The following is a 115,343-nucleotide window of genomic DNA, read 5'->3' as shown; positions in this document are numbered from 1 at the left end:
ACCAATTGTTCGCAGCGGCTTCAACCAGGCCCGCCACATCTCTGCCGGGTTGGAGCTGAATTTCGATATGGGGAATCCGGACGTCCATATAGTCGGTGAAGGTCGGCTCCAGCTCCAATTCGTTATTCAAGGCGTTATCCTTCCATTGGGTCAGCTCGATATCCAGCACGATGCGCGTCTCGTCCTGAAACGCTCTTCTTCCATATAGACGCGATACATTAATCAGACCGATGCTGCGCAGAGCGAGGAACTCCTTGCTTTTTCCGTTGTGAGTACCGATCAGCGTCTCCGGGCTGATTTTTTTGAGCACGACAATATCATCCGCAACTAACCGATGGCCCCGCCGAATGAGCGTGTGGGCCGTTTCGCTTTTTCCGACGCCGGATTTGCCGCGCAGCAGGATGCCGATTCCCGACACGTTGACGATGACGCCATGTATCGTAATTTCCGGTGCCAGCGCTTTGGTCAAATAGCCGTCCATAAGCTCCAGAAATTTCGGAGTCGCCTCATGAGTTCTGAGCAGAGGGATGCCTTCTTCCTCGCAATATTTCATTAAATATTTAAGCCCTTCCTGATTGCGCGTCACTACGAAGCAGGGAGGATGGTATTTGACAATGTTGCCGATGCGTTCGTTTCGCTCTTCCTCGGTCAGCGTATGCAAATAGGTAATTTCTTTCTTCCCCAGTACCTGCACCCTCGCTTGCTGAAAAAAATCAAAATACCCGACAAACTCCAGTCCGGGACGGTGGGTTTTAGGCTTTACGATCGTTCGATGCAGTTCTTTTTGCCCCGCAAGCACTTCCAAGGAGAAGCGCTTTACCAGGTCCTGTACCGTTACCGATTTCGTCATGTTGTTCTCCTCCTGTTTTATTTCTCTTGCTTCTAACCATTCTACACGTACGGCCTGTTTCCCTTTGCCGATTATGCTTTTCTTGCGAATTCGCCGGTTAAGGTTGGGCATACAAGCATGAATCTGGTAATATATCGCTAAGGACCTCTTGTCGGAGAGGTCTTATTTTTTCAAAGGAGGTCATTCCATAAATGAAAGCGTTATACGGCTATTTTACGGAAGGAGAAATTGTTCGCAGCGGAGGTGATCCTTACTATGAGCCATAGTCCGCTCGATTCCGCAAGAATGCAGCTGATTCATCAGCTCGTTTATTTTGACGAAGAACGGTTTCACATTTTGGATAACTATTTTGCCAATGAGCGCATCAAGAAAATTGGAGAGCAGTTCGTCGAGGACTATACCCGGACCTTGGAGAATATTATCGCCAATTTTGAGGAGGAGTCGCTTAATTCCGTTGCGCTTATAGGCAGCCAGGTCCAGACGCTGGACGAAGGCTTCGAGGATTCATACACTATTGTATTCCCGCATCAGGCCGATCCTGACCGCAATCAAATTTCTTTTTTGGCTCCATTCGGATTTCAGCTCCTGCTGGCATCCCAGGATGAGAGCAGAACCATCGAGACCCCGATAGGCTCGTCGAACGTGCAGGTGCGTCAAGTGAAATATGTCAACATGGGAGAGCCCTACGATAAGCCCAGATTATAGACTTATAAAAGCAAGAAAGCCCTCAGCTGAACCATTTTCGGCTGCAAGGGCTTTTTTTAACGTTGAATTATTCATTTCGAGGCAGCCGGCAAATCACCCGAAGCATCTTTTTCCTATCGATATGGGTCGAAATACCTATTTTGTTCAAAAAACAGCAACTTTTTTCGGGAAAATGATAAAAATCGACAAAAGTCTCTAAACTATTCTGCCTAAAGTGTCGAAATATACAAAGGGATGAATTGTAAATGAAAGGAAATAGCGCTTTCAAAAAATAGAAAAACCCAACAAAACAGACAGAATCGGAGGAAAAAGAATGAAAGGGAAAGCGAAAGAATGGATACGGGACGTTATCGGAAAGCTGTCACAGCTGTCGCTCCACAAAAAGCTGCTCGTCAGCTTCTTGGTCGTCCTGCTGCTGTTGTCCGTTCTAAGTGTAACAGCACTGATTCAAATGAATACGATGGGCCAGAAATCAAAGCAAATGACACAAAAAGGCCTACCCAGTGTGGTTATGCTGGGCAACTTGAACCACGACATTAAGGAATTGGATGACTTGATTCTTCGCATTCAGCTGAATATGCCGGAGAAAAGCTCGGGCGACATGTCCAGCATGGACATAACCGATGAAGTGTTGACCCAGCCGGATAAAGCAAAGGCGCTGTTCTCGGAAATCAAGTCCAAGACGAAAACGCTGGAGCAGCTTGCCATTACGGAAAAGGATGTTACGCTGCTGAAGCTGTTCAGCAAGCAATGGGAGTCCTATGAGAATTTGTTCCCGGCAATTTTAAGCGCCGCTCAACAGCACAGTCCTGACGGCATGAGACTGATTCAGCAGGCGGACGAGTTCATAAGCGGATGCAGTATGATAATCGATGTGCTTACCCGCAACATCCAGGCTCATGCCGATGAATGGTCAGGGGAGCTGGAGGACTCTAACCGTACCGGGGTTACCTGGGTTATTGTGCTTAGTGTACTCGCTATTCTTGCCGGACTCGCGATCTCTTTCGTGATGGCCCAGCATGTATCCAAGCCTTTGAAGGAAATGAGCAGAGCAGCCAAGCGGATCTCTGAAGGCGATCTGTCGGAGAAAAGCGTTGCATTGAACCGGAGCGATGAAATCGGAGAGCTCAGCGCCGCTTTCGTACAGATGACGGATAACATGAGAACCATGATTGAAACGATTAATGAGCATGCACAGCTCGTAACCGTGTCTGCAGAGCAGCTGAAATCCAGCTCAGGCGAAATGCAGCACGCATCCGTCGAGATTGCCTCAACCGTCAAGGAAGTGGCAACAGGCGCTGATCAACAGACGCTTACGATGGAAGAAACATCGCGATCCATGGAAGAAGTGGGGCAAGGAATCAGCAGAATGGCCGAAAGCGCGTCCTCGATTGCCGAATCTGTAGAATGGACGAAGCAGCAGGCGGAGAGCGGGGAAGCCTTTGTCCAAAACACCGTAAATCAAATGCAGTCCATCCACTCGTCCGTTCATCATACGGATCAGGTTATTGAAATGCTGGAGGTCAAGTCGCATCAGATCGGCAGCATCTTGCAGGCTATTCAGGAAATTGCCGCTCAAACCAATCTGCTGGCGCTCAATGCCGCAATTGAAGCAGCGCGCGCCGGCGAGCAGGGTCGCGGATTCGCGGTAGTGGCAGCTGAAGTGCGCAAGCTTGCGGAGCAATCCGGAAGCTCTTCTGATGAAATCGCCAAGCTGCTTCATGAAATTCAGTCCAGCATTCAGGAGTCCGGTGAAGCGATGGGGAAAGTGAAGGACGAGGTGCAGATGGGGATTGAGCTCGTTAAGGAAACCGAGCAAAACTTCAATCATATTCTAGTATCGACCTCGCAAATCGCTTCGCAAATTCAGGAAATGGCTGCGACCTCCGAGGAAATATCGGCAGGGGCTCAGCAAATAACGGCTGCCGTTCAGCAAGTGGCTTACATCGCGAAGGAAACAGCTTCCTCAACGCAGAACGTCTCCGCCTCTGCTACAGGCCAGCTTCAGACGACGGAGGAGCTGCAAACCTCGGCTCAATCGTTGTCCAATATGGCCGAAGAGCTTCAGCAGCTTTTATCGCAGTTTAAAACCGCATAAGCACCGCTATAAGAACACAGCTCGGCTTGCTGCAGGAATGCAGCAAGCCGAGCTGTTTTTTTTAGCAACAGGTTCTCGGGGTTCCACTACAGGGTTACCTTGGCCTAATGGCTCGATTTGGATAATCGCAGCTGGATCAGGTAATAGTAATAACTGGTATCGTAAACCTTTAAGGCGGTGTGCAGACATGACGAACCCGGGGAACCTGCTGTCTGTAGATATTCAGGTCAATTTGGATCATATTGGGCATAAGCTGGGTTTTCCGAGCGACCTTGTGGTGAAGGAATTTAAGCTCGGCAGCATCCACTCATGTGCTATCCTGTGCATCGACGGACTCGTCAATAGAGATCTTATCAACGGTCAAATTTTGAAAAGCCTGCTGATCAGCTTGGAGGATTCCAATAGAATTGTTCCGGCCGAAGGGGATGCGTTTATCTCTTTTATGCGTCTGGAGCTGCTTCCCTTACATTCCATTATGGAAGTAAGTGGGATGGGCGACGTTCTAAACGCCATTCTTTCCGGAGATACGGCACTTCTCATCCATGGCAGCAGCAAGGCGCTGGTTATCGGAACGAAGGGCTGGAAAAGCCGGGGAGTGGATGAACCAGAGACGGAAGCACTCATTCGAGGCCCGCGAGAGGGCTTTACGGAGGATATTTGCACGACGACCTCATTGATTCGAAGAAGACTGCCGGATCCCAATCTCCGGTTTGACGCCTATAAAATCGGAAAGCGTATCCCAAAGGAGGTTATCGTTGCTTATATTGAGGATATTGTCAATCCAAAGCTGGTCGATGAGGTTAAACGAAGGCTGGGCACGATCAACCGGGATGATATGGAAGGCTCCGGGTTTATCGAGCAATGGATCATGGATAACGTGATGTCTCCGTTTCCGCAAGTATTAAATACGGAGAGGCCGGACAAAGTAGCTGCAGCATTATTGGAGGGCCGTGTGGCCATCCTGGTGGACGGAACGCCTTTCCAGCTGATTTTGCCGATTACCCTGGTCGCCTCATTTCATTCGCCTGAGGATATGTACCAGAACTGGATGATATCGAGCGTCATCCGGCTGCTTCGATTGACAGCGGCATTTATTGCTACTTTTTTGCCGGGGCTCTATATTGCTTTAACGGAATTCCACCATGGCATGCTGCCATCCAAGCTGGCCTTCTCCATCGCCGGAGCCAGAGAAGGGGTTCCGTTCCCGGCCGTTGTCGAAGCCTTCATGATGGAGGGGACGCTCGAGCTGCTGCGGGAAGCGGGCATACGGCTGCCCAAGCCGATCGGTCAAACGATCGGCATTGTCGGCGGTCTTGTTATAGGGGAGGCGGCAGTAACGGCAGGCATCGTGAGCCCGATTATGGTTATCATTGTAGCTATTACTGCCATTGCCTCCTTTACCCTGCCAGCTTACAGCTTTGCCATCTCGCTAAGAATGCTTAGGTTTGCCATCATGCTTGCGGCCGGGTTATTCGGGATATACGGGATTGTGCTGGCTTATATCATGATTAATATTCATCTAGTTAATTTACAGAGCTTCGGGGTTCCTTACTCGACTCCTATAGCGCCGATGTTCGTGAAGGATTGGAAGGAGCTGCTGATGAGGGCGCCTGTTGAACTGCTGGATAGCCGTCCTGAGATGGTGAAGCCTCAGGATAAGAAGCGTACAAAAACTTAACGGTAAGGAGGGGGCTCATGGGAATTTTCAAATATGCGGATGAGGAAGTCGGGCAAAAGGAAATGATCATGACCGTGTCCTCCATGCTGATAGGGGTCGGAGTCCTCACCTTACCGAGGCTAGTGGCTTCCTCCACGAAGTCGTCGGACGGGTGGATGTCCATTCTTCTGGCAGGTACGATAACCGTAGTGTTCGGCATCGTCGTATCCATGCTGGTGAACCGTTATCACCACAAAACATTTTTCGAATATGCCTGCCTTATTGTAACGAAGCCTATAGCCTGTGTGCTTATATTTCTGCAGGGCATTTACTTCTTTCTGTTCTGTGCCTATGAGATGCGGGCTATTGCAAGTATTTCCAAACAATATTTATTCGTAAGGACACCAATTGAGTTTATCGCTATGACGTTTCTGCTTGTGGTCATTTATGCGGTTTCAGGCTCCAGGGTAGGCTTAATCCGATTAAACGTGCTGTTCCTGCCGATCGTTCTTTCGATAGCTCTACTGATGATGGCACTTAGTATCGGAATTTTTGATTTGAACAACCTAAAGCCCTTTTTTATCTCCAGCCCTAAAGAAATCTTAAATGGATCGCAGCAGGCCATGTATTCGATGCTGGGCTTTGAAATTGTTCTCTTCTATGGAAGCTTGATGAGACGTCCGAAGGAGACGGCCAAAGCGATGGTCTATGGCATAGCCATTCCGGTCATCTTCTACTTAATTATTTTTATTTTTGGAATCGGCATCTTTTCGCATGCAGGAGCCATGAACATTATGTATCCCGCCATTGAGATTGCTAAGGAAGTCAAAATACCGGGTGAGTTTTTTGAAAGGTTCGAATCGTTATTCTTCGTCATCTGGATGATGACGATCTTCAATACAACCAGCATGGCTATGGACGTATCGGTGATTTGCTACACTTCTCTCTTCAAAAAAATGTCCAAGCGCACTTGCATTCTGATCCTAAGTCCCATCGTGTATTTGCTTGGAATGCTGCCGAAGGATCAGGCGGAGTTTACTATGTTGGGCGACCTGATAAGCTATTTGGGAATTTTGTTTGCAGGTGTCCTGCCTCTCATGCTCCTGATCCTGGCCAAGCTTCGAGGGGTGACGGACTGTGGTTGATAAAGTAGCAGGGATGTTAGCCGCTATCCTTATTTTGCTCTTTACCACCGGCTGCTGGGACCGTGTAGAGATTGATGAACGCGGTTTTGTCATTGGCATTGCCATCGATACCATGAAGGATTCAAACGGTAAGGAAGGCAAGGCAGCAAAGGGGCAAAAGGGGGAGTTTATGGTCACCTATCAACTGGTTGTTCCATCAGGTATCAAGCAAAGCGGCAGCACGGATTCGGGGGGCGGAGCAAACCGAGCCTATTTCAACATTACGCTTGATGGCGATACGTTGACCTCGCTTGCGGCCAAGCTGGCCTCCAAAACAAGCCGTGCCCCCTTTTTCGAGCATCTTCAGGTCGTGCTTATTTCGGATGAGGTAGCGAGAAAGGAAGGGGCGTTTGCCGATACGATTGATTATTTTCTAAGGGACAGCGAAATGCGGAGATCGCTTAAGATCATGGTTGTCAAGGGAGAAGCCAAGCAAGTACTGGAGGTAAAGCCTCCCAATGAGAAATTGCCGGCAAGGTTCATTTCCTCGGCGGCAGAGAACACAAGGAAAAGCTCCCGCATGCTGGAAGAATCCAGATTAGGCGAGGTTCACGAAAAATTGCTGAAGCGGGAAAGCTTCTTAATTCAGCTGGTTTCCGTATCGAAGGACCGAGGAGATATTTCCATCATAGGCAGCGCCTTATTCGACGGAAGAACCAATAATTTGATTGATTTTATCGGGGGGAGAGACACGGCGGGCATCAATTTGTTAAGAGGTAGCGTGAGTGGCGGAGTCATTAATGCCGAGATAGAAGGGGGGCTGGTCGGATACGAAATCAATTGGGAGAGACGAAGACTGTGGGTCGAGGTCAGTGACCCGGAGCGCCCGGTTTTCCACATTGATATTCGTACCAAAGGAATTGTCGACCAGAGCTTCAAACAAATGGATATGACAAAGGAAGAAGCGATAATGAAACTGGAGGCCGCCCTATCGCAGAAGATCAAAAGCATTGCAGATAACGCCATGAATAAGCTTCAGAAAAAATATGGCAGAGATGTTGTTGATCTGGAACTCTTTTTGTACAGGGACCACTATGAAATATGGAAGAGCATTCAGAAGGATTGGGAGGAGGGCCGGAAGCTGTTCACTAAAGCTAAAGTGGAAGTGACTGTCGAATCTGAGGTTCAGAGAAGCGGGAGCATTTTGAAATCGGAAAGGAGAGGTCGATCTGTGGGAGATCTTCATTAAGCGGCTGCCGTCGGGGATGGTGATCGGGTGCACGATATTGACCATAGCTATCCCGCTGGTTTTCTATAAGATTTCGGATATCATTCATAAGCACGGAGACCCGCCCTGGAAAAAATCTTGACTGCATATAAAAGACCTTACACCATACGGGAAAAGAGGGAAAACCAATGAGCACGGATCAAGAAATGACTTACGGAACGGATTACAAATACATTCCCATGACCTCGATAGGAAGCGGCTCGGGCGTCGAGGCAGCGCCGGATGTATGGTGTCATACGATCCAGATTGTGAATATCGTTATGATCGGAAGCCCGGAACAGCAGCGCTTCGTGCTGATCGACGCGGGAATGCCCGGCTCGGCCGAGGCCATTATTGCCGCTGTCGAGAATCGCTTCGGTACGAACCATCGTCCCGAAGCCATCGTGCTAACTCATGGGCACTTTGACCATGTGGGCGCTATTATAGAGCTAGCGGAGCATTGGAAAGGAACCCCTATTTACGCGCATGAGCTGGAGCTGCCTTTCTTAACGGGTCAACAGAGCTACCCGGCGCCGGATCCGACGGTGGAGGGCGGGCTTGTGGCGAAGATGTCGTTCCTATTTCCGAATACTCCGATTGACTTAGGGGAGCATGTAAGGCCGCTGCCGGCTAACGGGATGGTTCCTCATCTGCCGGAGTTTCGATGGATTCATACGCCCGGGCATGCGCCGGGACATGTTTCCCTGTTTAGAGATAGTGACCGAACATTAATTGCGGGGGACGCCTTTGTGACCGTCAGGCAGGACTCTTTGTACAAAGTACTTATGCAGGAACCGGAGGTTCATGGCCCTCCAAGGTACCTGACAACGGATTGGAAGGCAGCCAAGGAATCCGTGCTGACCTTACAGCAATTGCAGCCGACTGCCGCCGTGACCGGACATGGGGAACCCATGCGGGGAGAGGCTTTGACGAACGGCTTGAAGGCGTTGGCGGACCATTTCGATCAGTTAGCCGTTCCCGATTACGGCAACTATGTTCAATAAGTGCTCTGATATGATTCAAAAAAGACGACTCGCATTCCGGGATTTACGGAATAGGAGTCGTCTTTTGTTTGATGCTTAAGCTTCCTGATCGGATGGGATTACTTCATCCAGCTCGGTTTCCTGCTGATTCGCTTGCGCCGCTACCGCTTGATCGAGCTCACTTTCGCCTTGAATTCGGGCTGCGGCCTCGGCTTGGGCGTTCAGCTGCTCCTCCGCCTGTCCGATCCCGGTAGCTCCCTGATGTCCTCTGCTGCTAGGCATGCCATTATCCCTCCTGCTCCATAGTCCAATACTTCGTTAGTATGATCGGAGCGTTGGGAAATTATGCATTTTAGCAGCTACTTCACCGTTTTGTTATATGCAGCGAGCTTGCCGGTAATTTCCTTGGCTGCGGCGTCCAAAGCTTCCTTCGGCTGCTTCTTGCCGTTCAATGCTTCCTCAATGGCCGTTTCCGTCAGCTGGCGGGCTTCCGGGAATACGCCCATAACTGCGCCTTGGGTCGCCGTATTTGCTTTGGTCGCGTGAAGCTGGTCCACGGCTGTTTTCAATTGCGGATATTTCGTTAAGTTATCTTTAACCGTTTGCTCATCATAAGCTTTCTTCGTGATTGGAAAGTAACCGGTGTTCACATGCCAGTAAGCTTGCTGCTTCGGCTCGGCCAGGAACTTGATGAACTCCCATGCGCCCTTCTGCTCGGCTTCGCTGCGGTTGTTCAGGATGTACAAGCTTGCTCCTCCAACGATAACTCCTCCGTCCTTGGCATCGGCAGGCTTAGGCAGGAAGGCCGTTCCGACCTCGAATTTGCCTTGGGCTCCGTCTACAATGCCGCGAAGAGAGCCGGTAGAGTCGAGGGTCATGCCGATTTGGCCGGCGAGGAACGCTTTTTTCGTGTCATCGGTTTTGCGTCCGAGATTGAGGGCGACCTTGTCGTCGACCAGCTGCTTCCACCAGCTCAAGGTTTTCACGCCGGCTTCGCCGTTAACCAAAGATTCGGTGGCCACCCCGTTACGGCCGTTGCCGTTGTTCAGCAGATCAGCGCCTTGATTAGCGAAAAATTGCTCCATGAACCAGCCATAAATCGCGAAAGAAGCGCCGGTTTTGCCGTCCCTGGTCAATGCCTTGGCCGCTTTGGCAATGTCATCGTAAGTTACAGGAGGCTTCTCCGGGTCGAGACCTGCAGCTTTAAACATATCCTTATTGTAATAAAGGATCGGATTGGACGTGTTGAACGGCATGGAATTCAGCTTGCCGTCGATTTTATAGTAATTCAGAATGTTCTCTTCGAGCTGCGACAGATCATATTTATCCTGATCAATGAACTTTTGCATAGGAGTGATGGCTTTGGAGTCAATCATGAAGCGGCTGCCTACTTCGTATACCTGGATGAGTGCGGGACCGCTCTTGGAGTCCATGGAAGCCTTCATTTTGTTCAAGCTTTCATCATAAGTGCCTTGGAATACGGCTTCTACCACCACGTTTTTCTGGGATGCGTTGAAGTCGGATACGAGCTTGTCTACTGCTTTGCCAAGCTCACCGCTCATGGAATGCCACCAGACGACCTTGACCGGCTCCTGGCTCTTAACAGGTGCAGTTGTAGGCTGGGAATTACTTCCTCCTTCGGCTACTTGTTGGGTCGCATTGCTGCCGCATGCGGATAAGGCCATAACGGATGCCATGCAAAGCGGGATCAGGCTTTTTTTCATAAACTTCATTACAGTTCTCCCCCTTTTTTTGGATGTATAGATTTCATGCAAAAGCGGAAATACGATCTTTTTCTTTTATGAATGAATAGATGTCCCGAGGATGGATGAGGACAAGCTAGGTTCAAAACAAGGCCGTGTTCTTGCTGCGAGCCGCATGGCGTTATCATTCCCGCAAGTGAGTCCGATGCAAGGGGCTAGCCCTTCAAAGCGCCTGCCGTTAAGCCGCCTACCAGCTGCTTGATGCCCAAGACGAGAAGCAGGAGCGACGGGAGCAGTACGATGGTGACGCCGGCAAGCACGAGATTCCACGAGGTCATCTCTTCAAATTGCAGCATGCTGATTCCGATTTGGACGGTGCGCATCTTTTCCCCGTTCGTAATCAAGAGCGGCCACAGGTACATGTTCCAATGCGTCAGGAACGAGTACACCCCGAGTGTTGCCAGCGCAGGCCGGGATAACGGCAGCACTAGCATGAAGAAGCAGCGGAGATGGCCGCAGCCGTCGATACGGGCGGCTTCGAACAGGCCGGCCGGAAGCTGCAGGAAAAACTGGCGAAGCAGGAACGTACCGAACGCAGTGGCGAGGAATGGCACGATCAAGCCTTCATACGTATCCAGCCAGCCCCAGCTTTTGACGGTCAAATAATTCGGAATCATCGTCACTTCCCACGGAATCATCATCGTCGAGAGGAAGAGAGCGAACAGGACGCTTTTACCGGCGAATCTTAAATAAGCAAAGGCGTAGGCGGCCAGGCTCGCCGTAAGAAGCTGCCCTATCATGATGGCAGTCGACACGAGCAAGCTGTTGGCAATAAAAGTGAAGATAGGCACGGTCTGAATCACTTTAAGGAAATTATCCCAATACAGCCCGCCAGGGATGAACTTGGGCGGATAGGCCGAGGATTCGGCCGGAGTCATGAAGGCTGCGGATAAGGTGAAGAACACAGGATACAGCACCAGTGCCGCAGCAATACACAGCAGAATATAGAGAATCGTTTGCTGCAGGCGGGATCTCATTGGTAATGCACCTTCTTTTCAAAAAATTTGAACTGAATAAGCGTCAAAATGAGAATGAATGCGAACAGCAGGAGCGCCTGCGCGCTGCCGATCCCGAAGCGGAAGTTGACGAACGCATCCTGATAGATGTTGTAGACCACGACGTCCGTCGTATTCATGGGGCCGCCTTTGGTTAGAATGTGCATCTGCCCGAACGATTGGAATGCCCCGATAACGGACACGATGGCCGTGAAAAAGATCGTCGGAGAAATGAGCGGCAGGGTCAGCTGTACGAAGGTTCGGATCGGCCCGGACCCGTCAATCTTGGCGCTGTCGTAAATTTCTTCCGGAACGCCCTGCAGCCCGCTCAACAGAACAATATAATTGAAGCCGAGATTCATCCATACCGTCATGACCGATACGGACAGAAGGGCCACAGCAGGGTCAGTCAGCCAGCCTACCGGCTGGGTACCGAAGAGGCTCAGCACATAATTCAAAATCCCGACGCTCGGATGGTACAGCATCATCCAGATAACCGAGCCGGTTCCGACGGAAATGGCAATCGGCAGCGAGAAGACGAATTGGAACACGCGCATCCCCCTCAGCTTGTTATGAGAGAGGGCGGCGAGAAGAAGTGCGGCGACAAGTCCGGTAGGTACGGTAAGCAAGGTGAAGGAGAAAGTCACCTTCAAGCTTTGATAAAATTTCCCGGAAGTCAGCAGCTCCTGGAAGTTTTCCAATCCGGCGAAAGCCGCAATCCGTCCGCGCGGGTCAGTCAGGTGGAGGCTCAAATAAACCGATTTCAGCAAGGGATAAAAAAGGAAGATGCCGAACAGCAGCAGCGACGGAGTCAGAAACAAGTAAGCAAGCAGATGCTCTCTCCAGCGCAGAGGGCTCAGGCTCCGGATACGCGCTCTGCGGACGGGCTTGGTGGAAGCGGCGGAGGAGGGTATCCTGATATCTTTTGGCACAAGACTCATATCTTTCATTTCACCCCTAACCATTATCACAGTGAGTTCATCGTATTTCTGTAATCTCAACTGCCTTGTTCAGTATAAGTCCCTGTTGTAAAGACAGCGTTAGAGGGATTTAAAGGTTTTATGGAGAGAAGGGCAGCTCTTCATATATCCTTAATATTTGGCAGGAAAAAGAGCCGATCCCCATCGGGAACGTCAAAGGGCGGAAGAAAGCTGTGGGAATAGAGCATATTCCTTGGGTTCACGCGGCAAAGCTACTGTTTTTTACTAGACCGTATGATAGAATAATAGTTAATTACATTAAATTGGAACTTTGAGGTGGATTTCCATGGTATCCAAAAGCTCGGTTACAAAAGCGGCATCCGCAGCGGCTGTGATGTCCGTTATTGCCGTGCCTTCCGCCGTAATGGCTGCTCCGGCTGTTGTGCTGCATCCAATTCAAGATATGACGATTGCACAAGGAACGGAAACAACGATTTATTTGAACGACTATTTAAGCAATCTCAGCTCATACAAGGTCACTTCACAATCCGTCAGCGGCGTTGTCTATGCCACTTATTCCTATTCGGCCCAGAATCCGTTGAGTCTGCGGGGCGACCAGGTAGGCTCCTCTATGGTGACGATATCCGACGACTCCGGCAAGCTGGAGGAATTCAAGGTTCACGTATTGGACGCAGGGGCGGATAAGCGGATCGATATCGGAGATGTCACGAAGTATATTGCGGCGCATACTTCCGAAGTGACGCAGGCTGCCGATGTCAGAACGCTGTTGAACGGGATTGAGCCTCTATATAAAACCGGTTCCGTTGAAACGACGTATACTATCAAGGTTCCCGATAATATCACCATGCCGTTTACCGTTCAGCTGACTCCCATGTTTGCGGACATTGCGGCAAATCATTTTGAGATCACGCAAGCACCCGGCAACGGTCTGATAGCGACGATAGCTGATAATGAAAGCACGAATGCCAGCATTGTATTCAGCGGAACGGCTGCCGATACCGTGCTCAAGCTGAAGGGGACCAACATGGCTACGGGAGCTTCCAGGGAAGTGACCGTTCAAGTTCATGTTCAAGTTAACCATAATCCGGTGCCTGTCATCATCGGTCTGCCGGACCCTATCCAATGGAAGATAGGATGGTCGGAACCCCAATCCGTGTCCATGGCCGCCTACTTCACAACGGAGCCGGGTTCTCCATTAAAATTTTCATTAAAAAAACCGGAATACATAGATGCGGCCATTGATGAAAATGACGGGACATTAATGATTTATAACGTGAATCCGGCATCATTCCTGCCTAACCCGCCAATCCTCCAGATAACGGCGACGAATACATATAACAACAGCGCAACGATTAACCTCCCGGTTGTGATAGAATATCCGGCTCCGAAGGTTATGGGCAGCCCGGACCCTGTACAGTGGTTTATGAGTGTAACTGAATTTAAAACGGTGAATGTATCCGAGTATTTCTGGGATACAACGGGAGAGGTTCCAAGCTTAACCTACAGCATTGAAAGCATGTCGCCCTCTATCACAGCCTCCATCAATAAGGGCTCCGGCAAGCTGGTGATTCAAGGAATGCAGGCAGTGACGGATGGCTCCGAAATGATTCAGGTGAAGGCCACGAACAAATTTGGTAAAAGTGCGTTGTTAAATATCAAGGTGGACGTACTGTCCTCCTATACACTTCATTGGTATAAGGATGACCCGCAAAATTATCCGAATCCTTATGCCGTGCAGCTATCGTCGATCTTTGATGGTACAGGCGCAACGGATTTCGAGTTGGCTTCGCTGCCGGAGGGCAGCCATATGACGGTCGCCATTGAAGGGAACCATACGGATCAAGCGCAGCTCGTCTTTGGCGAGACGATAGGGGATGCGCAGTTTACCGTCACTGGCAGAAACCCTGCCAACGGCACGTCCAAGAAAATTAACATTCGTTTCGTGACGGATTATGCTGCGCCGACGGTCAAGAGCTATGACGGCGACAAAATAAGCGTTACCAACGGCATGATGGAAGGAGAAGGGCAACGGGTTTATTTATATAAGTACTTTAGTGACGACAGCGGTTTGCTAAGCTATACGGTAGAGGAGGACGCCAGTACTGCGGGTGAAGTCTATACATGGATATATGGCGGGGAAGGCCCGTCCATAGAGTTTTATGGAGCGAATTATCCTGAGAATGTGACCACTTCTGCTGTTGTCAAAATAAAAGGAATGAACCGTTACGGGAAAAGCGCCGTTCTTGAAGTGCCTGTGACGATAGAGGCAGCACCGGCACCGGCGGTGACCGAGGTGCCAGGGCCGAACTCCTATACGGATGGGCTTTTGAGTAAGCGGTTTGAGTTCCTGCGCTTGGGTTCCTACTTTAGCGGCAGCAGGTTAGAACTACAGCTTGAGAATAAAGATGAGCTGTATACGAACTATCATGCTTCCGCTTCAATGGACGGACAGGACCTTTTTGTGGACATTTCAGCCCCATTAGGCAACACGGAAACCGTTACCTTCTTCGTAAAGGTAAGAGCTACGGACAGCTTCAACCGGTCGGTGGTTATGGAAATTCCGATCACCGTGCTACCGAATGCGGCTCCGATAGTGGATCCCAATGGAATCGATACGATTTATCTCGATGATCAAGGCGGGCAGACGAGCCTCATCGATTTGGATCTGCTGAGTCTTTTCTATGATGCCGATGTGAAGACGGATTCCACCAAAGGAGACAGTGACAAGTTAAGCTATACCTCCGTAGAAGCGGCGGGATCTCTGAGCGCCAGCATTACATCCGACCATTACTTAGCTCTAAGCGGCTCCAGCATCGATACGGGTTCAAATGTGAAGGTTTCGGCCCAGGACAGGGCAGGGCATGTCATCAGCAAAATGCTATCTGTTAAGCCGTCACCGTTAGGCGACTACAATGTCCATCACGTAAATTATAACCAAGTGATGACAGTATTGTACCCGGATTCGATACTTCCGCCTGTGACAGACGATAAGGCAAAAGCCATTTATTTGGTAGATTTGAACAACCCGAATCCGAATATTATCTATAATGCCTTCTACAATTCTAATTACAATTATGTAAACATCATGAACGGCAGCTCATTAAACTATCCGGCGACTATCAACCTGCATTATGTGAACAAGGTGGATCATACACTCACCTTGGACGTCTTTCCTATCATTCCAACCGTATAGTATAGTCACCGCGGGATAGATGAGGTCAACTTAAGGTTGGCCTTTTTCTATTCAGCTCGTTAAGGAAGCTTTGTGTAAAAGGAGGTCCGAGCCGGCATGGAGGAGAACCGGAATAGCCATCAAGCGATCAAGGAAGCGCTGCAGCAGCAAGATTATCGGCTGGCTGAGCGATTAGCCAAGGCTCAGCTGGAAGAAGACCCGTGGGATGCGCAGGTTTGGGCATCCTTGGGCGAAGCGTTACTGCATCGCGGGTATGGGGAGGCCGCCCGCAAGGTCTTCGACCGCGCATGGCTGCTAGACCCCGAGGCCGGATGGATGCAGAGCGTCCGGTCCGAGCTGAGCAAGCGGGAGGCAGGAGCGGAGCGCTACGACATTGAGCTGCTGCTGCTAACGAAGCCGGTAAGGCTTAGCGCTGCGGTTATTGCTCGCAATGAGCAAGAAACCATAGAGAAATGTATCCGAAGCGTATCGAATGTCGTGGACGAAATCATTGTGATCGATTACGGCTCGACGGACCGGACTGTGGATATCGTAAGGAAGCTTCCTCGGGTGAAGCTCGTGCAGGCGGATTGGCACGGGAGTTATGCGCGGGTTCGCAACGAAGCGCATGCTCATGCAACAGGGGATTGGATAGTGTGGCTGGAAGCGAACGAGATGCTGCATCCGGACGATGCCCGACCTATTCGGGATGCGGCGTGCTTGTTCTCGCGGATCAATATGCCTGTGGCTCTCGATTTGGTTCTGCTTCAGAGAAAAAACGGAGCCTTGCTTCAGACCTTCGCCAGATCGCGGATGTACCCTCTAGGGAGGGGACTTTCCTTCGAAGGCAAGGTCTATGAGGTTTTGAAGCTTGGAGCAACGGATGACACGCAGCTTCCCCTACTTAGACGAAAGATTAGAGTCAGATTACAATCCATATCGAGTCCCGGGCATGAGGGAGAGAAGGCGGGAATCCGCCTGGAGCTTTTGCAGGGGATGCTGCAGGAGCAGCCGGATGATCCTGTGTGGCTATTGCGCTGCGGTCAGGAGCTTGCAGTGCAGAGCCGTTGGGAAGAAGCTCTGTATTATGCAAAGGAAGCAGACAGAATAGGTAAGACCTTGAATGATTTCCCGGAGCGGCTTGAGCTGGCCGCCCTTGAGGTGCGCCTTCTGGTGGAGTTGAAGCGTTGGGAGGAGGCGGAACGGGCCGCTATGATTGCTCTGGTTTCATTTCCAGACTACCCCGACTTCTCCTATTATCTCAGCCAAATTCATATGCGAATGGCGGAAGAACGGTATCGGGAAGCCGAGCGGAGCTTGAATCTTGCGATGCAGGGCTTCGCTACCTATCGGGGGCCGGATCCGGCCGATCACGATATTGCGGACTGGCGGCGGCGTTATATGATGGCCGAGCTCGCACTGGATAGAGGGGAGCTGGCGGTGGCGGATGATGAATACCGGAAGCTGCTGAAGGTATTTCCTGAATGGGAAGAGCTTAAGCGAAGGCGCGAAGCGATACAGCTGGAAAAGGACGCGCTGGAGAACATGGAGCCAAGGGGGACTAGGAATGGATGAAGCTGTTCATTGGGCTGAACAGATCGTACAAAGCATGAACAACCAGGACCTCGATAGGGCTGAACGTCTGTCGGTCCGTTATGTCCAAGCTTGTCCCGAAGTGGCGCAAGGCTGGGTCCTCCTCGGCCAAACCTTGCTGGAGCGGCAGCAGGGGGCTATGGCACAGATGGCTTTTCAGCGAGCGTGGCTTCTCGATCCGGAGGCGAATTGGGTTCAAGCGGCGCATGCCGCTCTAGGGCGGTCCGAACCTGGTCTGGTAAGACAAGATATGCTCGAGCTGTTGAAGGTCAAGCGGGTGACGGTAACGGCGGCCATTATGGTCCGAAATGAAGAACGATGCATAGAAAGATGCCTCCACAGCCTGATTGGAGCCGTTGATGAGATTGTGGTGATGGACACCGGATCAACGGATCGTACCTTAGACATCGTAAGAAAGTTTCCTGAGGTGAAGCTGTATGAGACGGAATGGAGGGACAGCTTCTCGCAGGTGCGCAACGAGATGCTTTCGCTGCTGACCAGCGATTGGGTGCTCTGGGTGGACGCGGATGAAGTCCTGCATCGGGACGATGCGCGGCATGTACGTGAAATCGCCGGCCTATTCGACGACTCCGAGCTCCCGGTCATCCTGCAGGTATGGATGGTGAATCAATATGGGGCCCATTACCAACAGGACTTTTCGCAGTCGCGGATGTTTTCCCTTCGCCACGGCCTTCGGTATTTCGGCCGAATTCATGAGCAGCTTGCGCCGCAGGGCGGGCTGGAGGAGCGGGTGAAGACGATCAGCCGCAAAGCAAGAATCCGCTTGATTCACGACGGCTATGATCCGGTTATTTGGCAAGGCCGGCTCAAAAACGAGCGTTCCATGAAGCTCCTGAAGCTCATGGTAGAGGAGGAGCCCTTGAATCCGTCGGGCTGGTTCTTCTATGGCAGGGAATGCTTCAACAACGGGGATTACGACCGTGCTATGGACTGCCTGCAGGAGGCGGAACGGCTGGCGCCGGCGGCCCCCGGCTTCACTGCCATAGGGATGGTGCAGCTGTATAGAGCCAAAATCCATTTATTGCGTCAGGAATGGGGGGAAGCATCGAGGCTATGCAAAGAGCTATTGCGGCAAGCCCCGGACTATCCCGACGCGCATTATTATTTGGCGCAGGCGCAGGCAGGTCAGGCGAGGGAGCTCGTTCGGCAAGCCCAAAAGGACATGGTGGCTTATCATGAATCGATAGCCGCCTATCATGGAACAGAGCCCCCGGATCCGGAGGTAAAGGCTTGGAGGGCAGGGCTTCTAATGGCCGAGCTGGCCGTGCGCGGCGGCAAATTGGCCGAGGCCAGGAAGCTCCTGGAGCATTATACGCATCGGTATCCTGAAGTCGGTCCCTTACGAATGGCATTGCAGCAGATGGAAGGGAAAATCATCCGCTTGATGGGCGACAATACGGCAATATCGAATAGGAGCGAGTAGAGCCGTTCCATAACAGGAAGCGTTGGATAAAAGGCTTAAATCCTGATTTATGGCTTTTCCGCAGAATCCTGGCAAAGCCAGACAGCATCACGCGGATTTATACTTCCTCATGCTCGTCCGGGAGTAAGGTAAGCCCGCAGGAGGGGCATGATTTCGTGATGGAGGTGACCCGGAAACCGCATGCCGGACAAGCTTCATCCAAGACTTCGGCCGCATGCTGATACTGCAGAGCCGGTTCGTCCGGAAAAAAGCTTTGAACGGGCTGTCCGTCAATTTCTATCACCTGCAGCTCCTCGGTAAGCATCCAGATTATGTTCCCGTAGCGGTCGCTTACGGCGGCCAATGGAATTTCCGCGGACTCTTCATGGGGAAATAAGCTCCCGCCAAGGACGCTTGGCAGCATAGCTTTATAGGCTCCATATCCGGTACCGACCAGAACGTAGGTCTTGCCGCTTTCCTTATGTCTGACAACCGTTGCCAATAGGATCACCTCTTTTACCGTTAGGAATAGATCTCAGTCCAGGCCGAGGCGCACTAACAGCTCCTCAGGCTCCTGAAGCTGCTCGAATTCCTTGAACTTTTCGTTACGGGGTGCGAACCATGCTGCCCGGTAGGGCTTCATACCTGCCTCCGCCGCGCCTTCCAGCTCCTGGGAGCCGCCGTCACCGACGAACACCGATTCCTCGGGCCGCACCTGCAAGCGGGTACAGGCTAATTCATATATCTGGGCATCCGGTTTGGCATATCCCGTCTGATAAGAAAAGATCACTTCATCAAAGTACGAAGCCAGCCCGCTGCTTTCCCATGCGCGAACCTCCTCTTCCGTACAATTGCTGATAAGTCCCAGACGAAGGTCGTTGGCTTTTAATCTTTTTAACATGTAAATAATATGAGGGGAAATATCCTGAAAGGGTATGGATTTGGCATACAGCCTTGAAGAATAGAGCTTTTGGATATGGGCTTCATCCAGGGACTTGCCTTTGCCCTGCCACATATCGCGGAGAACCGAAGGGTAGTCGGGGAAGGTGCCGTTCATTCTCTGTTCCTGACGTACGCGCCATTCCTCATCGTATTCCCGCCTGCTTAAGCCCCACTGCTCATCCAGCTCGTTAATACGCGGCACTTTGCGTGCCCCGTCGGCAAACTCGGTAATCAAGGTTTCGAACAAATCGAACATAACCGCTTTCATGGCTGCAGCTCTCCCTCTTATTGTAAAATGGTGTTGCGGATGGAATCGTTCAGACGCTGGATATGGCCTCGGGGAGCTGCTCCAGAAACTGCCGGACTTCCCGGGGGGTTCGCAGAATATAGATCGTTTTGTGACCGGTTAATGCGCTTAGCTTGTTCAACAGGGCAGGGCGGCTTCTCTGTCTGTAGCTCCATACCCATTTTATGAATTTCAAATCGAGCCGTTCGGGGCAGCCTTCGGCTAAATCGGGCCGCGTTTTGCCGCGATACATCATTCTTCGTTTGATAATCCGATAGACGCAAAGATGCCGCGGCATGTCGAGAAATATAATCGTATCGGCCGCCGCTAAACGTATATCCATCGTCCTGCCGTAGTTGCCGTCAATGATCCACGTGTCCTTACCGACCAGCTGCCTCATAAGCGCGTCCCATTCCTCCTTGGGGGTAGCTACCCAGCCGGGGCGCCAGTTCAGCGCGTCCAGATGATAGACGGGAAGCCCGGTCCGCTCGCTTAATTGTCTCGAAAATGTTGATTTACCCGAACCGCCGGAGCCTATAACAACCACTTTATTCATCGTCAGGGTTCTCCGTTTCTATGGATTTTTCATGCAAATCGGTTCCAAATCCTTATATGCATCGATAAGCCAGGGATGAATGACCTTCAATCGATCCCGTTGATTCCATAAGTGCTCGATATAAACGAAGGCGGCATGTTCCAGGGAGGTATCGAGCGCCGACAGCAGCTTGTCCAAATAGGGAGGCGTTCCCGGCTGATCCCATTCGATTTTGTCCGCTACAAACACAATCAAGTCCATTCGGGTTGGATTCGCTTTCAAAGTTGTATGACATTCTATAGCATCCAATATTGGTACATCGTGAATTTGAAAAAGATCTTGGGCAATGACGCGGGAGATTTTCTGGTGGATGATCATGGGGAAGGCCGCTTCCTCGGGCATAATATCGATTCCGAGCGCTTCGGCTGTACGGATTCTTTCACTGTTAGGAAAGATTGCGCTAATATCGTGCAGTAGTCCCGCCTTCCTGGCTGCTTCGGGAAGGCCGCCGAATGCTACGGCTAGTCGTTCGGCTTCACGGCCCACCCGCACGCTGTGCTCAGCGGTTTTGGGACAGTGGTGCATATGCAGCAGGCGGCTTACGTCGGCTTCGAGGCAGGCCGAGAATGTCATGGATTGTTGAATGGCATCGAGCAGAGGATGAACGGACATGACATTTCCCTCCTTATGGAGAACTATCCCCATCGTACCATATTATGGATGAGATGCCCATATCCGAATAGAAAATAGCGAGGCAGGATGAACGTGAATGAAACCTTTAGCTTTTACCTGATTTGTTCATCAGAGACTTGGGTTGTTTTCGGGGCTTTCAGCTTAAAGGAAGCGAAGATGCAGTAGCGAGCGCTGTCCGCCCGCACCGTGCCTCGGCTGTGTTCTGCAGAGAAGCACGATGCGGGAGGGAGGAGATCAGACGTCCCCTTCCTGGTTTTGGGAAGCTGTGTTTTGTACGATTTGGGCAAGAACCGTGAGCTGCTGCTGCATGAGCTGCGAAATCTGGCCGAAGTGCTGCTCCAACTGCTGTTGATTGACCTGCATCTGCTGCTTGATGGATTCGGCGGCAAGAACCAGAGCTTTCTGCGATTGGTTCAAATCGGTCAGAATTTGCTGCGTTTGCTGCTGATTAGACTCCAACTGAACCTGGATCCGCTCTGCCGTCGTTCCCAAAGCTCCTTGATCTTGGGCCAGCCGCTCGAGCCTTTGTGCCGTTTGGACATGGTTCTCCTGGACGCGAGCGCCGATCCGGGAAGTTTCTTGCACCAGCCCGGATTGCATTTGCTCCAAACGGGATAGGGCGGGAGGAGCTTCCTGCCGGTTCACCTGGATTTGAGCCCGTATCTGCTCGATTCCGTTGGCCAGTATCGACCTCGTTTGAGCGATTTCCTCGAAGGCCTGTGGAAGCTGCTGCTGATTCAGCTGCACTTGCTCTCTGAGCTGAGTGAGTCCGCTGACCAGCTCCGTTCTCGTGCCAGTAATGGCTTTCGTGGTTGCTTCCTGCTGCCTCAGCAGGCGCCGGCCGGTTCGCGTCTGACTTCTTTGCTGCTGCAGCGAATCGCGAAGCAGTCTGCGGGTTGATCTTATTGCCATGAACGACACCTCCTTGTAAATCTGTTTATAGTGTAGTGGCCGTGCCGGGAGATGGTATGGGTAAAATGGAAAACAATTGCGATGCCTCGTCCTCTATACTATAGAAAAAATCCCCCTTGCCGAAGTGGGCGAGGGGGATACTTAAAATTTCGATAGATTATTGACCGCCGGTTGGAGATTTCCGTTCCACAAGCATCGTAAGACTAAGCAGGCTGATAATGATTGTGGCCCCCATATCGGATAAAATGGCGAACCACAGAGTCAGCATCCCGGGAATCGTGAGCAGCAGCGCAGCGAGCTTAAGCCCCATCGCGATCGTAATGTTGATGGCGATGATCCGGTTCGTGCTGCGGGCTATGGCGATGGCATCGGGCAGCTTGCCGAGGTGATCCTGCATCAGCACGATATCCGCCGTCTCAATGGCGCTGTCCGTGCCTTTGCCCATCGCAATTCCCAGCTCGGCGGTGGCGAGAGCCGGGGCGTCGTTGATTCCGTCGCCAACCATAGCGACCCGTCCGCCTCGTCCGAGCTCACGGATTTTCTCAACCTTATCCTCCGGCAGCAGGCCTCCGTAGAAGGAGGTGACACCGACGGCGCGGGCAACCTTCTCCGCCGTTTGCGGATGATCACCCGTCAGCATAACCGTGCGGCGAATGCCGCGGCGATGCAGCGAGGCGACCACGCCTGCGCTTTCCGGACGAACCTCGTCGGCGATGCCGAAGAGCCCGAGAACCGCTTCCTGGTCTGCAACCAGAACCAATGTCAGACCGCTTGCCTTGAAGCGGGCAATATCCTCCTTTACAGCCTCCGGCAGAGCAAGATGGCTGACGCTCGCTTCATTGCCCAAGGAGTAGCGCTTGCCGCCAAGCACCGCGCGAATCCCGACGCCGGAAGCGGCGACAACTTCCTCGGGCTGCTCGGCCTGGATGCCGCGCTTCGCGGTTTCGCGCAAAATCGCTTTGGCCAGCGGATGGGTGGACGACTGCTCGATGCTTGCCGCGACGCGGTAAAAGCGTTGTTCGTCAGCATCGTACACGGCTGTTTGCTCCACATGCGGCTCTCCCAGGGTGAGCGTTCCCGTTTTGTCAAAGGCGATCGTATCGATACGGCCCAGCTCCTCCAGGAACACGCCGCCCTTGACAAGAATGCCGTGCCGCGCGTTGCGTGTAATTCCGGCAACGATGGCAATAGGGGAAGCCAGGATCAAAGCGCAAGGACAGCCGACGATCAGTACGGCAAGCCCTTGGTACAGCCACTCCTTCCAATCGCCTTGGAGGAAGAGGGGAGGGAAGACGGCGACGATCAGAGCAATGATCATGATGGCTGGAGTATAGTATTTGGCAAAACGATTGATAAACAGCTCGGTTGGCGTCTTGGTTTCCTGTGCCTCCTGCACCAAATGAAGAATACGGGCAAGAGACGAATCCTCATAAGCCTTTTCTATAAGAATGTGCAAAACGCCGTCGTGGTTAATGCTGCCGCCAAACACCGGGTCCCCCGGCACCTTCTCCAAGGGAAGCGACTCCCCGGTAATTGCGGCTTCGTTGACGGAGCTCGTGCCTTCAAGCACGCGGCCGTCGGAAGGGATCTTCTCTCCCGCCCGGACCAGCACGATGTCTCCTGCCTCGAGCGACTCGATAGGCACGGAGGCTTCCTTACCGTCCTGTATCCGTACCGCTTGCTTAGGCGCTACCTGCAGCAAGGTTTCCATGGAACGACGCGCTTTCTCCATTCCGATGCCTTCGAGCAGCTCGTTGATCCCGAACAGGATGGCCACCATGGTCGCTTCTTTCCATTCGCCGATACTTACAGCGCCAATCAAGGCTATCGTCATCAAGGTGTCCATATTGAACCGAAGCTTGACCAGACGCTTGAGTCCTTTAATGAAGGTGCTGTAGCCGCTCAGCAGGATGGCGCCAAGATAAAGAAGGATGCTTACGAAGCCCGGAATCCGGTCCTCAAGCAGCAGTGCGGCTCCATATAAAACAGCGGAAACGACCAGCTGCTTGATCATGGAAGATCCGCCATGGGAGTGGGAATGGTCGTGCCCGTGATCATCGTGCTCATGGGCATGATCGTGAGCATGCCGGTGGTCATGTCCATGCTCATGAGAGTGATCATGCGCATGGCTGGAAGCTCCGTCGTTCCCGGAGGAAATGTGCGGAACAGTCCGGGCAGTCGCATCTCCATACTCCACGGCATCGGAATCGGCATGATGGCCGCGGGAGTGATGATGCTCCGTGCCGCAGTCCGTGCATGCGTGTTCTACCGCAGCGCTGACCTGCTCTCGGCTTTCCTCAAGACGCTCGTTATGACTCCGCACCCGCTGAGTCACTTTGCCGGCAGCCGCCGGTTTAACGGAACGCGGGGCCAGCGAATCGATAAATGCGCCGTCGGAGCGCAATATTTTTTGAACTTCGGGTAAGGATACATTAGGATCGATCTTCAGCTTGCCGCTATTATAATTGAGTGTTGCGTTTTGTCCGTGCTCGAGCTGCTGAATCTGCTCCTCCATCTCACGGGCACAGTTCGCGCAGCTTAATCCTTTGACTCTGTATTCCAGCATGGCTATTCCCTCATTTCGCGCTTGTCTCCGGTCTGTCTCCATCCCGGAATTAATCAGCCCAGCTAATCGTGGTTGGCGTGGTGAATCGCTTCACTGAGCAGATCCATCACGTGCTCGTCATCATGTGAATAATATAAAGTGGTACCGGCTCTTCTGAACTTCACCAGACGCAGGTTTTTCAAGAAGCGGAGCTGGTGGGATACGGTCGATTGAAGCAGCGAGAGCTCGTCGGCAATTTCATTGACCGAGCATTCTTTTTGTGACAGCAGGTATAGAATGCGTATCCGTGTTGTATCGGATAAAGCCTTGAACGTTTGAGATACCATAAACAAAGTTTCTTCATCCAAGGAACGGACTGAAACATCCGGCCCTTGAGGGCGGTCCATAGATTCCATAGAATACCTCCATAAAATGAACGTATGAATATATGAGTATATGTTCATATAGTATTCTATAAGGATGTTTTTGTCAACGACAAATGTCCTTATTGTCGAAATAGGGATGTTAACGCAGATAGGAATAGGATGTGCTTTTTGGCGCCGGAACATGAAAAAAACAGGAAACGTCTGAACCATTCATCCTCTGGATGCAGCGGTTCAGACGTTTTTTGGCATTTCAATGGGGTTAATGTCCGGTGCTCCCCGCAAAGTAATGGAATAAGCTTCGAAGCAGGTCTCCGCTTGTCGGGAGCTATACGGTGCCGCGGAACATTTTGGGCGATACGCCGACGATTTTTTTGAATAGGCGGGAGAAATAAAATACGTCCTGATAGCCCAGAGAGGAAGCGATTTCCTTTAACGATTGATCCGTGTTAAGAAGAATATTTTTGGCTTCCGCCATCTTCAGGCGGTGAACATACTCATTCAGCGGATAGCCCGTATATTTGCTGACGATTCGCCGGAGCGTAGGAAACGAGATGTGATGCCGTTCGCATAATTCGGCAGGATCAAAGGGCCGGTAAATATAGTCGGTTACCGCTTCGATCAATTTGAGCGCATTTTCGGCCTTTGTGACTTTGGGGACGGATTCGGAGCTAAGGGCGAACTCCAGCAGCATCGCCTCTACGGCTAATGCGGCCCGGTCGATATTACTCGGAATGCCGCTTTCCATCAGCATAAAAATACGGTTGATTCGCGTCAGCTGCTCTTCCTCCGTCTGCTTGACTTTGCCGGGCTCTATAAGACCGGATTGAAGCCATTCTTGAATCCGCGGTCCTTCGATCGTGAAATAATGCTCATCCCAGTGCTCGTTCTCCCCAGGTCCATAATGAAATACGGCTCCCGGGTACAGCAGGAAGAAGCTGCCCTGCTTGACCTTCTGCTTGTCCCCGTCATTCACCTGATAGGTTCCCGAGCCTCCGGAAATATAGACGATCGCCCAGTAGGTGAACCTGGCCTGGCTCCGATAATGGATCCGCGCCGGGATATGGCCTACGTTGATCACTCGGAGCGCTTGTACCTTCAATATGCTTTTATCCACCGTCAGGTCAACGATCCGAATTGGCTGCCGACTGATCTTATAGTCCATGTAACTGATCATCGCTTACATTCCTTCTTTGCAGGATACGTGATAATTTGAGTATATAGTGCATTCAACATTAGCTCAACGATCAAAACCGACTAAGGGAGGATGGATGGAAATTGAACAAGCTGAACATAGGAATTATCGGGGCTGGCTCCATCTCGGATTTGCATTTTCAGGCTTATCAAAAGCTGGGAGAGGCCGTTCAAATTGCCGCTGTGTGTGATCTTAACCGGGCTAGAGCGCAGGAGAAGGCGGACAAATACGGGGCGGTGCATGTGTATGAGGATTATCATGAATTGCTGGCGAATCCGTCCATCGATGCCGTTAGCATCTGCACCTGGAACAATACTCATGCGGAGATCAGTATTGCCGCGCTGAAGGCAGGCAAGCATGTGCTGGTTGAGAAGCCGCTATGCCGCACAGTGGAGGAAGCGTTGAACGTACAGCAGGCGGTCCGCGAATCCGGCAAGGTGCTTCAGGTCGGCTTTGTCCGCCGATATGACGCCAATGCGCAGCTAATGAAACGGTTTGCAGACAGCGGGGAGTTCGGCGACATTTATTATGCCAAAGCCTCTTGCATACGCCGGTTGGGCAATCCGGGCGGATGGTTCGCTGACAAGGAGCGTTCCGGCGGCGGACCGTTGATTGATATCGGCGTCCATGTTATCGATATTTGCTGGTATTTGATGGGGAGACCCAAAGTCGTTTCCGTCAGCGGGAACACGTATCGCAGACTGGGAAACCGCGGCAATGTGAAGAACCTGTCTTTCTATAAAGCAGCCGATTATGACGCCAGCCAGAACACTGTAGAAGATATGGCTAATGCGATCATCCGTTTTGAGAATGGCGCCTCCCTTATGGTCGATGTCAGCTTCACGCTGCATGCGAAGCAGGATGAAACAGTCGTCAAGCTATTCGGGGAAAAGGGCGGATTCGAGCTGGAGCCTGCATTGGCGCTGGTTTCAGAGAAGCACGATACCATTCTGAACATTACGCCGCAAACGGATCAAAAGGGGCTTAACGTCACTGCGGCCTTCCAAAATGAAATCCGCTGCTTCATCGAGAGCTGCACGACAGGGGCGGAGCCGATCAGTCCTGTAGAGGACGGCGTGGAGCTGATGAAAATATTATGCGGTATTTACGAATCGGCCGAAACGGGCCGCGAGGTCCGCTACGAATAACCTGCCAAGGAGGGTCAAGATCACATGAAGCTAGGATTAAGCTCATATAGTTTGGTACGTGCCATCAAATCTCAACAGTTGGATATTCTCGGGGCGATAGATTGGATCGCTGATAATGGCGGGGAACATGTGGAGATTGTCCCTATCGGGTTCAATCTGACGGAGAATCCGGAGCTGATCGATGCGATTCGTGACAAGGCGGCAGCTGTCGGAATCGATATATCCAATTATGCGATCGGGGCGAATTTCATTACCGACACCCGGGAGCAGTATGAGAACGAGATTGAGCGGGTCAAGCGCGAGGTCGATATAGCGCATCGTCTTGGGGTCAAACGGATGAGGCACGATGTGGCTTCGCGCAAGGACACTTCCATGCTCCGCTTCCAGGAGGACCTGGAGCTTCTCGCATCGGCCTGCCGGCAAATTGCCGATTATGCGGCCCAGTTCGATATTGTAACCAGTGTCGAAAATCATGGCTACTATATTCAAGCAAGCGACAGGGTTCAAGCGTTGATCCATGCGGTGGACCGTCCGAATTTCCGGACGACGCTCGACGTAGGCAATTTTATGTGTGCGGATGAGAACTCCGTTGCAGCCGTGAAAAAGAACATTGCCTATGCTTCTATGGTTCACGTCAAGGATTTCTATCTTCGTCCGGCGGCTTTGAATCCGGGTACGGGATGGTTCCCGACAGCAAGCGGCAATCATCTTCGGGGAGCGATTGTCGGTCATGGCGATATCGATATGCGCCAGGTCATCAGCATTATTAAGCATTCCGGCTACGACGGCTATATTTCCGTAGAATTCGAGGGTATGGAGGATTGCTTTACCGGCTCCAAGCTGGGCTTGGAAACGGTTCGAAGACTATGGGATGAAGTATAACCGTCCCCGTGTCGTCGTCGTGCGATGAATGTTTTTATAAAAAGAGGGCTCAGCCTTGTTCCGGCTTTGGAACAGACTGGACCCTCTTTTTATTCCGTGGCTGGAAACTATAAGCTTAGTGCTATGGCGAATATTTCTTTCGCCACTGCTCCAGCCAGTCCGTATAGCTGAGCCCCGTCAATTCCTCCAGTGTTCTGCCATCCAATGAGTAGACAGCTCCAGCCGCATCCATTTCCGGAAAGGAATACCCGCCGATCACTTTGCCCTCCGACATCATGATGAAGACATTTGTCTTCTTCTTATAAATCCGTTCCAGAGGATGATGCTTGACGGTAAAACGGTAAATCGTGATTTGCTGTCCGAAATACTTATCAGGCTCCTCCTGTTGTACCGCCCACATTTGCCTGAAGGGAGTCGATTCCGGGCTGCCGTACAGCAGGCTTCTGTCCAACTGATAGCTGTAGATGGGACCGCCGCTTGAGGTGATGGTATAGCCCTGCGACTTCACGAATTCCTTGGCTGCAAGCTGATCTCCGCTTGCTTCCGGACCCTCGCCGCAGCCAGCAAGGAGAAGGAGCAGCAATCCGAGGAGCAATCCTATCCAAGCGCGTCTTCCCATAAGCAGGACCCTCCTTGAGTACTCGTTTGGTTCTGCTAGGATTGACGCGCCAGGTGCAGGGAAAGTTGCAAGCAGTCCCCTTATTCCAGCCGAAGCTGCATTCCAGTTTCCGCAAGGGCAACACAGGACGGAAGCCCGTAATCGCGCAGCACATCGACGCCATGGGACATATGCGTGAATAGAGTCCGTACAGGCTGAACCTCTTCAAGCAGCAACAGCGCTTCCTCCATATCATAGACAGAGCGGGTAGGCAGCGCGGCTTCTTCTTTATAGAAGTTGGTTCCCAGCACAAGCAGCTGAAGTCCGTGCAGGGGAGCTTTTTCTTCCTCATTCAAGTTAATCGCATCGGAGCAATACACCCAGCTATAGGGGGCAGAGCCGGTACGGGTGAATTTGTAGGCATAGGAATAGCCGTTCTTGCCGTGGCAAACCTTCCAGGGCACAATGTCCCAGTTCTCCCATGTCAGACCGTTCATGCAATCCTGCATTTCGAGATGGCGTTCGAGCCACGGGAACTGCTGAGCAATGGTCTCAAGGACATCGCCGGGGGCATAGAGATGACCCTTGCGTCCCAGCCAGCGGCAGGCGTCGGCCCATTCAGGAAGACCGGCGATATGGTCAAAGTGAGCATGTGTAATCAGCACATGCTCGATAAATCGTTTGTCGAGACGCTCCATCTGCGTTCTCCAATCCGGTCCGCAGTCGATCAGCAGCTCGTGTCCGCCTGCACTCAGCATTGCCGAAGAACGAAAGCGCCGGTTGCGGCCTATCGTTCTCGCTTCCATGCAGATATCGCAAGAGCAGTAAACTCGGGGAACGCCCATCGAGTCGCCAGTGCCCCAGAATGTCAATATGTCGTTCATGTTCTGCATCTCCCGGTTACGGTATCATTTGCTTTCAAGCATAGCAGGAATTTTTTCGTACAACAAGAAGCCTCTACATACCGTGGTATTCCGCCCTTGCGGATTTACCCCTGGGACTGGCTTTCAATGTGCCTAGAGTGTCAGACCAAAGCGCTTCAGCTCGATAAAGATACTTTCCAGCTGCTTGCCTTTTTCCGTAAGGGTATACTCCACTCTCGGAGGGACCTCGGGATATACCGTACGGGTCAGGATGCCGTACTCCTCCAATTCCTTAAGCCGAAGAGACAGCGTCTTCGGACTGATGCCGTCGAGACATTTTAACAAATCGCTAAACCGCATCGTGCCTTCAATCAGCAGATCCCGAAGGATCAAGAAGGTCCATTTGGTTCCGATCATATCGATGACTTTGGCAATGGGGCATACTTCGTCCGGCGTGCCTTTGGTTAATGTCAGCGGCTCCCGGTTATCCATAACATCACCAGTCCTTTACTTAAGCTTGAATTTTTCCAACCATAGCACAAAACTAACTTTTCGGAAACTATATGACAATAATATCACTACTTCCTTAAATAAATTTGATGCATATATAATTAACTCGGGAAACAATAAGACAAGACAAAGGACTAAAGGAGAGAACAAAATGGCTCATTTATTTTCTGAATTTACTTTCAAAGGCTTGAAGCTGAAAAATCGCATCGTCATGCCTCCCATGTGTCAGTATTCGGTAGAAGCTAAAGATGGAAAGCCTAATGACTGGCACTTTGTACATTATACCTCCAGGGCGGTCGGCGGCGCGGGGCTCATTATTATCGAAATGACGGATGTAGATCCGGACGGCCGTATTACCGATTATGATCTTGGGTTATGGTCGGATGACCAGATTCCCGCCTTCCGGCGAATGATCGAGGAAATCCACAAGTACGACGCCAAAGTCGCAATACAGATTGCCCACGCGGGCCGCAAGGCGGAGGATGCTGCTGTTCCGGTAGGCCCCTCCGAGATTCCGTTCAATTCCCAGTTCAAAAAGCCTCGCGCGCTTACTACAGAGGAAGTCCGGCAGATGGTAGTGAAGTTTAAGGAAGCGGCTGTGAGGGCTATTGAAGCGGGTGTCGACACGATTGAGCTGCACGGGGCACATGGCTATCTGATTCATCAGTTTCATTCTCCAGCCATTAACGACAGGGAGGATGAATACGGCCAGGACCTGGCCCGTTTTGGAGTGGAGGTCATTCAGGCCGTGAAGAGTGTCATGCCTGAGCAGATGCCGCTAATCCTTAGAATTTCCGCTTTGGAATATATGGATGGAGGCTATGATCTGGATCATGGCATCGAAATGTGCAGGCGCTATAAGGAAGCCGGCGTAGATGTGTTCCATGTGAGCAGCGGGGGCGAAGGTCCTGTAGGGGCCGCAAGGAAGCCGGGCAATTATCCGGGGTATCAGGTTCCTTTTGCACGGGCTGTTAAGCAGGCTTTAGATGTACCGGTCATTGCCGTCGGTATGCTGGAAGATGCCAGCTTGGCTGAAGCGACTGTGGCCAATGGTGACGCTGATTTGGTAGCCGTAGCCCGCGGCATGCTGCGCGATCCTTATTGGGCGACCCATGCGATTCAAGAGGTATCCGGGCAGATCCACGCGCCTAAGCAGTATTCAAGAGCTTATTAAAAAAAGGGCCAGGGTAGACCGGTTCTACAGGCCATGTTTACTCCGTCATGAAACTCATTGCAGCCTATTTCTTCGGGGGGCAAGCATCCATTTTTCGTCATCCGACATAGTCTATTGTGAAACTACAAGGAAAAGAGAAGGATGGGATGACATGAGTAAAAATAAACGTTCATATCAATGGCCAAGTCAAGGCGGATGGTCGGGTCAAGGCGGACACTGGGGCGGCGGTCAAGGCGGCTATTGGCCAGGTCAAGGCGGATACTGGGGCGGCGGTCAAGGCGGCTATTGGCCAGGCCAAGGCGGCTATTGGGGCGGCCATGACGGTCATTGGGGAGGCCAAGGCGGTCACTGGGGCGGTCAAGGAGGCCACTGGGGAGGCCAAGGCGGTCATTGGGGCGGTCAAAGCGGTCATTGGGGAGGCCAAGGCGGCTATGGCGGCCACGGAGGACACGGAGGTCAATGGGGAGGACATAGCAGTCAAGGGCACCGTTCTGGTCAGGATCGCAACAACAAAAAGTAAGCTTCCATTAAGCATGGCAGCCTAGACTCTGTGTGAAGGTTTCAGTCATCAGCATCGATAACAACTATTAGGTAACTTCTAGCAAAAAATGTAGACTCTACCGCTTGATTGTGGTAATCTATTAACAATAATCCGGAAGCACCGGTCGAAGAAGCCTGTCAGCGGCATACCGCAGACGGGTTTTTTTGCTGTTCTGCTTCAATGGGGTTCGACCGCGCGTAATCAAATAGAGGGAGCAGCTTATGCGAGCGTGTCGTTTCCAGAGTTAACCCAAAGATTGATGAAAACGATTACACTTTGCTGTCCGGGAAAGTTTGCGAGTTCGCCACTATGCATTTCTGACATTTTGCGTTACATTTGAAAGCAGGGGCAGTGATCAAGAAACGGACGGCCGCCGTGATCCTTTTCTTTTGAAATATGCAAAATTAGGTATACTGAAAACGAGCAGCTCGTATCACTACCCAAGGGAGTGACCGGATGGAGTCAACGAATCGACAGGATGATATTTCACAACTATGTTTGCTGGCCGGCAAAATTATGCTGCAAAGCGGCGGTGAGACCTACCGGGTGGAGGACACGATGATTCGTATCGCGGCGGCGCTCGGAGTGGACAACTCCCACAGCTATGTAACCCCTACCGGCATTTTTTTCTCGATTGACGGAACCGAGCCGATGACCCGGCTGATCCGCATCATGGAACGCTCCACCGACCTGCGCAAGGTGACCTTGGTTAACGATATCTCGCGTAAGATCAGTGCCGGGGAGTTAACCGCCTCGGAGGCGTATGAGAAGCTTCAGGATATTGACGCTGCCAAAATTGCATATCCCGTATGGGTCCAGGTGATCGCAGCGGCTCTGGCCAGCGGCTGCTTCTTGATCATGTTCCAGGGCATATGGCCGGATGTGCTGCCCGCCGTTATTTCGGGAGGCTTCGGATTTGCCTTTCTCGTACAGATTCAGCGGTGGATCGAAATCAAGTTTTTTGCGGAATTTTTATCGTCACTAATGATCGGTGCTCTATCGTCTTACTTTGTTAAGCTGGGGATCGGTCATCAGCTGGATACGATTATTATCGGGTCTGTAATGCCTCTCGTACCCGGGCTGCTCATCACGAATGCCGTCCGCGATCTAATGGCGGGGCATCTCGTCTCAGGCATGTCCAAAGGAGCGGAAGCCTTTTTGACGGCATCGGCTATCGGTGCAGGCATTGCTCTCGTCATTTCCTTTCACTAGCCAAGCCGGTTCAGCGGCGGCCTTTGTAACGGAGCAGGATAACCGTATAACTTCCGCCGGAATCGGCTGCGCATTATCACAGAACGTCGACAGATATTGAATCACAGGAGGCTTCTCAACTTGGTCATCGAGCAGCTGGCAACCAGCTTCATCGCTTCCGCCGCCTTTGGCATTCTATTTAACGTACCGAGACGCAACTTGCTGCAATGCGGCTTTGTAGGCATGATTGGATGGCTGCTGTACATCCTGTCCATGAGATTATCCGCCAATCCGATCGTTTCGAGTCTGGCCGCTGCATTTGTCGTTACGGTGCTCAGCCAATTGCTAGCCAAAATATATAAGACCCCTATTATCATTTTTAGTGTTTCCGGCATTATTCCTTTGGTTCCCGGAGGGCTTGCTTATGATGCGATGCGCAACATTGTCGAGAACCAGTATGATGTCGCGGTTCAGCTTGCCGCCAAGGCGTTTATGATCTCGGGAGCGATAGCGATCGGGCTCATTTTCTCGGAGGTCATTAATCAAGTCATTCGAAAGTCAAGGCTGTGAGCCGAAAGGCCTGATGATTCAGGCTGCGTCATGGGATGGATGATGAGGAGGAATTCGGAGATGAAGATAGACACAATTACCCTTCAAGGAACGGCCGAATGGAATGAGGATGCGCTCGTCCGTCATGAACGGCTGCAAATGTACGGCGTCCTCGACGGAGCTACTTCGCTGCGGCCTTATCGGGGACCCCGGCAAGAGACCGGAGGTTATCTTGCTTCCCGCCTGATCCGGGGCTATCTGGAATCGCTCGAAGAGAAGGAGATGCCGGAGGATAGCCTGAAGCCTTTAGTCTTGCAGGCGAATGCTCTGTTGAGAAGCAGCATGCTGGAGGCAGGCATCGACGTGACAGACAAAACCGCTTTATGGACCAGCGGTCTGGCTCTTATTCGTATTCACGATGCCTACATCGATTATGCACAGGCAGGCGATTGCATGATCGCCGCTGTCTATAAGGACGGGTCGGTGCGGACGCTGTCCCGTGACCAGGTTGCGCATGTCGATCAATTATCCAAACGCAGTCTGGAGGAGGGAATCCGGCAGGGCGTTACGACACGGGAGCAGCTGCTGGAGCTGGTAAGGCCCATTCTGTTGGCCAATAAAGCCCGAATGAACACCCTGCAGGGGTATTCCGTTCTGAGCGGCGAGCCGGAGCTTGCCGATTTCCTGGAGTACGGGCGTATTAACCGCAGTCAGCTTAAGGCGGTGCTGCTTGTGACCGACGGATTGTTCCCTCTTGCAGAGCCCTCAGTGAAGGAGGACACTTCTTATGATGCTGTCAGGGAACTTGTGAAGCGCATTTCCGATGAATCGTTAGCGGGATACGCCGAGAGGCTGATCCGGCAGGAGCAGGAGGACTCGGACTGTTTGAAATACCCGAGGTTTAAGGTATCGGACGACAAGACGGGCATTTGGATTCAATTTGAATGAAAAGTGTAAAATGCTGCCATACTTTTTATTAATCGATGGACACGTTGCATCTTCGAGATATTTGGATTACAATGAAACCGGATTCAATGAACTATATTATTTAACCTTTGGATAATAACTTACTTGGAGTGCACGAAAGGGGAAAGCAAGATGACGGAAACGGTACGAGTGGAAAAAGATTTCTTAGGCTCTAAGGAAGTGCCCATCGATGCGTACTATGGCATCCAAACCCTGAGGGCTGTAGAGAACTTCCCTATTACGGGTTACCGGATTCATGAGGAATTAATTAAGGCTATGGCGATTGTAAAAAAATCAGCGGCTACCGCCAACATGGAAATCGGGCGTCTCCAGCCGGGCTTGGCCGAAGCCATCGTCAAAGCTGCAGATGAGATCATTGAAGGCAAATGGCATGATCAGTTCATCGTCGATCCTATTCAGGGCGGCGCAGGAACATCGATCAACATGAACGCCAACGAAATTATCGCCAACCGGGCGATTGAGCTGATGGGAGGAACCAAAGGCGATTATTTCAAGGTCAGCCCGAACTCCCATGTGAATATGGCGCAATCCACCAATGATGCTTTCCCTACGGCAATTCATATTTCGGTATTGTCGTTAATGGATAAATTGCTGGTAACTGCCAAGGAGCTGCAGGGCGCATTTGCTGCCAAGGCTGCAGAATTCGACAGCGTGATTAAAATGGGGCGTACCCACTTACAGGATGGGGTGCCTATTCGGCTTGGGCAGGAATTCGCCGCTTACGCCAGGGTGCTGGAACGCGATATCAAGCGGATTCAGCAAAGCCGGGCTCATTTGTATGAGGTGAATATGGGAGCGACAGCTGTAGGGACCGGCCTGAACGCAGATCCTCGCTACATCAAACGCGTCGTCGAGCTGCTTGCGCAGTGGAGCGGCTTCCCGCTTAAAAACGCGGAGGATCTTGTCGATGCCACACAAAATACGGATGCTTATACTGAGGTATCGGCTGCGCTAAAAGTGTGCATGATCAATATGTCCAAAGTGGCCAACGACCTTCGTCTGATGGCTTCCGGACCGCGCGCCGGGTTGTACGAAATCAAGCTTCCGGCCCGTCAGCCGGGCTCCTCGATCATGCCGGGTAAAGTCAATCCGGTGATGTGCGAGGTCGTCAACCAGGTGGCATTCCAGGTGATTGGTAACGACCATACGATCTGCCTCGCATCGGAAGCAGGCCAACTGGAGCTGAATGTCATGGAGCCGGTGCTGGTCTTCAACCTGCTGCAATCGATCAGCATTATGAACCAGGCGTTCAAGGTGTTCAAAATTCACTGCGTTGACGGTATCGAAGCCAATGTCGAGCAGTGCAAAGCCTATGTTGATCGCAGCATTGGGATCATTACCGCATTGAACCCTCATCTTGGCTATGAGGTGGCGGCCCGCATCGCCCGTGAAGCGACGTTGACGGGGAAATCGGTTCGCGAGCTGTGTCTGGTGTACAATGTGCTGACAGAAGAGGAGCTTGATCTGATTCTGGATCCTTACGAAATGACGCATCCGGGCATTGCCGGCGCTTCCTTGCTTGATAAATAAGGACAAGCTTATATGGAAAGAAGGCCCCCATCCCGGGGCACGGGCTGTCGAGAAGCCATATCGCACCGAAAAATGTGAATGGTGATAGGTGGGGTATCTCCTGTAGGAGCGATAGCGGTCGCCTTTGTTCTTGGAAAATTACCGCTATATAGCGATTATAATCAACATTTCCCGAGAACAACAGCGGCCGGAAGGGGATACCCCACCGGGGTACCAAGGCAATTTTTCAGATTTTCAGGTTTCTCAACATATTAGCCCCCATCCCGGGGGCTTTTTATATTGCACGATTTGCTTGGCGTCTATAACGCCCCGGAACGCCTCTAAAGCGAATGTATGATTTCTTACGCTTTCCCGCATGCTAAGAAAAACATTGCAAAGGGGCGTTTTTGCCATGATTTTAAGCACGACACCGACCATTCAAGGCAAAGAAATCGTACAATATATCTCCATCGTAACAGGTGAAGCCATTATGGGGGCGAATATCGTTCGAGATATTTTCGCGTCGATTACCGATATTGTAGGCGGCCGGTCGGGAGCTTATGAGAGCAAACTGAAGGACGCCCGCGACATTGCTTTTAACGAGATGGAGTCACAAGCGGCAAGGATGGGAGCTAACGGAATCGTAGGTATCGATATCGATTATGAGGTAATCCGTGAAGGAATGCTGATGGTAGCGGTAAGCGGTACGGCGGTTCGTGTGGAGTAAACAACGGCAAAAAAAACAGGCAGCCTACCTACAATAGCGGTAAGCTGCCTTTACATCGTTATAAGGAACGAAACGGCTAAATAACGGTAACGTCTTGTGCCCATTAAAGATCGATGAGACTTTGCACCAATAAGATAGGCAATGCGGCAATAGCGATAAAGCTGTAAAAGAAGCCTTGCAAGAAAGAAATAAAAAGTTTCATGATGATCCCTCCAATGAAGTAAGTATGTGAACATTATATGCCTGCGCTCTTGGAGAAATCTTAAAGAAACCTTAGAACTACATAAAATTTTCAGAAAATTGTAACAAGTTGTATATTTCTTAAATAAAAAAAGCTGCCCGTTTGACCAGCTTTCCCCTTCAGCAGGAATAAAATCCGGAGTACGGTATCGCAGGAATCGTATATCTTGGCAGCCTCTGGTTGGGGTCCTCCATCTTTGATTCTGCGGGCGATTTGGGAGCTTGCGGGGCAGTGGAGGGAGAGAGTGCAGGCGAAGCTGCGGCTGGGAGGGGACCGGCCTCATGCTCCAGGTACATTTTGTAGCAAAACATGGTATCCATGCGCGGAATATTGACGACGGAGCCGGGAACGATTTCGTTGCTTGCCGGAAGATGGGCGTTCACCGCCTCGAGAATGGGATGCGGTACGTTATAGGCTTTGGCTAATGATGACATGGTGTCTCCGGCTTGGCAGTGATGCTGGGCAAACAGCTTGACGCTGTGCTCTCCTCCTTCCTCGCCTCTGACATACGGAAAGAAGAACGGGGACACGAAGAAGAATGGAAGAAAGCGGCGCCTCGGGAAAAAGAATGGATTGAAAAACGGTGGCTGCTGGAAAAAGCCTCTCTGCGGAAATCCGAAGGCTTGGTGATTCATAGACGGGTACCTCCGTATACTAACAAATGGTCTTCTGCTTGTATTGTATGGAGGCTGGGCGCGCATGGTGACTGCCTCAGCATGCAAACCTGTTAGAAAAAGATAAAGAAAACTAATGATATTCATGCCAATAGCTAAAATTTACTTAATGCCCCTTTGCCATAATACACCTATAGCAGCAGACAAGGGGTAAAGGGGGAACAGGAGTATGGCAAAAATCCTAGTGGTGGATGATGCGGCATTTATGCGGATGGTACTGAAAAACATGCTGACTGAGGAAGGTCATGAGGTGATCGCCGAAGCAGCCAACGGGGTGGAGGCGGTACAGGCTTATACAAGCCTCAGGCCGGATTTGGTTACCATGGATATCACGATGCCGGAGCTGGATGGCGTAGGGGCTCTGAAGGAAATACGGAAGGTCGATTCGGGGGCCAAAATTATTATGTGCTCGGCTATGGGACAGAAGGCCATGGTGGTGGAAGCCATTACAGCGGGCGCCAAAGATTTCATCGTGAAGCCGTTCCAGAAGGAACGGGTAATGGAGTCGGTTCATAAAGTGTTAGGCATCTAATCTATCATAGAGGAAGGGGAACCTCCATGCGGCCAATGAGCCCAGATGGGGGTTTTTCATGATGCAGCAAAAAAGCATCCGCGTACGTTCGACGTGGATGCTTTCGATTTGGAATGGAGCCCGCTACCCGAGCCCCGGGACTGTGGCGCCTTCAGAAGGGCCGTAAGTCTGTCCGGCCGAAACGAGAGGCTCTCCGTTCTTATAATAAAGCATGGGATTCAGAATCACGAAAAAGAGGTGGACCTGCTCATAGCCGAAATCCTTGAGCAGCCGGCTCAGCTTCGCGGCGACGGCATCGTGTACCTCCTGCTTTCGCGGAAACATGAGGATCTCGACGCTAAGCGAAACCTGCGTGATAGCCTCGCTCAGCAGCAATTCGATCTTTACCTTTTCCTTGGCGATGCTGACAATTTGGGCAAAATCCTCAACAACTTGAGGAGCTATCGATCTAAGAAAATCACTGGGAAAACCTTTAAAACGTAAATAAGGCATGGTGTATGTCTCCCTTATATTACAATAGATATGGGGCGCAATGCGGATGCAGGGCCCTATTATTCCACAATGGGCGATAAACAAACCTTGCTTATGCAGCAAGGTTTGCTAAAGCACAACTTTAAGGTCGCTTATCTTCGAAAGACCTCACAAGAGGTGTTCTCCAAATACTAGAATAGATAAATTTGGGGGCTCTCAGCAAAGTACCTGAATCGGTTTCCAAGCCAATGATGCGTTTTACGAGGGTATCCCCTGTTAGCTTGTACATTTTTAGTGCGCAGTAAGACGAGCCGTTCTATTGATTATATGTACATTTTTACATATAATAGGCACGAGAAAATAGTACTACGGTTCCATTCATCTGTCAACCGAGGGACCGATTCACGTGGAGGGGCCATGAATACTCTTTCTTACGGACTGCTTGCCCTGCTTTCGCAAGGGCCATGTACAGGCTATGAGCTTATGCTGCAGATTCAGCCTGTATGGCAAGCCAAGCACAGTCAAATCTACCCGCTGCTGGCCAAAATGGAGCAGAACGGACTGGTTCAATTCGTTGCGGTACCGCAAAAGGAGAAGCCGGATAAAAAGGTGTATTCCATTACGGAAAGTGGGATTGCGGCGCTTCGGCAGTGGATTCCGGAGCCGACCTCGGAGCCGGTGAAACGGGACGAGCTGCTTCTAAAGCTGTATGGAGTATGGCTCGCGGATCCTGAAAAGGCGGAGCAGCTGTTTGAGGAGCGTTTGCAGACGTTCACCAAAAGATCCGTAAAATTAAATGCCTTCCTCGAAACGTTACATAAGCAAATGGAAGAAGAGGGAGGAACCCGATGCCTTATTAGCTCACCTTCCTTTGGGAGATATATTCTGTTGAAGCGCGCCCTGGATAACGCCAGGATGGAGATAGAATGGTGCGAGTGGGCTTTGCAGCTGCTAAGGGAGCAAGGCAGCCTTGATCCGGATTCAGTGCAAGGAAACCTCGGCAAAAGATCATAGACCGGCCCGGCTAAAGATCGACCTTATGCGTCTAACCCGTAAGGTGGATCTTTTTTTACTAATAGGCGCGTCTTAGCCCGAAAGTCACACTTCACATAGAGACCTTGTATTCAAAACAGTGGGAGAAAAATCATAAGGTGTTTCATCCATTATAGTTCTCCGTTCCTACTATACGATGGGGCTAAACGTGCCTTTGTCCGGTTTTTATGCTATGGTTAATATATGAAAAATTGTGTAAGCCAATGGCTAATCTAGTGATTTAAAGTGAGGGTAGAAGGATGAACGATCGTACGATGATTGTCTGTTTGGGCGAGCTTTTGATTGATTTTGTGCCGGAAGAAAACGGCCAGCCTCTGGAGCAGGTACCGGTTTTTCAGAGGGCTGCGGGTGGGGCCCCCGCCAATGTAGCCGCAGCGGTAGCAAAGCTGGGCGGATCTTCCCGTTTTATAGGCAAGGTTGGCAATGATGCATTCGGGCGCTATCTGCGAAACACGCTTGTGGAAGCGGGAGTGGAAACGGCGCTCGTAGAGACGGATGCGGCCAGAACGGGACTCGCATTCGTGTCGCTGCGCAAAGATGGAGAGAGGGACTTTTTGTTCTTCCGCGAACCGGCGGCAGACATGCTTCTGGAGGCTGCAGAGCTGAACGATAGTTGGCTGGAGGACGCGGCCATCTATCATTTTGGCTCGGTATCCTTGATCAGCGAGCCATGCCGTACAGCGACACTGGAGGCGGCCCGCAGGGTCAAAGCGTTCGGCGGGATCATTTCCTACGATCCGAATCTGCGTCCTGCCTTATGGCCTGATGAAGAAACAATGCGGCAAGAGGTGCTTCGCCACATTGCCTTGGCGGATGTTGTTAAGGTCAGTGAGGAAGAGGCCGCCTTTCTGCTCAATACGGAGCCGGCCGAAGCCGTTCAGCAGCTACTGATGATGGGAACGAAAGCGGTCGTCGTAACGCGCGGCGAAGAAGGCTGCTTTGTCGTGACCCGCCATGCGATGACATTGGTTCCAGGGATCCGGGTGAAGGCGGTAGATACGACAGGAGCCGGTGACAGCTTCGTTGGCGCTATGCTCTATAAGCTCGTGGAAGGCGGATACACGGCCGAAGGTCTGGAGAACTTCTTCTCTGATGAAGCCGCTGTATCGGAAATTTTCAAGTTCGCTAACAAAGTAGGGGCGGTAACGACAACCCGTCGGGGAGCGATTCCTGCGCTGCCGACGCTGGCGGAAGTGGAGGCTCTGTAACATAAGAGAGAGGCCGGTCCATAATGGGCAGGCCTCCTTTTCTCATGGATTGGAGAGCTTTTTGCCGACGGCGGCGAAAAGTGAGGGCAGCTGATCGACCGAAGTATCAGGCCTTTCCGGCTCATCTACCCGCAGCAGCGAAAAGCCCGCCGACATGAAATCGTTGATATAGGCTGAAAGCGGCCGGTGATAGGCTCCGAGCGTGGAGCGGATAGTTCCTGTCCCGGCAGACTTCCAAAATTGAGGCGCATACTGCATTACCTTGCGGGAACCGTCACCTAACGGATGGCTGAACGGAGACTGAAAGCATGGATGCATGATGACCCAGATCATGAGGCCCTCCGGCTTCAAAATACGGTGGCAGGCCCGGAACACCTTGCGGTGATCGGGAACATCCATCAGCATGACGCTGGACACGACGTAATCATAAGCAGCATCCGGAAGGCGGCGCAGCTCCATCGCATCGTCTTGTATCCAATTCACCTGATCGTTTTTTTCTTTGGCGTACGTAAGAAGGGCTCCACTCAAATCGACACCGGTTACCAAGGCGCCTAATTGGGCCAGCCTGGAGCTAAGCTCCCCTTGGCCGCATCCGATATCGCACAGACTGCGGCCCTTCAGATCTGTTAGCGCCTCCAATTGGCGGATAATATAGCGGTAGGCGGGTTCGGGTCCGCCGGTTTGAACCATCTGATGATATTGTTCGGCAAAGGAGTCATATTGTGCCATGAGCAGGCTCCCTTCTATACCAGAATAGTTGGACATAATTATATTGTACCATTTTCCTCATTTGCAAATAATATCCAAAATAGCTGGTTTCGTTCTCAGATCCAGATCCATCCATGAACAAAAAGAGCGCTTTAGCTCGATCCCGTACGGGAAGGGGCCAAAGCGCTCTTTGTCTTGTCATGACAAATTATAATGTTTTTTTCATCCGAACATGCGGAATGCCTGCATCAAGGAAGGTTTCCTCCGAAATGGTGACATAACCGAGCTTGGCGTAAAAGGGCTCTGCTTGGCACTGCGCATCTAGAAGGGTATAAGCATAGCCGATCCGCTTGGCCTCTTCCTCCAGACCAAGCACGATAGCTCGGCCTGCACCCGTGCCGCGGGAAGATTGGCGTACGGCGATTCGCTGGAGCTTCATGATATCGTCTGTGTAGGGGCGCATTCTGCCGGTAGCCGTCGGCTTGCCGTCCTCCAGAAGCAGAATATGATAGCAGGCCTGCGGAGATTCATCGAATTCGTCGATCTCCAAGCTTACATCGACCTTCTGCTCGCGGACGAACACTTCTTTTCTTATGTCAAGGCATTGGTTTAGCTGTTCTTGGGTCGTAACATGAATGGTCTGTTTCATTGCAAGGTCTCCTTCTTTAATTAGCTTCTTAACGGGAACACACATCAATCTCATCATGACATGAACGGAAGCGGTACGTCAAATGCAGCCTCAAGCCAGGAGACGAATCGGAGCTGGTATACTCTCTTTGCAACAAACGGTTCGGTTCGATACAATAAATGATAGAGAAATATCATTCCATATTTCCCAATCCATGAAAGAGGAAGGAGCGGATAGGATGGAAATAGGTATTGTAGTTATCGTTGTTCTCATCATTATCGTCTTACTATTATTCAATCGATCCAAAGCATCATCCAATCAACGAAATCGGCACCGGCGCGACGATAATCATTCCAGTATGTCGAGCAGCTTCATCTTTTCAGATAGCTCTGAGGGGGAGCATCGGAATCACCACCACCATCATCATCATGGGCATCATGGGCATCATGGACATCATGGTCACCATAGCCATCATGGGGATAGCCACAGCGGTTCGCATGACGGAGGCGGAGATAGCGGAAGCGGCGGGGATGGTGGAGGAGGCGGCGGAGATTAAAGGAAGCTCGGCCGAATTCGGAATAAGCCAAGATAAAGGAGAGGATACCTATGGAAGCTTTGCGTTTTCCTGTCGGGCGGTTTGAATGGAATGGGGAGATTACCCCGGAGCAGCGTCAATTGTGGATCGAGGAGATCGAGCAGCTGCCTCGGAAGCTGCGGGATGCCGTGGACGGGCTTACGGAAGAGCAGCTGAATGAGCCTTACCGGCCTGGCGGCTGGACGGTTCGCCAGGTGGTGCATCATTTGGCCGACAGTCATATGAACAGCCTTACTCGCTTTAAGCTGGCGCTGACGGAAGAGCAGCCCACCATCAAGCCTTACGACGAGGCGGCCTGGGCAGAGCTTGCGGACAGCCGGGAAGCGCCGCTGGAGCTTTCCCTTGCTCTGCTTGATCAGCTTCATGCACGTTGGGGGCGGCTGCTTCGCTCTCTAAGTTCCGAGCAGTGGGAGAGGACCTTCATCCATCCGGATTCGGGAGTGGTGCGTCTGGATGTGAATCTGGGGACTTATGCCTGGCATGGGCGCCATCATACGGCACATATTACGCAGCTCAGAAAAAGAAAAGAATGGTGAGAACAGCCTCAATTTGAGGAAAAAAGAACCTGACTACAGGGCTGCTCAGCTCTGTTTGTCAGGTTCATTGCTATGAGATCACTTAGAACATACGATGCCCGGTCTGTCTGTTTAAAAAATATCTCCGTCCCAAGGCAGGCCCTTGCGGAATCGCGCCTCATCATGCCAGCGCTGAAGCATCAAAGCGCCGAACTGATACATCTCCCAAACTTCGCACCGGTCTTCCTTGGAGCCGGACGCTTCCAGCAGCGCGTTGACGGCACGCCGTGCCGCTTCGTTGGCACCTTCCATTGTAGCAAGATCCGTATTCGTTTTTACATAGTCCGAAGCGAGAAACAGATTCGGAATGGCCGTATAAGCCTGCGGGCGCATTTCCCATGTATAGACTTTATTGATCAAGAGAGGCTCCAGATTCGCAGCAACTCCGTCAGGGTTCGGCAGCTGGATGTCTTCATCAAGAAACCAGGAATGGATGATACTGTCCTCAAGCACGGCACGCCCGCCCACGTTCAGGCTGGCCTTAAGCTGATGCCATACTTCCTGCATAATTTCATCGCGTGTGCAGTGCCGGGCACTTTTGCCGAAGAGAGCTCCGGGAGCTTCCCAATCGGAAATATCGACCGAGATGATGCCCTGAACCTCTCCGTCACCGTATTGCTCCAAATCGGTATGGGGCCAGAACTGCTTCTGGGAAACGGAGGTCAGTGCCCACTGCGAATCCATATAAATCATATGCCCGTGGAGAATGGGTACGTCTTCTTTCAAGTAAAACTGGATTCCATTCATCCAATCGACATCGTTTGCCAATTCTTTGATTTTCGACAAAGTGGGGTCGGCTCGCAGCATTTCGTCAGTCAGGAACTGGGCCATGACTTCGACAGGAAATGCGGCTATATAGTAGTCGCCCTTAACGTCGTATGTATTCCCGAATTCGGTTATGGTCGCCCCGGTGATGACGCCATCCTTGCAATCGATTCGCTCCACCTTCGCGTTCAAATGGTAGTCGACGCCAGACTGGCGTAAATAATCGAGCCACGGATTGATCCATACCTCGTTCGTCGGTCCGTTCAGCAGACGATCTGCGCTGCCGCCGGGCATGACCATATCCAGCATGATTTGTGCTCCTACCGTACCCACGGTGGCCGTGTTGGCCTCGCGGGCTTTGGCCGCTACCAAAATCCTTGTCATGCCGGTGAACACCCGTTGAAAATTGGCCGATTGCTGGTCCGCCTGGATGAAGGACCACCAAGGAATGTTCTGATACTCCTCGGACCTTCGTTCATTGCAGCTTGTCATAACCTGCCAGATCCGCTTCAGATAATGCTCGACCTCTTGCTCCGTAAGTCCCAGATGATTGTCGAACAATGATTTGAACAATGACTTTATGTCGGACAAGGAGGTTGGAAATTCGGTAACGAATTCGACAGGAACGTCATCTGTTCGCGCTAGACCGAGTCGTGTTCCTTCAACTAAATTATCGGCGACTCCGCGCTTGTTATTGCCATAGGGAATCCGCTCCATCGTGTCGATAATATGCTTGTAGAATCTAGGAAAAAAACGGAAGCCATGCTCGCCCGGCAAGTCCTTACGCCCATTCGTCCCGCTGCCGGGCACCGGCATGGAGCGGGCTTTGCCCCCTGGAATTCCTTTCATTTCATATACAGCGACATCAAAGCCGCGCTCGATCAGCTCGTGGGCGGCGCTCATTCCAGCTACGCCTCCCCCAAGGACGACGACTTTTTTCTTCATTCCTCATTTCCACTCCTGTCATAATTTGCTAAAATGGTCTAATCTATTTATACCATGGCTTTGGCCCTACGAAAACCGTTATTTTTCGACAAATTGATCTTAATGGCCTAGAGGTGTCGAAATGGAAGCTGCGACTCGATTGATGTCGTTTTTTGCACCTCATAGCCCTGGGGGAGGAGGAGGGAAAATAAGCCATAAAGGAGAGGAATTGAGCCAAATCGAATAAAGACAGGGGAGTCAGGTTCGGGTATGATGCAAATAGACGGTTCATGACCATTAAAGGGGGAAGCCAGATGAAACGATTTCGCATTGCCGTTATCGGATGCGGCGGCATGTCCAAGGCCTGGATTGAATATGCGCTGGAGCGGGAGGATTCGCAGATCGTAGCGATGGTCGATATACGCAAGGAAGCGGCGGAAGCTATGGCGGAGCGTTACGGCATAAGCTGCGGCATTTATGATGATGTGAGTCAAGCCATCTCTGAATCCGGAGCGAATCTCGTATTCGATGTCACGATACCGGAGAGCCATGCGGCGGTAACAAGCACCGCCTTAGAGCTCGATTGCGATATCTTCGGAGAGAAGCCGATGACGACCTCCATGCAGGAGGCACGGAGACTGGTTGCCCTAGCCGAGCAGCGGGGGCGTACCTATGCCGTCATGCAGAACCGCCGGTATCTGCCGCAGATCCGGGCGTTTCGCGATCTGATCGATAACGCCGGAATCGGCCGGATAGGCTTCGTCAATGCGGACTTTTTCCTCGGTCCGCATTTCGGAGGCTTCCGCGATGCGATGGATAGCCCGCTCTTGCTCGATATGGCAATCCATACGTTCGATCAGGCCCGTCTGATCACCGGCAAGGACCCGGTATCCGTCTACTGCCATGAATTCAATCCCGCCGGCTCCTGGTATGCAGGCAATGCGGCGGCCGTATGCATCTTCGAGTATTCGGATGGAGGCGTATTCTGTTACCGAGGCTCTTGGTGCGCGGAGGGAAGCCCGACGTCCTGGGAAGCGGAATGGAGGGTAAACGGCAGCAGCGGTACGGCGATTTGGGACGGAGCGACTCCTCCGTTCGCCGAAGTCATCCTTCCGCCGGAGGAGCAGGCGGATAAGCGGCGCTTCCGCCGTGTGGAGGCGAACCTGGACTGGAGCGGGCGCAGCGGTCATAAGGGATGTCTTGACGAAATGTTTGCCGCACTCGTCGAAGGGCGCAAGCCGGAGACGTTCTGCGCGGACAACATCAAGAGCATGGCTATGGTGTACGGTGCTCTGCAGAGCGCAAAGGAAGGACGTAAAATTCATCTGGCTGATATTACCTTGTAAGAAGGGAAAAAGGCTTGGTTCTCATTAATGTGAACCAAGTCTTCCAGTCACCGACGATGTTAGTAGAGGCGATGAGCGAGCCGGGATGAATCAGGTTCGCAATAGTTTGTACGCAAAAGCAGCGAACCATAAACTGGCTCGCTGCTTTAATGTTTCTGATACCATAGTATCCTTCGATACATCGATGAATCTTTCAAGGACCGAAAAGGGAGCAAATCCGGCCAATAATTACCTTCGATGATCCAAATTCGTCGGTTCCTATCGATGCCTATATCGAACCCGACTTGCCTAAGCTTAGGGTAACGTTCCCCAAGCCGTTCGGCAGCCAACAGGGCGATCTGTTTGATTTTGAAGATCAAGCCGCGATCCCCGATGCGGGCCAGTTTCAGCGCCTCAGAAACTGGAATGATGTGACTAGGGACATTCGTGATAAGATATCCCCGTGCCGCTACTTTCGCGTATGAGCCCGTCACTTTCCAAGTGGACGAAGTGCCTTTTCTTCGCTGCACCATGATCCGGATGTCGAACGGCTTGTGTTGAATTTGAGCAAGCTGCAGGCGTCGTTGGACAATATAGCCACGTCGTCTCCTGGTTTTTTTACCGATCCATTTGAGCAGCTGCTCGGTATCTTTCATGGTGACCGTTTTCTTTTCGTTATGAATATGATAGGAGTTCGTTCCGTTACGGGTAATGAACAGGATGTCCCGTCCGAATCTCCCATCACGAGGCTTCAGAACAAGGCTTTGATATTGAAGCAGCAGCTTTGCTAACCCGTTCGGGTTCAGCAGCCGAGTTTCAGGCAAACGAGCGGCGAGCGAGGACGTATCGTTCAAGATACGATATTGCATCCATTTGTCTCGTTTGATCGACATTGGAGTCACATGCCTTCATATCTCATCCAGATACAGCTATCACATCTAACCACCATGCGATAACCTCCTTATAAATGATCCGGCGCTATATCATTACTATATTCCGTGAGTCTCCTTGACGATGGGCCCGATAATTACGATATCCTTACGAAACGCAACAAGTTCGGCGTTCTCTCCTCTATTACAAAGCCATTTCTCAACAGACAAATTCTGGCGTTAGAAACCCTTAATCCTACTTGAATTAACGGCGTGCATGGTTCTGCGCTGCCTATGATTTGGAAATTAGTTATCTCTGCTGCTACATCGTTAAAGAAAAGAATAACAATATCGGTTCTTATTCCCATGGAAATCTCACCTCTCTTTCATTTTTATACCTACATACTATTGCACGACGGAGGGGATTGATAGAGTCAAACCACGGGGGCGACTCATCCATTTTTATGACGGAAGCAAGCAAGGATAAGCCGAATCCATGGGATATAAAACAGTTAGATTGGGATTCCCTGAAAAAGCATCTAAATCCACAGCGAAGTCAGGGCCTCACTTTATGGGAGGAGGGGTTCTTTAAAAATAAAATAAGCCGATCTACCTTAAGGGAATAAGGCAGACGGCAGTCTAGTTCATTTCTAATCCAATTCATGGGTTTCATACGGTTTCCTTGACAAGCAGTCGGATTTCATCGGCCCTCATCGGCATACCGTAATAATAGCCCTGCATGACATGGCAGCCCCGGGATTGAAGAAATTGAATCTGCTCTTCGGTTTCGACGCCTTCGGCAATGACCTCCAAATTCAAATTTTTGGCGATCGCAATAATATTGCTGATGATCGCCTGCTTGGATAGAATTTGGCTTTTACTGACAAAGCTCTGATCGATCTTGAGCGTATCGACCGGCATTTCGTCCAGGCTTCCAAGGGAGGAATACCCCGTTCCGAAATCATCCAGCGAGATGCGGACACCCAGCTGCCGAAGCCGCTGAAGCTGCTCTCTCGTATCCTCTGCGTCATGCATGGCGATCGATTCGGTAATTTCCAGCTCCAAATAAGAGCCTTCCAGTCCGGATTGCCCGAGAGCTTCCTCGACCATATCGTACAGTGCATGACTTTCAAAAATTCGGACGGACATATTGACGGATACGCATACCTGAAGAAGCTGCTGGTCCTGCCAATACCGATTCTGCCTGCACACTTCCTTCAGCAGCCAGTGCGTGATGGGAATGATCAAGCCCGTATCTTCTGCAATGGGGATAAATTCCTTTGGAGATATGATCCCCAAGCGCGGGTGGTTCCATCGCAGCAGCGCCTCCATGCCGACGATCCGGTTGCTGTTCGCGTCGCATTTCGGCTGGTACACGGCAAAGAACTCCTGGTGCGCAAGCGCCTTGCGCAAATCTTTCTCGAGCTCCAGCTTGCGGATCATATGACGATCCATTTCCTCGTCGAAGATCCGGTACCGGTTCTTTCCGGCTGCTTTCGCATTATACATGGCCGTATCTGCCGCCTTCAACAGCGCGGTCCGGTCGGTCCCGTGAATCGGAGAGAGGCTGATGCCGATGCTGGCTGTGACGTACAGCTCGTTTTCCTCCAGGAAGTATGGCTGCTTGATATCGTTCAGCAGTCGCTCCGCCAAAGCTTGCACCGATTCGAGGCTGTTTTCCTTGATGGCAACGAGGAACTCGTCCCCACCCAGCCTGAAGATGCTGCAGTTATCTCCGGCACATTGCTGCAGCCGGCGGGATACTTCTCGAATGAGCAAATCTCCGATATCGTGCCCGAGGGTGTCGTTGATTGTCTTGAAACGGTCCAGATCCAGGAAGAAGACGGCTCCTTCCGTTCCGGGAAGAAACTGCTCCTCGAAAAAACGCGTCAGATCGTGGCGGTTCGCCAGTCCGGTCAGCGGATCGCTGTAAGCCATACGCTCCAAGACGTGGCGGTCAAAGAAGATGGCTCCCCAGGACACGGCCAAAATAAGCAGCATAGCCAATGAAACTCCGATCACCAGAAAAAAGGACGGCTCACTGGCAATGTCCGCCGAAATGGCAGACTCGCCGGGCGCCATGAGTACGGCCGCCATGCCGGTATAGTGCATGCCGCATACCGCAATGGCCATAACCACCGCGGACAGCAGCTTCCAGCGGCTAAAGTCCGGCGAACGGCGAAATTGGCGGAATAAATACAAGGCGGCGAAAGAGGCGGCTAGGGCCACAGCGACGGAGGCGGCAAACAGGTAAGGGTCATATGACATGGTAAAAGAAGCGCGCATGGCGGCCATCCCCGAGTAATGCATGACTACGATGCCACCGCCCATCGCAACGCCGCCGATTCCTAGCCTCCATTTGTTTATCTGCGTATCCATCGTGACCCGAAACGCTATGAAGGAGGACAGGATGCCGGCCAGTGCGGATAATAGGGTAATGGGAATATCGTAGCGGATCTGGAGATCCGTATGAAGGGCGAGCATGCCGACAAAATGCATAGACCAGATTCCGCAGCCCATGACGCAGGAGCCGGTCATCAGCCATACGTACTTGCTTTTACCCCGCGCACGCGAGATTTTGCCTGCCAGATTGAGGGCGGAATAAGAAGCCAGCAAGGCAATGACAAAGGAAAGCAAGACAATCCAACCGTTATAATGAACGTGAAGATGTTCCATGGTTAAGACCTACTTTTTTCTATTATCGTCAAATAATAGATTCAGTATAGTGTATCCTCGGGGCATATTAAAGAGAAAGTTTGCATAACGGCCCGAAGTTTTCTCAAAGCTCTAGCCCCCCGTACCCATTCTGTCGGACTTAGGGCCATAGCCGGGGGAAATGGGTTTGAAACCGGGGAGGGGTATTGTATAGTATATAAAAACGGCGGGAGCGGTGAGCTCGTCCGCTATAGAAAGTGAAGTGACTGATGATGAGCGCCAAAGATATGGAAACTGTAATAAATCACAATGCCTTGAACGAAGAGGATGCCTGCTGCGCCGTGGACGGAACCCGGAAAAGCCATCATTCGGATAAGGTCAAAGATAACTTGATCTCCCGCTTGAACCGGATCGAAGGCCAGATTCGAGGTGTAAAGGGGATGATTGAGAAGGACACCTATTGTGATGATGTTCTCAATCAGATAGCCGCTATCCAATCCGCTCTGAACAGCGTAGGGAAGGTGCTGCTCGAAGGGCATATGAGGTCCTGTGTTGTCGAGCGTCTGGAGCAGGGGGATAAGGAAGTCGTCGACGAGCTGCTCAAAACGATAGGTAAGCTGATGAAATAACGGTCATTCAGTCCATTTGTGTATAACCAACGGGAGAAGCCCGCGCTGTACAGGCAGCTGCGGGCTTTTTTCATATTTATATACCGTCAAAGCCGGTCCCGGCCTGTCATGCAGCGAGGGCTATTCATTTCAGCCGTTTGCCCTCCTCCAGCAGGGCGATGGCTTTTTGTATGCGGCGGGTACGGGTATCGGCCTTTTTGGCGGCTTCGATCCAATCGACGTACACCTTTTGGGCGGAATAAGGGAGCTTTGCGAAAAAGCGTCCGGCCTCCACGTGCTCCTCCAATGCCGTTTGGAGATCATCGGGAATATCGACGGCGCGAGGCTCCATATCCTCCTCCATCGTTACTTCCACGGTATCGCCCGCTTGAACGCCGGCGGCCTCGCGGATGGCTTGATTGACCACCATGTAGTGGGTTCCGCCCCCATGAAGCATCAGCGTACTTCGATACGGAATTCCGTTGACAGTGCCTTTGACTTTGATGTGGGCTTTGGTTCCAAAAAGGCTCTCCGCATCGAAGGGAACGTTCAAATAGGTCCATGTTCCGGTTCCTTCGGGGCGGATCAGCCGGGCCGTAAATGCGGGCATAACCGTCTCGCTCCTTTTTGGTCTTATTATACCACGGGGGAGCGGCGGGAACGCATTCGCGCTTCAATAAGCCAGGCCAAGCTAAGCAGCAGGAGCAGCGCCGCGCACAGGCCGTACACCCCGGCGAGCCCGAGCGAGTCGATCAGTGCGTAGCCGGCCAGCGGGCCCAGCGCGGCCCCGACATCGACGACCGTCGTATAGGTCGTCATATAGGCGACACGCGATTCGCCCGCCGCGCCGTCGGCCGCCAGCGCGTCGTTCAGCGTGACGATGGCGGTATTGGCCAGCTGGGCGGCCAGCAGTACCGCAAGCCATGCTGCGAAGGGCAGCGGGTGCGGCAGTAGTGCAAGCGCCGCAACCGCCAGGACAAGGCTGCCGATAAAGAGAGGCAGCCGGCCGCGGGGGCCGTCGGACCACGCTCCGATCCGCGGCGACAGGAACGGGGACCAGGCCCAGCGGACGGCCTGCGCGACGCCTGCGAGCGAAGCGGCGCCGAACGAAACGCCGAACAGCAGCAGCGTGCCGGAGTCGGGCAGATGAGCCTCGATGACCGGGCTCATCGTGCCGGCATAGACGCCGAAGAAGACGACGGCCGTCACAAGCCCCGTGGCGAGCACGAGCCTGGAGCGGCCGCCTCCCGTCAAGGCGGCGAAGGGCCGGCGAGCCGCAGGCTGTTTCCCGGCGGGGGAGCCACCGGGGCGCTCTTGGGCGGCCGCGCCGGGTACATGCCGCCAAGCCAGCGGGATGCCGGCCAGCATGGCGGCGGCCAGCAGAAGCGACACGATGCGCGCGCCAAGCGCATCGGCCAGAACGCCGCCGGCCAGCATACCGATGAGGCTGCCGACGCCGATGATGCCGTTGTAGCTGCCGAGCAGGCGCCCACGGTTGCTGTCGTCGGCGGCCTCCAGCACCGTAAGGTAGCCGCCGATGCGCAGGAGCGACCAAGCCGCACCCCACAAGGCACGCGCTGCGAGCAAAGCGACGAAGCCGGAAAAGGCTCCGTAAGCGGCGGTTGTCAGGAAAGCCAGTATTACGGCCAGCATGACGCCCATCCGTTTGCTGATTCGGCCGTACAACCAGCCGACCAGCGGATTCAACGGCAGCCGCACGAAACGGTTGACGGAGAGCAGCACTCCGACCTGCCACAGGGCGTCGAGGCCGAACTCCCGCCAATAGACCGGAAGCACGATGTACAGCATAGAGTCGCCCAGCAGACTGATGGCGGTAATCCAGGCGATGACGCGTACCTGAAGACGTCCCTCTGCCGCAGGACCGATGGTACGGCGGACGTCAGACCGGTTGTAGGCCGAAGGCTGGGAGGGATTCATATAAGGACCGGGCCTCCTTCCGAAGGAATCCAAAGATTTGCTTTTATTGTACCTGGATAAAGGGGAATAAAAAGGGTAATCTCTATTTAATAGATTTCCCCCTTTTTGGGGGCTAAGGGAGGAGGAGTGTTATCCCATGCAGCTGATTGAGCATTATGCACAGCTATACCGGGCCTGGAGGCCGGAGCATCCGCAGGAGGAAGCCGCCGTTACGGTTCCCGCTATCGCAGCCTGCCTGCATTGTACGGAACGGAACGCCAAGCTGATTATCAAGGCGTTGCTGGGCCGAGGCTGGATCGGCTGGCGGCCGGGAAACGGCCGAGGTCACAGCTCCCGGGTCCGATTTCTCGCCGATGTAGACCGGTTGCTCCTGGAGCAGGCTGAAGCATGGATAGGCACGGGTCAATTGCAGGAGGCGGTGAAGCTGCTTCAATCGCCGCTGCTCACGGAGCAGGGGCGGGAGCGGCTGCATGACGCCATCGGACGGTCCTTCGGCTTCCATAACCATAAGGGAGGGGAAGAACAGCAGCATTTGCTCCGCTTCCCCTCGTACCGGAAGCCGGGAATGCTCGATCCGATCTATGCGACCCGCCGTACCGAGCTGCACCTGATCCGGCAGCTGTTCGACACCTTGGTCGTTTTCGACCCGGATAGAGATACCTTTGCCCCAGGCCTGGCCCATCATTGGGAAAGGGATGAGGAGGCGCGGTGCTGGAGGTTTTATTTGCAGAAGCAGGTCCGCTTCCATAATGGGGCTGCCTGCAAGGCGGAGGATGTGCAGCGGTCGCTGGAACGGCTTGTGCGGGGAGAGGAACGGTCTTCTCCATACAGCCGTTTGTATGCTCCGATAGAGCGCATAGCTGCGCCGCATGAGTATTTAATAGAAATCCGCTGCCAATCGAGCTGCCATCACCTGTTGTCGCTGCTGGCTTCCCCGGCGTCTTCCATCGTTCAGGGGCCGCTTGGAGCAGAGTGGCCGGTTCAGGTCATCGGGACGGGCCCTTTCAAGCTGACCCGAAGGGATGACAGCGTCCTGGTGCTGGATGCCAATCCGGATTATTTCCTTCGGCCATCCCAGCTCGATCGGGTGGAGATGTGGTTTCTTCCTGACATCTACGAGGCCAGGGAGGGGAAGCAGCTCACAGATCTGCAGGCATCCGGGGACGAGGATTCAACCCAAAGCCGTTTGCTTGATCAGAGAGGGGGCTCCGGACTTCGTCCTTTACGTGAGAATGACCTCGAGTCGGGAGGGATGAACTTTCGGCATTTCGGGGGCGTCGGGCCATCGTCCGCTGAAGGCAGCTGGTCTACCGTAGAACGGCATGATTTTGGTTGCAAGTATATCCTGCTGCACCAGGCCAAGGGAGGCCCGCTGCAGCAGCCGGAGCTGCGAGATGCACTATTCCACGCCATTCGAAATCAGGCGGCTGTCGAAGGCTTAGGGGGGAACCGCGGGGAACTGGCGGATGCATTTGTACGAAAGGTTAGCTGGATGGAGAAGCTCTCCCCATACGGGGTTCTCGACGACAAGGAGAAGGCATTGACGGGTGCCCTCGATTTGCAGGGCCGCAGCCGTAAGGAGGGGCAGGAGGAACAAGATCGTGTCCATTGGTGTGCACTGCTGCTCCTCACCTATGCCGGAGCGGGGAATGAAAGGGATGCGGCGTGGCTGGCGAAGACTTTGGACGGAATAGGCGTTACGTTAAAGGTTCGATTCGTTCCTTATGAAGAGCTGTCCGATCCTTCCGTACGGACCGAAGCCGATCTGCTTCTGCTGGAGCAGCCGGTGGACGCGGATGCAGAGGGAGCCATGTGGTCGATACTCGGCGGCGGCCAGAGCCCGCTGCGCAGCTGCTTGTCCGAAGCCTGCCTGCAAAGGCTGGATAGCGGCTTGTCCGGACTTCCGGCCATGCCGTCCAGGGAAGCAAGGCTTCGGCAGCTGCTCCGGCTTGAGGAGGAGCTCCTTGCCGAGCGGGCGGTCATCTTATGGTACCGTTGGCGTCAGACGGCATCGTTTCCTGTGCAGCTTCAGGGCGTCAAAATAAGCGCTTATGGTTGGGTCGATTATAAGGACCTCTGGTTTCGCGACAGCTGCGGGGAAGGAGAAGCCTCCACCTTGCTGTTTCCGGCACAAGCCGGATGTTAGAGTCTGGTAACGGGCAGCTTGCGCGCAATGGCCCGGCGCATAATCGTCTGGTGAAGCGATTCCGGCGTAATGCTTGGATTGCCTGCGTTGATGCGGGGAATTTGCATCGGGTCGTCCGCCCGGATCGCCATATGGCTCGCCACGGTAAAGGCATACTTAATACCGGCCTGTCGGATAAGATCCGTCGCTTCCTGATGATACATTCCGAACGGATACGCGTAGGAATCTACGGGTTCGGAATGGAGCTCGTACAGATTTCTGATACAAGCATTCGTATCCTTCAGAACCCGCTGCCGGTACTCCTCCGGTGTTTCCGCTGCTCCCTCCCTATGCAGCAGGCTGGTCAGATGCGGTCTTCCGTTCATTTTGGCGTGCATGTCGTGGGAATGGCATTGAAAGTCGATGTCTTTGGTTTCCAGCGCCATAGTTCGAATTTCTTCCTGGGATAAGGAAGGCAGGTGCGGCCTTTTCGGATGATGCAGGTCCTTCGTTACGACGAAGTTGACTGCCGGAATGCCCAGCTCTTTCAAAATGGGATAGCCGTATGTATAGAAGCTCTCATATCCGTCGTCGAAGGTTACAAGAACGGCTTTGTTAGGCACAGACCCTCCTTCGATGAACTGCTTGAATTGGTCCAATGTGATGAAATGATAGCCTTTTTGGCGCAAAAAGGACAGCTGCTCCCGGAACAGCTGCGGAGTGATGGTGACATTGCTTTGTTCGTCATGACTGAGGTGATGGTAAGCGAGAACCGCGACTTGTTGGGTATAGGAATAGGAACCCCATTGGTAGATGCTGAAGAGAAGCAAGAGCGACGCAATCCCGATCGCTAAGCCCGTCTTCCATAGGAATGATAATGAACGCATTACAGCAGTTGAACCTCCATTTATAATTGTACGTTAATGCTTTGGCGCATCGTCCTCATTCCATACGTCGGAAGGGGGATTCTGGTTTCCTTGAGATGAGGAAGGGTTGTTTTTTCCGTTGAATAAGGTTTCGGCCAAAGCCTTCAGCTTCTCCATCACCTTGCCGTACCCGAACCCGACCAGGAATGCGATACCGATCTTGGCCAGCATGGAGTCACCCGTCTGCAGCAGCAGAATGCCGCTTTGAAACAAGATGATGGTCATCACGGCCGCCCCTGCGCACTTGATCGGACGCAGCAAGTACCAGAACAGCCAGCGCTCGGAGATTTGATTGTAAAATTCGTGAAACAGGCGCAAAGCATAGAGACTCCCGCCTATGGCCCCCGCCAAGGCATAATATACATACTCCTCTACAAGCTTCCAATCAATTCCCAGCGAATGGTTTAAAAGACCGCTTTGCAGCGCAGCCATCATCCAGAAGCTGCCTACGAACCACACGGTTAAATAAACCGCTATGGCCAGCTTGTACAACAGTTCCTTGTTCAGCATCCCCCTCACCGCCAATTCCTCGAGTTATTGTATGGTATGAACGAAGGAAGGGGATGGTGCGGGCGAAATTCATGATTTTGGGCGTTAGGGGCAGGCCCGCAGGCTATAAAAAAAGAAGACGGAGCGGATTCGCTCCATCTTGATAAGTTATCCCTGGGCCTTGCGTTTGGCAGAGTAGCATTTGCGGCATACCGGCAAGTAGCTTTCGTTTCCCCCGATTTGAATCTGTTCCCCGGTAAATACAGGGCGTCCGTCCTCACACCGCATGTTCATAATGGCTTTTTTATCACAGAACCAGCAGACGGTTTTGATCTCCTCAATCTTATCCGCCAAAGCAAGCAGCTGATAGCTGCCCTCGAACAATTGGCCCATAAAATCGGCTCTCAGACCGTAGGCGATAACGGGTATGTTCAAATCATCCACGATTTCCGTCAGCTGCATAATCTGATCCTTACGCAAAAATTGCGCTTCATCAATAATGATGCAATTCGGCTTTTCCTTTGCCGCCAGACTTACCATATCCATATGATCATCGATAATGATCGCTTTCTTCTGCATCCCGATCCTTGAAGCTACCGTACCTACACCGTAACGGTTATCAACAGCCGGAGTGAATAATAGAACCTTCTTACCTTGCTCTTCATAGTTATGAGCGGTTCGCAGTACCTCAATCGATTTGCCGCTGTTCATGGTGCCGTACCGAAAATATAATTTGGCCACGTTGGTTAGACAGTCCTCTCGGTGAAATATGTCATTTTATCATAGCATAGGTTGGGAAGGTTGAGTATAGGTCTTAAGCGGAATGGCTTGTTTTCCCATCGTTGTCCATAAAAATATTTACTCATTAACTTTTTTTAGAAAAACTATAAACTTTTGCAGGATTGATGCCGAATATCTAGTGGGGAATTATCCAATGTAAGGAAAAGACGGCTTGGCAAGGCCGGAACCGGTAAGACCAAAAAAGATCATATGGGGGAATAACGTACTGTGAGTTACAGATCAGCCAGACCAGCCAGAACATTAACAGCCTTCCTGCTATCCCTATGCTTGTTCATCTCCTCCTTCGGAGTCGCCTTCGGTGCGGAGAACGCATCCGACGTCAAGGGGCATTGGGCCGAGAAGCAAATCACGCGCTGGGTAGCCCAAAATTGGATTCAAGGGTATGAAGACGGCTCCTTCAAGCCGGATCACTCCATCACTAGAGCCGAGTTCATGGCATTGGTAAACCGATCCTTCGATTTGAAGACAACCGCCAGTGCGAGCTTCAAAGATGTAAAATCGGCAGATTGGAGCTATAACGATGTAATGAAGGCGGTCGGCGCCGGCTACATCGAAGGCTATGAGGATCAAACGATCCGTCCAGAGAACAAAATTAACCGCGAAGAAGCCGTTGTGATGATTTCCCGTCTGCTCAAGCTGGACTCTTCTGCGAATGCATCTGCAGGCTTCAAGGACGACGCCCAAATCTCCTCCTGGAGCCAAGGGGCTGTAAAGGCAGCCGTTGCAAAACATATTGTGGATGGATATGCCGACCATTCGTTCCAGCCTAAAAAAGAAATTACGCGTGCCGAAGCGGTAGTTATGCTGGACCGGGCGCTGCCTGCTGCGAATAGCCAGGTCGTGTACAACCAGGAAGGCACTTACGGTCCCGAGACAGGCTTGGCGACTCAAGCCGGCAATGTCGTGATCGATGCATCGGGAATCAAATTGCAAAATACGGTCATCGAGGGTGATCTCCTGCTGGCAAGCAGCATCAAGGAAGGAGACGCTTATTTATCGAACGTTACCGTAAAAGGTACTACAACGATTAACGGTGGCGGCTCCAACTCGGTTCATATCGCGAATTCCGTGTTGAATAAAGTCATTATTGACAAGAAAAACGGTACTATCCGTGTCGTGCTGGAAGGTACCACCAAGGTACAGGAGGTAACCGTTCAGAGCAAAACCCTACTGGAAACGGCTGCGGGTACCGTGATCAATCACCTGACGGCCAATGATGTTATTGAAGTCAAAGGGCAGGGTACTCTGGATAGCGTAACGCTGAATGATGCGGCTAAAGGGTCGACCTTTGAGAAACAGCCCGGCAAGGTAGACGGCGGGGGAGCTTCCGCTTCGACCGCAGCCGGCGGCGGAGGAGGCTCCTCCCGGGGCAGCGGCTCCTCGTCGTATTCCCAAAGAGGTACCGTAAGCGGTTATGTATATGACTACACATTAAGTCAATCCAATGCAGCCAATAAAGGCATTGCAGGCGTGACCGTATCCGTCTACAGCGGAGCTGCCGTAACAGGTACCGCCGTGACATCCGTGACAACCGATGGGAATGGACAATTTAGCGTAAGCCTTGTGCCAGGGACGTACAGTCTGTCCTATAAGGCAAACGGCTATGTAGCTGCCGGCAGAGTTAACATCACCGTAGCTGCGGGTCAAACGGTTCAGGCTGATACGGTAGAGCTGGCTCATAATACGCTGTTTGTAAGGGCAAGAGACAACACGTCGGGAACCCAGCAGAGAGTATTTGGAGCGATGGTGACCGTTACCGTTAACGGCCAAACGTTTACCGAGGAAAGCAATGTAGACGGAGCCATGCTGTTCGACTTGCCGGAAGGTACGGGAGTAGCACGCGTCACGGCGGAAGGCTATGAGGAGGCCGTATCGGCACCGTTTGAAATCAGATCCGGCGAGAACACAACGGTAACTGTGTTTATGGTTCCTAAAGCGACCACAATCAGCGGCGTAGTCTATGATTATGCAACAGGCGTGAAACAATCGGGAGTGACCGTTGCTGTTTATCAGATGAGCAGTACGAGCGAGAAGCTGGTTACTACGCTGATTACGGATGACAACGGCAGCTACTCGGCAACCCTGAAGCCTTGGATGCATTACAGGCTTCAATTCACCAAGCCGGGATATGCTACGGGAGATACCCCGATCTATGTAAACATTCGTCCGTCCGCTTATACGTACGACAGGGCTATGGCCCATACGGTGATCTACGGTAACGTGACCGGCTCCTCTTCCTCCTCTTTGGCCGGGGTGCGGGTAACGGCCGTAGGACAGGCTACGTATTCGACGGAAACCGATTCGTACGGCAATTACGCATTTTTCAATCTGCCGGCTGACAGCTATGTGTTTACGGCTTCCAAAGACGGCTATCTCAGTATTATGACTTCGGCATATGAGCTGAAGGAGGAAGGGACCGTAAGACCGACGATCCGGTTGACACCGGTTCCTGCCAATTAATCATTATCCACGGCTGCCGTTAGAGGCGGCGTGAAGGAGGGAGTCTGCGACAGCAGGCCCCCTTTTTTTATTAGCCCCGGTCATCAGGAGGAATATCTCAGAGCCGCCTGCCCGCAGATGCGAAGGGATCTGGCGGATGCCGGGAACGGATGCGGGATGAGGTACAAGAGCCGACTGTATTTTTTTTCGGGACATCTGCAGCAGGGAACGGCAATGACAAGCTATTTTATGCATAGCATAGAAGTGGAGGGCGGAGGAGTGGATTCGAGCCGTGCGGACCCTCCGTTCGAACGCTGAGGGGTAAGAGGTAGGGAAAGCCCCCTATGAAGCCGGGGTGGCGATGATGCTGGTTCCGTCTGCCTGGTCGTGAAAATATGAACGCGCCTATGGTAGAGCCTTTCATAGATGAAATATAAGGCATCAAGAGCAGTGGATTGGTGTACCTTTCGATGCCGAGGCAAGCATGATTTCGATTTCAAGTCCATGCGGTAGGGAAACACGAACATTCCATGTTAGATATAGGAGCAAAGATTGGATTTTGCAGAAAAAATGCATAGGTTTAAATTGATTAGTCAGTTCTCAGATGTTAATATAAATCATACCTTTTAAGAGAGGTTCATAGAATTGTCATAGTTTGCAGCGCAAAGAGGCACATCATCTCCATGTTCATCAAGAGAAGCGGGTCCAATAGCAGATCGCAGTTTCCAGAGCAACAGATCGTCGTCGCCTCTTTTTTCCCATTCCTAACTTTATGTATGTAAAGCTTTACTGTACTAAATTATGTTGGTAAGAGCTTGAACAAATAAAGGATAGAAAGGTTGTACAACATGAACAGAAAAGGATTGCCAATGAAGCAAGGCCTGTACGATCCGCAGTTCGAGCATGATGCGTGCGGTATCGGTTTTGTTGCCAACATCAAGGGGAAGCCGAGTCATGAGATTGTCGGTCAAGCGTTGAATGTTCTATGCAATCTGGACCATCGCGGCGGACAGGGCAGTGAGACGAATACGGGAGACGGCGCCGGTATTTTGCTGCAAATTCCGCATCGCTTCTTGAAAGCGGAATGCGGCAAGGAAGGCATAGAGCTGCCGGAGGCCGGACTATACGGCGTCGGTATGCTTTTTTTGCCTCAGGATGCGGCTGAGCGTGCTGCCTGTGAGAAGATTTTGGAGGAGAACGTGGCGGCAGCCGGCCAGCTATTGCTTGGCTGGAGAACAGTTCCTACGGATCATTCCTCCCTGGGCGAGTCCGCCAAATCGGTAGAGCCCTTTATCCGCCAAATTTTTATCGGGGCGAACGGCGTGGAGGAGCTTGCATTCGAACGCAAGCTGTACGTGATCCGCAAAAGGACCGAGAATGCCGTGCGTGCCTTGAACTGTGAACAGCCGCTCTATTTTGCGAGCTTATCAAGCCGAACCATTGTATACAAAGGGATGCTGACGCCCGCTCAGGTTGACCATTTCTATATCGAGCTGAAGGATCCCGCCTTTGAAACTGCGCTGGCGCTCGTTCACTCCCGGTTCAGCACGAATACATTCCCGAGCTGGGAGCGGGCGCATCCCTACCGCTATATCATTCATAACGGAGAAATTAACACCTTGCGCGGCAATGTCAATTGGATGCATGCGCGTCAGGCCATGTGCGAAACGGAGCTGTTCGGGGAGGATTTCAAGAGCATATTGCCGGTCATCGATACCAGCGGCTCCGATTCGCAAATGTTTGACAATACGCTCGAGTTCCTCATGCTGTCCGGCCGTTCCCTGCCTCACGCGGCGATGATGATGATTCCCGAGCCTTGGTCGAAGCATGAGTCGATGAGCGATGAGAAGAAAGCGTTCTACGAATACCACAGCTGCCTGATGGAGCCGTGGGACGGACCGGCCGCCATCTCGTTTACGGACGGGAAGGTGGTCGGCGCGGTGCTCGACCGCAACGGGCTTCGCCCGGGCCGCTACTATATTACGAAGGACGATCTCATCATCCTGGCTTCCGAAGCCGGCGTGCTGAATATCGCTCCGGAGCGCATTATCCGCAAGGAGCGTCTGCGGCCGGGCCGCATGCTGCTCGTAGATACGGCGGAAGGCCGGATCATATCCGATGAGGAGATCAAGCGGAGCATTGTCGCCGAGCATCCGTACCGCGAATGGCTGAATGAGCACCTGGTATCGCTTGAGGAGCTGCCGGAAGCGGCTGAAGTGCCGCAGACCGATCACGATACGGTGCTGCAGCGCCAGCAGGCGTTCGGCTATACCTTCGAGAACCTGCGCAAAATTTTGGAGCCTATGGCTAAAACCGGAGTGGACCCTGTAGGCTCCATGGGCTTCGATGCTCCGCTGGCGGTGCTGTCGGACCGGCCGCAGCTGCTGTACAGCTACTTCAAGCAGCTGTTTGCGCAGGTGACGAACCCGCCGATCGACGCCAACTTCGAGGAGATTATTACGGCGCAGGGCACTACGGTGGGTCCCGAGCGCAGCTTGATCCGGCCGGAGCCGGCAAGCTGCCGTCAAATCCGGCTGGCTACGCCGATCCTGACGAATGCCGAGCTTGCCAAGCTGCGCGGCATTCAGCGTGAAGGCTTCCGCACGGTTATACTGCCGATCCTGTTCAATCCGGCTGAGGGCGCGTCCGCGCTGGAACGCGCGATGGATGAGCTGTACGCGGCTGCGGATGAAGCGATTGCCGGCGGCGCAACGCTGATTCTATTATCCGACCGCGGCGTAGACGCCCGCCATGCAGCCATACCTGCGCTGCTTGCGGTCTCGGGCCTGCACCATCACCTGATCCGCGAAGGCACGCGGACGAAGGTAGGCTTGCTGCTGGAGTCGGGCGAGCCGCGTGAGGTGCATCATTTTGCTCTGCTTCTGGGCTACGGGGTCAGCGCGGTCAATCCTTATCTGGCCTTGGAAACGCTGGAGGATATGGTCCGCCATAGCAGGCTGAAGGACATTACGGCGGAAAAGGCGGTTTATAACTACGTGAAAGCCGCTACCAAGGGCGTCGTGAAGGTGCTGGCCAAGATGGGCATCTCCACGATCCAGAGCTACCGCGGAGCGCAGATTTTTGAAGCAATTGGCTTGGACTCCTCCGTTATCGATAAATATTTTACGTGGACTTATACGCCGGTCGGCGGAATGACGATAGAGGGGATTGCCCAGGAAGCGATTCTCCGTCATCAGCGGGCCTTCTCCGAGCAGGAGGGCCGGGATCGTGTGCTGGATACGGGGGGAGAGCTGCAGTGGCGCAAGAACGGCGAGGATCATTTGTATAACCCGGAAACGATCCACGCCCTGCAGACGGCCGTCCGAACAAACAATTACGGCATGTTCAAAAGCTTCGTCAAGCTGATTCATAAAGAAAATGAAAAGTACGCCACGCTGCGTTCCCTGCTCTCCTTTAAGCCGAACCGCAATCCGGTTCCTATTGAAGAAGTCGAGTCTGTAGAATCGATGTTCAAACGGTTCAAGACAGGTGCCATGTCTTACGGCTCCATCTCGAAGGAAGCTCATGAGAGCCTGGCGATCGCTATGAACCGGATCGGCGGTAAATCGAATACAGGCGAGGGAGGGGAGCATCCGGAGCGCTTCACTCCCGACGCGAACGGAGACCTTCGCCGCAGTGCGATCAAGCAGGTGGCCTCGGGACGCTTCGGCGTAACGAGCCATTATCTCGTTAACGCCGACGAGATACAAATCAAGATGGCGCAGGGCGCCAAACCGGGGGAAGGCGGTCAGCTGCCGGGCACGAAGGTGTACCCCTGGGTCGCCGAGGTCCGCGGCGTAACGCCGGGTGTGGGATTGATCTCGCCTCCGCCGCATCATGATATCTATTCGATCGAGGACTTGGCGGAGCTGATTCACGATCTGAAGAACGCGAACCCGCGGGCTCGAATCAGCGTCAAGCTCGTATCCGAGGTGGGAGTAGGCACAATCGCGGCCGGCGTGGCCAAAGGGAAGGCCGACGTCGTCCTGATCAGCGGCTACGACGGGGGAACCGGAGCCTCGCCGCAAACGAGCATCCGCCATGCCGGCTTGCCGTGGGAGCTGGGGCTTGCCGAAACGCATCAGACGCTGGTGCTGAATAATCTGAGAAGCCGCATTACGGTGGAAACGGACGGCAAGCTGATGACAGGCCGCGATGTCGTTATTGCCGCGCTGCTTGGAGCCGAAGAGTTCGGCTTCGCCACGACACCGCTGATCGCCCTCGGCTGCATTATGATGAGGGTATGTCACTTGGACACCTGTCCGGTTGGCGTGGCTACCCAGAATCCGGATTTGCGCAAAAAATTTTCGGGAGATCCGCAGCACGTGGTCAACTTTATGCATTTCGTCGCGCAGGACGCGCGCGAGCTCATGGCGGAGCTCGGCTTCCGTACGATTGAGGAAATGATCGGACATACCGAGATTCTCGAAACGAAGCAGGCCATCGAGCATTGGAAGGCCAAAGGCCTCGATTTGTCCCCTCTTCTTCACCAGCCGGAGGTTGGAGAAGAGGTAGGACGATTCTGCTCCGAGACCCAGGACCACGGACTGGATCGGTCCCTGGACATGACGGAGCTGCTGGAAGCCTGCAAGCCTGCGCTTGAACGGAAAGAGCACGTGCATGTGATTTTGCCGATTCATAACGTCAACCGCGTCGTCGGGACGATCGTCGGCAGCGAGGTCACCCGCCGTTACGGCAGTGAGGGACTGCCTCACGATACGATCCGCCTGCATTTTAACGGCTCCGCAGGGCAGAGCTTCGGCGCCTTCGTGCCGAAGGGCATCACGCTTTCCCTGGAAGGGGATGCGAACGACTATGTCGGCAAAGGCTTATCCGGCGGCAAAATCGCCATCTTCCCTTCCGAGCAGTCGACGTTTGCCGCCGAGGATAACATCATCATCGGCAACGTGGCCTTCTATGGAGCTACGGACGGCGAGGCCTATATCCGGGGAATAGCAGGTGAGCGGTTCTGCGTACGCAACTCCGGCGTTCGCGCCGTTGTCGAAGGCGTGGGCGACCATGGCTGCGAATACATGACCGGAGGACGCGTAGTCGTCCTTGGCTTAACGGGTCGTAACTTTGCAGCCGGGATGTCAGGCGGCATCGCCTATGTGCTGGATGAAGACGGTACATTCAGCGAACGCTGCAATAAAGAGATGGTGCTGCTCGAGCAGGTGGAGGAAACATATGAAGCCGAGGAGCTGCGCAATATGATCCAGCGCCACGAGACGTTTACGGGCAGCACCGTAGCCGATCGCGTGTTGAAAAACTGGGGAGAGTATCTCTGGAAATTTATTAAGGTCATTCCGAAGGATTACAAGCGGATGTTCGAGGCTATCGAGCGCGTGAAGCGCTCCGGCTTGAGCCAGCAGGAAGCGATGCTGGTCGCTTTCGAAGAGAACATGAAGGACGTCTCCCGCGTAGGCGGCAACTAATATTAATCCCGTGCCGGGCTTGAACGATTCTTTTGGCTGCATCTAAGAGGATCGGCCGATGCCCGGCACGAGCAGGAGGTATACGATGGGGAAACCAACCGGATTTATGGAGTATCAGAGGGAAACTCCCGAAGAGACGGCCCCTCTGCTGCGGATCAGCCATTGGAACGAGTTCAGCGTTCCGATGAGCGAGGAGAAGCTGCAGGTGCAGGGCGCGCGCTGCATGGACTGCGGCATCCCTTTTTGCCATACAGGGAAGCTGATCAGCGGGATGGCGGCAGGCTGTCCGGTCAACAATCTGATCCCGGAATGGAATGACCTTGTCTACCGCGGACTATGGCGCGAGGCGCTGGATCGTCTGCATAAGACGAATAATTTCCCGGAATTTACGGGCCGAGTGTGCCCTGCGCCCTGCGAGGGCTCCTGTACGGTGGGCCTGAAGGACACGCCGGTAACCATCAAAAATATCGAGAAATCGATCATCGATAAAGGCTTCGCCGAAGGCTGGGTTGTTCCCGAGCCACCCCAATCGCGCACCGGCAAGAAGGTGGCGGTCGTCGGATCAGGCCCGTCAGGGCTCGCCTGTGCCGCCCAGCTGAATAAAGCAGGCCATTCGGTGACCGTATACGAACGCGCGGACCGCATCGGGGGGCTGCTCATGTACGGCATTCCGAACATGAAGCTGGATAAAGCCTACGTGCAGCGCCGAATCGATCTGTTGGCGGCCGAGGGCGTCCAGTTCGTTACCGGTACGGAGATCGGCAAAGATATTCCGGCTTCCAGGCTGAAGGAAGAGTTCGATGCTGTCGTCTTGTGCGGTGGCGCGACCAAGGGCCGCGATTTGAATATTGAAGGCCGCGAGCTGAAGGGCATCCACCTGGCGATGGAATTTCTGTCGAAGAATACGAAGAGTCTGCTCGATTCCAAGCATGAAGACGGACAGTTCATTTCCGCTGAAGGCAAGGATGTCATCGTTATCGGCGGCGGCGATACGGGGACGGATTGCGTGGGCACCTCCATCCGCCATCAATGCAAAAGCGTGCTGCAATTCGAGCTGATGCCGAAGGCGCCGGAGACCCGCCAAGCGAACAATCCGTGGCCGGAATGGCCGAAGGTGCTGAAGGTGGATTACGGGCAGCAGGAGGCGGCTGCGCTGCAAGGGGATGACCCCCGGACGTATCAGATCAGCACGAAAAAATTCGTCGGGGACGAACATGGGCATGTGAAGGAGCTCCATACGGTGCTTATCGAGTGGAAGAAGGATGAACAAGGCCGGTTTGTGCCGGTGGAGGTTCCGGGCAGCGAGAAGGTATACCCTGCCCAGCTAGTCTTGCTGGCGATGGGCTTCCTCGGTCCGGAGCATACGGTCCTGGATCAATTGGGTGTAGAGAAGGATGAGCGTTCCAACGCCAAGGCGGATTACGGCAAATTTGCTACGAACGTAGAAGGCGTGTTTGCCGCAGGGGATATGCGCCGCGGGCAAAGCCTCGTCGTGTGGGCGATCAACGAAGGACGGGAGGCCGCCCGTGAATGCGACCTCTATTTGATGGGGTCTACCCAATTACCGTAATGAATAATTAACAGCATAAACCTTCAATAGGGGGCCGGCATCCGGCACCTTATTTTTTTTTGCCGATTTGGTGCGGATAGCGGAATATTTCGATTCGGCTGCAACTTCAACGCGAATGGCGCATACATATTGCTAGTGACAATCTATGTTTGGCAGTACAAAGTCCAGGGACGGAGGTGCAGTATGGTTTCGAGTGAAGAAAGAAACTTGGCGCTGCTTTCTCATGTATTATGCATTATTCTTGGTGTGCTCGCACCGCTGATTATTTGGTTGATTAAGAAGGATGAATCCGCTTATATCGCGGAGCATGCGAAAGAATCGCTGAATTTTCAAATATCGATGATCATCTATTCTTTTGTTGCGGGAATTCTCTGCTTCGCGGTAATCGGGTTTGTCCTGCTTCCGCTGCTGGGCATATTCGCGCTTATTGTGATTATCATAGCCTCGGTTCGGGCCTCCAAAGGGCAAATGTATGAATATCCTTTAACGATTCGTTTGATAAAATAACGAACAGGATGTAAAGCGGGCTGCGGTCTCGGCGCTCTCTCCATCTCACTTCAACAGCCTTTATCATCCCGGAGCGGGATGTTGAAGGCTTGTTTGGGCTAGGGCAGGACAAGCCGTATTTGGCTTTCATTTACCAGCCGATACAGCATAATCCAAGTATGGATGGTCGCTCATTTCATTTTTTTCTTTTTTACACGTTCACATCGGCACTTTTTTTGATAAAATATGAAGGAAGAGAAAAAGAAAGAACAGTAGGGGTGCTACCATGATAGGCAGACGAGTGAAACAATTACGGATGGAAAAGGGGCTCACCCTCACGGAACTCGCCGAAAAGGCCGGGGTAGCGAAATCCTATTTAAGTTCCATCGAGAGGGATATCCAATCCAATCCCTCCATTCAATTTCTGGAGAAAATATGCGCGGTTCTCGACGTACCTATAGAATCGTTCCTGCACAATAAAACGACCGAGCATCAGGATCTGGATGAGGAGTGGGTGGGACTCGTTCGGGAGGCCATGTCTTCGGGAGTCAGTAAGGATCAGTTTATGGAGTTTTTGCAGTTCAACAAGTGGCGCAACAACAACAGTCACAAAGAATAAGCTTTCACTCAAAAGCCCACAGCCGCCGATGCGGTCTATGGGCTTTTTTGACATTGCGCAGCTGTATCCAGAGGGGCCTGCTTCTTGCTTCGCGCGGAGCCTGGACAGTCCCCCGAACGTGAAGTACCCCCACCAGACCTTGGCCGACGCCGGCAACGAAGATAAGCCGCCAAATACGGGCTTGTCTTTCACCGGGAGAGAGGTTGCTCCAACGCATGCTCCTGCGGGCAATCCCCATCCCTCATCCATCTATCTTCCTTAGCTGATAACAACCTTTCAACTATAAGCCTTCCGATAATGTCCCGGAGGGACGCCGACCGCCTTCTTGAACGTCCGGGAGAAGTTCTGCGCATTGCTGTACTGCAAGCGGGAGGCGATTTCCTCGACGCTCATTTCCGTCTCCAGGAGCCATCTTTGCGCCTTTCCAATCCGGCTTTGCAGCAAGTATTCGGAGAAGGTTGTGTCGTGAACCTCCTTTAGCGCCTGCTTGCCGATGGAAGCAGGGAGGTTCAGTGCCTTGCAGCAGCTCTCCAGACGCAGATCCTCTTCATTGTGCTCCTCAATGTAAGCGGCGAGCTGCCGGGCGACGTTCTGCATGTGCTCCATATGCTCATTCGACAACCCGGCAATGAGCCGGTCGATTGCTTGTATTTTCAGCCAGCTGCTCCATTCCTCTAATGTAGCAAGCTCCATAAGCTCGGCCATGACAGGCTCTGCCATAGGCTTGCGGAGGGAGCTGCCGACGGTGCGATGGATAGAGAACACCATTTCGGCCAGCTGGCTTTGAAGCCACTGATAGCTGATGGTGCGAATACCCTGCAGAGAGCCGAGTGAGTCCACATACCGGCTAGCCAGCTCGCGGTCCATGGAACGGATGGCATAGATCAAATCGTTCTCCAGCTCACGGAACGAGATCGGGAGAGGCTGCTGCTGTCCATCGGTTCCATCCGGTTGGAATTCGGCAATAGGAATGACCTCGTTCGTACCTGCCACGAGCTTATGCTTCAATGCCTCCTCGGCTTCCTGTGCGGATACGCTCAGGTAAGCAAACTCTTTGCGGACGCGGCTGACGCCGATCGATATGGTAAACGGAAAGTACTGCTTAATAAAATCGCGAACCGTCGATGCCGATCTCAGGATCATGGAATAGGCTTCCTCCGATACCGGTTCCTCCAGAGTAATCAGGGCGAGAAAGCGCCCGTCGCCATGGGCGGACACGACCCCTTGTCCCTGGGAATCGATTACCTCCTGAATCACCATGGACAGCCCGTAGCGGAAGTAATATAGATCGGCTTCCGAATAAATCTCCGCCATGCTTTTATATTGGTCGATTTCAACGCAATAGCAGCTATAGTTTCCGGTTAACAGCGGAATGTGATACCGCCGGCACTTCTCCAGATCTTCCTCCGACCGGAGTCCTTTTTGCAGCATATCGCGGATATAAGCTTCCCGGATTTCCGGCGTCAGCTCCCTGACCTGCTCTTTGAGCTCATCGCGGGTTTCCTTGATGCGCTGCATTTTATCATAGATTTGGCGAAATTCGTCTAACGGCGCCGAGGCTTCGGCAGAGAAAGCCTGTTTTCCGGGAAGCGTCTTGTCCTTCAGCCCTTTATCCCCTTTTCCCGGAGTGGAATCCTCTAGCAAGGACACGATGTCGCTCCATCCCCGCCACAGCCGGTTCGTAGAGAAAATAATAACGAAGATGGCCAACCCCAGCAGGATACCCGCCAGTATGAAAATGCCGTTTCGAATACCGTTCATTTTCATAAACAGCTCGGATGCAGGAATGGCGAACCCGAATACCCATCCCTTGTAGGAAGGAGGCAGGTAAGAGATAAAGACCTCCTCGGACCCCGGCATGCCTTTCGTAATGATAGGAACGATCTCCCTCTCAAGCCGTTCAGAGCTTAGATCACCACGGTACTGCAATAAGCTCCCATGCTCATCAAGAATGAAGTAAGTGCCCTTGGATTCATTATGAGCTCCAAGGATATGATCGAAAAATTTCTGATTCAAATGAACAATAATGTAAAAAGCTTTGGAGCTTTGAAATATTGGCAGCTTCCGGACATATACGGTTGTCGGTGTCTGTTTGACCGTCATGCTGAAAAAGGCTTGGCTGCTTTCAAGACGCTCGAACCTGTCTATGACCTGAGCATAATCATCCTGAAAGGTGGAAACTTGATGATTGGTGCTGTATAGTCTGTGCGTGCCAAGCCGGTACAGGGCAATATTATCTACATCCTCCAGAGAGGTTTGCATGCGAAGCATCGTTTCAAGCAAGGACAATAGTTCCAGGTTATTTTCTTCCGTCTTGGGGGAAGCGAGTGACTCGAGTGCAGGGAGTTTTTCGAATTGCAGGACGGCTTGGTCAATTTGTTTGAAGTAGCCTTCGACCTGATCCTGCATGCGCAGCAAAGAAACCCGGTAGGCGCTCTGGACCTCCTGAGTCAAAGTATTCGTAGCGATGCGGTATACGGTGAATCCCATGACCGCAATGCTGAGGGAGGTCAACAGCAGCATGAGAATGAGAGTCTGGGCTTTCTTGGAGCGCTGCAGCCGCATGATGTCTCCCCTTTCTATTGCCAGTAAAAGCTGGGCGTCTCAGGATCGTTTCTCATAAAATATACCCGTTTGATTATAGCATGGAAAGTGTCAATTCAGGCAAAAGGCGAATTTGCTCATAATGATAAGTCGCCGCAAAAACCCGCATTCCTGCTGGGTTTTGAAGACGAGACGTTTGGTCAATGTGCGAGAGTAGGGCATTTTGCAGCAAATGATCGTTGCTGTGAATCCGTGAAGAAGGATAAAGTAATGACGAGGCAGGCCGGCCGAAAAATGCAAGGTCAAGCATCAATACCATGGGACATCAACGGGAATTGATAAAGAGGAAAAGGGGTACTTCATACATGACGTTAACCAACAGCATTTGGAAAAAGACGGCAAGCATAGTACTGGTAACCGCACTCGCGGCTGTTACGGCAGCTTGCGGCAATAGCGGTGCGAACGGGACACAAGGCGCTCAGGACGGCTCCAAGGCACCAAACGGATCTGTAAAATTGAAAGTGGCTTACGATTACGGAAACACGATTCCGAGCACGTCGGCGGAAAGCAATGAAGCTTTGAAATATTTGCAGGATAAGCTCGGCGTTCAATTCGAGTTCAATATCAACGCTTATGAGATATATAAAGAGAAAATCCGCGTGCAAATCGCCTCGGGAGACATTCCGGACGCATTCGCCTGGCGGACGATGGATGATTTTATCGTTGGTATGATTAAGGCTGGAGAAATCGTTCCGCTGGACGAATATATCGACAAGTATCCGAACCTGAAGAAGCAGAAGGACCTTTATATTACGAAGTATCAAAATAAAACATGGGCCATCACGAATGTGCGTAACCCTGTTGCGACCGGTGATGCACCGATGATTCGTCAAGACTGGCTGGATCATTTGGGCTTGCAGGCTCCCAAAACGATGGACGAGCTCTATAACGTAGCCAAAGCCTTCACATTCAATGATCCGGACAATAACGGCAAAAAGGATACCTACGGGATCCAGATCGGCTATGCCAACAATGCCTTCGTTGGGGCGAGCGGTCTGCAGGAGCCGTTCGGCATTCAGGATAAATGGGTGAAGCAGGACGGTAAGTACGTGCCGAATTTCGCGACTCCGGCTTTCAAGGAATACCTTGCCTGGATGAGCAAAGCATTCAAAGACGGCTTGATCGATCCGGATTTTGCGGTAACGGACGGCAGAACGGCGGAATCCAAGCTGGTCAGCAAAGGACAGGCCGGGATCTTCTTCCAGTACCTTTCCCGCATCAACGACTTTGAGGACAATTTCAAGAAAACGAATCCGTCCGCCAAGCTCGTTCCTTTCGAGCCGGTCAAAGGTCCGTCAGGCCAGCAAGGCGCTACAGGCCGCGTAAATTACGGCGGTTTGTTCGTATCCAAAAATGCGGCTAAAGATCCTGCCAAAATGCAAAAGCTGATGGAATGGCTGGACTTTGGGGCCAGCCCGGAAGGTCAAAGCTTCAACGTATACGGCGCGGAAGGCATCCACTATACGAAGAAGGACGGCAAGAACGAAGTGAAAAGCGAGCTGATCGCACGCGATATGCCGGGAGCATTCCTGTGGACGCTGCCGCTGCAGCCGACCGAAGAAGTATTTATCAGCAAGAAGAACTCGGAAGAAGCGCAGAAAGCGATCGTCGACGGCAACAAAATGCTGGAGAAATATTTGAACATACCTAAGCCGCTGGATTTCGCGTTTTCTCCAACCGGAGCGAAATACAGAGCGGAAGCCGACGCGTTTATCAATACCAACACGGTAAAAGTCATCATGGGCAATATCGACGTGAAGGATTGGGACAGTATCGTGAAGCAGTGGTATGACCGTTTTGAAGGAAACAAATGGGTTGAGGAAATTTCCGCAAGCGACAAATAGGTTCAAAATAAAGGAAAGCCAAGCGGGTACGTTTCTGCTCATCGGAACGTACCCGAGCTTTTCATAAGGAGCGTGAACTTCCATTATGGCAATGGGAACGGAAGCCGCGGCCATTCGCGGCAGCAAGCCAGCCGCCGCATCAGGCTCAAAGCGCAGCAAGCTGTGGAGAAAGCTGTGGGCGGACCGGTACATGTATTTGCTTGCTCTGCCGGGCATGGCGTTTATTTTGCTTTTCGATTATGTGCCGATGTATGGCATCGTGCTGGCGTTTCAGGACTATAACCCGTTTGCGGGAATTTTTCATAGCGATTGGGTCGGGTTTGCTCATTTTGAGAGATTGTTCAAGCATCCGGATTTCTGGATGGTATTGCGCAACACTCTTGTGATCAGCCTGCTGAACCTGGTTTTATTTTTCCCAACACCTATCGTACTTGCGCTGCTGCTCAATGAAGTGCGCTCCGTCGTATTTCAGAAGGCGGTACAGACGATCATTTATTTGCCCCATTTCGTATCTTGGGTCGTTATTTGTTCATTGACGATTACGTTGATGAATTCTGAGGGGATCGTTACCCAAATTGTTCATGCGCTGGGGTTTCCGAAGGTGCAGCTGCTGCTCGATACCCGCTTGTTCTGGGGCATGATTACCCTGCAGAGCATATGGAAGGAAGCGGGGTGGGGGACGATTATTTTCCTGGCGGCCTTGGCCGGGATTAACCCGGAACTGTATGAAGCTGCACGTGTAGACGGAGCGAACCGGTGGCATCAGATGAAGGCCATTACGATACCGGCTCTTATGAACACCGTTGTTGTGCTGCTGCTGCTGCGGATCGGGCACATTATGAGCCTTTCCTTCGACCAGCTGTTTATTATGGGCAACCCGATGGTGAGCAGCGTATCCGAGGTATTCGATACGTACGTGTTCAAAGCGGGCGTGCTGCAGGGCAATTTCAGCTTTGCGTCGGCGGTAGGGCTGTTTAAATCCGCGGTAGGACTTGTCCTTATTCTCGGTTCCAACTACGTAGCCAAGAAGACGAGCGATAACTATTTATTTTAGCCAAAGCGTTCGGAAAGGAGAAACATTCAGATGAAAATTCAAAAAAGCATCTGGTTCGAGGCGGTCAATTACACGCTGCTCGGCCTGATGGCGCTGTTGATGGTATTTCCGTTCTGGAACGTGTTCGTGCTGTCCTTCTCCACGGCGCATTTGGTATACGAGGGCCAATTGCTGTTCTGGCCAAAGCAGTGGACGAGCATCGCCTATGATACGGTATTTCATAACCGGCAGTTCATCCAGACGTTCTATAATACGGTGTTTGTGACTGTTGCAGGAACCATTCTCAGCATGCTGTTAACCATCTCGCTTGCGTATCCGCTGTCCAAGAAACACGTGAAGGGCACTAGCGTGATGCTGTTCCTCGCTTTTTTTACGATGCTGTTTAACGGAGGCATTATCCCTTCGTACTTGCTGGTGAAAGAGCTGGGGATGCTGAATTCGCTGTGGTCGCTTATTGTTCCAAGTGCCCTTAGCGTATTTAATCTGATGATTATGGTCAGCTTCTTCCGCTCCGTTCCGCAAGAGCTGGAGGAATCGGCCAAAATCGACGGAAGCAATGATATGGGAGTGCTGGCGAGAATCGTCATGCCGATTTCTTTGCCGGTTATCGCTACGCTGACTCTGTTCTATGCGGTATCCAAGTGGAATATCTTCTTCCAGGCGGTCATGTACAACAGTGATGTCAGCAAAATGACGCTGCAGGTGCTGCTGCGCCAAATTCTCGTGCAAATGACAAGCGAAGCGGTCGATGCCGCCATGTCCGGAGATGCACCGAAAATCGGCGTCACCGTCAAGATGGCGATGATTATTATCGCTACGGTGCCGATTCTGCTTATTTATCCGTTCCTGCAAAAGTATTTCGCCAAGGGAGCGATGATCGGCTCGGTGAAGGGCTAGGCGCGTGGGTCTGCAAGATACACATCAAATATCGTCTGTGTAATGCAGCGAGGAGGAATATAGATGAATAGAGAGAAGCTCCTAGGCAAGGCGGAGCAGGTATACGAGTACATGGTGACCGCGCCCGAGAGCGATTGGCAGCGCAGCATGTACAATTGGGATTGGAAGCCGGGCGTAGGCTTGATCGCGGCGGTCAAGTATTACGAGGCAACCGGGCTAGAAACGGTGCGGGAATATTTGTGGCGCTGGATGCGGGATAACCGCCACAAAGCTGCACAGCAGCGCGTGATCAACTCCACCGCGCCGTTCGCGGCGTTGACGGAGCTGCTGCGACAGGAACCGGAAGCGGCGGCGGAGTGGATGCCGCTTGTGCAGGAGCACGGCGACTGGCTGATGCATGAGGCGCCCCGCACGAAGGAGGGCGGCTTCGAGCATACGGTGACCGAGGGCGTCGACTTCCCCGGGCAGCTGTGGGCGGATACGCTTGTCGTCGGCGCATTGTTCCTTGCCCGCCTCGCTTCTTTGACAGGAGACGCTGTCATGGCGAAGGAAGCCGTGAAGCAGGTGCTCGTCCATCTCCAGCTGTTACAGGATGAGACGACGGGCGTGCTGTTCCATGGCTTTGACGGGGTCAACCGCAACCACATGTCGGCAGCCCGGTGGGGCCGTGCCAATGCTTGGGTCGCTTTCGGCGTCCCCGAGATTGTTGCTCATGTCAAGCATTTAGCTAAGATTCCGGCCGAGGTGTACGAGCGTTATACGGCGCTGCTGCGGGGGTTAGTCCGATACCAGACAGCCAACGGCATGTGGCATACCGTCCTTGACCGGCCGGACTTCTATTTGGAGACCTCGGCCGCCGCCGGCATTGCCTATGGCTTCCAGCTGGCACTTCGCACCGGAATGATAGAAGATTCCGTCCTGCAAGCGGAGCTTCGTCAAGCGGTCGAGAAGGCAGCTGAAGCGGTTATGATCCATGTCGACGTATACGGGGCCGTACATGGCGTCTCCGGCGGAACGCCGGTCATGCCGACGGTGGAGGCGTATAACGAAGTGAAAATAACACCGACGCCTTACGGCCAAGCGCTGGCGCTTATGCTGATCTGTGAGCTGCTGGAAGGAAGGGATCGTGGGTTGGGCTTGAAGCACAGCTCTTCCTCTATTAATGGAATCACCGGAAGGAGTCGATAGAATGATCTCAACGGAATTAACCAGGCAGAAGCTGCTGCAGTGGCTGGAGCACAACGAGGCCAATTATAATCCGGAGCTGCAGCTGCTGAGGCAGCCCTTCAGCAGTCCGGGTTATCATACGACCCTTCGGGATGTGCCGTATGTGCACCCTACGCGCGAATCGCTCTCTTATGCGGTGACGCTGCTAGGCAGCGGCATTCCCCGCTATCAGGAGCGGGGATGCGCCATTGTGGAGAAGGTCCTATCGCTGCAGGATACGGATCCCAGCCGCCCGACCCATGGCATTTGGTCGTGGTTTTACGAGGAGCCCTTGGATCAGATGGCGCCCCCCGATTGGAACTGGGCCGATTTCTGCGGGAAGCAGCTCGTTCTTGCCGCCATGCACTACCAAGATATCATGTCGTCCGGCTTAAAGTCCTGTCTGCGTGATGCGATCTTCCGGGCATGCCAGGCGATCATCGCAAGGAATGTAAGGCCGGGCTACACGAACATTTCCATTATGGGGTCGTTCGTAACGCTGCTAGCCGGCGAGGTATACGATTATCCTCCCTACCGCGACTATGGTCTTCAGCGTCTCACGGAGTTTCATGCCCATACTAAGCGTCTCGGCACCTTCGAGGAGTATAACAGTCCCACCTATACAACGGTTGCGATTGCCGAGCTGTCGAGCCTCTACACACGAACTAAGAATGAAGCCGCCCGGCAGTTGACGGAGGAGCTGCTTGAGGTGGGATGGCGCATGGTCGCGGAGCATTTTCACGTGCCCACGAAGCAGTGGGCGGGTCCGCACAGCCGCAGCTACGATAAGCTGCTGGCGCCGAAGTTTCTAACCTTTTTGCAGCTGGGCTTGGAGGGGGAAGTACGCTTTCTTCCCGATGAGGACTTGATCTTCGAGCCGAACTGGTATGACAGCGGATTGTGCTGTCCCGATAAGCTTCGTCGTTACTTTATCGAGCCGCATCATGAGCATTTACGCCAGCGTATTTATGAGAACACGGGTAAGAGAATTCAGAAGCATGCTACGCTGTTCATGAATGAAGCCTATGCATTAGGCACGATAGATAAAGAAATTATGTGGAATCAGCGGCGCAATTTATTAGCTTATATGAAGCATGGCGGGGAAACCGCCTATATGCAGCTGCAATGTCTTCATGATGGCTATGACTATGCGGCGGCAATCATCACCTCCCGGCAAAATGAGGGAGATGTCCTGTATGGAATCGGCTTCAGCACCAATGGAGGGGATACTCACAGCAGCCTGGACCGAATCAAGGGATGGGTCAAAGCGCAGGACCTGCGGATTCGCCTGGAATTCGGGGGATGCCTGGATACGATAGAAGTCAAGGTACAGGAGGAGAGAAGGGTACGGGTTGTGCTTGGGGAGCATACGATTTGCGTGCAGAACCTATTGGCCGAATTTCAGTCAGACTCATCCAAGACGGGCTGGGAATGGCAGATTCAGGACGGACGTCTGCATCTTGATTACATCCTTTACAGCGGACCGGAGCATGTATTCAACTTTACCGACATGGAGCAGGCGGGCCTGCTGTTCGCATTGAGTTTAGGCGACCGTGAGAAATGGCTTCAGGTGGAAGTGACCGAGCAAGAACAGTACTGGACAGCCCGGTGCACCGATGGAAGTCCATCATTGAAACTAGCTATGCGCCGTAAGCCGGCCACCGTCGATGAGCTGCTGTCCCAATAATCGATTGCACAAGCATCCGCCGAAGGGCGGGTGTTTTTTTGCGTCCGAGCCGATCCAGTCTCCTGGGATAAGATCCCTTTTTTTTCGTACTTCATTTTCCGAGATACAATGGAGGGAACCGACATTGAACATCCAAATTATCGGCGGTTCGGGTGGTAAAATGAGGAACAGTAACTTTTAATCACGACCTGCGTTTAAATCAACAGAGAGGAGATGACGTTGTGATGAGGCCAAAATGGGTTAGCTATACGATTATGTTTACATTGTGCATGAGCTTGTTGGCGCCTGCGGGGCATAGTCAAGCGGCTGATGCAAGCGTGAGGGTCACGCTGCCGGATTTTACAGTGAATTTGAACGGTCATACGGTGGAAAATCAGTACCGTGAATACCCGCTGCTGGTTTATCGCGATATCACGTATGTGCCGATGACGTGGTATGATTCAAGATTGCTCGGTTTGGAGGAGACTTGGTCGCCGAACGACGGCTTGAACATTAAGCAGAGCCGTGTGGCCTCTTCGTACGCGCCTTATCAGTCCGATCGCCGCAACGCGGCCGCATACACGGCAGAGGTTCCCGCATCGGCCGTCACGATCAACGGCAAGACGATCGACAATTCCAAAGAGGAATATCCCTTGTTAAGCTTCCGGGATGTGACGTATTTTCCATTGACCTGGCGCTTTGCGCATGACGAATTCGGATGGGATTACCGTTGGGACAACAGAAGCGGCCTTAGCATCTTATCCCATAATCCGCAGCTGCAAACGATCGGCCTTCCTGCCGATGCCGGGGAGAACGATGTTGCCCTTTACAAAGGCTATATTTATTTTGTCGAGACGACGGGTACGACGAATCACATATACCGGGCTCCTGTGCAGCAGCCGTCAGCCAAGGAAGAGCTCTATTCCTATAGCATCCAAACCTCACAAGGGCTGCAAAAGCAAGTATCCTTTCAAATCCGTGACAATGCCCTTTGGTTTACCTACCACCTCGGGGGAGGAATAATGGGTCACGATGAGTTCGTGAAAATCGGTGACGACGGGAAAGCGGAGCTGGTACACCAAGGCTACCTTGATTTCCGCGAGACGCCGTTAGGAACATTAGTCATGAATTTGGGCGCTTCAGCGTTTGAGGGCGGCAATCTCTATTTGTCGCAGCCGGGCGAGGAAAAGACGAGCGGTAAACGTGTAGGTGACGCGGATCTGATGTATGCAGTTATGTCCGACGGTACCTCGTTAGGAGCTCCGCGTGACGCAGCTTCCCTCCTTGCTGTCCATGGAGAGGATGTGTTCGTGCTTGCTTCCCGCAGCAGCTCTGACACCAATAAACTCTATAAAATCAACTTGAAGACGAATAAGACTGAGAAGATCATCGACTTCGGTGTCAGCCGATTCCGGATCATCGATAACAAGCTGTACTATGTAAAAGACGAGGACGGCAGGCTATACTCATCGGCGCTGGATGGTACGGGCGGCGAGAAGAGCCTGTCAGACCATGCGGTGTCATGGTTCGACAGCATTGGCGGCAACGTCTTCTATACAATCAAGAAGGAAGCGAACCGCTTCGAGCTGTACCAGGCTGATCCGAACGGGGAAGACCCGCGCGTATGGACGACGCCAGTTGCTGGTGTTCAAGTGCTGAATGATCGACTCGTTTGCAGGTTTGGCGAACAGGAGGACTACGGCATCGTACTGCTGGACAGCTCAGGCCGTTTGCTGCTGAGCGTGGCAGATCCGATCTCTCGTGTACTCACGTCCGACGAGGGGATTTTGCTCCAGGATTCAAGGGATTCCTCGATAGAACTCATTCGTTGAAAGGGAAACGGATGTCTCAGCAAAAGGGCTGCCGAATGGCAGCCCTAGTTTGCTAGGACTGCCTCTCTAGCGCAAAGGACCAAAGATCGCTATTTAAACGTTCCATATGGGTGATGTAGAGTCCATGAGGACCGTTCTCATATACGATAAAGCGATTATGGGGCAGAAGCTGCGCAGCTATCATCCCGGATATCTCTACGGGAAAAGAGCGGTCGCTATCCCCGTGAATGATGAGGGAGGGCAGCGATATTTCCCGTAACTCAGCGCGAAAATCCGTCTCGATGAGCGCTTGATTGCAATCGAGAATCGCTTTGTGCGACGTTCGGAACATATCCGATTTCGTCCATTCCGTCAATTCGGGAGAAACCGAGCAGCCCGGCAGCCCTCCGCCGAAGTAGGGAGCTGCATTCTCTTGCACCCACCGGGGGAAGTCCCTTCTCCATTCGGATCGAGTCATCTCCACCGTGGTTCTATCGAATCCCATTGGGTTATCCTCTGTCTTCAACGGGTAGGGCAATGCGGTTCCTATAAATACGCAGCGGCTAACACGTTCGCTTCCGTAGCGTGTCAAATACCGAACCAGCTCTCCACCGCCCATAGAGTGGGCAACAAGCATCACATCGTGAAGATCCAAGTGTTCTAGGAGTGAAGATAGATCATCAGCGAGGGTATCGTAGATATAGCCCTGTCCCGGATCGTCCGATCGTCCATGCCCCCGTCTGTCATACGCAATGCATCGAAGGCCCTGAGTGCTTAAATCTATCATCTGATAGTTCCACATTTCGGAGCTGAGCCCCCATCCGCTAATAAACACGACAGGCTTGCCGGAACCCCAATCCTTATAAAAAAGCCGCGTCGAATCTTTAGTTTCCACATATGGCATAACGAAAACCTCCCAAGCATTAATGGCTGAAATGATGGACTTGCAAGCTTCCAACTAACAACGGTTGAAACCATGTAAGCTGGCTCGATGGTGTTGTTTGTTATATCCAAAGTGTACCTTTCCCGCCATGAAGCAACAATCACGAGATTCCGATGCAATCGATCGGTTTGAGTAATGATCTTAATAGGCTGCAATCAAGGTAGAACAAAAGCAGCCGAAAGATCGACTGCTTGTACATGAAAAATGATAAGTTTTGATGTAAGAATGGAGCTGCTAACGGTTTGATGAAGCATCCCTGTTAAAAGCCAAGATAAGCATCATAGCCATGATGCAAAAGGTTCCGATCCATTGAAACCAGCCGAAGGAATCCTTCAACCAAAAGACGGTTGTTGCTACAGCTGCTAGTGGCTCTAAGCTTCCCAAAAGAGCGGATTCATCTGCATTTTGCCGAGAGGATAAGTTTGGAGGAGATAGCGAGGGCCGGACAATTGAGCAGGTCCGAATGCTGCCGGTATTTCAAACGGTTTCTAAAGACGGCGCTTTTGAATTATGTGATGGAATACCGCATTCAAAAAAGCCTGATTTTACTGCAGCAGCCCGAGAACAATATCACGGATGCTGCTTACCAGGTAGGATTCAATAGTACAAGCTACTTCATCCATCAATTCAGAAAATCAATGCACATGACACCGTTAACATATAAAAAGCAGAAAAGTACAAATTGATTTCAGAAATCGATAAGTGGGGGGCGCAGCACGAATCAGCAAAGTGAAACCAGACCGGTTTTTAGGCCGGTTTCACTGTGTGATGTGTGATCTCACCAGATCCTTTAATGCCGTCTCGTCCATTCTATTCACTGACAGCCTCTAGCTCGAGCATACGCAGCAGCTCTCGAATAGCAGGAGCAAGCTGATCATTACTGTTCATTATGGCGATGAAAACGGGGGCTGCATCTTTCAGCAATACATAACTGAAATAATAATAGCTGAAAAAGGGCTTTTTCTCATATCCCGGCGGCTCCTCTTCCTCCCAACTTAATTCGTCTTCTTCATCATTCTCCGGCCATAAGTATGTTTCGTCCAGCAGTTCGTTCATCGTCTCAACCGTATCTTGTGAGCTCATGTGATCCACGGTAATAGCTGAAGCAACAGCCAAGTAGAGCTCTATTTCCTCCGGTGAGACTTTCTCCGGCTCCTGTTTTACCAGCTCCTGTAGAAGCATAAGCAATACCCAGGGCGTCGTCTGCCATAAGGTGCTTTGATGCTCGATCAAATTGGCCAGTTCCTCATATTGCCTGGTTTCCAGGAGCTGTGGTATGTCCGTTCCTCTTCCATAGGCGGTCGTCAGGCGATGCCATGGAATGCTGCTAACCGTTCGAACTAAAGAATTCATCTCCGTTTCCTCCTTCTGCCTAATGTATGTGCGCCTATATCATTCGTGCTCTATGCGGCAGCTTCCTACTTGACAAGGAGAGCATCCAGGCTACTGTGATCTTGTCCTTTGAAGGAAACGGCGGCACACCCCAAAAACGCACTGCTGCTCTTGCTGACAATGCGTTTTGGTGTATCCTCTTGATTGAATCATATCTTCGTTCCGATTCACATTACCCGATCTGCCTCTTGATCCCTCTCGTTCGTCTTGTTCCGTAGAGATGCGCCATGCTCTTGGGTCCACGTCCACATCGCTTCAAAAATCGGCTGCAGCGCCTTACCGCTCTCGGTAAGGTCATATTCGACGTGCAGGGGTACGCCTGGATAAAGGGTGCGCGTGACGATTCCTTTTTCCTCCAACAGCCGCAAGCGATCGGTCAAGGTTTTAGGACTAATCGGCTGCAGTTTACGGCGCAGCTCACCAAAACGCTGATTCCCGTTGAACAGCTCAAATAAGAGAAGAAGCATCCATTTGCTATCCAAGATTTCCAGGATAGGTTCAACCGTACCGGGACAGGATCGATCCATCATTATGATCACTCCGTAGTTTATTTTTTGAAACTATTGCACTTAAATGTAACTACTTTTCAAATGTAGCATAGATCCATTAAGATGTGAAGGAAGGAACAACATGAAGTTCAAGAAGAACGTTCGGAGCGGGTGGCAGCAGCTATCCGAGCACTATCGCAACGAATATGAGGAGGAATAAAAATATGAAAAACATTGTATGGGCAACGTTAACCGCCAACGGCAATTATGCTCAATCCGGTCCCGAAAATCCGCCGAAAAAAGAATCGCTGGACGACTTCTTTGCACATGCCAAAGCTGCAGGGAATTTCATTGTCGGTCGCCGAACCTTCGAAGGAATGCGCGGTAACGGCGGACCGGGGCCCTTTGCCGATATCGATATCGTGGTAGTTTCTAAAAGCGCCGCGGAAATTCCGGGGGTAAAGGTTGTAAGATCGCCGGAGGAAGCCTTGGACTACCTGGGGGAGAGAGGCCATCAGACCGCTCTTATTAGCGGAGGCGCAGATATTCACAATTCATTCCTGGGTCTGGGACTTGTAGACGAAGTGATTTTCAACGTGGCACCTGTATTGGAAGGTAGAGGACTAAATCTCTTGATTGACAAAGATAACTATTGTTTTAAGCCTGTGCAGCTGCTGGACTGCAAGCCCCTAGGCAGCGGCGTCGTTCAACTGCGCTATGCGATCGATAGAACTGTGTCCTAGAAGTTTATGCCGATTCTCTTTCCCTTTCGCCATGACCCCTTTTTGAGGGGTCATTATTTCTCAAAAGAGTGGAATTCCGAAGGAAGTAGATGCTTCTTTCAGCCTTTTTTTCAGTCTTTTCCTCAAATTCATCATCCAGTCAGGCTCATGATCCCACTTCTCTTCAGCAGCTCTTAAAATCCTTGCATAGCCGTATAAATTAGCAAATCGTCTGCATGCTGGTAAAAGCTCATCTAAATGATATGGGATAGCATATTCTGTCAAGTAACCGTCTATAAAGCATTGTTTCTTCTGTTCCATTAGTTCATAGGAGATGTGCTCCTGCAAATGATTGAGCGCCTGTTCAATATCCATCGCATACCAGTGATACATAGCGTCATCAAAATCTATTGCATTACATGATTCGGTTTCTTCATCGTAAAATACATTATCACATTCAAAATCATAATGAATGAGCCCATAATTGCTGCTGGATTTCGGGATCGTATCAAAAAATTCTCGAAGTAACTTCACCTCATGTAAGGCTTCCGTCTCTTCCGGAAATTCCATGAGCACATTCTGAATCCAGCTCAGAACATCCATATAGGACCATCTTTCGTATCGGCCGGGTACATATTGACTTGAAAGCTGGTGGAGCCTGCCTAGAGCTTTTCCATAGCTGAATAGGATCCTGTCACTTATATCGGTATTACTAAGCTGAACACCGGAAACACGCTTAAATACGGAGGAATAGTATTCCCCCCAAGGAGTTAGCACCTCCACAAGCTCTTCGCCATGCTTTGATGCAACCGATTCTAAAACTCCATACTGCTTGCTATGCAAATACGAAATAAAATCAAGTTCCGCCAATATGTTCGATTTTACCTTTTCCGATTTGGGTGCAAAACGTAATAGATGGGTCTTACCCTCCGATTTAAACGGATAAATGGCGTTTGACGATATGCGATAATGCTTAAACATCCCTATCGAATCCTCATCGTAGTGCCAATTTTTTAAAACCATTTCCGCCAAGTCTGCATTATTGAAAAGATACCTCAATTTCATCATTAGCTGCATCGCCCCTTATGAAAAAAGTTTATCCATTTCATTACAGCTTATCATAAGCATGCACAGCCTTTCTGGGAGAAAAAAGCTAAAACCAAACTTCCCTGACCGTTAGCGCATCCATCGATCCTTGGTAATGCTTTTTATCCTAAGTCGCGAAAAATAAAAGGATCTACATATTAGGCGTGCTTAATATGTAAATCCCGTATTTTAAAAGAGTCGACTTGTACTTTCATGTTCTTTATTTACTCCCTGGAATTCGAACCCTGCTTTACCGGCACATACTTCAATGCAATACGATTTTGTACTTGATTAATTGATCATTAATAAAAGCCCCAAATGCGGCTGCCGGGAGAACAATTCCAACCGGACACCAAACCAGCGGATCGGCTGACAAGTAATGCACCTCGAAATAGCAGCTCTTCAAATCAAACAGACTTAAAACTCCACCAACTAGCGGCGAAAAGCCAGACCATTGATAGCCGAAGTTTACTTCCCAACCCGCTGAAGTAACCACAGACTTTGTCCTTTTTGAAACAGACACAGCGGCAGTCTAAGGCTGAAAAATAAAGTCCTAGACTGCCGCTGTTTGATTGAACTAACATACCCGTTTAGCTGAAACGTAATGGTTCAAAGTGATTAAAGTTATTTTTGGTCGATTAACTTTTTTATCGCTTTTCTACTTTAGGGAGACAAGATAATCAGCAAGTTGATCGAAAGTGCCCTCAAGACCTTGTTGAAGCATTGGTGCCATACCGTTGTAGGCTTCTTGTTCCTCAGCGGATGCGTTCACAGGGCCACCTTTCAGTTTTAATACAGTTTTACCTTCGTCATCTTCTAGCGTGATGATATTCATAACTTCAAGAGGCCAGTTCGCACTAAAAGGCGCTCGGATCGTATTGCCTTGCTCATCGGAAAAGGATTGGATAAAAGCCACTTTCTCAGGTTCGACAACCTCTTGGTATGCAAATTTTCCCCACATGACGTGATTTCCGTCGGGAGACGTCTGAAAGCCTAAAAACTCGCCACCTGATCGAGCGTCCATTTTAACGACTTCGAGGGCGAAACCCTTTGGTCCCCACCATTTCGCGAAATGCCCGATCTCTGTCCATGCTTTAAATACAAGTTCGCGAGGGGTATCGAATACACGCGTAATAACAATTTCAAACGATTGTTTCAGACCGTTATCCATGACAATCCTCCTTTAATTTTGAAGGGAAACTATGCCCAATGATAAATGTGAAAGCTTGCTACAGAGTGCTTGAAGCCTGAACCAGCAGATTGGCCAGGAGACCGTACTCGGGTGTATCTTCTTTACGGATTTTTAGCCATTTCCTCTCGTCGGGCCCTTCAAATCCTTTCGGAAACGTAAGGCCGGAAGCATTCATGATCATAAATGCAATGGCATCTTTCGATGGTGATATAACCGCTGCATAATGTCCGTGTTTCAGGAAATGGGGCTTTTTGTATTGAATGCGTTCTTCGGCTTCCGGTATAACCTGGTGTACCATCTGGCGTAGTTGGTTGCTGACCTCGATTTTCCATGGTTGATCAAGGTTCTCGATAAATGCGGAAACTTCCTGATTCATCATTTCTTTTACAGCTCCTTTTCACAGTTTGTTTTGGAAAGAGTTAGAGAACTGACGAAGATTTTCACGTTCTCTTGTATGAACTGATCGAGACTGATACCAGGATAATTGTTACCAGCTTCCAAATCGTTAATGAACGCGCCATATTGAGCCATCATGAATGTAAACGCCTGCATAGTGGGGTTCGAACAAGTTATTTTTCCTTTCTCGCTCATCGTAATGAAGTAATCTGTTAGAAACGTCAACAGTTGGCGGGGATGCTGCAGTCGGCGTTCTTTAAAGCCGGGGATATGGACCTCATCTTTTAAGGCGATCAGAATCAGCTTTCGGTCTCGGTTCATGATGTCATGATATTTTTTGCTGATGCTTAGAAGGTCGGCTTCTAACTCCCATACAATCTGCTCATTGAAGAGTGCTCGCATCTCTTCGGCATAATGAAATCTTTCAAGGGCGGCTTCCAGCAAATTTTGCTTGCTACCGAAATGTCGAAAAAGCGTCTTTTCGCTTAAATCGGCAGATGAGGCGATTTCCTCTGTCGTGACGCTGTGGTAGCCTTTCTCTGAAATTAGGTCGATCGCAGCCCGTAACAATTTCTCCGCGCTCTCTTGCTTAGTTTGACGCATGATCATCTCCCTTTCTGCAGATTGCAAAATGTCTGTCAGTGGTGACTGACATTATTTTATTCCAAATTTAACCTATCGTCAAGAGGCCTGCACCTCGTTTGTAATGAAAAAACCTCCCGTAAGTCGTAAAACTGTATAGTAATGGCCCATGTATGCAAGATTTATCGAAGCACTTGCTGAGCAGGCTTCCTGTTGATGTGTAGCTATCCTGCCCGTTGTTTTGAGAAAAGTAAAGTATTAGACTGTGCCCGAAAATAGAAACAGCGACAGCCACCGTATTTCCATCCTCTGTTCGGATGTTGATCTTATATTACACTAGTGATATATTACATATGTGGAATAAAATGATCTGAGGAGTCCCGCATGCATTTATCGAACGTAGAATTTATACTGCTGCAATTGGTCGCTGAGTGCCGTCATGTTTCGGGGTACGATATTATGAAGATGGTCAATCATCGAGGTTATCGGGAATGGGCAAATATCGGCACGACATCAATTTATACAGGACTGAAGAAATTGAGCACCAAAGGATGGATCGTTTCCGATGGACCCGACAGTAAGTTCGGCAAAGGACCCGTTCCGACCCAGTTTGCTCTAACCGAAAGCGGTATGAACAGATTAAAAAATGAAATTGTTGACAGTCTGTCGTCATCACGGGAGCGCGACATCCGCTTCGATCTCGGACTGGCTGCTTTGCCTCTAATCGGAAAAGACGAGGCCATCGCCGCTCTTCGGGCTAGGCTGGATTTTCTCAGAGCTGCTGAAACAAAAATACGGCAGAAGTACGAAGCACAAGGCTGCGACCATTTGCCGCTGAACGTAAGAGCGCTGTTCCTGCATCCGATCATCTTGATCGACAGTGAACGCAAATTCGTTTCCAATCTAATCAACGAATTAATGGGGGAGTCAGGGGAATATGGGAAGCATTGTTGAAGGATTCGTCCCTTACCAAGGAGATCATTGTGAGACAACTGCCTTAGGCAATTTACTGCAATTTGCGGAAGTCCGGCTATCGGAACCGATGCTTTTTGGACTAGGGCAAGGGCTAGGATTCATTTATTGGGATTCGAAAGGAATGGATGTTCCTTTCATCGGAGGAAGGGTAAAACCAGATATACTGACGGCCAACCTTGCTATTAGGCTGGGTTTGACCGTCAACAATCAAGAAACGTCATCCGTCGACAAAGCCTGGAATAACGTACGGCATTGCATCGATCGCGGAATACCAGTCGGGCTGAAGTTGGATTCCTATTACTTGGATTATTTCACGAACAAGGTTCACTTTGCCGGTCACTATGCGGTCCTATACGGCTACAATGATGAATATGCCTACATGGCCGACACCAGACAGCAAGGCGGTCTGGTAGAGACGCGTTTGACAAGCCTGGGTTTGGCCAGAAATGCTAAGGGGCCCATGAGTTCGCGGAATCGTTCTTTTACGCTCGAGCCCATCGGCGCCTTGCCCCCGCTTATTCCAGCTATACGTGCTGCCTTAGCCAACAATGCGTCTGACTACTTAAATCCGCCTATTCGCAATATCGGAAATAAAGGCATCGTCAGGATGAGCAGCGAAATTCTGAAATGGCCTTCTCGTGTCAAAAATCCCGAACAGGATCTATCCCTGATCGCGATGCTGATGGAACGAGCGGGAACAGGTGGAGCTTTGTTTCGGAATTTGTACCGGGATTTCTTGAAAGAATGCGTCGATCAGCTGGAGGACCCGAAGATTGAACAAGCCTGCCGTTTGTTTACGGAAATCGCCCCATTATGGGTCGATGTCTCTGCTTCGATCGACCATGCGGGAAGAAAAGGGAGCCTTCAGGAGCTGCAGCATGCATCAAAGCTGTTGCTCGAGATAGCGGAAAAAGAACGCACAGCCATGGAGTTATTGTTATAACCGATTGGAATTACCGTCAAAATTCATATATTAAGCTTTAGACTGACTATAGAAATTGAAACAACGACAGACAAGGACAAGAAAATATAGTCCTTGACTGCCGTTGCTACATTGAACTAACCTTCACCGTTAGTTCTACGATTTGAGTTTAAATCACTGATCGTGAGTTCCCGGTTACTGCAGATAGTACTGAACAGCGCCTAAAAATTGCATATGCGACAGCGCCGACGGCAAATAACACCGCCGCCGTTCATCATCATTCTTCCGTTCAGCAAAAAACAATCGAATCCCCCGCATGCTTTAGTTCATTTGTTTGCCGCTCGTATATTCCATATATTCACCGCCCCATTCGAAAAGCGAGTTCAAGCTAGGCTGCAGCTTTCGGCCGAGTTCGCTTAGTGAGTATTCCACCTTGGGCGGGATTTGAGCATATTCCTTACGAATGATTAAGCCCGACTGCTCTAATGACTTTAACTGCTTCGCAAGCGTTGCATGTGTCAAGTTGTCCAGTTTGCGCTGAAGCTCATTAAACCTCAGCGTCTCCTCGCTCAAAAAATACAAGATAACCAAGGCCCATTTTCCCGCCAGCAGCTTCTGAACCGTAAAAAACGGACAGCCTTGAATGCCTATGTTCTTCCCCATAATATCAGCCATAAAGCACCTCTCTATAGTATCTTCTTGGATACCTACGATACTAAAATATCGTACTTGTTATAAATTACGTATGATATTTATAATACCATAGAACCCTATAAAATACGTAATGAGTTATTGCTCAAGGCAAATTATCTTTGACTCGAACACAAGATGGAGGGAACAATGATGAAAATATTGGTCACCGGAGCAACAGGTAATCTTGGAGGATTAGTCGTAGAAGAATTACTGAAGCTCGTACCTATGAAGCAGGTCGCCGTTAGCGTACGCGATCCGAAGAAGGCCGAGCATCTTAGCGCACGCGGTATCGATGTCCGTACAGCAGACTTCAATGACTACGACTCTTTAGTAACGGCTTTCGCCGGTATTGATCGCCTGCTTATGATCTCGACGGAAGACATTGTCAACCGGGTCAGTCAGCAGACGGCAGTCATCAAAGCGGCAAAAGAAGCGAATGTCGGCTTTATTGCGTACACAAGCGCTTCAAATGCGACCAACAGCAAATTGACGCTTGCCGAAAGCCACAAGAAGACGGAGGAAGCGATCCTGCAATCGGGTATTCCGTATGTCATACTGCGCAATAACTGGTATTTGGAAAATGAAATGGCCACATTCCAGACGGTTCTGAACGGCGGACCATGGGTCATCGCTTCGGGAGAAGGCAAGACGGGTTGGGCTACTCGCCGCGATTATGCCGAAGCGGCGGCTAAAGTGCTTGCCGGACACGGACGCGAGAACGCCGTTTACGAATTGACGGGCAAGCCTTTAACGCAAGAGGAATTGTCGGCGATATTCGCGTCCGCTATGGGTCGGACTGTGCAGGTGCAATATGTCGATCCAGAGGCATACGGCAACATACTGAGTCAAGCAGGACTGCCGCAACCGGTTGCCGATATGTTGGCTGATATGCAGAACCAGATCGGCGCAGGAGAGCTGGAAGTGGTAAGCAACGATCTGGAGCAACTGCTAGGCCATCCGCCTACTCCGCTAGAAGAAGCGATCCGTTCCTTGCTTGGGTAAATGATTAACTTGCCGTTACTAACGGTTCACCATAATGGGTCTAACGGCGAAACTACGACAGATTCTTAGCGAAGCTGGTTTTGAACATCCGATTCACATTCAAAAACGGCACAGAGATTCAAGCATGAATCATATAAACAACAGGCACCGCGCCACTGATCAACTCAGTGGCTCGGTGCCTTGCTGCTACAAATTAATTATGAAAGAACTGCGTTGTAATCCCAACAACCTTCTTCATATTTTCAATCCTTCATTTCGCAACATTAAACAACTTTATTCACAGTCAACATCATCACCGGGACTGCTCTTTAAATCTATTCAACCGTCACGCTTTTAGCCAAATTTCTCGGCTTGTCTACATCATTGCCCCGTGTTAAGGCAGCGTAATACGCAAGCAGCTGCAGCGGGATGACCGACAATGCCGGTGTCAGCAGGGCATGGGTACGCGGAATATAGAGGACCTCATCGGCAGCCTTGACGATCTCCGTGTTTCCTTCCATCGCGACAGCGATGACATAGGCTCCGCGGGCTTTGACTTCCTTCATGTTGCTGATCGTTTTTTCCAGCAGCGCTTCCTGGGTAGCGATCGCAATCACCGGCGTGCCTTCTTCGATTAAGGCAAGCGATCCGTGCTTGAGCTCGCCGGCGGGATAAGCCTCCGAATGGATGTAGGAAATCTCCTTCAGCTTAAGCGACGCTTCCTGTGCCACCATGGCATCGAGGCCGCGTCCGATAAAATAAAGGTCGTCATAGGCCGCGATTTGCTTGGCCGTTTGAACGATAGGCTCGATTTGCTTCAGCATGGCCTCGACCTGTCCGGGCAGCTGCTTCAGCCCTTCCAGAAGCTCAATGAGCTCATGAGCGTTAGAAGTATCCAGGCTCTGCGAAATATAGAGCGTCAGCAGATAGAAGGCAATGAGCTGCGAAGTATAGGCTTTCGTCGAAGCTACGGCGATTTCCGGGCCTGCCCAGGTGAAGATCACATGATCGGCTTCCCTTGCGACGGAGCTGCCGACGACGTTGGTTATCGCCACTACCTGGGCTCCGCACTGCTTCGCTTCGCGCATGGCCGCCAGGGTATCCGCGGTTTCACCCGATTGGCTGACGACGATAACCAGCGTATTATCGCGAATGACCGGCTGACGGTAACGATATTCGGATGCGACATCGACCTCCACAGGAATGCGGGTTAGCCGTTCGATGACGGCCTTGCCGACAAGGCCTGCATGGTAGGCGGTTCCGCAAGCTACGATGTGAATGTGACCGACCTCCCGCAGCGACTCCGGGGAGATCTTCACTTCAGGAAGAACGACTTGTTGGCTGTCTTCCTCGATCCGGCTTCTCATCGTATCCAGATATGCGCGAGGCTGCTCGTAAATTTCCTTGAGCATGAAATGATCGTAGCCGCCTTTTTCCGCCATCATAATATCCCAGTCGATACGGAACAACTGCTTGGCGATAAAATTCCCTTCAAGCGTCATCAGCTCCACCGTATCCCGGGAGATGACCGCCATCTCTCCATCGCCCAGAATGTAGACGTCCCGCGTATATTCGAGAATGGCGGGAATATCCGACCCGATGAAATTCTCGCCGTTGCCGACGCCGATAATTAACGGGCTTGCCCAGCGAACCGCGATCAGCTTATCCGGCTCGTGCTCGGACAGAACGACGATGGCATAGGCTCCGCGAATGCGGCTGACCGCCTGTTGAACGGCTTGAACCAGGCTGCCGTTATAATAATGGGCGATGAGATGGCTGATCACCTCGGTGTCCGTTTCCGACAAGAACTGATGCCCTAGCTGCTCCAGCTCTTCTTTCAACTGCTGATGATTTTCAATGATTCCGTTATGTACAACCGATATTTTCATGCTGTTATCGGCATGGGGGTGCGAATTCTCATCCGACGGCTTGCCGTGCGTAGCCCAACGGGTATGCCCGATGCCTGCAAAGCCGACGAGCGGCTGGTGCTCGAGTCTCGATTCCAGCTCCTGAATTCTTCCTTTCGACTTGGCGATATGAAGCCCCTCGGACGTGTGCACCGCTAATCCGGCGGAATCATACCCCCGGTACTCCAATTTTTTTAACCCCTCCAGCAAAATGGGCTGCGAATCTCGGCTTCCGATATACCCGACAATACCACACATGGTTTGGCTTCCTCCCTGTTCTTATTTAGGCTGTGCCTGTGAAATTGCACATTCGTTCTCTATAACGAATATTTATCTCAAGTATACCTGATTATTCTGCAAAATCAACTACTGACTTAGGACAAACTTCGTTTTAAAGAACAAATGTAACAAAAATTCAACATATTCCTCTGCGTCAGCTCTGTTTCATCGTTCTTTGTAGAGGAATTCCGGCCGGACTCTGTGCGGAAGCGGAGGGAGGAGCCGCGTTCAGCCGAGGCGGACTTGGCTACGGCTTATACCATATATTTTTGAACTGCACCCAGTCCAGAGAGTCGAGAGATATTCCTTTGACAGAGGAATGATAGATCGTCTTGAGCCGTTTGAAATACAGCCATTGCAGCACATGGTCGTCACGAAGCCGTCTTTCGATGCTTTGCAGCAGTCCGGCCCGTCCTTCCCGATGAGACTCGCGCAGCGCTGCTGCGATGAATTGCTCGACGGCGGCCTTGCATGCCGGCTCCAGGTGGTGCTGCATGCTTTTGTACAGATCGATGAGTCTCAGCTCCGTATCGTTATCGAGCATGATCGAGAAGAGCAGCATGTCCGCCTGCAGCCTGCGTTCGCCCTTGAATTCCTCCACGGGCAGCAGAGACAGCTCCACGGCCAGCCCCGCCTCCCGCAGGAGGGTTTGGACCAGCTGCGCATCCCGTTCATAATGCGTTATCGTGCATAAAGTGATGCGTTCGCCTGCATAGCCCGACTGCTTGATAAGACTGCGCACCTGAGCAAGATCGGATTCGGGCGGGTTGATCGCAGTGTGCCGAATAAAGCTGTCGGCAGCGTAGAGAGCATCGCCGTCCAGCAGCTCCAGCAGCTTGCGCTGGTCTAGGGCGGCGTACACCGCCTCGCGAATCGCCGGGTCCTTGAGCGGCCCCTGCTTGAGCAGGTTGAACGTGACGAACTTGCAGGTCGTACCCTGCTGCTGAACTTGATGCCAGGGGCTTTCCGCTTCATCCGGCAGCCGGTAGTTATGAATGATCTGAAAGCTTTCCAGCGTCCGGTAGCGGTCCTGCTGCTGCATATCCGGAACATGCCACAGCTCGACGCGGTCCAGATGGGCCCGTCCTTGAAAATAAGTCGGGAACGCATCCAGCACGCACATCGAATCGTCCAGATAGGTGAGCTTGAAGGGGCCGGTGCCGATGGGAGCGCGCGCGAACGCTTCTTTCCCTTCCTTTTCGGTGCTAAACCCGGCATAGGCGTCCTTTGGAATGATGGAAGCGCGGTTCGTGCTCATAAATTGCAGGAACAGCTCATTGGGCTCCGTCAAATAGACGGTCAACGTCAACGGATCGATGATATCGACACGCTCGATTTGCCTATACACCCACCGGTATAAGGACCGGGCCTCTGACTGCTTGAGGCGCTCCAGCGTAAAGCGGATGTCCTCAGCCGCCAGCTCCTTTCCGTGATGGAACATCACGCCCTTGCGCAGATAGAAGGTCCATGCCGAGCGATCGGCGCTGGATTCCCAGGCATGGGCCAAGTGAGGCTCAATCGTTTGGGTCAGCCGGTTGTAACGGACCAGGCTGTCGAACAGTTGATTGACCAGATGCCCCTCCGTGGAGAAATTCGTAAATGCGGGGTCCAGCGATTGGATAGGCTGGGTCAACGGAAAGCGGAGCGTATCGAACCGCTTGCTGTCGCGAACCTCGCTGCTGTACCCGAAGTGCCCGTTCAGCCAGCTGTGAAAATGGTCCTTCAGCGAGTCGGGAATCGAAGACACGTTCATCTGCTCCAGCGCCCCGTGAAGATCCTTCCGTTCCACAAGCTCCTTGGCAAGCAGCAAAATAATATCTTCCGTCGGCGTCAGGAACAAGAGAGAGGAGCGATTGCCCCTTCCTCGCTTGGGGAGCCACTGGAGCCAGCCCTCGCCGTTCATTTTTTTCAGAATCATAGCCGCATTGCGATGGGTGCAGTCCAGAATAGCCGCAATATCGTCTAATAGAATGTCCTGCTCCTGATGCTCGCCGACATGCGGCAGCTTTTCGCGCAATCTTATATAATGGCTGGCTAGTTTCATCGTTTCACCTCAATGATTTCATATATAAAAAGAATAACCGTTTATTGGAATCAAAAATAGGAAATTTCCATTTGCAAACTTGCGCTTTTTATTCCTATTTTACAGCCTACAATAAAAAAAGAAAGCCGTAGTCACACCAAACCGCTTTCTTAAGGAGGTTACCAAGTGAATACGTGGAGTGTTTTGGCGGATAGCCGCCTGCTGCAAATGCATTGGACCGAACAGTTTATTAAGGAATCCCAACTGGCTATAGGGCGGGAGACGATAGCGGAGACGGCGCAGACCGTCCTGTTTTATGCAAGCTTATATCTGGAGTTAGAGGAGCAAAAGGACACTGACTTGCGAGCGAGGGGCCAGTCGTCATGGCTTTCCTCCGAGCAGGAGATTGTGGCCAAAGCGCTGGAGCTCGTACCCGCATCGTACCACGGGCTGCTGCAAATGTGTTCCCTGATCTCTTCCTTAACCGTAGATCTGGAGCTGCAGGATAATGAATTGAAGGCTCTTCGGCTAAAGGCTTCTTCCTTTATCGAGTATGTCGGGGAGAGAGCGCAGCTGGAGCATTGGTTTCATTAAAATACGAAATCGAATGTTAGGGAGGTTAACCGGAACATGATGACGGAGAACCAATCGGTGCATAAACAGGAAATGATAGTTTTGGCGGGAGCGCTGGTTTGCGCCTGGATTCATTACCTGCTTTTTTCCAACAAGGAGTGGGGACTTTCGTATCCGTTGTTTACGCTGTGCTTTTACCTATATTTTTATTGGTCTATCAAGGCTGTACCGGAGAGGGGAGTCCGCAGCTGGCTGCTTCTGCTGCCAATCGGCCTGCTTTCGTTCACGTATGCGGCATTTACCAATGCTTTGTTCACCGTGCTTAATGCGTTGCTGATCCCTTGTCTTATTGTCTTACATACTACATGGCTAGTGCGCAGAAAGGATTCGCGCCGATTGGACATAAGCCTTATAGTGGCTGCGCTTGATCAGATTTTCTTTCAAAGTATGCGGTATGTTCCAATGCCTGTACGATCGGTCGCCCGTATCCTGTCAGGGACTATGAAATGGAGGGGGTCTCAGCAGCTGTGGAAGGTGATGGCCGGCATAGTCGTATCGCTTCCTATTCTGCTGCTGGTCGGGTCCTTGCTGGCGTCCGCCGATACGATGTTCGACCGCTCGCTGTCCAGGCTGCCTGCGCTGTTAGCCGAGATCCGCATCGGTTATTTACTGCGGAATGCCGGCTGGGTTGTCTTTATGACCGTTGCGTTGTTCGCATATGTATGGGGATTGATGCATCCGAGGCCTAAGCTTACAGACATCCAGCGCATGCCTCCGTTAGCGCAGGAAGGGAGTGGGGAAGGCTGGGATCCGGGCCTTCCGGTACCGTATTCCAGACCTATACGAATCGACGGCACTATTATGGCGACCGTCCTGATCATGCTGAATGCGGTGTACATCCTGTTTGCCGTTGTCCAGTTCTCCTATTTCTTTGCCGGGGGCTCGGCCGTGCTTCCGGATGGGGTCACCTATGCGGAATATGCGCGGCGGGGCTTTGCGGAGCTGGTCATTGTAACCGTGATGAATTTGACGCTGCTGATGATAACCCTTCATGCCGTCGATCGAACCATCCGTGCGCTGGACCGGCTGCTCCGCACGCTTCTGGCCATGCTGGTAGGCTGTACGGCCGTAATGCTGTGCTCCGCCTTCTTCCGGCTGTCGATGTACGAGATGGCTTACGGCTATACGGTCACCAGAGTGCTTGTTCATGCCTTTATGCTCTTCCTTGCTGTATTATTCGCTATTGCTCTATACAAGCTGTGGAACGACAGCTTTCGGCTGCTGCAGCCGTATGCCATTGCTGCCATTACAGCTTATACGGTGTTGAATTACATCCAGGTCGATGCGGTTGTAGCTTCGAGCAATCTGCAGCGATTTGAAGCCACGGGCAAAATTGATGTCTCTTATTTGGGCTCGCTAAGCTATGAGGCGGTTCCTTATTTGCTGGAGCTGCAGCGCAGCTATCCGGATATGGAGCAGACGGCCGATGCGTTGGAGGCCATGAAGGAACGATTGCGAAGAGGGGAGCGGAGCTCCTGGGTGGAATTCAACTTCTCCCAACAAAGGGCTGCCGAAGCACTGGCAAGCTGGGAGAAGTCATCGAAGAGGTGATGTCTAACGATCCCGCACGAAACCGGACGAAGCGGAAGCTGACGTCCGGTTCCAAGGCGAATCAGCCGGTCGCTGCGTTTTCCGTATAGCGGCGGATCGCATCCGGGATTTCCGCGAGGGACGACAAGGTCAGGAACGCTCCCTGCGGTTCTGTATCGACCTGCACGTTATTGTAGGCCCATTCTTGAAGTGCAGGCATAAAGATCGCATGAATGCCGTTTTTGAGCGCAGGGGTAATGTCCGTGCGAAGCGAATTGCCGATCATCCAGGTGGCTTTGCGGTCAAGCCGGTTGTTGCGGATAATCGAATCCAGGTACTCGGTCGTTTTATGCCTGGTGATGTGAATGCGGTCGCCAAAAAAACGCTCCAGTCCGGCTTCCGTCACCTTGCGCATCTGTACCTGCGGCACCCCGCCGGTGTACAAGTGAAGCTCGTGCCCTTCTTCGGTTAACTGCGTTAATGTTTCATACATGAAAGGATAGGGCTCAATGTCATGCCCATATACGGACCGTCCGAGCTCCAGCAGCTGCCGCTGCTCCTGCTCGCTCTTGAGTCTTCCTGTCATATCGGAGAAAAACTCGTATGCATCCATAAATGATTGGGGGAAATGATCGGGTGCGAAGCCGGATTGCTCTACGCGCTGCAGATCGATTTCCGCCTGCTTTTGTTTAATTTCCGCGATTGGAATTTGGTAGGTGTGGAACCACATCTCCATCAAGTCGGCAAATTGGTCGACCACCATATCGAAAAATTTGTTGCAGTACAGCAGTGTATCGTCCATATCGAAAAGGATCGTTTGTTTGTTCATAGAAGGGTCTCCGTTTTCCGTGTCAGTAAGTAGGTCGATTCAGGCTCAAGCAATGGGGCATTGAGCCGTACAGCGTTTCGGCCGAAAGATGCCTAAGCTGTCAGTTTGCCCCATTATACCACGGCACAAGGGAAAATCCTATCTTCCGATCCGTCGCTCATTTGGCTTGTGCCCTGGAAGACAGCCCCTTTTTCAATGATCAGCGAGCCGGCCTGGACCGTGCCGATCAGCTTACCCGTCGAGGTAATTCGGACGACCCCCTCTGCCTTTACCGTCCCTTCGAGTCTGCCAGCTATCGTGACGTCCTTCGCGGTAATGTCCGAGCGGACGACGCCTTTTTCCCCGATAACGACTTCACCGGAAATGCGCAGATCGCCTATGACTTCGCCTTCAATGCGAATATCGGCTTCCGACGTGCAGCTTCCTTCCCATAACGTTCCTTCCCCGATTAACGTATCGGTTCCCGCAGCACGGCGCTGCGGCTTTGCTTTGTTTAACATGGCCATCAGTAAGACTCCTCCTTAGGATTCATCCTGGATTATAGTCCAGGCAAGTATGGCTTGGGATCGGTGCTTTTCCCGTTATGAAGTATTTCGTAATGCAGATGGGGGCCGGTACTTCGGCCGGTAGAGCCGAGCTTGCCGATCTGCTGCCCGCGCTCTACGGCATCTCCCTGACGCACCAGCGCTTCGTTCAAATGCATGTACCAGGTGCGCAGTCCGCCGCCATGCTCCAGCACGACATGGTGTCCGTGGAACTTGTCATATCCGACGGTTATGGCAGTTCCCTTCGCGGCAGCGAGGACAGGATCGTTCATTTTACCGGCGATATCGATACCGCGATGAAAGCTCAGCTTGCTTGTAATCGGATCTTTGCGATAGCCGAAAGGAGAGGTGACGGTGCGCGAGACCGTCGGCCATAATCCGGGCGTTCGCAGGGCAAGCTCCCTTTTTTCCAGCAGCGTCTCCTTCGATTGCTTCCAATGCTGCTCCAGCTCGGTCATATCCTGCTGCAGCACGGCGTAGCTCTCGCGGGTTTGCTTTGCGAGTGCCTTCATCTGCTGCGCCGTTACAGGATGGGCCGGCCCGCCCATACCGCCTTGGGCAGCCAAAGCTGCGGCCGCCTTAACAGGGCCTGTGGATACGGGAGCGCCGGAGGGAGCCAGCTTCCTGAGCTCGGTCTCGAGCTGTTTCATTTCCTCCACTTTGGTGCGTACTTCCGATGCCTGTCTGGAAAGCTGAAAAATTTCATTCTGCAGCTGCTCGATCGTTTTGTTCTTATTCGTTAAATCCTGCTCCAACCGGCTGTTATGCGCCTGCTGCCTGGATTCCGTCACTTGGGTTACAGCCATGGAATGGAAATGAATCACATACACATACGATGCGGTACCCACAAACAGCATGACGGCAAGCAAGACGGAGCATAGGACCGCTCGGGATAGTTTGATTCGCTTGACGCTTTCATTCGCCTCCGGAATGATGACGAAGGTCAGCTTGTTTTGAAACCACTTGAACCTCATGATAACTCCTTTCGGTATGTTGCGAATCCCTATGGCATATATTGGTAGAAACTATGCATCCATGGAGGAGGAATTCGCTTGTCCTGGTTGAAAACGAGCCGCATGAATCTCATGGACCGTCTTACCATGCATCTGAAAGCCGAGGTAGCCCTTCAAGCGGAGGGGTTCTCCGGAGAACCGGGCGTGCTGCAAAAGGTAGGCAAACGGTTTATCCGGGTTAACGGACAATACTATGTACCGTCTACGCTGCAAGAGATTGTTCTGCTTCACCCTAACGACAAAGCTCCTGTAAAGGTGGAGGGAGAACCGGCACTTATTCGCACAACCTATGCAGGAAGCTTTCAGGCAAGGCTGGTCCGTAACGGAACGGACTTTATCGAGATTATCGTCTTCAGGGATGGGGAAGAGGAGGACCTTACTCTGCTCATTCCCTTGAACAAAATCATTAGCATCGAAGCGACATAATCACTCACTTCCCCCTCAAATTCTTTGCTGTCTCGCCTGCGTAAGCTCCATATAGGAGCTAATGGCGGCCAGAGTCATGGTGAGCCCATAGATGATGCCGCAAACAACCCCGATCGCTGCGAAATATTCGCTTCCCCAAAGCCCGGTGACAACAGAAACAATACTGGTCGTTAGCAGGATGTTGCTCAAGCGGGACCAAAGATGATAGGAAGGGCCATGCGCGCTCAAAGGAGATGAACCCGGCCGCCTGTTCTGATTCGTCCCCTTCTGGTTGTCGTCCGCACCGGTATGGTTTGCAGAATCCGAATCTCCATTGTCCTGTCTGGCAGGAGAGGGCTGATTCGAGCCGCTGTTTTGGCTGGTCTTGGGGACCGGGAACCTGCGGGACAATAGCAGCAGGAGAAGCAGAGCCAACGGCTGATAGCTTAGAACGATCACGGTGGAGCTGTAGTTCCCGAAGCTGAACACCTCGGTCGTATTCTTAAAGGCAAGCAGCGACGTTAACAAGATAAAATAACCGATCGGTGTATTGATGGTGCTGTAGTCCCTTTGTTTGACGAGACTGGCTAACCCTGTGAGCAAGGCGAGATAAATCAAAATATCCTTGGAGAATAAGATGGGTGCCCAGATGCTCAAAATCAATAGATCCATCCGGTCCAAAAAGTCGGTAATATGAATTTGCTGCACCAGATTATAATTAGGGTAAATCAGATTTCCGCTAATGATTGGACCGAACACCAGCACCTCCATCAGCAGGAAAATGCCGAGAAACAGAGAGGACAAGATGGCGCCGTGCCGAATGGCGGAACGTACCTGCTTGATTTGGCTGATCGCATGAAGGAATGCACCCGCAATGAAAATGTCTCCATACCAGCCAAGAGAGAGCATATTGCCGTAAAAGACATTAAAGAAATCTCCCGCAAGGATCGGCTCGATCAAGGATTTGTCCAATTCATTGGTCAGCATGAGCGGCATCAATAAAATCGTTAAAGCAAATAAAGGGAAGAAAATATCATTGACCCGGCCAATGACTTCAATGCTCGTCCTGCCGAAATACATAATGAGAAGGATCATAATGAACAAGACGACTTCTTCAGGTGTAGTGGGCAGCAGAATCGTGCCCATAAATTTGCTGAACGAACGTACGTCCCGAATCAGCATCAGCCAGAAGTGGACAATGAGAATCAGATTAAAGATTAACCCGACGGCTTTTCCCATCACGATTTTATTGATCTCAAACAGATTTCTGCCCGGAAATCGCTGCGCCAGCTTGCAAAAGGCATAGGCTACCAGCACGATGTAGAGGGTTGGCAGGATATAAGTGAACCAGGCATCCATTCGCGCTACCCTTACGAGATCATGCTGTATGCTGACAAGCCCCCCTCCTGTCAGGAGGGAAGCGATAAGCCAGGACATCTGCCTATAATTGATGATTTGCTTGGAATCCATACCTTCACCTGCTTTGTTATCATAGGTTGCTTCATCGCGGTATTATCGAATATACCCATGGCGATACTTTGTGAATAAAAAAACTGGTCGGCATGGGCAGCGCCACTCCCAGCAGGGTGCATAGGTAGACGGCGGCGGTTACGGCAAAGCTGCAGTGGTAAAACCAGCGAATGGATTTTTTTTGCTTTTTCAACTTGCGAAGATCAAATAAAAAGGTAATCACCATGATCAAGAGAAGGGAACACATAAAAATGTTATTCATTTTGAACGGCTCTCCTTCGTGACGTTTTGGTAGATCAAGCCGGTTTCGATCAGCTTGCTGTTGATGGTAATGTCGAACTCGGCGTCCTTCATAGGCTTTGGCCAGTCCTTTGCATAATGGTTTTTCCATTCGTCAGGGAAGCTCCTCCATACGTAAGTGCCGAATTGAACGGAATCCACACCGTTCTTTATGCATTTCTGAATGACTTTCTCCATCGCCTTTTTCATATAGTCATTCAGCATTCTTTCCACCTTCTCGGCATTGCGCGTCTGACTGAGGTCCATCTGCAATTCGTCCTCCAGCAGAACCGCCTTGGCCTGCGTTTGAATACTGAACCGAAGCCGCTGACCCTGGGTGGAAGGCCGGATTTTTGTTTTGATTTCATACATACGTAAACCGATCCCCCCTTTTTGTTGGGGCGTCGGCGTTAACGTTACCGTAGTCTTGATGGATTCATTCCTCAGCCACGAGAAGCCCTGCGATTCTTCGCCCTCGATCGTATCGATCATCTTGTCGTCCTTGAATTGGGCATATCCCTTCACTTCGATCTCTTTGGATTTTTTGTCGCTCTTCTCGGATTCCTTCGTCACCATATAGACCATGACCGGATCGCTTCCAGGGGCATTCAGGGCTACGCCGACATCCTTCATGTTCATATTGATGACATTGCCGGCCTTCGCAAGCTCCCGGATGACTTCGGAAGGAAACCGCTCGAATTTGGGATTGGCCCGCAGCAGATCATAAGCCTTGCCTTTGGTAGCTATAAGGTAGGACGACATCCGGTTCTCCGAATTGCGCGGGGAAGAATCGAACAGGTCGCGGATGCCTCTCCTGGCGACTTCCTCGCCTATGACCAGCGTTCGGCGGTGGCCGAAGAACATGCGGCGGGACATCCGCTCCTGCAGTCTTGCTTGGGCTTCCCGGAACGTATTGCCGGACTCGGAGTCCAGGTAATAGCTCTTTTCTCCGCCTGTTCCGCCGCCTCCCCCTGTAGCTCCGCCCATTTGGCCCGGAAGCGGGACCATAACGGTAATTCGAATTTTGCCGTCCGGCTCCAGGTCCACAGCGGAGGATAAGACAAAGGCAACGTCATTGATCTCCGTTCGGTCCCAGCAGCCGGGCAGGAGGAGAAGGGAGAGAGCTAGCAGAAAGCAGCGGGCATAGCGCCGTCTCATTATTGAACGTCTCCTTTGTTTTTGTCTTTGTGCTCAATGCTCATCCCCCGTTGTCCGCCTTGCTCTTTAATCTCATTGGCAGCATCGTCTCCCTGCCGGATGGAATCCTTCACGGATAAAAAGGCCGGCCTGTTTTTCATAGCCCACCAAGGGGCGCGGATCATATTATCCTTCAGGTCGTTAGACGAGAGCGGACCATAGGGGGAAAGGTATGGAATCCCGAAAGTCCGCAAATTGGCCATATGACCCAGAATGAGCATGACGCAAACCAGAATGCCGAACAGACCGAAGGTGGCTGCCGCGAACATGATGGGAAAGCGCAGAATCCGAATCGCTATCGCTGCGTTGAAGCGGGGAATGGTAAAGGACGCAATCCCTGTCAGGGATACGACGATAACCATCGGAGCGGATACGATACCCGCCTGAACCGCAGCTTGCCCGATGACCAGAGCTCCCAGGATACTGACGGCGGAGCCGATCGTTTTGGGCAGGCGAATACCGGCTTCCCTGAGCGCCTCGAACACGGCCTCCATAATGAACGCTTCAACCACGGCCGGAAATGGAATAGCTTCCCTTGAGGCAGCGACAGACATAAGAAGCGACGTCGGCAGCAGATCCTGATGGAAGGTGGTGAAGGCCACATATAAGCCTGGGGTCAGCAGCGACAGAATAAGCAGGGAATACCGCAGCCAGCGGATCAAGGTCATGATCTGGAACCGCTCGTAATAATCCTCCGTCGCATGCAGCGCCTCCGAAAATACGAAAGGGACAAGCAGCACGAAGGGAGTTCCGTCGACGATAATGCCTATCCGTCCTTGAAGCAGAGCCGAGGCGACCATATCCGGACGTTCCGTGTACTGCACTTGGGGAAAAGGGGAATAGGCGGAATCCTGAATGAATTCCTCCAGATATCCCGTTTCCAGCACCGCATCGATATCGATCTTCTCCAGCCGGGCTAAGACCTCATCAACCAAACTCGGATCGGCCAGATCCTCCATGTACGTAATAACAATGCTCGTATTGCTCTCGCGACCCAGCGTCATCGGCTTCATTTTTAGTCTTGGCGTTTTGAGCTTCCTGCGGACCATGGAAGTATTCGTGCGCAAATTTTCAACGAAGCCCTCGCGGGGCCCGCGAATGACGGATTCCGTCTCCGGCTCCTGGATAGAGCGCTTTTCCATTCCGCGAATCCCCATCATCAGCGCTTCCTTGTTCCCGTCGACGATGAGACCCGCATCCCCGCCCAATACGGATGTCAGGAGGGTTTTGTATTCGCAGGATTTCTGTACTTGTGTCACCGGCAGAGTCGTTTCAATAATTCGGTCGATTTGCCGTTCCTCGCCCTCCAATATCATGAGAGCTTTCATGGCGTCGTTCGCAAATTCCGTATTGACCATGCCATCTATAAAAAACAAGAGTGCTTTCGCGCTATGCTCAATGTCGAATTCCCTGATAACGAAATCCGAGCAGTCATCAAATAGATGGTTCAAAAAGGCTTTGTTTTCTTCTAATGAAAGAAATACCGGTACCGATTTAAGCTCGTCGATAAACTGATAATCGAAATTTTGCTGCTTTTGACCTTCGGTCTTATCGGCTTTTTTAGTTTTGCTTCTCGATCCCAGCATGACGGCCTCCTTCTTAGTCTTACAGGCATCTTTCGTTTATTTTTCTCAAAAAAGGAATTTTTATTTATGGATTAGGAAAGTTTGCCTTCATTTCTGAATAGCCCCAAAAGGAACGGATTACAATAGTATCGTATTGGATCGTTATGGCTGGCTAACCTAGAGGAGGGAGGGACGGTAACCGTGATATGGTTAGTTGCCGCGCTGCTGCTGTTTATTTTTCAGATCATTACGATTTTGTTCCATGAGTTCCGATATCCGTCCAAGACCGTAGCGTGGCTCGTCATTTTATTTATATTTCCAATTATTGGATTTGTTATGTACTACTTTTTGGCCAAGGAGTATACTCACCGCAAAAAAGCCCGCCGCCGAGGGCTGCGATACATGATGGAACCCCGTCATGAAGGGAGAAGGTATGCATCCGTACAATCCTCAGAGGAAGTGCCTCAGCCGGAAGGGCTATGCAGAGAGCCAAGGCTTCATGCTTTGTTGAATAATATTCCGAGCTCTTCGGTGACCCGTCAAAACGAGGTTAGGGTGCTGACCAACGCGGATATGGCCTATGAAGCGATCCTGCATGCGATCGAGCAAGCGCGTTTGTATGTTCATTTCGAATTTTATACGATTCGTCACGATGAAACCGGGAGAACATTTCAGCAGCTTCTCATTCGCAAAGCGCAGGAGGGCGTAAAGGTCCGGTGCATCTTTGACGGAATCGGCAGCTATCAGCTTGAGAACCGTTTTTTGAACGAGCTGCGCAGCGCGGGGGTGGAGGCCTACATTTTTTTGCCGCCGCTCATCGCGTTCTTCGATAAAAGAATGAATTATCGCAATCATCGCAAAATTGTCGTCGTTGACGGGATTAAAGGGTATCTTGGAGGCATTAACATAGGGAATGAATATTTGGGAGGAAATCCGGATCTCGGGTTTTGGAGAGATACTCACCTGGAGCTGATAGGGGATGCGGTGTATTCGCTGCAGTATACCTTTTTGAACGATTGGCAGTTTGTCAGCGGCAAGCAGCTGACGGATTCGATCCTGTTTCCTGAGCACGATAACACCGGCACGAAGCAGGTACAAATTATCAGCAGCGGTCCGGATGCGCATTGGGATGCCATCTTGGAGATGTACTTTGGAGCCATCACAACGGCCAAGAAACGCATCTTCATTACAACCCCTTATTTTGTTCCCGACCCGAGTATCAGCATGGGACTGAAAACCGCGGCTATCAGCGGCGTGGATGTCAAGATCATTTATCCGTCGCGTCCGGACTCCAAGGTCGTCAACTATGCTTCGCTCTCGTACTTTGAAGAGCTGATGCAGGCCGGGGTCCGCTTCTATTCCTATGAGAAGGGCTTCATGCATGCCAAAGTTATCATCATCGATGATATTTTGGCTTCCGTAGGGACCGCGAATATGGATATGCGCAGCTTCTTCAGCAATTTTGAAATGAACGCGGTGCTGTTCGATAAGGAATCGATTCAGCGTCTCGAGTCGGATTTTCTCCAGGATTTGAAGGACAGCAAGGAGCTGAAGCTCGAGGTGTTCGAGAAGCGGCCGCGGATGCAAAAGGGAAAGGAATTGATCGCGAGACTGCTGTCTCCGCTGTTCTGACGGCTACTTGGATTGGATAAAGGACAGCACTTGATCCAAATTTTGCGGCGGTACCCGCTGGATAAGGTCGCCTTGCTCCTGAAGGCGCTGCTCGATCGTAAGCAAGGTGAACTCGCGGGGATCGCAGCGCCGGGCAACCTCTTCCCAATGAAGCGGAGTAGAGACAGTAGCGTCTCTTCTTGCCCGAGGGGTGTAGGGAGCGGAGAGCGTCTTGCCATACCAATGCTGCAAATAATCAAAGTAGATCAGAGTGCCGCGATCCTTCTTCAATCGTTCGATCGTAAATAAACGGGGATGCTTTTGGACGGCAAACGAAGCGACAAAGAGGCCGATTTTGCGCAGCTGCTCGAAGGTGTATTTGCGTTCAATAGGCACATAGATCTGGACTCCGGTTGCGCCGGAGGTTTTCGGAATGGAACGAATATTCATCTTGTCCAGCGTCTCGCCAACCACTTCCGCCGCCTCCATAATGCGAGGCTCAGGGTCCAAGGTAGGATCGATATCGATCAGCCATTCCTCAGGCATCTGCTCGCCGATTCGATGAAACGATGGATGAAATTCCAGACAGGCCAGGTTGCCAAGCCACATCAGGGTTGGAATGGAGTCGAGATGCACGTAGTTAATGCCGTCGAGCTCCGCTGTTTTGACAAAATGGGGGATGGGCTCGGGGGCGTTTTTTTGATAAAACGATTTATCGGCATAGCCGTTCGGATAACGAATCGTCGTCAAATACCGGTTGCGCGTATACTCCAGCAAATAGGGAGCAAGCTTCAGCAGCTTCTCCAGGTACATGATTTTGGTAATACCCATCTCCGGCCACAGCAGCTTGTTCGGATTCGTAATCGTGATTTCTTCTCCTTCAATGATAACGGTCCCTTTATTCTTGGATGCGGTTGCCATTGGATTTCCCCCTCATAAAGGTATATATAGAGTCTTTAGCTTCGTCAGGAATCAAGGTTTAACCCTATTATGGTCGTCGGGAGGCGAATCCAAACATAAGGGAGGAGGAGGCCCGGCCATGACGAAAAGACCGGGGATCGCTGCGCGGCAATCCATCCGGTCTACGGGTTTACCATCCAATGCTGAGCCCGTCGCTGCGGGGATCGGCGCCTCCATGGAGGAAGCCGTGCTCGTCGATACGTATAGCATGGGCATGTCCCATGGCGGGATCATAATCACGCACTCTGCGGACCTCATGCCCGGCCTTCCCCAGACGCATAGCGACCCCGGAATCGATCCGGCTTTCGAGCTTCAGCTCCTGCGTCGCATGGCCCCAGGTGCGCCCCCATACGAAGCGCGGTGCGCTGACGGCTTCCTGCGGGCTCATTCCGTAGTCGATCATCCGGGTTATGATGGCCGTCTGGGTCTGCGGCTGGCCTTCCCCGCCTTGGGTTCCGTATAGAATGGCCGGCTTTCCGTTCCTGCAGGCCATTGCGGGCATGAGAGTATGGAAGGAGCGCTTGTTGGGCTGCAGGGAGTTGATATGTCCCGGGTCCAGCGAGAAGAACGAGCCGCGGTTTTGCAGTAATATGCCTGTGTCCCCGGCGACGACTCCCGACCCGAATTCAAAGTACAGGCTTTGGATAAAGGAGACGGCATTTCCTTCCTCGTCCACGACGGCGGCATAGGCCGTATCGCTCCCCATAGGCCGGGCTTCTTCGGGAATCATTGCCTGATCCATTGAAATGGCGTCGTATAATCTCTTGGCATAGGCCGGGTCCAGCAGCTCATCAAGCGGGATGCGGCTGAAATCGGGATCGGTCAAGACGGCGTTTCGGTCTACGAAGCTTCTTTTCAAGGCTTCAACCAGCAGGTGGTAATATTCGTAGGAGCCGTGCTCAATCGTTTGCAAATCGCAATGCTCCAGAATGTTCAAGGCCATCAGGCCGACGAAGCCCTGAGAATTCGGCGGAACCTGGTACATGGTGTACCCTCTGTACGTACTTGAGATCGGGGTCACCCAGTTGCCGCGGTGAGCCGCCAAATCCTCCAGAGTCAGCATCCCGCCTTCCTTGGCAAGGAAATCCGCGATAGCATGAGCCAGCTTTCCCGTGTAAAATGCATCCCTTCCGCGGTCCGCAATTTCACGCAGACTGTCGGCCAGACGGCTTTGAACAAAGCGTTCTCCCGGCAAAGGGACTCGCTGGTTAGGAGTATAAATATCGGACGTATAAGGCATTCCTGCGAGCAGCTCAAAATTGTTCAGAGTATGCTCGTACTGGTCCTTCGTCATCGGAAAGCCTTCGGCGGCATAGGCGATAGCAGGCTCAAGCACCTCCGATAGGGATAGCCTTCCGTGTTCGCGGAGGATTGCATCCCAGCTGTCCACCATGCCGGGGACCGTGATAGCGCTGCGGATGCCCCGATAAGGAATGCTCGTCTCGCCCGCATACGACGACAGGCTGACGTTAAAGCCCGAGCGGCCGCTGCCATTATAGGCTTTTACCATTTGCTCCCGGCTGTTGTAGCATAACCAGAAGGAATCGCCGCCGATTCCTGTCATATGAGGGTAGACTACAGCCAGGCAAGCGCTAATGGCGACCGCGGCGTCATAGGCGTTACCTCCCTGCTGAAGCATACGGCTGCCCGCCATAGATGCTAAATAATGGGGGCTTACCACCATGGTTTTGGTTCCAACGACAGTTGGGTTCATAAGGATCAATCTCCTTTACAGTAGAATGAGTGCTGTTTGATGCAAGGGGAAGGATTATGTATTCAATCGGTTTTGCAACCCGTAATAAGTTATGTTAAACATTAACATAATTCATATTTAACGGACAACAATATTTTTCGTTTTGAAGGTTATTTTGTTTACAGTACATCGTATGATAGATATAATTGGATTTATTCTTGCGTTTCGTTATTGAATTTGTTCATTAATATTTCGAAATGAAAGTGGTGAATTTAATGGATCAGCAGCACGCTCCTACCGTCGTTGAACTGGACGAATATGACCGCAAAATATTAGAAGCGCTTCACGATAACGGAAGAATATCTTATACCGATTTGGGTCGGGACATCGGTCTTTCCCGGGTTGCCGTGCAAGCGAGGATCAGCTCGCTAATGGAGCAGGGAGTGATTGAGAAGTTTACGGCTGTGATCAACCCGGGAAGAATCGGCATGAGTGTATCCGCCTTTTTCAATGTGGATATTGAGCCTCAGCATTTACAGGAGGTCGCCGAAAAGCTGTCCCAGGAAACGGAGGTCACGAGCTTGTACCATATGACCGGACCGAGCAAGCTGCATATGCACGGGCTATTTAAGGATTTTCAGCAGATGGAGTCTTTCCTTGTGGAGAAGCTGTATACGATGCCGGGGATCATGAGCGTAGACTGCCAAATGCTGATCAAACGGTATAAAAGCCGGATGGGAATGAAGCTTTAAGCTATTGGGGAAAGAGGAGAAACAAAGCTATGTGGACAACATTATGGAACCTGTTTATCGCCTTCGGGAGAGCAACGATGCTTGGGTACGGCGGAGGACCGTCGATTATTCCTTTGTATCAGAATGAAGTAGTACGAATGGGGTGGATGAGTCCGGAGGAATTCGGGAATGCCTTGGCCTTCGGCAACGCCTTGCCCGGACCGATCGCTACGAAGCTCGCAGCCTATATCGGATATAAAATAGCAGGCTGGCTGGGCGCATTCGTGGCGCTCTCCGCTGTTGTCATGCCGACGGCACTGCTGATGGTGGCGTTAGTAGGCGTGATGATGAAGCTGCAAAACAACCCCATCATACGGGGCATGATCAAGGGAGTGCAGCCGGTCATTTTCGTCATGATGGCGATGCTTGCCTTCGATTTTGCCAAATATGTATTCAAGCCTAGTGAGGATGTCATCAGCTTCCTGCCTTTCCTGCTGGGTGCAGGCTACTTCATCATGGTTCAATATTTGAACATCAATGCGGCTTGGGGAATCGTGGCCTCCCTGGTTATAGGGGCGATCTTTTTCAGGGGCTAGGCCGCAGGAGCAAGGATCGAGCCGATAACGGAATGATCCGGACAAGGTTTGCCCATACTTGGAATAACCAGTTTATCCGGAGGTAGCTATGCGACTAGAACCGATTATTCCTTTCGAGCCGATCACAACCGATAAGCTCCCAACGGGAGATGAATGGATCGCCCAGGTCAAATGGGACGGTGTCCGCATGCTCGCTTATTATGACGGAGCCGAGACGAAATTGGTCAATCGCAGGCTTCATGAAAGGACCATGCAGTACCCCGAGCTGCTTGATATTAAGGCATACTGCTCGGCGGAATCGGTCATACTGGACGGGGAGATCGTAGCTCTGGAAGGAATGAAGCCGTCGTTTCACCAGGTCATGAAGCGCGACGGCCTGCGCAGCCAGCAGAAGGTCCGCATGGTGCAGCCCCATATTCCGATTGTGTATATGATATTTGATATTTTGTTCGTGAACGGGGAATGGGTGACCGGGCAAAGCCTGCACCAGCGCCAGCGGCTGCTGGAGCAGTACGTACATCCTGTACCTCAAGTACAACTAGTGCCGAGCTATAAGGAAATCAGCGGACTGTATGAGGTCGTCAAACAGCATCAGCTTGAGGGCATTGTATGTAAGGATTTGAACAGCAATTATGCCATCCGCGGGAAAGACAAGCGCTGGGTGAAGAAGAAGCTGTTCCAGGATACGATTGCCGTTGTTGGCGGAGTCACTTATAGAGCCGGCACGGTGAATGCACTTCTGCTCGGGCTATACGATAAGGAAGGAAGGCTCTGGTACATCGGCCATGCAGGCGCGGGCAAAATGACGGTGCAGGATTGGAGAGATGTAACGGAGAAAGCGGAGAAGCTCCGTGTTCCAAGCAAGACGTTCGTGAATAATCCGGAACGAAGCAAGGATGCCGTCTGGATGGAACCGGTGCTTACCGTGAAGGTGCATTTTATGGAATGGACCCATAACGGGACGCTGCGGCAGCCAAGCATACAATCGTTTGTCGATGTGTCCCCTAAGGATTGCAAGCTGGAGGAATAGAACAAAGCCGACATTCGGTGCAGCTGCGGAGTGTCGGCTTTTTGCTGCTCAGTGAGCCAAAATATTCACGCTATAGAATCAGGAGATAGCACATCTTAATCGATTGATTAAGAAACTGTCTCTTCCTTGACCTTCTTCTTTGCTTTCGGCTTTTTTTCCTTTGCCGCAGGGGGAGCGTCCGTCTCAGGCACCGGCTTCATAGCATCCAGGCTGGCCTGCAGCGCCGACATCAGATCAATAACATTTGTTTTATGAGGCTCTGGAGCCACGCTGACCTGCTGGCCGTTGACTTTTTGCTCGATAGCGCGAAGAACGGCTTCACGGTAATCGTCTTTGTACTTCTCCGGTTCAAAAGGAGTCGACAACTGTTCGATCAGCATTTTGGCCATTTGCAGCTCTTTGTCGTTCACATTGATTTGTTCGGGCAGGTTCGGAACCTGATCGATCGACCGGATTTCATCAGGGAAAAAGATCGTCTCCATAGCAATACAGTTATCGATCACACGTATAGCGGCCAGGCTGCTTTTCGAACGGATGGACACTTTGGCGATGCCGATTTTGCCGCTCTGTCTCATCGCTTCCAGCAGAAGGTTATAAGCGTTGCCGCCGGTTTCGTTCGGGGCCAGGTAGTACGTTTTTTGAAAATAAATCGGATCGATATCGGTCAGCTGAACAAAATCAAGAATCTTGATTTCCTTGGTCACCTCGCCGTTCAGCTTCTCCAGCTCGTCCTTCTCGAATAAGACGAAGGCTCCCGGCTCGTACTCGTAGCCTCTCGCGATTTCCTCCCATTGCACCTCGCGCTCGCAGGTCATGCATTTCCTTACAAAGTTGAGCGGCGTCGTACACTCCTTATGAATGTAGCGCATGGAGATATCCTTGTCCTCCGTTGCAGAAAACATTTTGACCGGGACGTGCACCAGGCCGAAGCTGATGGCTCCTTTCCATACCGTATGCATCTTTTTCCCTCCTTAAAATGATAGGCTATACCAAATAAACTGGTTGCAAATTCCAATCCGTGTCCTCTAATTGACAGTATCCCCAAATTGGCAATTTTATATGAATGAACGGGGCAATTGTAGGGACATGCTACAAATAAGCCGAAATGGCAAACATCACTGCCGACAAAGGAGGAGCCCATTTATGGAGAATAACAAGAGCCCGTTAGCGGGAGATGCCGCTCAGGAGCAAGGTGCGACCGCGTCCAACGAACCGGAAAGTTCGAGCACAACCGATGCGCTTCACCAAGGCCGGGATGATTATTTTATGGATATTGACCGTATGGTCAATGAAGGCTTGGGCGGCGGCTACGTCAGCTTAAAAAACGGCTTGATCGAAGAATCCACTACCGATACGATGGATCACCCGGAGTCGGTGCTGCACGAGGAATAATTAGAGCCGTTGCGGAAGGAAGATCCGCTTTAAGCTCCATCTCTGCCGACAAATGATTATAGACCCGAGGGGGTGTAATTCTGGATGAAACTGTATCGTGCTCAAGAAATATTAAAGTCCGAAGAAAAAATCGATGTCGAGCTGAACGGAATCTCCGTCTGGATTGACAGTGTAGACCCTGAAAAGGAAACGGCCAAGGTTCATGTAGAGCTCCAACCTGCGGATTCCCGTGTTGTTCCGGTTGATCAGCTTCAAGAAGTTCAATAAAGCTAGTCCCTGCCTCCAAGTGCTCTTGTGCTTGGGGGCTGTTTTTTTGATAGGGTACATGCAAAGATATATTCGTCAAAAATGGATTCCCTTCATTCGATCAACCAGCCAAGAAGAGGCGATACGTTGAATTCCTATGTTCGGGGTATGCATAGAGGCCTATATTGCTACGTATAGGGGAGAGGGCTATAATAGGGAGAATACGGTACGGAGGCGGTCTTGGATTGAGTTCTTTGGACGAATTTGCACTAATTCACAGATTGACGCAGGGCAAGCAGTCACCTGCCTTTCAACAGGCCGGCGGCGTAGAGATCGGGATTGGGGACGACGCGGCGGTAGCCCATCTAACTCCCGGATGCCAGCTTGTTATGACCTGCGATACGATGACGGAGGAAATCCACTTTAAGCAGATTACCATGCGCAACCAGGATATCGGTTACAAGGCGATGGCGGCGGCCGTAAGCGATATTGCCGCGATGGGCGCGATGCCCCGGTATGCTTTGGTCGCGGTAAGCTTTCCTAAGGAGACGTCGCAAGCTCGCATAGAGGAGATCTATGAAGGATTGTACGAATGTGCGAATCGTTGGAATGTCGTCATCGTGGGAGGAGATACTACGTCCTCTATTGGAGGGATTACCGTGTCGGTAACCGTCCTGGGCGAGGTAGAGACCGGCAAAGCCTTGCTGCGATCCTCCGCGAAGCCCGGGGATGTGCTCTTCATTACAGGAGAGCTGGGGCGGTCAGCGGCGGGTCTGGATTTTCTGCTCACGCAGAGCATTCCTGCGAAGCAGTGGGAGGAAAGACTGGATTGGAGGAACCGGCAATCGCTTATCCAGGCTCATTGCAGACCGGATCCCCAGATAGAAGCGGGACGGCTGCTGCAGCAATCCGGCGTGTGCCATGCGTTGAATGATGTCAGCGACGGCTTGGCCAGCGAAGCGTGGGAAATTGCCGAAGCTTCCAATGCAGGGATCGATCTTATCGAAGATCGGATTCCAATAAACGGCGAGCTTATGGACTATGCTCTTCAGGCGGGCAAGGATCCTCTAGACTTCATCTTGTTCGGAGGCGAGGATTACCAGCTTGTAGGTACCATGCCGGCGGAACATGCCGCGGCGATGCAGATGAAATTTAAAGAGGCGGGTCTCGAGCTTTTTATTATCGGATATGTGAACGGCGAAACGAAGGGAGTCCGTCTTGTGCAAAGCAGCGGGTCCGTTCTGCCTATTGAGAAAAAAGGGTATAATCATTTTTGAAGGGGTGGAATCCAGTGACCGAATCGGCCTCCTACATATTTCATTCGGATAATTTGGACCGGACCGCGCACCTTGCGGCGAGCCTTGCCCGCTATTTTGAGCCGGGCACCGTCATTACGCTGGACGGAGACCTCGGTGCGGGGAAAACGGCGTTTTCCCAGGCGGTGGCCAGAGCAATAGGGGTTCAGCATATAGTGAATAGTCCTACATTTACTATTATTAAAGAATATGAAGGGAATCATCTCCCTTTTTATCATATGGATGTGTACCGCTTATCTCAGGAGGAGGCGGATGAACTCGGCTTGGACGAGTACTTTTACGGGGAGGGCGTCACTTTAGTGGAGTGGTCTTCGCTTATTATTGATTTGTTGCCCCCGGATAGACTCTCCATATCGATTGAGCATGCCGGAGAGACGGAACGGGTGTTCCGGTTAATCCCCCATGGGCAGCCTTATGTACGGTGGTGCACAGAATTAAAGGAGAACGGAACGTTGCTATGACGAATACAATGAATGCTTTACAAGGCACCTTGCTTGCCGTTGATACGTCAACCAGCTCGATGTCGCTTGCTCTTGTACGCGGGAATGAGCTGCTGGGCGAAATCAATTCCAAGGCGGAGCGGAATCACTCCATACATTTGCTCCCGCAAATTCAGCAGCTCTTGACCTCAGCAGGCTTGTCGGCCAAAGAGCTGGATGCATTCGGAGTCGGCGTTGGTCCCGGTTCTTATACCGGCGTGAGGATCGGCGTGACAGCGGCCAAAACCTTTGCCTGGACGCACGGCATGGCGCTGCTGGCGGTTTCCAGCCTGGAGACCATGGCGCTGGGCGCGGCAGAAGCTTATTTAACTGGCGGGATCGCCGGTGCGGATGGTAATGAGCCTATTCTCAGCGCTCTGGAAACAGTCAGGAATCAGGGGAAAACGGTATGGGTTGTTCCTATGATTGAGGCGCGGCGCGGACAAGCTTTTACAGGCTTGTACCAGGCATCGGGACAAGGATGGAGCTGCCTCGAATCCGACAGCATCCGTTTAATGTCCGCATGGACGGAACAGCTGCTTGAGAGGGCGCTATCCAGTCAGGAAACCAAACCGGATTGTATTGTTTTTGCCGGGGAGACGAAGCTGCACGAGGAAACGCTGCAGCGTTTTTTTGCCGGATGGCAGGGAGAGTCGGCCGAGCTTCCACATGAGATCCGAGCGCGGCATCTAGCGGAGCTGGCAAGGGCGCGATGGGCGGAAGGACGCACAGAGGCGCCGCATGGGCTTGTACCCAACTATACGCAGCTGCCTGAAGCAGAAGTCAAATTAATGGCTCAAAAATCGTAAGGGAGGCTTCACGGATTGGATCGACAAGAGCACAGAGATGAAGCCACGAATCATTTGGAGTTCCGCTCCATGCAAATGGATGATATTCCAGCCATATGCGAAATAGAGCAGGAGGCGTTCACGACGCCCTGGACGGCGGGAGCATTTCAGAATGAGCTGACAAACAATCAGTTTGCCCGTTACATGGTTATGGAATGCGACGGCGAGATTGCAGGCTATGGCGGGATGTGGCTTATTATGGAGGAGGCCCATGTAACGAACGTAGCGGTCAGGAAAAAATACCGCGGCCAAAAGCTCGGAGAACGGCTGATGCGCGAGCTGCAAAAAACCGCCAGCTTCTTCGGCGCTGTCCGCATGACATTGGAGGTGCGCCCTTCGAATCAGGTCGCTATCAACCTGTATGAAAAGCTGGGCTTTTATTCTGTAGGCTTAAGGCGAGGCTATTATACGGATAATAGGGAAGATGCGATGATTATGTGGGCCGATCTGCCGAAATATCATCATAATTTGAATGAATTAACAGGGGATTTGTCATGAAAATAAATGATTCGTTGGAGCAGGGCGAACAACTCTCCCAACAGAAACCGACTTATATATTGGCGATTGAAACCAGCTGCGACGAGACCTCGGTGGCTATCGTTCAGGACGGGACTGCCATTTTGTCCAACGTAGTATCCAGTCAGATCGAAACGCATAAGCGATTCGGAGGGGTTGTTCCTGAGGTCGCGTCCAGACAGCATGTCGAGAACATCACCTGGATCATAGAGCAGGCGTTCGAGGAGGCGAAGCTTCGACCGTCCGATTTGTCAGCGATTGCCGTCACCCAAGGACCGGGCATGGTCGGCGCCCTGCTGGTCGGGCTCGTGGCCGCCAAGTCCTTGGCCTGCGCCTTGGAGCTTCCTTTGATCGGCGTTCATCATATCGCCGGACATATTTATGCCAACCAGCTCGTTCATGAGCTGCAGTATCCGTTCGTTACTCTTGTTGTATCCGGCGGGCATACGGAGCTGGTATACGTAGAATCCGAGGGCCATTTTCGCATTATCGGCCAAACCCGGGACGATGCCGCCGGCGAAGCTTACGACAAGGTAGCGCGCGCTCTTAAGCTGCCCTACCCTGGCGGGCCTCATATCGACCGGCTGGCCCATGAAGGAGAAGAGGCGGTGCCTCTTCCGCGCGCCTGGCTGGAGCCGGATTCGTACGATTTCAGCTTCAGCGGGCTGAAATCGGCTGTGTTGGCCGTGCTGAACCAGGCCAACATGAAGGGCCAGCAGCTTGCGCCGCAAGCTGTAGCGAAGGGCTTCCAGGACTCGGTTATCGATGTCCTGGTGGAGAAATCGATCCGCGCCGTCCAGGCCTACGGCGCGAAGCAGCTGCTGTTGGCGGGCGGGGTCGCCGCCAACAAGGGACTCCGGCAGCGCCTCGCCGAGCGCTGCGCAGAGATAGGCGTGCCGCTGCTGGCGCCTCCTATGAGTCTCTGCACCGACAACGCCGCGATGATCGCGGCCGCCGCTTTCCTGAAGTGGCGGCGGGGACAATTCTCGGCCTTGGATATTACGGCCGATCCTATGCTTAAGCTGGAGGAATGGTCTGTATAGAATGCATCCGCCGAGTCTGGTTGACTTGGCGGATGCATTTGTTTGTATCCAAAACTCACAGCTGGGATAAATTTCAAAACAAATTAAGCTTGCAATTGCCGCCGGAATTTGATACATTACTACTTGTCGCTTTTGAGACAAGCACTTTTGAAGAATTAACTAAATAAATTCCAAAAAAAGTACTTGCAATGAAGTAGACGAATGTGATATATTAATCAGGTCGCTTTTGACGGATGTCGAAAACGAACGAAGATTGTCCTTTGAAAACTGAACAACGAGTGAATGTTTGAACAGAGAATGAAAATTCTCGCTAGCATTGAATTTTGAGCTTAAGACAAGCTCTATTATAGATC

Annotated in this window: 107 protein-coding genes and 1 pseudogene (1 of these 108 running past the window's edge); 57 read left to right on the top strand and 51 right to left on the bottom strand. The window is 51.8% G+C overall.

Annotated elements, in window-relative coordinates; genetic code table 11:
- Positions 1–850, bottom strand: the 5' portion of a protein-coding gene (hprK, locus tag B1728_RS32460) for an HPr(Ser) kinase/phosphatase (RefSeq protein WP_079914616.1). 62 nt of this gene lie to the left of the window's left edge; only the first 850 of its 912 coding nucleotides appear in the window; the start codon lies at positions 848–850; its stop codon lies off the left edge, out of view.
- Positions 851–1,105: 255 nt separating this feature from the next.
- Between hprK and B1728_RS32455 the strand changes: the two genes are divergently transcribed.
- The 6 genes from B1728_RS32455 (at position 1,106) to B1728_RS32430 (ending at position 8,705) form a co-directional block, all read left to right on the top strand.
- Positions 1,106–1,555, top strand: coding sequence for a GreA/GreB family elongation factor (locus B1728_RS32455; protein WP_079914585.1), 450 nt, complete (start codon positions 1,106–1,108; stop codon positions 1,553–1,555).
- A gap of 313 nt (positions 1,556–1,868) precedes the next feature.
- On the top strand, positions 1,869–3,653 hold the full coding sequence (locus tag B1728_RS32450) for a methyl-accepting chemotaxis protein (RefSeq protein ID WP_079914584.1): 1,785 nt from the start codon (positions 1,869–1,871) through the stop codon (positions 3,651–3,653).
- Positions 3,654–3,840: 187 nt separating this feature from the next.
- A complete protein-coding gene (locus tag B1728_RS32445) occupies positions 3,841–5,331 on the top strand; it encodes a spore germination protein (RefSeq protein WP_079914583.1) in 1,491 nt (496 codons plus the stop codon).
- 17 nt (positions 5,332–5,348) lie between these two features.
- Positions 5,349–6,455, top strand: a complete 1,107-nt coding sequence (locus B1728_RS32440) for a GerAB/ArcD/ProY family transporter (protein ID WP_079914582.1) — start codon at positions 5,349–5,351, stop codon at positions 6,453–6,455.
- A complete protein-coding gene (locus tag B1728_RS32435) occupies positions 6,448–7,683 on the top strand; it encodes a Ger(x)C family spore germination protein (protein WP_079914581.1) in 1,236 nt (411 codons plus the stop codon). Before B1728_RS32440 ends, B1728_RS32435 begins: the two co-directional genes overlap by 8 nt.
- A gap of 167 nt (positions 7,684–7,850) precedes the next feature.
- Positions 7,851–8,705, top strand: a complete 855-nt coding sequence (locus B1728_RS32430; protein WP_079914580.1) for an MBL fold metallo-hydrolase — start codon at positions 7,851–7,853, stop codon at positions 8,703–8,705.
- Positions 8,706–8,780: 75 nt separating this feature from the next.
- On the opposite strand, the gene B1728_RS32425 is transcribed toward B1728_RS32430, so the two are convergent.
- From B1728_RS32425 to B1728_RS32410, 4 genes are all read right to left on the bottom strand, one after another.
- Positions 8,781–8,966, bottom strand: a complete 186-nt coding sequence (locus B1728_RS32425; protein ID WP_079914579.1) for a hypothetical protein — start codon at positions 8,964–8,966, stop codon at positions 8,781–8,783.
- Positions 8,967–9,043: 77 nt separating this feature from the next.
- Positions 9,044–10,417 (bottom strand): ABC transporter substrate-binding protein, encoded by a 1,374-nt coding sequence (locus B1728_RS32420; protein ID WP_079914578.1) that lies wholly within the window; start codon positions 10,415–10,417, stop codon positions 9,044–9,046.
- 185 nt (positions 10,418–10,602) lie between these two features.
- Positions 10,603–11,424, bottom strand: coding sequence for a carbohydrate ABC transporter permease (locus B1728_RS32415; protein ID WP_079914577.1), 822 nt, complete (start codon positions 11,422–11,424; stop codon positions 10,603–10,605).
- Complete coding sequence (locus B1728_RS32410) at positions 11,421–12,383, bottom strand: carbohydrate ABC transporter permease (RefSeq protein ID WP_079914576.1); 963 nt, start codon at positions 12,381–12,383, stop codon at positions 11,421–11,423. The genes B1728_RS32415 and B1728_RS32410 overlap by 4 nt, the downstream gene beginning before the upstream one ends.
- A gap of 325 nt (positions 12,384–12,708) precedes the next feature.
- Here B1728_RS32410 and B1728_RS32405 point away from each other — a divergent pair, with 325 nt between their 5' ends.
- From B1728_RS32405 to B1728_RS32395, 3 genes are all read left to right on the top strand, one after another.
- Positions 12,709–15,576, top strand: coding sequence for a hypothetical protein (locus B1728_RS32405; protein ID WP_079914575.1), 2,868 nt, complete (start codon positions 12,709–12,711; stop codon positions 15,574–15,576).
- A 96-nt stretch (positions 15,577–15,672) separates the two neighbouring features.
- A complete protein-coding gene (locus tag B1728_RS32400) occupies positions 15,673–17,130 on the top strand; it encodes a glycosyltransferase (RefSeq protein WP_079914574.1) in 1,458 nt (485 codons plus the stop codon).
- Positions 17,123–18,592 (top strand): glycosyltransferase, encoded by a 1,470-nt coding sequence (locus tag B1728_RS32395; RefSeq protein ID WP_079914573.1) that lies wholly within the window; start codon positions 17,123–17,125, stop codon positions 18,590–18,592. Before B1728_RS32400 ends, B1728_RS32395 begins: the two co-directional genes overlap by 8 nt.
- A 97-nt stretch (positions 18,593–18,689) precedes the next feature.
- Here B1728_RS32395 and B1728_RS32390 read toward each other — a convergent pair whose 3' ends face one another.
- The 8 genes from B1728_RS32390 to B1728_RS32355 all read right to left on the bottom strand — a co-directional run bounded on the left by B1728_RS32390 (position 18,690) and on the right by B1728_RS32355 (position 26,044).
- Positions 18,690–19,073: a hypothetical protein gene (locus B1728_RS32390; protein WP_079914572.1), complete on the bottom strand. Its 384-nt coding sequence runs from the start codon at positions 19,071–19,073 to the stop codon at positions 18,690–18,692.
- 33 nt (positions 19,074–19,106) lie between these two features.
- Positions 19,107–19,781, bottom strand: a complete 675-nt coding sequence (locus tag B1728_RS32385; protein ID WP_079914571.1) for an HAD family hydrolase — start codon at positions 19,779–19,781, stop codon at positions 19,107–19,109.
- 49 nt (positions 19,782–19,830) lie between these two features.
- On the bottom strand, positions 19,831–20,355 hold the full coding sequence (locus B1728_RS32380; protein ID WP_079914570.1) for a DNA topology modulation protein: 525 nt from the start codon (positions 20,353–20,355) through the stop codon (positions 19,831–19,833).
- 18 nt (positions 20,356–20,373) lie between these two features.
- Complete coding sequence (yqeK, locus tag B1728_RS32375; protein WP_256865604.1) at positions 20,374–21,006, bottom strand: bis(5'-nucleosyl)-tetraphosphatase (symmetrical) YqeK; 633 nt, start codon at positions 21,004–21,006, stop codon at positions 20,374–20,376.
- 255 nt (positions 21,007–21,261) lie between these two features.
- Positions 21,262–21,939, bottom strand: a complete 678-nt coding sequence (locus B1728_RS32370; protein WP_079914569.1) for a coiled-coil domain-containing protein — start codon at positions 21,937–21,939, stop codon at positions 21,262–21,264.
- 157 nt (positions 21,940–22,096) lie between these two features.
- Positions 22,097–24,505, bottom strand: coding sequence for a heavy metal translocating P-type ATPase (locus tag B1728_RS32365; protein ID WP_144028086.1), 2,409 nt, complete (start codon positions 24,503–24,505; stop codon positions 22,097–22,099).
- Between the two features lie 62 nt (positions 24,506–24,567).
- Entirely contained in the window at positions 24,568–24,891 is a 324-nt protein-coding gene (locus B1728_RS32360) for an ArsR/SmtB family transcription factor (RefSeq protein ID WP_144028090.1), read from the bottom strand.
- 304 nt (positions 24,892–25,195) lie between these two features.
- On the bottom strand, positions 25,196–26,044 hold the full coding sequence (locus B1728_RS32355; RefSeq protein ID WP_079914566.1) for an AraC family transcriptional regulator: 849 nt from the start codon (positions 26,042–26,044) through the stop codon (positions 25,196–25,198).
- A 101-nt stretch (positions 26,045–26,145) separates the two neighbouring features.
- Here B1728_RS32355 and B1728_RS32350 point away from each other — a divergent pair, with 101 nt between their 5' ends.
- On the top strand, positions 26,146–27,210 hold the full coding sequence (locus B1728_RS32350; protein ID WP_079914565.1) for a Gfo/Idh/MocA family protein: 1,065 nt from the start codon (positions 26,146–26,148) through the stop codon (positions 27,208–27,210).
- Positions 27,211–27,234: 24 nt separating this feature from the next.
- Positions 27,235–28,092 carry a sugar phosphate isomerase/epimerase family protein gene (locus B1728_RS32345; RefSeq protein WP_079914564.1) on the top strand — a complete coding sequence of 286 codons (858 nt, stop codon included), beginning with the start codon at positions 27,235–27,237 and terminating at the stop codon, positions 28,090–28,092.
- Between the two features lie 121 nt (positions 28,093–28,213).
- Here the strand turns inward: B1728_RS32345 and B1728_RS37090 are convergent, their stop codons facing one another.
- From B1728_RS37090 to B1728_RS32330, 3 genes are all read right to left on the bottom strand, one after another.
- Complete coding sequence (locus tag B1728_RS37090; RefSeq protein ID WP_079914563.1) at positions 28,214–28,711, bottom strand: hypothetical protein; 498 nt, start codon at positions 28,709–28,711, stop codon at positions 28,214–28,216.
- 80 nt (positions 28,712–28,791) lie between these two features.
- A complete protein-coding gene (locus tag B1728_RS32335; protein WP_079914562.1) occupies positions 28,792–29,574 on the bottom strand; it encodes an MBL fold metallo-hydrolase in 783 nt (260 codons plus the stop codon).
- Positions 29,575–29,706: 132 nt separating this feature from the next.
- The gene (locus B1728_RS32330) at positions 29,707–30,045 is read right to left on the bottom strand and encodes a winged helix-turn-helix transcriptional regulator (RefSeq protein ID WP_079914561.1); all 339 of its coding nucleotides are present in this window, start codon (positions 30,043–30,045) and stop codon (positions 29,707–29,709) included.
- Positions 30,046–30,214: 169 nt separating this feature from the next.
- Here B1728_RS32330 and B1728_RS32325 point away from each other — a divergent pair, with 169 nt between their 5' ends.
- From B1728_RS32325 to B1728_RS32295, 7 genes are all read left to right on the top strand, one after another.
- Positions 30,215–31,237, top strand: a complete 1,023-nt coding sequence (locus B1728_RS32325; protein ID WP_079914560.1) for an NADH:flavin oxidoreductase/NADH oxidase — start codon at positions 30,215–30,217, stop codon at positions 31,235–31,237.
- A 151-nt stretch (positions 31,238–31,388) separates the two neighbouring features.
- On the top strand, positions 31,389–31,757 hold the full coding sequence (locus tag B1728_RS32320; RefSeq protein WP_079914559.1) for a hypothetical protein: 369 nt from the start codon (positions 31,389–31,391) through the stop codon (positions 31,755–31,757).
- 477 nt (positions 31,758–32,234) lie between these two features.
- Positions 32,235–32,990, top strand: coding sequence for a threonine/serine exporter family protein (locus B1728_RS32315; protein ID WP_079914558.1), 756 nt, complete (start codon positions 32,235–32,237; stop codon positions 32,988–32,990).
- A gap of 120 nt (positions 32,991–33,110) precedes the next feature.
- On the top strand, positions 33,111–33,539 hold the full coding sequence (locus tag B1728_RS32310; protein ID WP_079914557.1) for a threonine/serine exporter family protein: 429 nt from the start codon (positions 33,111–33,113) through the stop codon (positions 33,537–33,539).
- A gap of 60 nt (positions 33,540–33,599) precedes the next feature.
- Positions 33,600–34,466 (top strand): protein phosphatase 2C domain-containing protein, encoded by an 867-nt coding sequence (locus B1728_RS32305; RefSeq protein WP_179136288.1) that lies wholly within the window; start codon positions 33,600–33,602, stop codon positions 34,464–34,466.
- 150 nt (positions 34,467–34,616) lie between these two features.
- Positions 34,617–36,035: an aspartate ammonia-lyase gene (aspA, locus tag B1728_RS32300; RefSeq protein WP_079914555.1), complete on the top strand. Its 1,419-nt coding sequence runs from the start codon at positions 34,617–34,619 to the stop codon at positions 36,033–36,035.
- Positions 36,036–36,426: 391 nt separating this feature from the next.
- Positions 36,427–36,741 carry a heavy metal-binding domain-containing protein gene (locus B1728_RS32295; protein WP_079914554.1) on the top strand — a complete coding sequence of 105 codons (315 nt, stop codon included), beginning with the start codon at positions 36,427–36,429 and terminating at the stop codon, positions 36,739–36,741.
- Between the two features lie 360 nt (positions 36,742–37,101).
- On the opposite strand, the gene B1728_RS35980 is transcribed toward B1728_RS32295, so the two are convergent.
- On the bottom strand, positions 37,102–37,617 hold the full coding sequence (locus tag B1728_RS35980) for a LysM peptidoglycan-binding domain-containing protein (protein WP_179136287.1): 516 nt from the start codon (positions 37,615–37,617) through the stop codon (positions 37,102–37,104).
- A 208-nt stretch (positions 37,618–37,825) separates the two neighbouring features.
- Between B1728_RS35980 and B1728_RS32285 the strand changes: the two genes are divergently transcribed.
- Entirely contained in the window at positions 37,826–38,188 is a 363-nt protein-coding gene (locus B1728_RS32285) for a response regulator (RefSeq protein WP_079914553.1), read from the top strand.
- Between the two features lie 123 nt (positions 38,189–38,311).
- Here B1728_RS32285 and B1728_RS32280 read toward each other — a convergent pair whose 3' ends face one another.
- Complete coding sequence (locus tag B1728_RS32280) at positions 38,312–38,680, bottom strand: DUF1904 family protein (RefSeq protein ID WP_079914552.1); 369 nt, start codon at positions 38,678–38,680, stop codon at positions 38,312–38,314.
- Positions 38,681–39,076: 396 nt separating this feature from the next.
- Here B1728_RS32280 and B1728_RS32275 point away from each other — a divergent pair, with 396 nt between their 5' ends.
- On the top strand, positions 39,077–39,673 hold the full coding sequence (locus tag B1728_RS32275) for a PadR family transcriptional regulator (protein WP_079914551.1): 597 nt from the start codon (positions 39,077–39,079) through the stop codon (positions 39,671–39,673).
- A gap of 278 nt (positions 39,674–39,951) precedes the next feature.
- On the top strand, positions 39,952–40,920 hold the full coding sequence (locus B1728_RS32270) for a PfkB family carbohydrate kinase (protein WP_218672332.1): 969 nt from the start codon (positions 39,952–39,954) through the stop codon (positions 40,918–40,920).
- Between the two features lie 42 nt (positions 40,921–40,962).
- Here the strand turns inward: B1728_RS32270 and B1728_RS32265 are convergent, their stop codons facing one another.
- Entirely contained in the window at positions 40,963–41,649 is a 687-nt protein-coding gene (locus B1728_RS32265) for a class I SAM-dependent methyltransferase (RefSeq protein WP_179136286.1), read from the bottom strand.
- A gap of 187 nt (positions 41,650–41,836) precedes the next feature.
- The gene (locus B1728_RS32260) at positions 41,837–42,277 is read right to left on the bottom strand and encodes a GNAT family N-acetyltransferase (RefSeq protein WP_079914549.1); all 441 of its coding nucleotides are present in this window, start codon (positions 42,275–42,277) and stop codon (positions 41,837–41,839) included.
- 242 nt (positions 42,278–42,519) lie between these two features.
- Between B1728_RS32260 and B1728_RS32255 the strand changes: the two genes are divergently transcribed.
- Positions 42,520–42,897, top strand: coding sequence for a hypothetical protein (locus tag B1728_RS32255; protein WP_179136285.1), 378 nt, complete (start codon positions 42,520–42,522; stop codon positions 42,895–42,897).
- Positions 42,863–43,387: a YfiT family bacillithiol transferase gene (locus B1728_RS32250; RefSeq protein WP_079914547.1), complete on the top strand. Its 525-nt coding sequence runs from the start codon at positions 42,863–42,865 to the stop codon at positions 43,385–43,387. The genes B1728_RS32255 and B1728_RS32250 overlap by 35 nt, the downstream gene beginning before the upstream one ends.
- 111 nt (positions 43,388–43,498) lie before the next feature.
- Here B1728_RS32250 and B1728_RS32245 read toward each other — a convergent pair whose 3' ends face one another.
- Positions 43,499–45,136, bottom strand: coding sequence for a hydroxysqualene dehydroxylase (locus tag B1728_RS32245; protein WP_079914546.1), 1,638 nt, complete (start codon positions 45,134–45,136; stop codon positions 43,499–43,501).
- Between the two features lie 293 nt (positions 45,137–45,429).
- Here B1728_RS32245 and B1728_RS32240 point away from each other — a divergent pair, with 293 nt between their 5' ends.
- Entirely contained in the window at positions 45,430–46,461 is a 1,032-nt protein-coding gene (locus B1728_RS32240; RefSeq protein ID WP_079914545.1) for a Gfo/Idh/MocA family protein, read from the top strand.
- Positions 46,462–46,607: 146 nt separating this feature from the next.
- On the opposite strand, the gene B1728_RS32235 is transcribed toward B1728_RS32240, so the two are convergent.
- Together B1728_RS32235 and B1728_RS32220 are read right to left on the bottom strand one after the other, a co-directional pair.
- The gene (locus B1728_RS32235) at positions 46,608–47,333 is read right to left on the bottom strand and encodes a YheC/YheD family protein (protein WP_079914544.1); all 726 of its coding nucleotides are present in this window, start codon (positions 47,331–47,333) and stop codon (positions 46,608–46,610) included.
- A 645-nt stretch (positions 47,334–47,978) separates the two neighbouring features.
- Positions 47,979–49,985 (bottom strand): bifunctional diguanylate cyclase/phosphodiesterase, encoded by a 2,007-nt coding sequence (locus B1728_RS32220; protein WP_079914541.1) that lies wholly within the window; start codon positions 49,983–49,985, stop codon positions 47,979–47,981.
- A gap of 266 nt (positions 49,986–50,251) precedes the next feature.
- Here B1728_RS32220 and B1728_RS32215 point away from each other — a divergent pair, with 266 nt between their 5' ends.
- Positions 50,252–50,593: a metal-sensitive transcriptional regulator gene (locus B1728_RS32215; protein WP_079914613.1), complete on the top strand. Its 342-nt coding sequence runs from the start codon at positions 50,252–50,254 to the stop codon at positions 50,591–50,593.
- A 124-nt stretch (positions 50,594–50,717) separates the two neighbouring features.
- Here B1728_RS32215 and B1728_RS32210 read toward each other — a convergent pair whose 3' ends face one another.
- Both B1728_RS32210 and B1728_RS32205 read right to left on the bottom strand, forming a co-directional pair.
- Positions 50,718–51,182 carry a YdeI/OmpD-associated family protein gene (locus tag B1728_RS32210; RefSeq protein WP_079914540.1) on the bottom strand — a complete coding sequence of 155 codons (465 nt, stop codon included), beginning with the start codon at positions 51,180–51,182 and terminating at the stop codon, positions 50,718–50,720.
- Positions 51,183–51,208: 26 nt separating this feature from the next.
- Positions 51,209–52,510, bottom strand: a complete 1,302-nt coding sequence (locus B1728_RS32205; RefSeq protein WP_079914539.1) for an MFS transporter — start codon at positions 52,508–52,510, stop codon at positions 51,209–51,211.
- A gap of 136 nt (positions 52,511–52,646) precedes the next feature.
- Between B1728_RS32205 and B1728_RS32200 the strand changes: the two genes are divergently transcribed.
- Positions 52,647–54,656 carry an ABC transporter substrate-binding protein gene (locus B1728_RS32200; RefSeq protein ID WP_079914538.1) on the top strand — a complete coding sequence of 670 codons (2,010 nt, stop codon included), beginning with the start codon at positions 52,647–52,649 and terminating at the stop codon, positions 54,654–54,656.
- Here B1728_RS32200 and B1728_RS32195 read toward each other — a convergent pair.
- The 3 genes from B1728_RS32195 to B1728_RS32185 all read right to left on the bottom strand — a co-directional run bounded on the left by B1728_RS32195 (position 54,653) and on the right by B1728_RS32185 (position 56,791).
- The gene (locus tag B1728_RS32195) at positions 54,653–55,522 is read right to left on the bottom strand and encodes a polysaccharide deacetylase family protein (protein WP_079914537.1); all 870 of its coding nucleotides are present in this window, start codon (positions 55,520–55,522) and stop codon (positions 54,653–54,655) included. The genes B1728_RS32200 and B1728_RS32195 overlap by 4 nt on opposite strands.
- Positions 55,523–55,555: 33 nt before the next feature.
- The gene (locus B1728_RS32190; protein ID WP_079914536.1) at positions 55,556–56,071 is read right to left on the bottom strand and encodes a hypothetical protein; all 516 of its coding nucleotides are present in this window, start codon (positions 56,069–56,071) and stop codon (positions 55,556–55,558) included.
- Between the two features lie 147 nt (positions 56,072–56,218).
- The gene (locus B1728_RS32185) at positions 56,219–56,791 is read right to left on the bottom strand and encodes a thymidine kinase (RefSeq protein ID WP_079914535.1); all 573 of its coding nucleotides are present in this window, start codon (positions 56,789–56,791) and stop codon (positions 56,219–56,221) included.
- 267 nt (positions 56,792–57,058) lie between these two features.
- Between B1728_RS32185 and B1728_RS32180 the strand changes: the two genes are divergently transcribed.
- From B1728_RS32180 to B1728_RS32155, 6 genes are all read left to right on the top strand, one after another.
- Positions 57,059–59,311: an S-layer homology domain-containing protein gene (locus tag B1728_RS32180; protein WP_079914534.1), complete on the top strand. Its 2,253-nt coding sequence runs from the start codon at positions 57,059–57,061 to the stop codon at positions 59,309–59,311.
- A 30-nt stretch (positions 59,312–59,341) separates the two neighbouring features.
- A complete protein-coding gene (locus B1728_RS32175; RefSeq protein WP_144028084.1) occupies positions 59,342–59,608 on the top strand; it encodes a hypothetical protein in 267 nt (88 codons plus the stop codon).
- A 530-nt stretch (positions 59,609–60,138) separates the two neighbouring features.
- On the top strand, positions 60,139–64,725 hold the full coding sequence (gene gltB / locus B1728_RS32170; RefSeq protein ID WP_079914532.1) for a glutamate synthase large subunit: 4,587 nt from the start codon (positions 60,139–60,141) through the stop codon (positions 64,723–64,725).
- Between the two features lie 85 nt (positions 64,726–64,810).
- A complete protein-coding gene (locus B1728_RS32165; protein WP_079914531.1) occupies positions 64,811–66,295 on the top strand; it encodes a glutamate synthase subunit beta in 1,485 nt (494 codons plus the stop codon).
- A gap of 183 nt (positions 66,296–66,478) precedes the next feature.
- Positions 66,479–66,802 (top strand): DUF4870 domain-containing protein, encoded by a 324-nt coding sequence (locus B1728_RS32160; RefSeq protein WP_079914530.1) that lies wholly within the window; start codon positions 66,479–66,481, stop codon positions 66,800–66,802.
- A 265-nt stretch (positions 66,803–67,067) separates the two neighbouring features.
- Entirely contained in the window at positions 67,068–67,400 is a 333-nt protein-coding gene (locus B1728_RS32155; RefSeq protein ID WP_079914529.1) for a helix-turn-helix domain-containing protein, read from the top strand.
- A 4-nt stretch (positions 67,401–67,404) separates the two neighbouring features.
- On the opposite strand, the gene B1728_RS35975 is transcribed toward B1728_RS32155, so the two are convergent.
- Both B1728_RS35975 and B1728_RS32150 read right to left on the bottom strand, forming a co-directional pair.
- Positions 67,405–67,617, bottom strand: coding sequence for a hypothetical protein (locus tag B1728_RS35975; protein ID WP_144028083.1), 213 nt, complete (start codon positions 67,615–67,617; stop codon positions 67,405–67,407).
- 59 nt (positions 67,618–67,676) lie between these two features.
- Positions 67,677–69,965, bottom strand: a complete 2,289-nt coding sequence (locus tag B1728_RS32150; protein WP_079914528.1) for a helix-turn-helix domain-containing protein — start codon at positions 69,963–69,965, stop codon at positions 67,677–67,679.
- A 344-nt stretch (positions 69,966–70,309) separates the two neighbouring features.
- On the opposite strand from B1728_RS32150, the gene B1728_RS32145 reads away from it, so the two are divergent.
- The 6 genes from B1728_RS32145 (at position 70,310) to B1728_RS32120 (ending at position 78,503) form a co-directional block, all read left to right on the top strand.
- Positions 70,310–71,848: an extracellular solute-binding protein gene (locus B1728_RS32145; protein ID WP_179136284.1), complete on the top strand. Its 1,539-nt coding sequence runs from the start codon at positions 70,310–70,312 to the stop codon at positions 71,846–71,848.
- Between the two features lie 85 nt (positions 71,849–71,933).
- The gene (locus B1728_RS32140) at positions 71,934–72,902 is read left to right on the top strand and encodes an ABC transporter permease (protein WP_079914526.1); all 969 of its coding nucleotides are present in this window, start codon (positions 71,934–71,936) and stop codon (positions 72,900–72,902) included.
- Positions 72,903–72,932: 30 nt separating this feature from the next.
- Positions 72,933–73,799 carry a carbohydrate ABC transporter permease gene (locus B1728_RS32135; RefSeq protein WP_079914525.1) on the top strand — a complete coding sequence of 289 codons (867 nt, stop codon included), beginning with the start codon at positions 72,933–72,935 and terminating at the stop codon, positions 73,797–73,799.
- A gap of 63 nt (positions 73,800–73,862) precedes the next feature.
- Positions 73,863–74,987, top strand: a complete 1,125-nt coding sequence (locus tag B1728_RS32130) for a glycoside hydrolase family 88/105 protein (RefSeq protein ID WP_079914524.1) — start codon at positions 73,863–73,865, stop codon at positions 74,985–74,987.
- 1 nt (position 74,988) lies between these two features.
- Positions 74,989–76,692: a hypothetical protein gene (locus B1728_RS32125; RefSeq protein ID WP_079914523.1), complete on the top strand. Its 1,704-nt coding sequence runs from the start codon at positions 74,989–74,991 to the stop codon at positions 76,690–76,692.
- A 224-nt stretch (positions 76,693–76,916) separates the two neighbouring features.
- Positions 76,917–78,503, top strand: coding sequence for a DUF5050 domain-containing protein (locus B1728_RS32120; RefSeq protein ID WP_079914522.1), 1,587 nt, complete (start codon positions 76,917–76,919; stop codon positions 78,501–78,503).
- Between the two features lie 52 nt (positions 78,504–78,555).
- Here B1728_RS32120 and B1728_RS32115 read toward each other — a convergent pair whose 3' ends face one another.
- Positions 78,556–79,386 carry an alpha/beta fold hydrolase gene (locus B1728_RS32115; RefSeq protein WP_079914521.1) on the bottom strand — a complete coding sequence of 277 codons (831 nt, stop codon included), beginning with the start codon at positions 79,384–79,386 and terminating at the stop codon, positions 78,556–78,558.
- Between the two features lie 431 nt (positions 79,387–79,817).
- Here B1728_RS32115 and B1728_RS32110 point away from each other — a divergent pair.
- A pseudogene (locus B1728_RS32110) lies at positions 79,818–80,111 on the top strand (helix-turn-helix transcriptional regulator); the annotation flags it as partial.
- 124 nt (positions 80,112–80,235) lie between these two features.
- Here the strand turns inward: B1728_RS32110 and B1728_RS32105 are convergent.
- Together B1728_RS32105 and B1728_RS32100 are read right to left on the bottom strand one after the other, a co-directional pair.
- On the bottom strand, positions 80,236–80,778 hold the full coding sequence (locus tag B1728_RS32105) for a hypothetical protein (protein ID WP_079914519.1): 543 nt from the start codon (positions 80,776–80,778) through the stop codon (positions 80,236–80,238).
- Positions 80,779–80,984: 206 nt separating this feature from the next.
- Positions 80,985–81,347: a winged helix-turn-helix transcriptional regulator gene (locus tag B1728_RS32100; protein ID WP_079914518.1), complete on the bottom strand. Its 363-nt coding sequence runs from the start codon at positions 81,345–81,347 to the stop codon at positions 80,985–80,987.
- Between the two features lie 182 nt (positions 81,348–81,529).
- Between B1728_RS32100 and B1728_RS32095 the strand changes: the two genes are divergently transcribed.
- A complete protein-coding gene (locus B1728_RS32095; protein ID WP_079914517.1) occupies positions 81,530–82,048 on the top strand; it encodes a dihydrofolate reductase family protein in 519 nt (172 codons plus the stop codon).
- Positions 82,049–82,108: 60 nt separating this feature from the next.
- Here the strand turns inward: B1728_RS32095 and B1728_RS32090 are convergent, their stop codons facing one another.
- The 5 genes from B1728_RS32090 to B1728_RS32075 all read right to left on the bottom strand — a co-directional run bounded on the left by B1728_RS32090 (position 82,109) and on the right by B1728_RS32075 (position 85,304).
- Positions 82,109–83,095: a phosphotransferase enzyme family protein gene (locus tag B1728_RS32090; RefSeq protein ID WP_079914516.1), complete on the bottom strand. Its 987-nt coding sequence runs from the start codon at positions 83,093–83,095 to the stop codon at positions 82,109–82,111.
- 283 nt (positions 83,096–83,378) lie between these two features.
- Positions 83,379–83,609 carry a hypothetical protein gene (locus B1728_RS35970; RefSeq protein ID WP_144028082.1) on the bottom strand — a complete coding sequence of 77 codons (231 nt, stop codon included), beginning with the start codon at positions 83,607–83,609 and terminating at the stop codon, positions 83,379–83,381.
- A gap of 162 nt (positions 83,610–83,771) precedes the next feature.
- A complete protein-coding gene (locus B1728_RS32085; RefSeq protein ID WP_079914515.1) occupies positions 83,772–84,284 on the bottom strand; it encodes an SRPBCC family protein in 513 nt (170 codons plus the stop codon).
- 58 nt (positions 84,285–84,342) lie between these two features.
- Entirely contained in the window at positions 84,343–84,681 is a 339-nt protein-coding gene (locus B1728_RS32080; protein ID WP_079914612.1) for a DUF1801 domain-containing protein, read from the bottom strand.
- 8 nt (positions 84,682–84,689) lie between these two features.
- Complete coding sequence (locus B1728_RS32075) at positions 84,690–85,304, bottom strand: TetR/AcrR family transcriptional regulator (protein ID WP_079914514.1); 615 nt, start codon at positions 85,302–85,304, stop codon at positions 84,690–84,692.
- 363 nt (positions 85,305–85,667) lie between these two features.
- On the opposite strand from B1728_RS32075, the gene B1728_RS32070 reads away from it, so the two are divergent.
- Entirely contained in the window at positions 85,668–86,237 is a 570-nt protein-coding gene (locus B1728_RS32070; RefSeq protein WP_079914513.1) for a PadR family transcriptional regulator, read from the top strand.
- Complete coding sequence (locus tag B1728_RS32065) at positions 86,221–87,201, top strand: BtrH N-terminal domain-containing protein (RefSeq protein ID WP_079914512.1); 981 nt, start codon at positions 86,221–86,223, stop codon at positions 87,199–87,201. Before B1728_RS32070 ends, B1728_RS32065 begins: the two co-directional genes overlap by 17 nt.
- Positions 87,202–87,501: 300 nt before the next feature.
- Here the strand turns inward: B1728_RS32065 and B1728_RS32060 are convergent, their stop codons facing one another.
- On the bottom strand, positions 87,502–87,855 hold the full coding sequence (locus tag B1728_RS32060; protein WP_256865603.1) for a winged helix-turn-helix transcriptional regulator: 354 nt from the start codon (positions 87,853–87,855) through the stop codon (positions 87,502–87,504).
- 165 nt (positions 87,856–88,020) lie between these two features.
- Between B1728_RS32060 and B1728_RS32055 the strand changes: the two genes are divergently transcribed.
- Complete coding sequence (locus tag B1728_RS32055; protein ID WP_306293562.1) at positions 88,021–88,875, top strand: SDR family oxidoreductase; 855 nt, start codon at positions 88,021–88,023, stop codon at positions 88,873–88,875.
- Between the two features lie 314 nt (positions 88,876–89,189).
- Here B1728_RS32055 and glmS read toward each other — a convergent pair whose 3' ends face one another.
- Both glmS and B1728_RS32045 read right to left on the bottom strand, forming a co-directional pair.
- Positions 89,190–91,019, bottom strand: a complete 1,830-nt coding sequence (gene glmS, locus B1728_RS32050) for a glutamine--fructose-6-phosphate transaminase (isomerizing) (protein ID WP_079914510.1) — start codon at positions 91,017–91,019, stop codon at positions 89,190–89,192.
- 268 nt (positions 91,020–91,287) lie between these two features.
- Positions 91,288–93,084 (bottom strand): ABC transporter substrate-binding protein, encoded by a 1,797-nt coding sequence (locus B1728_RS32045; protein WP_079914509.1) that lies wholly within the window; start codon positions 93,082–93,084, stop codon positions 91,288–91,290.
- Between the two features lie 165 nt (positions 93,085–93,249).
- Here B1728_RS32045 and B1728_RS32040 point away from each other — a divergent pair, with 165 nt between their 5' ends.
- Both B1728_RS32040 and B1728_RS32035 read left to right on the top strand, forming a co-directional pair.
- Entirely contained in the window at positions 93,250–93,657 is a 408-nt protein-coding gene (locus tag B1728_RS32040) for a hypothetical protein (protein ID WP_079914508.1), read from the top strand.
- 36 nt (positions 93,658–93,693) lie between these two features.
- The gene (locus B1728_RS32035) at positions 93,694–95,247 is read left to right on the top strand and encodes a DUF4153 domain-containing protein (RefSeq protein ID WP_079914507.1); all 1,554 of its coding nucleotides are present in this window, start codon (positions 93,694–93,696) and stop codon (positions 95,245–95,247) included.
- Between the two features lie 61 nt (positions 95,248–95,308).
- Here B1728_RS32035 and B1728_RS32030 read toward each other — a convergent pair whose 3' ends face one another.
- From B1728_RS32030 to B1728_RS32020, 3 genes are all read right to left on the bottom strand, one after another.
- Entirely contained in the window at positions 95,309–96,055 is a 747-nt protein-coding gene (locus tag B1728_RS32030; RefSeq protein ID WP_079914506.1) for an HAD family hydrolase, read from the bottom strand.
- A gap of 113 nt (positions 96,056–96,168) precedes the next feature.
- Positions 96,169–96,561: a bactofilin family protein gene (locus B1728_RS32025; RefSeq protein ID WP_079914505.1), complete on the bottom strand. Its 393-nt coding sequence runs from the start codon at positions 96,559–96,561 to the stop codon at positions 96,169–96,171.
- A 32-nt stretch (positions 96,562–96,593) separates the two neighbouring features.
- Positions 96,594–97,574, bottom strand: coding sequence for a M23 family metallopeptidase (locus tag B1728_RS32020; protein WP_079914504.1), 981 nt, complete (start codon positions 97,572–97,574; stop codon positions 96,594–96,596).
- 78 nt (positions 97,575–97,652) lie between these two features.
- Between B1728_RS32020 and B1728_RS32015 the strand changes: the two genes are divergently transcribed.
- Positions 97,653–98,039: a hypothetical protein gene (locus B1728_RS32015; RefSeq protein ID WP_256865602.1), complete on the top strand. Its 387-nt coding sequence runs from the start codon at positions 97,653–97,655 to the stop codon at positions 98,037–98,039.
- A gap of 15 nt (positions 98,040–98,054) precedes the next feature.
- Here B1728_RS32015 and B1728_RS32010 read toward each other — a convergent pair whose 3' ends face one another.
- The 4 genes from B1728_RS32010 to B1728_RS31995 are packed head-to-tail and all read right to left on the bottom strand — an operon-like array spanning position 98,055 to position 102,550.
- The gene (locus tag B1728_RS32010; RefSeq protein WP_079914503.1) at positions 98,055–99,488 is read right to left on the bottom strand and encodes a GerAB/ArcD/ProY family transporter; all 1,434 of its coding nucleotides are present in this window, start codon (positions 99,486–99,488) and stop codon (positions 98,055–98,057) included.
- Between the two features lie 31 nt (positions 99,489–99,519).
- Positions 99,520–99,750: a hypothetical protein gene (locus B1728_RS32005; protein ID WP_079914502.1), complete on the bottom strand. Its 231-nt coding sequence runs from the start codon at positions 99,748–99,750 to the stop codon at positions 99,520–99,522.
- Positions 99,747–100,925, bottom strand: a complete 1,179-nt coding sequence (locus B1728_RS32000; RefSeq protein ID WP_079914501.1) for a Ger(x)C family spore germination protein — start codon at positions 100,923–100,925, stop codon at positions 99,747–99,749. The genes B1728_RS32005 and B1728_RS32000 overlap by 4 nt, the downstream gene beginning before the upstream one ends.
- Complete coding sequence (locus tag B1728_RS31995; RefSeq protein ID WP_079914500.1) at positions 100,925–102,550, bottom strand: spore germination protein; 1,626 nt, start codon at positions 102,548–102,550, stop codon at positions 100,925–100,927. The genes B1728_RS32000 and B1728_RS31995 overlap by 1 nt, the downstream gene beginning before the upstream one ends.
- A gap of 180 nt (positions 102,551–102,730) precedes the next feature.
- Between B1728_RS31995 and cls the strand changes: the two genes are divergently transcribed.
- Positions 102,731–104,161, top strand: a complete 1,431-nt coding sequence (gene cls, locus B1728_RS31990) for a cardiolipin synthase (RefSeq protein WP_079914499.1) — start codon at positions 102,731–102,733, stop codon at positions 104,159–104,161.
- A gap of 3 nt (positions 104,162–104,164) precedes the next feature.
- Here the strand turns inward: cls and ligD are convergent, their stop codons facing one another.
- Positions 104,165–105,061: a non-homologous end-joining DNA ligase gene (ligD, locus tag B1728_RS31985; RefSeq protein WP_079914498.1), complete on the bottom strand. Its 897-nt coding sequence runs from the start codon at positions 105,059–105,061 to the stop codon at positions 104,165–104,167.
- 169 nt (positions 105,062–105,230) lie between these two features.
- Entirely contained in the window at positions 105,231–106,814 is a 1,584-nt protein-coding gene (ggt, locus tag B1728_RS31980) for a gamma-glutamyltransferase (RefSeq protein ID WP_079914497.1), read from the bottom strand.
- Between the two features lie 254 nt (positions 106,815–107,068).
- Here ggt and chrS point away from each other — a divergent pair, with 254 nt between their 5' ends.
- From chrS to B1728_RS31965, 3 genes are all read left to right on the top strand, one after another.
- Positions 107,069–107,545, top strand: a complete 477-nt coding sequence (chrS, locus tag B1728_RS31975; protein WP_079914496.1) for a chromate efflux transcriptional regulator ChrS — start codon at positions 107,069–107,071, stop codon at positions 107,543–107,545.
- 29 nt (positions 107,546–107,574) lie between these two features.
- Positions 107,575–108,120 carry a chromate transporter gene (locus B1728_RS31970; RefSeq protein ID WP_079914495.1) on the top strand — a complete coding sequence of 182 codons (546 nt, stop codon included), beginning with the start codon at positions 107,575–107,577 and terminating at the stop codon, positions 108,118–108,120.
- Positions 108,121–108,208: 88 nt separating this feature from the next.
- Positions 108,209–109,150: an ATP-dependent DNA ligase gene (locus B1728_RS31965; RefSeq protein WP_079914494.1), complete on the top strand. Its 942-nt coding sequence runs from the start codon at positions 108,209–108,211 to the stop codon at positions 109,148–109,150.
- Positions 109,151–109,257: 107 nt separating this feature from the next.
- Here B1728_RS31965 and ku read toward each other — a convergent pair whose 3' ends face one another.
- Complete coding sequence (ku, locus tag B1728_RS31960) at positions 109,258–110,109, bottom strand: non-homologous end joining protein Ku (RefSeq protein ID WP_079914493.1); 852 nt, start codon at positions 110,107–110,109, stop codon at positions 109,258–109,260.
- 184 nt (positions 110,110–110,293) lie between these two features.
- Between ku and B1728_RS31955 the strand changes: the two genes are divergently transcribed.
- From B1728_RS31955 to tsaD, 7 genes are all read left to right on the top strand, one after another.
- Positions 110,294–110,542, top strand: coding sequence for a hypothetical protein (locus tag B1728_RS31955; protein ID WP_079914492.1), 249 nt, complete (start codon positions 110,294–110,296; stop codon positions 110,540–110,542).
- 84 nt (positions 110,543–110,626) lie between these two features.
- A complete protein-coding gene (locus B1728_RS31950; protein WP_079914491.1) occupies positions 110,627–110,809 on the top strand; it encodes an H-type small acid-soluble spore protein in 183 nt (60 codons plus the stop codon).
- 224 nt (positions 110,810–111,033) lie between these two features.
- Positions 111,034–112,065 (top strand): thiamine-phosphate kinase, encoded by a 1,032-nt coding sequence (thiL, locus tag B1728_RS31945; RefSeq protein ID WP_079914490.1) that lies wholly within the window; start codon positions 111,034–111,036, stop codon positions 112,063–112,065.
- Positions 112,066–112,079: 14 nt separating this feature from the next.
- Complete coding sequence (tsaE, locus tag B1728_RS31940; RefSeq protein WP_079914489.1) at positions 112,080–112,565, top strand: tRNA (adenosine(37)-N6)-threonylcarbamoyltransferase complex ATPase subunit type 1 TsaE; 486 nt, start codon at positions 112,080–112,082, stop codon at positions 112,563–112,565.
- On the top strand, positions 112,562–113,392 hold the full coding sequence (gene tsaB / locus B1728_RS31935) for a tRNA (adenosine(37)-N6)-threonylcarbamoyltransferase complex dimerization subunit type 1 TsaB (protein WP_079914488.1): 831 nt from the start codon (positions 112,562–112,564) through the stop codon (positions 113,390–113,392). Before tsaE ends, tsaB begins: the two co-directional genes overlap by 4 nt.
- 15 nt (positions 113,393–113,407) lie before the next feature.
- Positions 113,408–113,929 (top strand): ribosomal protein S18-alanine N-acetyltransferase, encoded by a 522-nt coding sequence (gene rimI / locus B1728_RS31930; RefSeq protein WP_377740855.1) that lies wholly within the window; start codon positions 113,408–113,410, stop codon positions 113,927–113,929.
- Positions 113,926–114,990, top strand: a complete 1,065-nt coding sequence (gene tsaD, locus B1728_RS31925; RefSeq protein WP_079914487.1) for a tRNA (adenosine(37)-N6)-threonylcarbamoyltransferase complex transferase subunit TsaD — start codon at positions 113,926–113,928, stop codon at positions 114,988–114,990. The genes rimI and tsaD overlap by 4 nt, the downstream gene beginning before the upstream one ends.
- Positions 114,991–115,343: the final 353 nt, after the last annotated feature.

The sequence above is a fragment of the Paenibacillus sp. 32352 genome, from assembly GCF_002042965.1.
Lineage (GTDB): Bacteria > Bacillota > Bacilli > Paenibacillales > NBRC-103111 > Paenibacillus_S > Paenibacillus_S vulneris.
The sequence above is the reverse complement of the archived record's forward strand: the minus strand, read 5'-3'. Positions and strand labels throughout refer to the sequence as shown.

Excerpts from the sequence above, each read along its gene's own strand:
- B1728_RS32455 (WP_079914585.1), top strand. The coding sequence starts at position 1,106 with ATGAGCCATAGTCCGCTCGATTCCGCAAGAATGCAGCTGATTCATCAG.
- B1728_RS32450 (WP_079914584.1), top strand. The coding sequence starts at position 1,869 with ATGAAAGGGAAAGCGAAAGAATGGATACGGGACGTTATCGGAAAGCTG.
- B1728_RS32445 (WP_079914583.1), top strand. The coding sequence starts at position 3,841 with ATGACGAACCCGGGGAACCTGCTGTCTGTAGATATTCAGGTCAATTTG.
- B1728_RS32440 (WP_079914582.1), top strand. The coding sequence starts at position 5,349 with ATGGGAATTTTCAAATATGCGGATGAGGAAGTCGGGCAAAAGGAAATG.
- B1728_RS32430 (WP_079914580.1), top strand. The coding sequence starts at position 7,851 with ATGAGCACGGATCAAGAAATGACTTACGGAACGGATTACAAATACATT.
- B1728_RS32425 (WP_079914579.1), bottom strand. The coding sequence starts at position 8,966 with ATGCCTAGCAGCAGAGGACATCAGGGAGCTACCGGGATCGGACAGGCG.
- B1728_RS32420 (WP_079914578.1), bottom strand. The coding sequence starts at position 10,417 with ATGAAGTTTATGAAAAAAAGCCTGATCCCGCTTTGCATGGCATCCGTT.
- B1728_RS32415 (WP_079914577.1), bottom strand. The coding sequence starts at position 11,424 with ATGAGATCCCGCCTGCAGCAAACGATTCTCTATATTCTGCTGTGTATT.
- B1728_RS32410 (WP_079914576.1), bottom strand. The coding sequence starts at position 12,383 with ATGAGTCTTGTGCCAAAAGATATCAGGATACCCTCCTCCGCCGCTTCC.
- B1728_RS32405 (WP_079914575.1), top strand. The coding sequence starts at position 12,709 with ATGGTATCCAAAAGCTCGGTTACAAAAGCGGCATCCGCAGCGGCTGTG.
- B1728_RS32400 (WP_079914574.1), top strand. The coding sequence starts at position 15,673 with ATGGAGGAGAACCGGAATAGCCATCAAGCGATCAAGGAAGCGCTGCAG.
- B1728_RS32395 (WP_079914573.1), top strand. The coding sequence starts at position 17,123 with ATGGATGAAGCTGTTCATTGGGCTGAACAGATCGTACAAAGCATGAAC.
- B1728_RS32385 (WP_079914571.1), bottom strand. The coding sequence starts at position 19,781 with ATGAAAGCGGTTATGTTCGATTTGTTCGAAACCTTGATTACCGAGTTT.
- B1728_RS32380 (WP_079914570.1), bottom strand. The coding sequence starts at position 20,355 with ATGAATAAAGTGGTTGTTATAGGCTCCGGCGGTTCGGGTAAATCAACA.
- yqeK (WP_256865604.1), bottom strand. The coding sequence starts at position 21,006 with ATGTCCGTTCATCCTCTGCTCGATGCCATTCAACAATCCATGACATTC.
- B1728_RS32370 (WP_079914569.1), bottom strand. The coding sequence starts at position 21,939 with ATGGCAATAAGATCAACCCGCAGACTGCTTCGCGATTCGCTGCAGCAG.
- B1728_RS32365 (WP_144028086.1), bottom strand. The coding sequence starts at position 24,505 with ATGCTGGAATACAGAGTCAAAGGATTAAGCTGCGCGAACTGTGCCCGT.
- B1728_RS32360 (WP_144028090.1), bottom strand. The coding sequence starts at position 24,891 with ATGGACCGCCCTCAAGGGCCGGATGTTTCAGTCCGTTCCTTGGATGAA.
- B1728_RS32355 (WP_079914566.1), bottom strand. The coding sequence starts at position 26,044 with ATGATCAGTTACATGGACTATAAGATCAGTCGGCAGCCAATTCGGATC.
- B1728_RS32345 (WP_079914564.1), top strand. The coding sequence starts at position 27,235 with ATGAAGCTAGGATTAAGCTCATATAGTTTGGTACGTGCCATCAAATCT.
- B1728_RS37090 (WP_079914563.1), bottom strand. The coding sequence starts at position 28,711 with ATGGGAAGACGCGCTTGGATAGGATTGCTCCTCGGATTGCTGCTCCTT.
- B1728_RS32335 (WP_079914562.1), bottom strand. The coding sequence starts at position 29,574 with ATGAACGACATATTGACATTCTGGGGCACTGGCGACTCGATGGGCGTT.
- B1728_RS32330 (WP_079914561.1), bottom strand. The coding sequence starts at position 30,045 with ATGGATAACCGGGAGCCGCTGACATTAACCAAAGGCACGCCGGACGAA.
- B1728_RS32325 (WP_079914560.1), top strand. The coding sequence starts at position 30,215 with ATGGCTCATTTATTTTCTGAATTTACTTTCAAAGGCTTGAAGCTGAAA.
- B1728_RS32320 (WP_079914559.1), top strand. The coding sequence starts at position 31,389 with ATGAGTAAAAATAAACGTTCATATCAATGGCCAAGTCAAGGCGGATGG.
- B1728_RS32315 (WP_079914558.1), top strand. The coding sequence starts at position 32,235 with ATGGAGTCAACGAATCGACAGGATGATATTTCACAACTATGTTTGCTG.
- B1728_RS32305 (WP_179136288.1), top strand. The coding sequence starts at position 33,600 with ATGAAGATAGACACAATTACCCTTCAAGGAACGGCCGAATGGAATGAG.
- aspA (WP_079914555.1), top strand. The coding sequence starts at position 34,617 with ATGACGGAAACGGTACGAGTGGAAAAAGATTTCTTAGGCTCTAAGGAA.
- B1728_RS32295 (WP_079914554.1), top strand. The coding sequence starts at position 36,427 with ATGATTTTAAGCACGACACCGACCATTCAAGGCAAAGAAATCGTACAA.
- B1728_RS35980 (WP_179136287.1), bottom strand. The coding sequence starts at position 37,617 with ATGAATCACCAAGCCTTCGGATTTCCGCAGAGAGGCTTTTTCCAGCAG.
- B1728_RS32285 (WP_079914553.1), top strand. The coding sequence starts at position 37,826 with ATGGCAAAAATCCTAGTGGTGGATGATGCGGCATTTATGCGGATGGTA.
- B1728_RS32280 (WP_079914552.1), bottom strand. The coding sequence starts at position 38,680 with ATGCCTTATTTACGTTTTAAAGGTTTTCCCAGTGATTTTCTTAGATCG.
- B1728_RS32275 (WP_079914551.1), top strand. The coding sequence starts at position 39,077 with ATGAATACTCTTTCTTACGGACTGCTTGCCCTGCTTTCGCAAGGGCCA.
- B1728_RS32270 (WP_218672332.1), top strand. The coding sequence starts at position 39,952 with ATGAACGATCGTACGATGATTGTCTGTTTGGGCGAGCTTTTGATTGAT.
- B1728_RS32265 (WP_179136286.1), bottom strand. The coding sequence starts at position 41,649 with ATGGCACAATATGACTCCTTTGCCGAACAATATCATCAGATGGTTCAA.
- B1728_RS32260 (WP_079914549.1), bottom strand. The coding sequence starts at position 42,277 with ATGAAACAGACCATTCATGTTACGACCCAAGAACAGCTAAACCAATGC.
- B1728_RS32250 (WP_079914547.1), top strand. The coding sequence starts at position 42,863 with ATGGAAGCTTTGCGTTTTCCTGTCGGGCGGTTTGAATGGAATGGGGAG.
- B1728_RS32245 (WP_079914546.1), bottom strand. The coding sequence starts at position 45,136 with ATGAAGAAAAAAGTCGTCGTCCTTGGGGGAGGCGTAGCTGGAATGAGC.
- B1728_RS32240 (WP_079914545.1), top strand. The coding sequence starts at position 45,430 with ATGAAACGATTTCGCATTGCCGTTATCGGATGCGGCGGCATGTCCAAG.
- B1728_RS32235 (WP_079914544.1), bottom strand. The coding sequence starts at position 47,333 with ATGTCGATCAAACGAGACAAATGGATGCAATATCGTATCTTGAACGAT.
- B1728_RS32220 (WP_079914541.1), bottom strand. The coding sequence starts at position 49,985 with ATGGAACATCTTCACGTTCATTATAACGGTTGGATTGTCTTGCTTTCC.
- B1728_RS32215 (WP_079914613.1), top strand. The coding sequence starts at position 50,252 with ATGGAAACTGTAATAAATCACAATGCCTTGAACGAAGAGGATGCCTGC.
- B1728_RS32210 (WP_079914540.1), bottom strand. The coding sequence starts at position 51,182 with ATGCCCGCATTTACGGCCCGGCTGATCCGCCCCGAAGGAACCGGAACA.
- B1728_RS32205 (WP_079914539.1), bottom strand. The coding sequence starts at position 52,510 with ATGAATCCCTCCCAGCCTTCGGCCTACAACCGGTCTGACGTCCGCCGT.
- B1728_RS32200 (WP_079914538.1), top strand. The coding sequence starts at position 52,647 with ATGCAGCTGATTGAGCATTATGCACAGCTATACCGGGCCTGGAGGCCG.
- B1728_RS32195 (WP_079914537.1), bottom strand. The coding sequence starts at position 55,522 with ATGCGTTCATTATCATTCCTATGGAAGACGGGCTTAGCGATCGGGATT.
- B1728_RS32190 (WP_079914536.1), bottom strand. The coding sequence starts at position 56,071 with ATGCTGAACAAGGAACTGTTGTACAAGCTGGCCATAGCGGTTTATTTA.
- gltB (WP_079914532.1), top strand. The coding sequence starts at position 60,139 with ATGAACAGAAAAGGATTGCCAATGAAGCAAGGCCTGTACGATCCGCAG.
- B1728_RS32165 (WP_079914531.1), top strand. The coding sequence starts at position 64,811 with ATGGGGAAACCAACCGGATTTATGGAGTATCAGAGGGAAACTCCCGAA.
- B1728_RS32160 (WP_079914530.1), top strand. The coding sequence starts at position 66,479 with ATGGTTTCGAGTGAAGAAAGAAACTTGGCGCTGCTTTCTCATGTATTA.
- B1728_RS32155 (WP_079914529.1), top strand. The coding sequence starts at position 67,068 with ATGATAGGCAGACGAGTGAAACAATTACGGATGGAAAAGGGGCTCACC.
- B1728_RS35975 (WP_144028083.1), bottom strand. The coding sequence starts at position 67,617 with ATGCGTTGGAGCAACCTCTCTCCCGGTGAAAGACAAGCCCGTATTTGG.
- B1728_RS32150 (WP_079914528.1), bottom strand. The coding sequence starts at position 69,965 with ATGCGGCTGCAGCGCTCCAAGAAAGCCCAGACTCTCATTCTCATGCTG.
- B1728_RS32145 (WP_179136284.1), top strand. The coding sequence starts at position 70,310 with ATGACGTTAACCAACAGCATTTGGAAAAAGACGGCAAGCATAGTACTG.
- B1728_RS32140 (WP_079914526.1), top strand. The coding sequence starts at position 71,934 with ATGGCAATGGGAACGGAAGCCGCGGCCATTCGCGGCAGCAAGCCAGCC.
- B1728_RS32135 (WP_079914525.1), top strand. The coding sequence starts at position 72,933 with ATGAAAATTCAAAAAAGCATCTGGTTCGAGGCGGTCAATTACACGCTG.
- B1728_RS32130 (WP_079914524.1), top strand. The coding sequence starts at position 73,863 with ATGAATAGAGAGAAGCTCCTAGGCAAGGCGGAGCAGGTATACGAGTAC.
- B1728_RS32125 (WP_079914523.1), top strand. The coding sequence starts at position 74,989 with ATGATCTCAACGGAATTAACCAGGCAGAAGCTGCTGCAGTGGCTGGAG.
- B1728_RS32120 (WP_079914522.1), top strand. The coding sequence starts at position 76,917 with ATGAGGCCAAAATGGGTTAGCTATACGATTATGTTTACATTGTGCATG.
- B1728_RS32115 (WP_079914521.1), bottom strand. The coding sequence starts at position 79,386 with ATGCCATATGTGGAAACTAAAGATTCGACGCGGCTTTTTTATAAGGAT.
- B1728_RS32105 (WP_079914519.1), bottom strand. The coding sequence starts at position 80,778 with ATGAATTCTTTAGTTCGAACGGTTAGCAGCATTCCATGGCATCGCCTG.
- B1728_RS32100 (WP_079914518.1), bottom strand. The coding sequence starts at position 81,347 with ATGATGGATCGATCCTGTCCCGGTACGGTTGAACCTATCCTGGAAATC.
- B1728_RS32095 (WP_079914517.1), top strand. The coding sequence starts at position 81,530 with ATGAAAAACATTGTATGGGCAACGTTAACCGCCAACGGCAATTATGCT.
- B1728_RS32090 (WP_079914516.1), bottom strand. The coding sequence starts at position 83,095 with ATGATGAAATTGAGGTATCTTTTCAATAATGCAGACTTGGCGGAAATG.
- B1728_RS32085 (WP_079914515.1), bottom strand. The coding sequence starts at position 84,284 with ATGGATAACGGTCTGAAACAATCGTTTGAAATTGTTATTACGCGTGTA.
- B1728_RS32080 (WP_079914612.1), bottom strand. The coding sequence starts at position 84,681 with ATGAATCAGGAAGTTTCCGCATTTATCGAGAACCTTGATCAACCATGG.
- B1728_RS32075 (WP_079914514.1), bottom strand. The coding sequence starts at position 85,304 with ATGCGTCAAACTAAGCAAGAGAGCGCGGAGAAATTGTTACGGGCTGCG.
- B1728_RS32070 (WP_079914513.1), top strand. The coding sequence starts at position 85,668 with ATGCATTTATCGAACGTAGAATTTATACTGCTGCAATTGGTCGCTGAG.
- B1728_RS32065 (WP_079914512.1), top strand. The coding sequence starts at position 86,221 with ATGGGAAGCATTGTTGAAGGATTCGTCCCTTACCAAGGAGATCATTGT.
- B1728_RS32060 (WP_256865603.1), bottom strand. The coding sequence starts at position 87,855 with ATGGCTGATATTATGGGGAAGAACATAGGCATTCAAGGCTGTCCGTTT.
- B1728_RS32055 (WP_306293562.1), top strand. The coding sequence starts at position 88,021 with ATGATGAAAATATTGGTCACCGGAGCAACAGGTAATCTTGGAGGATTA.
- glmS (WP_079914510.1), bottom strand. The coding sequence starts at position 91,019 with ATGTGTGGTATTGTCGGGTATATCGGAAGCCGAGATTCGCAGCCCATT.
- B1728_RS32045 (WP_079914509.1), bottom strand. The coding sequence starts at position 93,084 with ATGAAACTAGCCAGCCATTATATAAGATTGCGCGAAAAGCTGCCGCAT.
- B1728_RS32035 (WP_079914507.1), top strand. The coding sequence starts at position 93,694 with ATGATGACGGAGAACCAATCGGTGCATAAACAGGAAATGATAGTTTTG.
- B1728_RS32030 (WP_079914506.1), bottom strand. The coding sequence starts at position 96,055 with ATGAACAAACAAACGATCCTTTTCGATATGGACGATACACTGCTGTAC.
- B1728_RS32025 (WP_079914505.1), bottom strand. The coding sequence starts at position 96,561 with ATGGCCATGTTAAACAAAGCAAAGCCGCAGCGCCGTGCTGCGGGAACC.
- B1728_RS32020 (WP_079914504.1), bottom strand. The coding sequence starts at position 97,574 with ATGAGGTTCAAGTGGTTTCAAAACAAGCTGACCTTCGTCATCATTCCG.
- B1728_RS32010 (WP_079914503.1), bottom strand. The coding sequence starts at position 99,488 with ATGGATTCCAAGCAAATCATCAATTATAGGCAGATGTCCTGGCTTATC.
- B1728_RS32005 (WP_079914502.1), bottom strand. The coding sequence starts at position 99,750 with ATGAATAACATTTTTATGTGTTCCCTTCTCTTGATCATGGTGATTACC.
- B1728_RS32000 (WP_079914501.1), bottom strand. The coding sequence starts at position 100,925 with ATGAGACGGCGCTATGCCCGCTGCTTTCTGCTAGCTCTCTCCCTTCTC.
- B1728_RS31995 (WP_079914500.1), bottom strand. The coding sequence starts at position 102,550 with ATGCTGGGATCGAGAAGCAAAACTAAAAAAGCCGATAAGACCGAAGGT.
- ligD (WP_079914498.1), bottom strand. The coding sequence starts at position 105,061 with ATGGCAACCGCATCCAAGAATAAAGGGACCGTTATCATTGAAGGAGAA.
- ggt (WP_079914497.1), bottom strand. The coding sequence starts at position 106,814 with ATGAACCCAACTGTCGTTGGAACCAAAACCATGGTGGTAAGCCCCCAT.
- chrS (WP_079914496.1), top strand. The coding sequence starts at position 107,069 with ATGGATCAGCAGCACGCTCCTACCGTCGTTGAACTGGACGAATATGAC.
- B1728_RS31970 (WP_079914495.1), top strand. The coding sequence starts at position 107,575 with ATGTGGACAACATTATGGAACCTGTTTATCGCCTTCGGGAGAGCAACG.
- B1728_RS31965 (WP_079914494.1), top strand. The coding sequence starts at position 108,209 with ATGCGACTAGAACCGATTATTCCTTTCGAGCCGATCACAACCGATAAG.
- ku (WP_079914493.1), bottom strand. The coding sequence starts at position 110,109 with ATGCATACGGTATGGAAAGGAGCCATCAGCTTCGGCCTGGTGCACGTC.
- B1728_RS31955 (WP_079914492.1), top strand. The coding sequence starts at position 110,294 with ATGGAGAATAACAAGAGCCCGTTAGCGGGAGATGCCGCTCAGGAGCAA.
- B1728_RS31950 (WP_079914491.1), top strand. The coding sequence starts at position 110,627 with ATGAAACTGTATCGTGCTCAAGAAATATTAAAGTCCGAAGAAAAAATC.
- tsaB (WP_079914488.1), top strand. The coding sequence starts at position 112,562 with ATGACGAATACAATGAATGCTTTACAAGGCACCTTGCTTGCCGTTGAT.
- tsaD (WP_079914487.1), top strand. The coding sequence starts at position 113,926 with ATGAAAATAAATGATTCGTTGGAGCAGGGCGAACAACTCTCCCAACAG.